The 85,976-nt window shown below is 52.8% G+C and carries 81 protein-coding genes and 7 tRNA genes (1 of these 88 cut by a window edge); 43 read left to right on the plus strand and 45 right to left on the minus strand.

Features of this window, described 5'->3' with window-relative positions:
• A protein-coding gene (locus FDX22_RS13985) for an anti-virulence regulator CigR family protein (protein WP_146717361.1) crosses the window boundary here: on the minus strand, positions 1–384 show its 5' portion. The gene continues 108 nt to the left of window position 1, outside the view; only the first 384 of its 492 coding nucleotides appear in the window; it begins with the start codon at positions 382–384; its stop codon lies beyond the left edge, outside the window.
• A 272-nt stretch (positions 385–656) separates the two neighbouring features.
• On the opposite strand from FDX22_RS13985, the gene FDX22_RS13990 reads away from it, so the two are divergent.
• The 3 genes from FDX22_RS13990 (at position 657) to galE (ending at position 3,483) form a co-directional block, all read left to right on the plus strand.
• Positions 657–1,292, plus strand: coding sequence for a carbonic anhydrase (locus FDX22_RS13990; protein ID WP_146717362.1), 636 nt, complete (start codon positions 657–659; stop codon positions 1,290–1,292).
• A gap of 167 nt (positions 1,293–1,459) precedes the next feature.
• On the plus strand, positions 1,460–2,398 hold the full coding sequence (locus FDX22_RS13995; RefSeq protein ID WP_146717392.1) for a hypothetical protein: 939 nt from the start codon (positions 1,460–1,462) through the stop codon (positions 2,396–2,398).
• A gap of 68 nt (positions 2,399–2,466) precedes the next feature.
• The gene (gene galE / locus FDX22_RS14000; RefSeq protein WP_146717363.1) at positions 2,467–3,483 is read left to right on the plus strand and encodes a UDP-glucose 4-epimerase GalE; all 1,017 of its coding nucleotides are present in this window, start codon (positions 2,467–2,469) and stop codon (positions 3,481–3,483) included.
• Between the two features lie 46 nt (positions 3,484–3,529).
• On the opposite strand, the gene FDX22_RS14005 is transcribed toward galE, so the two are convergent.
• From FDX22_RS14005 to tctD, 13 genes are all read right to left on the minus strand, one after another.
• Positions 3,530–4,927: a DUF4832 domain-containing protein gene (locus FDX22_RS14005; protein ID WP_146717364.1), complete on the minus strand. Its 1,398-nt coding sequence runs from the start codon at positions 4,925–4,927 to the stop codon at positions 3,530–3,532.
• A 30-nt stretch (positions 4,928–4,957) separates the two neighbouring features.
• Positions 4,958–5,365, minus strand: coding sequence for a hypothetical protein (locus FDX22_RS14010; RefSeq protein ID WP_117343210.1), 408 nt, complete (start codon positions 5,363–5,365; stop codon positions 4,958–4,960).
• Between the two features lie 2 nt (positions 5,366–5,367).
• Positions 5,368–6,480 (minus strand): glycosyltransferase family 4 protein, encoded by a 1,113-nt coding sequence (locus tag FDX22_RS14015; RefSeq protein ID WP_146717365.1) that lies wholly within the window; start codon positions 6,478–6,480, stop codon positions 5,368–5,370.
• Between the two features lies 1 nt (position 6,481).
• On the minus strand, positions 6,482–7,693 hold the full coding sequence (locus FDX22_RS14020) for a glycosyltransferase family 4 protein (RefSeq protein ID WP_115257672.1): 1,212 nt from the start codon (positions 7,691–7,693) through the stop codon (positions 6,482–6,484).
• A 14-nt stretch (positions 7,694–7,707) separates the two neighbouring features.
• Positions 7,708–8,697: a glycosyltransferase gene (locus FDX22_RS14025; RefSeq protein WP_115257671.1), complete on the minus strand. Its 990-nt coding sequence runs from the start codon at positions 8,695–8,697 to the stop codon at positions 7,708–7,710.
• Positions 8,690–10,072 carry a capsular biosynthesis protein gene (locus FDX22_RS14030; protein ID WP_117343206.1) on the minus strand — a complete coding sequence of 461 codons (1,383 nt, stop codon included), beginning with the start codon at positions 10,070–10,072 and terminating at the stop codon, positions 8,690–8,692. The genes FDX22_RS14025 and FDX22_RS14030 overlap by 8 nt, the downstream gene beginning before the upstream one ends.
• A complete protein-coding gene (locus tag FDX22_RS14035; protein WP_146717366.1) occupies positions 10,069–11,280 on the minus strand; it encodes a capsular biosynthesis protein in 1,212 nt (403 codons plus the stop codon). Before FDX22_RS14035 ends, FDX22_RS14030 begins: the two co-directional genes overlap by 4 nt.
• Entirely contained in the window at positions 11,277–13,406 is a 2,130-nt protein-coding gene (locus tag FDX22_RS14040; protein WP_146717393.1) for a tyrosine-protein kinase domain-containing protein, read from the minus strand. The genes FDX22_RS14035 and FDX22_RS14040 overlap by 4 nt, the downstream gene beginning before the upstream one ends.
• A gap of 2 nt (positions 13,407–13,408) precedes the next feature.
• Positions 13,409–13,966 (minus strand): polysaccharide biosynthesis/export family protein, encoded by a 558-nt coding sequence (locus FDX22_RS14045; RefSeq protein WP_096756031.1) that lies wholly within the window; start codon positions 13,964–13,966, stop codon positions 13,409–13,411.
• A gap of 1 nt (position 13,967) precedes the next feature.
• Complete coding sequence (locus FDX22_RS14050; protein ID WP_146717367.1) at positions 13,968–15,254, minus strand: outer membrane beta-barrel protein; 1,287 nt, start codon at positions 15,252–15,254, stop codon at positions 13,968–13,970.
• Entirely contained in the window at positions 15,244–16,659 is a 1,416-nt protein-coding gene (locus FDX22_RS14055) for an undecaprenyl-phosphate glucose phosphotransferase (protein ID WP_115257667.1), read from the minus strand. Before FDX22_RS14055 ends, FDX22_RS14050 begins: the two co-directional genes overlap by 11 nt.
• A 296-nt stretch (positions 16,660–16,955) precedes the next feature.
• Positions 16,956–18,368 carry a sensor histidine kinase gene (locus FDX22_RS14060; RefSeq protein WP_146717368.1) on the minus strand — a complete coding sequence of 471 codons (1,413 nt, stop codon included), beginning with the start codon at positions 18,366–18,368 and terminating at the stop codon, positions 16,956–16,958.
• Complete coding sequence (gene tctD / locus FDX22_RS14065) at positions 18,355–19,029, minus strand: transcriptional regulator TctD (RefSeq protein WP_115257666.1); 675 nt, start codon at positions 19,027–19,029, stop codon at positions 18,355–18,357. The genes FDX22_RS14060 and tctD overlap by 14 nt, the downstream gene beginning before the upstream one ends.
• Positions 19,030–19,181: 152 nt before the next feature.
• On the opposite strand from tctD, the gene FDX22_RS14070 reads away from it, so the two are divergent.
• The 3 genes from FDX22_RS14070 to FDX22_RS14080 are packed head-to-tail and all read left to right on the plus strand — an operon-like array spanning position 19,182 to position 22,133.
• Positions 19,182–20,159: a tripartite tricarboxylate transporter substrate binding protein gene (locus FDX22_RS14070; RefSeq protein WP_146717369.1), complete on the plus strand. Its 978-nt coding sequence runs from the start codon at positions 19,182–19,184 to the stop codon at positions 20,157–20,159.
• Positions 20,160–20,173: 14 nt separating this feature from the next.
• Entirely contained in the window at positions 20,174–20,608 is a 435-nt protein-coding gene (locus FDX22_RS14075) for a tripartite tricarboxylate transporter TctB family protein (protein WP_096756025.1), read from the plus strand.
• A gap of 10 nt (positions 20,609–20,618) precedes the next feature.
• Positions 20,619–22,133 (plus strand): tripartite tricarboxylate transporter permease, encoded by a 1,515-nt coding sequence (locus FDX22_RS14080; protein ID WP_096756024.1) that lies wholly within the window; start codon positions 20,619–20,621, stop codon positions 22,131–22,133.
• 96 nt (positions 22,134–22,229) lie between these two features.
• Here the strand turns inward: FDX22_RS14080 and FDX22_RS14085 are convergent, their stop codons facing one another.
• The gene (locus FDX22_RS14085; protein WP_146717370.1) at positions 22,230–23,120 is read right to left on the minus strand and encodes a LysR family transcriptional regulator; all 891 of its coding nucleotides are present in this window, start codon (positions 23,118–23,120) and stop codon (positions 22,230–22,232) included.
• Between the two features lie 98 nt (positions 23,121–23,218).
• Between FDX22_RS14085 and FDX22_RS14090 the strand changes: the two genes are divergently transcribed.
• The 7 genes from FDX22_RS14090 to csiR all read left to right on the plus strand — a co-directional run bounded on the left by FDX22_RS14090 (position 23,219) and on the right by csiR (position 31,410).
• Positions 23,219–23,821 carry a short chain dehydrogenase gene (locus FDX22_RS14090; protein WP_146717371.1) on the plus strand — a complete coding sequence of 201 codons (603 nt, stop codon included), beginning with the start codon at positions 23,219–23,221 and terminating at the stop codon, positions 23,819–23,821.
• Positions 23,822–24,081: 260 nt separating this feature from the next.
• Entirely contained in the window at positions 24,082–25,059 is a 978-nt protein-coding gene (gene glaH, locus FDX22_RS14095; RefSeq protein ID WP_146717372.1) for a glutarate dioxygenase GlaH, read from the plus strand.
• Positions 25,060–25,078: 19 nt separating this feature from the next.
• Positions 25,079–26,347, plus strand: coding sequence for an L-2-hydroxyglutarate oxidase (lhgO, locus tag FDX22_RS14100; RefSeq protein ID WP_096756020.1), 1,269 nt, complete (start codon positions 25,079–25,081; stop codon positions 26,345–26,347).
• Positions 26,348–26,370: 23 nt separating this feature from the next.
• A complete protein-coding gene (gene gabD / locus FDX22_RS14105) occupies positions 26,371–27,819 on the plus strand; it encodes an NADP-dependent succinate-semialdehyde dehydrogenase (RefSeq protein ID WP_096756019.1) in 1,449 nt (482 codons plus the stop codon).
• 24 nt (positions 27,820–27,843) lie between these two features.
• Positions 27,844–29,127, plus strand: coding sequence for a 4-aminobutyrate--2-oxoglutarate transaminase (gabT, locus tag FDX22_RS14110; RefSeq protein WP_146717373.1), 1,284 nt, complete (start codon positions 27,844–27,846; stop codon positions 29,125–29,127).
• A gap of 144 nt (positions 29,128–29,271) precedes the next feature.
• Positions 29,272–30,672 (plus strand): GABA permease, encoded by a 1,401-nt coding sequence (gabP, locus tag FDX22_RS14115; protein ID WP_096756017.1) that lies wholly within the window; start codon positions 29,272–29,274, stop codon positions 30,670–30,672.
• Positions 30,673–30,717: 45 nt separating this feature from the next.
• Entirely contained in the window at positions 30,718–31,410 is a 693-nt protein-coding gene (gene csiR, locus FDX22_RS14120) for a DNA-binding transcriptional regulator CsiR (RefSeq protein WP_135911541.1), read from the plus strand.
• Here the strand turns inward: csiR and FDX22_RS14125 are convergent.
• Entirely contained in the window at positions 31,407–31,565 is a 159-nt protein-coding gene (locus tag FDX22_RS14125; protein ID WP_015585265.1) for a YqaE/Pmp3 family membrane protein, read from the minus strand. The genes csiR and FDX22_RS14125 overlap by 4 nt on opposite strands.
• A 184-nt stretch (positions 31,566–31,749) precedes the next feature.
• On the opposite strand from FDX22_RS14125, the gene FDX22_RS14130 reads away from it, so the two are divergent.
• The 3 genes from FDX22_RS14130 (at position 31,750) to FDX22_RS14140 (ending at position 32,846) form a co-directional block, all read left to right on the plus strand.
• Complete coding sequence (locus FDX22_RS14130; protein ID WP_096756015.1) at positions 31,750–32,049, plus strand: helix-turn-helix transcriptional regulator; 300 nt, start codon at positions 31,750–31,752, stop codon at positions 32,047–32,049.
• A gap of 9 nt (positions 32,050–32,058) precedes the next feature.
• A complete protein-coding gene (locus FDX22_RS14135; protein ID WP_146717374.1) occupies positions 32,059–32,586 on the plus strand; it encodes a rhodanese family protein in 528 nt (175 codons plus the stop codon).
• A gap of 80 nt (positions 32,587–32,666) precedes the next feature.
• On the plus strand, positions 32,667–32,846 hold the full coding sequence (locus FDX22_RS14140) for a hypothetical protein (protein ID WP_146717375.1): 180 nt from the start codon (positions 32,667–32,669) through the stop codon (positions 32,844–32,846).
• A 35-nt stretch (positions 32,847–32,881) separates the two neighbouring features.
• Here FDX22_RS14140 and stpA read toward each other — a convergent pair whose 3' ends face one another.
• Positions 32,882–33,283, minus strand: a complete 402-nt coding sequence (gene stpA, locus FDX22_RS14145; RefSeq protein ID WP_115257656.1) for a DNA-binding protein StpA — start codon at positions 33,281–33,283, stop codon at positions 32,882–32,884.
• Between the two features lie 488 nt (positions 33,284–33,771).
• Between stpA and alaE the strand changes: the two genes are divergently transcribed.
• A complete protein-coding gene (alaE, locus tag FDX22_RS14150) occupies positions 33,772–34,221 on the plus strand; it encodes an L-alanine exporter AlaE (protein ID WP_096756011.1) in 450 nt (149 codons plus the stop codon).
• 35 nt (positions 34,222–34,256) lie between these two features.
• Here the strand turns inward: alaE and FDX22_RS14155 are convergent, their stop codons facing one another.
• Together FDX22_RS14155 and FDX22_RS14160 are read right to left on the minus strand one after the other, a co-directional pair.
• A complete protein-coding gene (locus FDX22_RS14155) occupies positions 34,257–34,607 on the minus strand; it encodes a DUF2002 family protein (protein WP_096756010.1) in 351 nt (116 codons plus the stop codon).
• Positions 34,608–34,730: 123 nt separating this feature from the next.
• A complete protein-coding gene (locus FDX22_RS14160; protein WP_146717376.1) occupies positions 34,731–36,065 on the minus strand; it encodes a PLP-dependent aminotransferase family protein in 1,335 nt (444 codons plus the stop codon).
• Between the two features lie 90 nt (positions 36,066–36,155).
• Between FDX22_RS14160 and FDX22_RS14165 the strand changes: the two genes are divergently transcribed.
• From FDX22_RS14165 to emrB, 14 genes are all read left to right on the plus strand, one after another.
• Positions 36,156–36,587, plus strand: coding sequence for a carboxymuconolactone decarboxylase family protein (locus FDX22_RS14165; protein ID WP_096756008.1), 432 nt, complete (start codon positions 36,156–36,158; stop codon positions 36,585–36,587).
• A 225-nt stretch (positions 36,588–36,812) separates the two neighbouring features.
• A complete protein-coding gene (nrdH, locus tag FDX22_RS14170) occupies positions 36,813–37,058 on the plus strand; it encodes a glutaredoxin-like protein NrdH (protein ID WP_135911538.1) in 246 nt (81 codons plus the stop codon).
• Complete coding sequence (gene nrdI / locus FDX22_RS14175) at positions 37,055–37,465, plus strand: class Ib ribonucleoside-diphosphate reductase assembly flavoprotein NrdI (protein WP_146717377.1); 411 nt, start codon at positions 37,055–37,057, stop codon at positions 37,463–37,465. The genes nrdH and nrdI overlap by 4 nt, the downstream gene beginning before the upstream one ends.
• Positions 37,438–39,582 carry a class 1b ribonucleoside-diphosphate reductase subunit alpha gene (gene nrdE / locus FDX22_RS14180; RefSeq protein ID WP_146717378.1) on the plus strand — a complete coding sequence of 715 codons (2,145 nt, stop codon included), beginning with the start codon at positions 37,438–37,440 and terminating at the stop codon, positions 39,580–39,582. Before nrdI ends, nrdE begins: the two co-directional genes overlap by 28 nt.
• Before the next feature lie 10 nt (positions 39,583–39,592).
• Positions 39,593–40,552, plus strand: a complete 960-nt coding sequence (gene nrdF, locus FDX22_RS14185) for a class 1b ribonucleoside-diphosphate reductase subunit beta (protein WP_135911535.1) — start codon at positions 39,593–39,595, stop codon at positions 40,550–40,552.
• Positions 40,553–40,906: 354 nt separating this feature from the next.
• Positions 40,907–42,109 (plus strand): glycine betaine/L-proline ABC transporter ATP-binding protein ProV, encoded by a 1,203-nt coding sequence (gene proV / locus FDX22_RS14190; protein ID WP_146717379.1) that lies wholly within the window; start codon positions 40,907–40,909, stop codon positions 42,107–42,109.
• Positions 42,102–43,166 carry a glycine betaine/L-proline ABC transporter permease ProW gene (gene proW, locus FDX22_RS14195; protein ID WP_146717380.1) on the plus strand — a complete coding sequence of 355 codons (1,065 nt, stop codon included), beginning with the start codon at positions 42,102–42,104 and terminating at the stop codon, positions 43,164–43,166. The genes proV and proW overlap by 8 nt, the downstream gene beginning before the upstream one ends.
• Positions 43,167–43,235: 69 nt before the next feature.
• A complete protein-coding gene (gene proX / locus FDX22_RS14200; RefSeq protein WP_115257650.1) occupies positions 43,236–44,231 on the plus strand; it encodes a glycine betaine/L-proline ABC transporter substrate-binding protein ProX in 996 nt (331 codons plus the stop codon).
• Between the two features lie 200 nt (positions 44,232–44,431).
• A complete protein-coding gene (locus FDX22_RS14205; protein WP_146717381.1) occupies positions 44,432–45,616 on the plus strand; it encodes an MFS transporter in 1,185 nt (394 codons plus the stop codon).
• A gap of 122 nt (positions 45,617–45,738) precedes the next feature.
• Positions 45,739–46,476 carry an AzlC family ABC transporter permease gene (locus FDX22_RS14210; protein WP_115257649.1) on the plus strand — a complete coding sequence of 246 codons (738 nt, stop codon included), beginning with the start codon at positions 45,739–45,741 and terminating at the stop codon, positions 46,474–46,476.
• Entirely contained in the window at positions 46,466–46,801 is a 336-nt protein-coding gene (ygaH, locus tag FDX22_RS14215) for an L-valine transporter subunit YgaH (protein ID WP_096755999.1), read from the plus strand. The genes FDX22_RS14210 and ygaH overlap by 11 nt, the downstream gene beginning before the upstream one ends.
• Before the next feature lie 90 nt (positions 46,802–46,891).
• Positions 46,892–47,422: a transcriptional repressor MprA gene (gene mprA / locus FDX22_RS14220; RefSeq protein WP_096755998.1), complete on the plus strand. Its 531-nt coding sequence runs from the start codon at positions 46,892–46,894 to the stop codon at positions 47,420–47,422.
• Between the two features lie 130 nt (positions 47,423–47,552).
• Entirely contained in the window at positions 47,553–48,725 is a 1,173-nt protein-coding gene (gene emrA, locus FDX22_RS14225) for a multidrug efflux MFS transporter periplasmic adaptor subunit EmrA (RefSeq protein ID WP_096755997.1), read from the plus strand.
• 16 nt (positions 48,726–48,741) lie between these two features.
• Positions 48,742–50,280, plus strand: coding sequence for a multidrug efflux MFS transporter permease subunit EmrB (gene emrB, locus FDX22_RS14230; RefSeq protein WP_115257648.1), 1,539 nt, complete (start codon positions 48,742–48,744; stop codon positions 50,278–50,280).
• Between the two features lie 50 nt (positions 50,281–50,330).
• Here emrB and FDX22_RS14235 read toward each other — a convergent pair whose 3' ends face one another.
• The 20 genes from FDX22_RS14235 to mltB form a co-directional block, all read right to left on the minus strand.
• Positions 50,331–53,108 carry a glycoside hydrolase family 3 N-terminal domain-containing protein gene (locus FDX22_RS14235; protein ID WP_135911532.1) on the minus strand — a complete coding sequence of 926 codons (2,778 nt, stop codon included), beginning with the start codon at positions 53,106–53,108 and terminating at the stop codon, positions 50,331–50,333.
• 78 nt (positions 53,109–53,186) lie between these two features.
• Positions 53,187–54,557: a carbohydrate porin gene (locus FDX22_RS14240; protein ID WP_137399109.1), complete on the minus strand. Its 1,371-nt coding sequence runs from the start codon at positions 54,555–54,557 to the stop codon at positions 53,187–53,189.
• An 83-nt stretch (positions 54,558–54,640) separates the two neighbouring features.
• The gene (locus tag FDX22_RS14245) at positions 54,641–55,999 is read right to left on the minus strand and encodes a glycoside-pentoside-hexuronide (GPH):cation symporter (RefSeq protein WP_115257645.1); all 1,359 of its coding nucleotides are present in this window, start codon (positions 55,997–55,999) and stop codon (positions 54,641–54,643) included.
• Positions 56,000–56,328: 329 nt separating this feature from the next.
• The gene (gene luxS / locus FDX22_RS14250) at positions 56,329–56,844 is read right to left on the minus strand and encodes an S-ribosylhomocysteine lyase (RefSeq protein ID WP_135911530.1); all 516 of its coding nucleotides are present in this window, start codon (positions 56,842–56,844) and stop codon (positions 56,329–56,331) included.
• 149 nt (positions 56,845–56,993) lie between these two features.
• Complete coding sequence (gene gshA, locus FDX22_RS14255; protein WP_115257643.1) at positions 56,994–58,550, minus strand: glutamate--cysteine ligase; 1,557 nt, start codon at positions 58,548–58,550, stop codon at positions 56,994–56,996.
• Between the two features lie 77 nt (positions 58,551–58,627).
• Positions 58,628–59,056, minus strand: a complete 429-nt coding sequence (locus FDX22_RS14260; RefSeq protein WP_115257642.1) for a YqaA family protein — start codon at positions 59,054–59,056, stop codon at positions 58,628–58,630.
• Positions 59,053–59,619 (minus strand): fructose-1-phosphate/6-phosphogluconate phosphatase, encoded by a 567-nt coding sequence (gene yqaB, locus FDX22_RS14265; protein WP_096755991.1) that lies wholly within the window; start codon positions 59,617–59,619, stop codon positions 59,053–59,055. The genes FDX22_RS14260 and yqaB overlap by 4 nt, the downstream gene beginning before the upstream one ends.
• Before the next feature lie 171 nt (positions 59,620–59,790).
• Positions 59,791–59,867: transfer RNA gene (locus tag FDX22_RS14270), tRNA-Arg, on the minus strand.
• Between the two features lie 59 nt (positions 59,868–59,926).
• Positions 59,927–60,003: transfer RNA gene (locus FDX22_RS14275), tRNA-Arg, on the minus strand.
• Between the two features lie 41 nt (positions 60,004–60,044).
• Positions 60,045–60,121 (minus strand) — tRNA-Arg (locus FDX22_RS14280).
• Between the two features lie 59 nt (positions 60,122–60,180).
• A tRNA-Arg gene (locus FDX22_RS14285) sits at positions 60,181–60,257 on the minus strand.
• 41 nt (positions 60,258–60,298) lie between these two features.
• Positions 60,299–60,375 (minus strand) — tRNA-Arg (locus FDX22_RS14290).
• Positions 60,376–60,466: 91 nt separating this feature from the next.
• Positions 60,467–60,543 (minus strand) — tRNA-Arg (locus tag FDX22_RS14295).
• 3 nt (positions 60,544–60,546) lie between these two features.
• A tRNA-Ser gene (locus FDX22_RS14300) sits at positions 60,547–60,639 on the minus strand.
• Between the two features lie 379 nt (positions 60,640–61,018).
• Positions 61,019–61,204 carry a carbon storage regulator CsrA gene (gene csrA, locus FDX22_RS14305; RefSeq protein ID WP_000906486.1) on the minus strand — a complete coding sequence of 62 codons (186 nt, stop codon included), beginning with the start codon at positions 61,202–61,204 and terminating at the stop codon, positions 61,019–61,021.
• Positions 61,205–61,442: 238 nt separating this feature from the next.
• Positions 61,443–64,070 carry an alanine--tRNA ligase gene (alaS, locus tag FDX22_RS14310; protein WP_146717382.1) on the minus strand — a complete coding sequence of 876 codons (2,628 nt, stop codon included), beginning with the start codon at positions 64,068–64,070 and terminating at the stop codon, positions 61,443–61,445.
• A gap of 128 nt (positions 64,071–64,198) precedes the next feature.
• A complete protein-coding gene (gene recX / locus FDX22_RS14315; RefSeq protein WP_115257639.1) occupies positions 64,199–64,699 on the minus strand; it encodes a recombination regulator RecX in 501 nt (166 codons plus the stop codon).
• Positions 64,700–64,767: 68 nt separating this feature from the next.
• Positions 64,768–65,832: a recombinase RecA gene (gene recA, locus FDX22_RS14320; RefSeq protein ID WP_115257638.1), complete on the minus strand. Its 1,065-nt coding sequence runs from the start codon at positions 65,830–65,832 to the stop codon at positions 64,768–64,770.
• Between the two features lie 92 nt (positions 65,833–65,924).
• Entirely contained in the window at positions 65,925–66,422 is a 498-nt protein-coding gene (gene pncC / locus FDX22_RS14325; protein ID WP_146717383.1) for a nicotinamide-nucleotide amidase, read from the minus strand.
• A gap of 192 nt (positions 66,423–66,614) precedes the next feature.
• Positions 66,615–67,694, minus strand: coding sequence for a lytic murein transglycosylase B (gene mltB / locus FDX22_RS14330; RefSeq protein WP_096755985.1), 1,080 nt, complete (start codon positions 67,692–67,694; stop codon positions 66,615–66,617).
• Positions 67,695–67,956: 262 nt separating this feature from the next.
• Here mltB and srlA point away from each other — a divergent pair, with 262 nt between their 5' ends.
• From srlA to gutQ, 7 genes are all read left to right on the plus strand, one after another.
• Complete coding sequence (srlA, locus tag FDX22_RS14335; RefSeq protein WP_137399672.1) at positions 67,957–68,520, plus strand: PTS glucitol/sorbitol transporter subunit IIC; 564 nt, start codon at positions 67,957–67,959, stop codon at positions 68,518–68,520.
• On the plus strand, positions 68,517–69,488 hold the full coding sequence (locus FDX22_RS14340; RefSeq protein ID WP_117343188.1) for a PTS glucitol/sorbitol transporter subunit IIB: 972 nt from the start codon (positions 68,517–68,519) through the stop codon (positions 69,486–69,488). The genes srlA and FDX22_RS14340 overlap by 4 nt, the downstream gene beginning before the upstream one ends.
• A 13-nt stretch (positions 69,489–69,501) precedes the next feature.
• Positions 69,502–69,864, plus strand: a complete 363-nt coding sequence (gene srlB / locus FDX22_RS14345; protein WP_096755982.1) for a PTS glucitol/sorbitol transporter subunit IIA — start codon at positions 69,502–69,504, stop codon at positions 69,862–69,864.
• Between the two features lie 17 nt (positions 69,865–69,881).
• Positions 69,882–70,661 carry a sorbitol-6-phosphate dehydrogenase gene (gene srlD, locus FDX22_RS14350; protein WP_115257636.1) on the plus strand — a complete coding sequence of 260 codons (780 nt, stop codon included), beginning with the start codon at positions 69,882–69,884 and terminating at the stop codon, positions 70,659–70,661.
• Positions 70,662–70,719: 58 nt separating this feature from the next.
• The gene (gene gutM / locus FDX22_RS14355) at positions 70,720–71,079 is read left to right on the plus strand and encodes a transcriptional regulator GutM (protein WP_146717384.1); all 360 of its coding nucleotides are present in this window, start codon (positions 70,720–70,722) and stop codon (positions 71,077–71,079) included.
• A gap of 206 nt (positions 71,080–71,285) precedes the next feature.
• Positions 71,286–72,059 carry a DNA-binding transcriptional repressor gene (locus tag FDX22_RS14360; protein ID WP_117343186.1) on the plus strand — a complete coding sequence of 258 codons (774 nt, stop codon included), beginning with the start codon at positions 71,286–71,288 and terminating at the stop codon, positions 72,057–72,059.
• Positions 72,052–73,017, plus strand: coding sequence for an arabinose-5-phosphate isomerase GutQ (gene gutQ / locus FDX22_RS14365; protein WP_096755978.1), 966 nt, complete (start codon positions 72,052–72,054; stop codon positions 73,015–73,017). Before FDX22_RS14360 ends, gutQ begins: the two co-directional genes overlap by 8 nt.
• Here the strand turns inward: gutQ and norR are convergent.
• Positions 73,014–74,537: a nitric oxide reductase transcriptional regulator NorR gene (gene norR / locus FDX22_RS14370; RefSeq protein ID WP_146717385.1), complete on the minus strand. Its 1,524-nt coding sequence runs from the start codon at positions 74,535–74,537 to the stop codon at positions 73,014–73,016. The two genes, gutQ and norR, sit on opposite strands and share 4 nt — an antisense overlap.
• A gap of 191 nt (positions 74,538–74,728) precedes the next feature.
• On the opposite strand from norR, the gene norV reads away from it, so the two are divergent.
• Together norV and norW are read left to right on the plus strand one after the other, a co-directional pair.
• Positions 74,729–76,177 (plus strand): anaerobic nitric oxide reductase flavorubredoxin, encoded by a 1,449-nt coding sequence (gene norV, locus FDX22_RS14375; RefSeq protein ID WP_096755976.1) that lies wholly within the window; start codon positions 74,729–74,731, stop codon positions 76,175–76,177.
• Positions 76,174–77,307, plus strand: coding sequence for an NADH:flavorubredoxin reductase NorW (gene norW / locus FDX22_RS14380; protein WP_096755975.1), 1,134 nt, complete (start codon positions 76,174–76,176; stop codon positions 77,305–77,307). Before norV ends, norW begins: the two co-directional genes overlap by 4 nt.
• Positions 77,308–77,424: 117 nt before the next feature.
• On the opposite strand, the gene hypF is transcribed toward norW, so the two are convergent.
• The 3 genes from hypF to FDX22_RS14395 all read right to left on the minus strand — a co-directional run bounded on the left by hypF (position 77,425) and on the right by FDX22_RS14395 (position 81,505).
• Complete coding sequence (gene hypF / locus FDX22_RS14385) at positions 77,425–79,659, minus strand: carbamoyltransferase HypF (RefSeq protein ID WP_146717386.1); 2,235 nt, start codon at positions 79,657–79,659, stop codon at positions 77,425–77,427.
• Between the two features lie 142 nt (positions 79,660–79,801).
• The gene (gene hydN, locus FDX22_RS14390; RefSeq protein WP_096759340.1) at positions 79,802–80,347 is read right to left on the minus strand and encodes an electron transport protein HydN; all 546 of its coding nucleotides are present in this window, start codon (positions 80,345–80,347) and stop codon (positions 79,802–79,804) included.
• A gap of 144 nt (positions 80,348–80,491) precedes the next feature.
• Positions 80,492–81,505: a LacI family DNA-binding transcriptional regulator gene (locus FDX22_RS14395; protein WP_146717387.1), complete on the minus strand. Its 1,014-nt coding sequence runs from the start codon at positions 81,503–81,505 to the stop codon at positions 80,492–80,494.
• A 263-nt stretch (positions 81,506–81,768) separates the two neighbouring features.
• Here FDX22_RS14395 and ascF point away from each other — a divergent pair, with 263 nt between their 5' ends.
• From ascF to FDX22_RS14410, 3 genes are all read left to right on the plus strand, one after another.
• Entirely contained in the window at positions 81,769–83,223 is a 1,455-nt protein-coding gene (ascF, locus tag FDX22_RS14400; protein ID WP_146717388.1) for a PTS cellobiose/arbutin/salicin transporter subunit IIBC, read from the plus strand.
• 22 nt (positions 83,224–83,245) lie between these two features.
• The gene (locus tag FDX22_RS14405) at positions 83,246–84,670 is read left to right on the plus strand and encodes a 6-phospho-beta-glucosidase (protein ID WP_146717389.1); all 1,425 of its coding nucleotides are present in this window, start codon (positions 83,246–83,248) and stop codon (positions 84,668–84,670) included.
• A gap of 194 nt (positions 84,671–84,864) precedes the next feature.
• Positions 84,865–85,104, plus strand: coding sequence for a SymE family type I addiction module toxin (locus tag FDX22_RS14410; RefSeq protein WP_115257628.1), 240 nt, complete (start codon positions 84,865–84,867; stop codon positions 85,102–85,104).
• 67 nt (positions 85,105–85,171) lie between these two features.
• On the opposite strand, the gene hycI is transcribed toward FDX22_RS14410, so the two are convergent.
• On the minus strand, positions 85,172–85,642 hold the full coding sequence (gene hycI / locus FDX22_RS14415) for a hydrogenase maturation peptidase HycI (RefSeq protein ID WP_115257627.1): 471 nt from the start codon (positions 85,640–85,642) through the stop codon (positions 85,172–85,174).
• On the minus strand, positions 85,635–85,976 hold a 342-nt coding region (locus tag FDX22_RS14420), incomplete at its 5' end, for a formate hydrogenlyase maturation HycH family protein (protein WP_146717390.1). The genes hycI and FDX22_RS14420, both read right to left, overlap by 8 nt.

The following is an 85,976-nucleotide window of genomic DNA, read 5'->3' on the forward strand; positions in this document are numbered from 1 at the left end:
TTGATTGAGCATCGAGGCTGGAACGTTCTTCTTCGCAATACCCGGAGGCAGCGGCTTGCCACGCGCCAGGTTTTTGGCGATGCCAGGAGGAAGCGATTGATACCCGGTCAAACCGTATCTGACCGCATACTGTCTTGCCACATTAAAGCTAATATCGCTATCAACATGATCCGGCTTGCCATAATTTTTACGTTGTTCAGATTGCTGATTGTTTTTTGAACCTGAATTGCCTTTCTGACTATTACCGCTATTACCCTTGTTACCATGATTACCGCTGTTACCGTTCCCGTTTCCGTTACCCGGGTTAGCGAATGCAGGCATGGCGCACATCGTCATCGCAGCAACCGCGACCAAAGCGGTTGCTAAAGTACGAAACCTGGACATGATGATTCCTTAATATGGAGGTACCTTTAAAAGGTACGATACTTCGTAAATGCCAGCCATCTCTATAGTTCCGATTTATGTGCAAAAAAAGCGGTCCCTGTCTTGAGTTAGAACAGTGCCGCCTGATCGAGTAAGAGTAAGTCTGTTACCGGTTCATCAGGCATAGATATGCCCTGACTGGCTATAAATACTTCCTCTTCTCTGCGCGAGTGTTAAACTGGAAAGTGTGATCTTCATCATAACCTGCTTAAACAGAGAAAAGAGACACTGCTATGCAACATATCATTGAGGGCTTCCTCAACTTCCAAAAAGAGATTTTCCCTCAACGTAAGGAACTCTTTCGCAGCCTGGCCTCCAGCCAGAATCCTAAAGCACTTTTCATCTCCTGCTCAGACAGTCGTCTGGTGCCAGAACTGGTTACGCAGCAAGAGCCAGGACAGCTTTTCGTTATCCGCAACGCGGGCAATATCGTCCCTTCTTTTGGCCCGGAACCGGGCGGTGTATCTGCCACCATCGAATACGCGGTCTTGGCGTTAGGCGTGACGGATATCGTTATCTGTGGGCACTCCAACTGTGGTGCGATGAAAGCGATTGCTGAAAGCCAGAGTCTGGATCCGATGCCTGCGGTGGCCCACTGGTTGCACTACGCCGATGCGGCGAAAGCGGTAGTCGAGAAGAAAACCTGGGATAACGCAATCGACAAAGTGAATGCCATGGTGGAAGAGAACGTTATCGCTCAACTGAATAATATTAAAACGCATCCGTCTGTCGCTGTCGGACTGCGTAATAATGCGCTGCGTCTGCACGGCTGGGTGTACGACATTGAAAGCGGTGAGATCCGTACACTGGATAAAAACAGCAAAACGTACGTTTCACTGGCAGACAATCCGCAGGTGCATTTCGAGTAAAATCTTTATCTGGAGCAAGGATGCTCTGGCAACGTCACGCCGCCCCTTCCCCCCGCCACTCGTTCCGTAAGTGGACAAAAAACGCGCTTGCGACTAGCTTTTAAACTAACCGTTAATGTTGCTGTATGGCACCCGGTGAATTGAAGCGACAAAAGGAACTCGTGCGAATGCAGGCCAAATATAAAAAAATAATAAATATGCTTTTTTATCATGAGTCGTGGGACATCATGATTATCAAGGATAATGGTTCGCATACCTTTCCTACTAACACGTTGGATATACTGAAGCGTACCCCTGCGCAGCAACTTAAAAAGAAACACACCTTTCAGGCCGATCCTTTCATCATTGAAAGAGATAATAAAGTTTATATTTTTTATGAGGCTTTACGCTTCCGTAATTCGAAGGGGATCCTACGCTGCCGTATACTCGATGCCGACTTAGCGGAACTCGATGATGTGAAGCTCGACGGTTTCGATTATCTAAAATGCCATTTATCCTTTCCTTTTGTATTTGAGAACAATGGCCAGCTCTTTATGATCCCTGAGTCTTCAGAAAGAAAAGAGGTTATTTTATTTCAGTGCGTAGATTTCCCCCAACGCTGGAAAGCGATAAACGTTTTAATCTCGGACGAAGCATTAACCGATAACGTATTTTTCTCACTACACGGTGCCTGTTATCTGTTATCGACGACAATGAATAATGAGCTGATGATCCATACTGCCGAGAGCGTGAGCGGTCCGTGGCAGAAAATCACGCCCACCATGCAGTTGAGCAACCTGCATCAGCGAGGCGCCGGGGCGCCCCATAACATCGGCAATACACTGTACTTCCTCACTCAGGAATGCACGCCTGAAACCTATGGAAAATCAATTTACATCAAAGCATTAGTTACGCTAAACGCATTTTCTTTTGATGAAAAGCTAATTGCACAGGTCAATGCCACCATCAACCAAAGCGACGGTGTACATACCTTAAACTTCACGAATAACTATCTTGTCTACGATAGTAAAATAAACACCTTTAGTTTTTTATCGATACTCAAAAAAATATCTTATAAGTGCATGGTGAAATTCAGAAATTTATCTCTTACCCGACGCCACTCATAGCCCTGTATTTATAGCCGTGGCCTTGGTGAGTCAATAATCTTTTTCATAAGATTTCCTCTGGAGGCTGTATGGCAATACTTGTCACAGGTGGCGCAGGTTATATTGGTTCACATACCGTGTTGACGCTTCTCGAAAGAGGTGATGAAGTTGTGATCATCGATAATCTCACGAATGCCTCACAAACATCATTACATCGGGTCGCGGAACTCACCGGAAAAGAACCGATTATTTACATTGCCGACGTTCTGGACAGAGAGGCATTAAAAACGATTTTTTCACACCATGACATTAGTGATGTCATTCATTTTGCTGGGTTAAAATCAGTTTCAGCATCCATAAAAGAACCCCTCGCGTATTATAATAACAATGTCACCGGAACGCTGGTTTTACTGAGTGAGATGCTGACTGCGGGTGTTCACAGCCTAATCTTCAGCTCTTCCGCAACGGTCTACGGAGATCCGGAAAGCGTGCCGCTCAGCGAACAATCGCGCACCGGGGGAACAACGAATCCGTATGGCACCTCTAAATTAATGGTCGAACAGATTCTGGCGGATTTTTCCCACGCACACCCTGAATTTCGCCTCACCTGCCTGCGCTATTTTAACCCCGTCGGTGCCCATTCCTCAGGCCGAATTGGTGAGGATCCAAATGGTATCCCCAACAACCTGGTTCCCTATATTTCTCAGGTCGCGATTGGCAAGCTTGAAACCGTGTCGGTGTTTGGCAATGACTACCCAACCCCGGATGGCACTGGGGTACGTGATTATATTCACGTGATGGATCTGGCAACCGGCCATTTAGCGGCTTTGGATTGCCAGAATAAAGGTCCAGCCTATAAGGTGATAAACCTCGGTACCGGCATCGGCTATTCGGTGATGGATCTTATTGCCGCTTTTGAAAAAGCGGCTCAACGAAAAATTAATTATCAGATAGTTGCACGAAGACCCGGGGACATCGCCGAATGTTGGTCTGACCCGTCGCTGGCGCGCGAAGTACTGGGCTGGCAGGCTACCTACACGCTTGATGACATGATACGCGACACCTGGAACTGGCAGAAAAATAATCCTGATGGTTATCACGCTTAACACCCATCAACAATGAGCCTGCGGGCAGGCTCATTGTTGCTAATGGCTAACGCGCCGTGATCGTCGACACACGATACCATCCGCTGCTCTGCTTCCCTTCATTGGCAAAGTTAATTCTCGCGGCGCCCGACTTATCCACGATCGCCACTTCAATGGCGTATTTTCCTCTCGGTAACGCACCGGGCATAGGGAGTTGATAATTCAGCTGATGTTGACCCGGCAGCCAGCGACGAATGTCCTCCGGTGAATTCCCCTGAGCAACAACATTGTTAGCATCATTAATAATACGAAATGACAGGGTGTAAGGAAGGTAAATCGGCGCAACGCCGTCATTATACCAGGTACTGACCAGCGCCAGGCTGCGACCATTTTCCCATACTGACTCATGGCTCAGAGAGGCCAGACGAAAGCGATAGCCCAGCCTGGTCAGTGCATCATCGACAATCGGCCGATACTCACTGGGCACCGTTCGCGATTTCAGGTTGATGGTACTGGCATGATGCTTCACCGCCCAGTCAAAAATCCCCTGCACCTCTGCGCGCGTATAATGAAAAAGATTCTTCCAGTCCAGCATATACGAACAAATTTCCAGACTCACCGGCGATCGTTTCCAGGCATCGTTTAACCCGGAATAACTTTTCTGCGCAGCCAGCAATCGTTGCGGGTAATCATCTGCCATGTGATTCCAGTCATTGGAAAACACACGCAGATCGCCCCAGCAGTCCGCGCGCCATCCAGCTCCTCGTGCCACCGCATTGGCAAGGCTTTGCCCACCACTCATCAACATAATTTTTGGCGTTACGGGAAATGCAGCAAAGTGCATGGCGACGTAGCGATCTAGCTGCTCGGTGGTATATCGTTCCAGCAAGGGTTGCAGCACATCTTTCGGGAAGTTGCTGTTATGCCATTCTCCCCACGATCCCACCATGCCAATATCGACAAACGCCAGGTTCTGATTACCATCGTAGCGCTTGCCAAAAGCATTCAGCAGACGTTGGCTGTAGGCTATAAACAGGGGATCGTCGAGATCCGGGATAAAGGTTTTATGATCGGGCGTCCATTTTCCTTTCACCCCTTTTTTAATCAGCCAGTCGGGGATCTGCGAGCCGCTTTCAGGCTCCGCAAGGGCCATAAACCGCAGCCCCACGTTCATCGCGGGCCGATGCGCCGCCGCATATTTGAAGGCATCATCAACCAGCACAAAATTGTACTGGCCTTCCACTGGCTCCAGTTCCCGCCAGTAGAAGCGTTCATATTCAAACCCCGTATTAGGGTAATCCGCCAGGCCCAACGTTTCACCATAACCCTGATGAAAACTGGCCACCCCTATCCCGGGGTTGGTCAGCGGACCGGTTACGGCTTTGGGAGTGACGGTGGTTAATGCAGCCATGGCCGTCAGCGGAAAGAACACACTCAATAGCGCCAAACCCCATTGATTCTTCATCACCGTAACGCCTCCACCCGTTGGTTAACGCTAGTGGTTTTTCAGGCTTAGCCACCAGTCCCAAATACCCACATGAAAATTCTGGAACACATCAATACCCAACGCGGATTTGATCATATACAGCGTCAGCAATACGCAGCAGGTAACGAACAACACAACAAACAGCAGTAACAATGCGATCAGAATATTGGATAGCGTCGATTCCCGACGATGCCAGTGACGTAAATCCCTGCCAAACAAAAAGACCAGGTAAAAACGTCTACCGAAAAAGGGAAAGCTTCTACGAATATCAACCTGGTGTCTCGATCCCAGGGTAATAGCAAGGACCGCTTTTTCGACTCCGTCTTTTTGTTCGGCGGTCAACCCCTGCGAGATCTTCTCATCCAGTTGAGCATAAAATCGTTCAATGACGGGCGGTCGGTTCTGAGAGTTGGGCAAAATTAACCTATATCTTTATCAATAGCGTGATAGACGGTGACTGTTTGTCTGGCGATTTCATGCCAGTTATAGTTTTGCAAATATACACTATAGTCAACGCTATTTGCTGTCGCCCATCTCGCCATTTTCCCGGCCAGACTCGCCAGATTACCCACCTGAAAATACGCCTCTGCGGGTAACTTGACCTCCAGATTCGCCGGAATATCGCTCACCACCGCAGGCAGAGAAAATGACATCGCCTCCAGCAGCGCTATCGGCAACCCCTCATGATACGACGGCATGACAAACAGTTTTGCCTGCGAAAACACCGCCTGAAGTTCATCGCCGCGTAAAAATCCGGTCATCACCACACCTGGCGTATCAGCGGCCTGCTGTTTGAGACGAATACTGTATTCGGTCGGGTGATCCGCATCGCCAATTAACACTAATGGCATCGTCAAACCACTTTGTTGGTAGGCTGAAATGGCATCATGCATGCCTTTTTCTTCCACGAATCGCCCCACCACCACAAGATAGTTTTTCGGCTGGAGACCATAACGCGACAGCGTCTGGTGAAGGGTATGTTCTGATAATGTTCGCGGTGCGTTCACGCCATTGTGAATTAAATGCGCATCATAGCGGCGATGCTTATTCTGGATAAGCTGATTAATAACTTCAGATATTACAATCACTTCATTGGCATATCTCACTGCCCAGCGTTCACCGAGCAATAATATTTTCTTTGCCACATACCCCCATTTCTGGCGGTCATAGTCAGGTCCATGATGGGTGAAAACGACCTTCTTGCCCAGTAACCGCAATACCGGAACCACTAATCCCGGACCAATCGCGTGGACGTGCACGATAGTCGAGTGGTCAAAACAGGTGCTGAACGCGGCTAAAACGGAATGAACAATCGCTTCCAGCGAGCGTTTTTTAGGTGCCCACAGCGCATGGGTTTCGACATTCTTATACGATGAACGGGTGTAATTCACGTACGGCGAGCGGGCGATAACACAAATATCAACATCGCATAGCCGTTTAATTTCCGGATAAAGATGTTGGCAGTGCGTTTCCACCCCACCCAATACATCGGGAATACCGCGCGTGCCAAATACCGTTATTTTTTTACGCATATTATGGCCTGCCCAGCAGTTCTTTATACAGTGCCTGCAACGTTTCCATATGACCACTGAGCGCATATTTATCACTCAGCCGTTGACGTCCATTGATGCCCATTACCCGTGCTTTCTCCGGGTCTTCGACCAGCGTATCCATCGCCTCTGCCAACGCCTGCGCATTACCCGGCGTAAATAATATCCCTTCAATACCATCGCGAATTTGTTCAGGGATCCCGCCAATACGTGAGCCAATGACCGGCTTACCTAATGACATTGCCTCTAACACCGCCATCGAACAGTTTTCATAACATTCCGAAGGCAGGATCACCGCCCGGGCATGTTTAATCAGTTGGTCCAGGGCTTCCCCTTGTTGTACATAGCCTAAAAAATCCACGTCCGGATATTGGGCAATCAACTCGTCATGTAACGGGCCATGACCGACAATTTTCAGCGGCGCCGGGTTACGCATTTTCTGGTGAGCGGCCAGCAACGTAGCCACCCCTTTTTCCCGGCTCAGGCGGCCTAAGTACAGCATATAACCTTCATCACCCGTCGTCTCCACGGGCCGGCTGTCATCTACGCCATTGACGATGACATCGATACGCGAATGCGGCAGCACACGTAGCAAAATGCCGCGTAAAAATGCGCTGGGGGACACGATCACATCCAGCGCCTGATAATTTTGTGCAATGTATTGCCAGGTAGCCTCTAAAGAGAGCAGTAAACTCCTGGCGGCAGACCCTTCCTGACAGCGGTATCTGAAGGCATTGAAGACGGTCCCGGTAATACAGGCATCGCACACTTTCCCGTCGCGTAGCATTGAGTATGAAGGACAGACAATTTTATAGTCATGGGCGGTCAGTACCGTTTTACAGCCAAAATTGCGTGCGACTTTAATTAGCGCTGGCGTTAGCTGATGATAGATATTATGAAAGTGAACGATATCCGGGCGTTCTTTTTGCAGCAAGACCTGCATTTTTCGACAGGCTTCGGCGTTATGAATAAAGTTAACCGCCGTTTTAATACCGCCTAACAGGTTACTGTCTGTATGGTAATCAACATTTTTGACAAAAAAATCCGCATACTCCGAGGGGAAATTTTTCTCATGCTGCATCGAAAAATCAATCACCTGCACGCCGGCCTTTTTCAGCATCTCGCGTTCCTGAAAATAAACCGTTTCCGCCCCGCCCTTTATAAAGAAAAACTTGTTAACCAATAAAATTTTCATTTCATCCGCTCTTTTTATTGTTGAATGATTTTACTGTTGGGCGGCGTCAGCGGATCGCGCACAGGATGAAGACACCCTTTCAGCAATCCCACGGAACGGACAATCATATTAATGACGCTTTGAACCCCATCGCTGAGAGAACGATTTTGCACAATTTTCCACAGTGTGAACGCCAGTAATGGCAGCAACACCAGGGTAATAATGCTGCCGTTGACGGTGACCAGTGCGGCAAGCAAGATCAACAGATACAGCGCAAATACCGCCTCATTTTTGACCATCTTGAGGGCGCGGGTGAAATACGGTGTTCCAAAACTACAGCGCAACAGCTCTCCCGGCGCCTGGTAATAGCCGCTCAACCACCGATGTTTCAGCATCTTGAAGGTCGGCAGGGTGTGTGACGTATGGCTAAAATAAGGGATATCCAGACGACGCAGTTTGTAGCCGGCATCGGTTAATCGCAGCCCCAGTTCGGCCTCTTCATAGGCGTGCAAATTCCGGTTGGTCAGATAGCCAATCTTTTCAATCGCCGCGCGACGATACAGCCCGCCGCCGCCTAAATGGTCACAATCGCCCACGGGATAGATCTGGTTAATGCGCTGTTTGCGGGATTTGAACTCATAGTTCACGGCATCATCCATTTCGACGGTTCCCGCCACGCCGGCATACTCTTCATGCGCCTGTAAAAAGGCGACGGCCCGATCGACAAATCCCTCTTCCAGCGCCATATCGCCATCCATCAGCAGCAGATATTCGCCTTCGCTATAAAGGTAGCCCAACTGGTGTCCGACACCGCAGCAGCGATCGCCCGGCTCCGTTAATGACACCACCGTCACCCCTTTATTCACCGCCAGTTGCTGGGTGCTATCTGTCGACAGGCTATCAGCCACAATAATTTTATGCGGATATCCCACCAGCTGTCGGCGGATGCTGTCGATGGTTTTCTCAATACCTTTCGCTTCGTTGAGCGTTTTAATACTCACCGAGATAAACGGGATATTATCCATACCCTCCTCCTGCGCTGCGAAGAACGGTGCGACGAATCACTAAGCTTGAACCGAGCGATAAATAAAACAGGAACTGTAGCATCGGCGTTATCATCAGGATTTGGCTATAAGGTAAGCTCACTAAACACGCGATCGCAAAAGCGTTATACGCTGGCGCAAAGCTCAACAGTTGCAGATCCTGCGCGTCCAGTTGTTCAAGCGCCAGTACCGGTTTCGGCTGACACACTTTTAGAATATAAATAAACAGACCGATAAACAGCAGCGTGCCAATCACGCCAATTTCCCACAGCAGCATACTCAGCGACGTGGAGTCCAGGATCAGGTTATAAACAATATTCAAAAACCCAGGTGATACCGAACTTCCGCTGTTGGTCGCATTCAGGCCGTAGCCAAATAGCGTACCGGACAGTCCCCACAGATCGTTATTTTTAAGCCAGAACAGAAACGTCGTGAAGCGGCCCAGTTCACCGGTCGACATGATGTAGTTGGGATCAAAGATATAGCTGAGTGAATCGATAAAAACGCTAAAGGCGCTTTTGGTCGGATCGCCGCCAAAAGCAGACGAATAGTACCAGGCCAGAATCATCACCGACAGACCGATGAGTACCAGCATGCCAATAACAATCAGCAATAACGTTTTGAGATTAATTTTACTGACGTCTTTAACATAGCTCGGCGAAATCCACACCCAGGCCAGGAACAGCGGTGAAAGCAAGATGACAAACTTCACTTCACCAATAATACACAGCCCAAACCCAAGAATAATATGCAGCGCCATCGATTTAAACGTCGTCAGCCCGTGTTTATATTCCGAGAGCTTAAGCAACATAATCAGCAGGCAAAATAACCCCATTGCCGCCGTATTACCGCCGCCCATTGGGTCGCCCCCGAAGGTCCCGACCACCGAGTCCCATTTTTCCTCTTCGCCGCGCTGCGCCACGCGCTGGGGAACCACCAGTAATACCTGATAAATCATCACCGGGACCTGGGCGTAAAACACCCAATACAGATAGCGCGTTGCCCGATAAATCTGTGATTCCCGGCAGAATCCCAGCAGTAAACAGATCATCACCAGCGACAATGCTATCTCGTTTTTAAAGGCCACAATCGCGACGGTTACCCCGCCCTGCAGCAGGGTTGAAGCCCCAGCCAACAGCAGAAAAGAGAAATACAGCGCAAGAATAATGGTCTCCTGGGCATCCAGATGCAGCGGGCTCTCACGCGTTTGCATCACCATTAATCCGACCATGAGCAGCGTCAGGAAAAACGGGATCCACAGCACCGATTGCATACCGGTAAAATATTGCACCAGTCCACACAGGATCAGCGTGATAAAGGTATAGGCCTGTAAATAATATCCGGTATTCAGGGTCATAATATCACCGGCTTGTCTTTCAGCAGATTGGCGCGCTGGTTCATTTTGAAATAAATAAACCCATAGCGAATAAATGTCAGCACAGAGAACAAGATGACTGACGTGGCATAGTCTTTATAAAAATAGGGCACCACCACAAAAGCGACTAACACAATCGCCAGCTGTTCGAGCTGAATACGCAAAAAATAGCGATGGGAGCCAAAAATAAGTTCAATTACCGTGAGTGGGCTGATTGCCAGCGCTGGGAACAAATAGGGCAGCATATAGCGGGATGTCTCAATGGAGTTAATCCAGTCCTCACTAAACCCCAGCCGCATCACGATGGGATAGAAAATAAACACCCCGAGCGTACAGACCACCCCAAGCACTAACAGCAGCAAACGCACCTTTGTATATTCCTGATAATTAAAGGTGTTATTTCTGAAATCAATAGACCACTTGGAGAAAATGGTATTGCGCACCGCATTGCCGATGATCACCACCGGTGCCAGACAGAACCGACTGACGACGGAAAAATAGCCCGCCGTCAGCGCCGAGAACCAGAAGTTAATCAGCATAATCGGTAAATTGCTGCTGGCCATCGCCAGTACCTCAGCGCTGCCTACCTTGCTGATGTGATGAATGTTTTGCTTAAAGAATCGCCAATTATTCAATGGATGCAGATGCCCAGACGTCACCGAGCGGATATCAAATGAATGCAAAATACAGCTCGATGTCAGCAGGATCATCGCGCACGCCCACGACCAGTAAAAGGTCTGTACCTGATGCGTGAGCAGTACCGAGAGCACCACCACCACAGAAACCGAAATACGCTGAAAAATCAGAAAATAAAAATTGGCCGTGCGCAGCGATAAATTTTCTGAGATTAACGCCCACGCCGTAGAGAGCGTCAATAAATAGAGAAACAGGATATTCTGGTGAAACAACCACGCAGTCAGTACGGCGTAGGGCAACGCAATCAGCGTGCTTTGCAGCAGGCAAAACACCACATTTTGCGCGAGACTGTCGTCCTGCTGCTTAGGAATTAACAGCTGTGAGGCAAAGGTGCAAACCTGCGCCCCCACCACGGCAATACTGTAGTTGAGCGCATAAAGCCCAACTTCGGCCATGTCATACTTATGTGAGATCAACCAGATAGACAGCGCACCAATCAACTGCGAGATGATTGATGAGCCAGCTATCGTGGATGCGCTCTTCAGTAGACTCATACGCGACCTGGCGTCGTCAACAGTTGGTCAGTACTGAAGTTCAGTGAACGCAGCCCTTCTTGCGTTTCGAGGTTTTTTTCTTCCACCCCGTTCAACACCGCGCCAATTACCACGCCCTGATTATCCTCAATCTTATCCAGCGCGCTGGCGATCGTCTGTGCCGTCCCCACACCGGCTTTCACGATGAAAATAACCCCATCGGCAGCGCGCTTAATCAGCTGAATATCCTGGCTCTGATTCACCGCCGCCACATCAATAATAATGCGCTGATAGCGCGACTTCAGCTCGCGCATCAAAGGCTCTACATTTTCCGACGACAGCATCAGTAAAGAAGAGATGGTGGACTTACCACGCGGGATAAAATCAAGATTCTCATGTATCGTCATCCGCGCGTTCTCCAGCACGATTTCGCCCCGTAGCAGCTCCGCCATGCCCGCAGATGCCGGCGTGGCGAGTTCATTCGTCAGGCCATCGTTATTAAAGAAGTCTGCATCAATGAGTAGCGTTTTCTGATCGAAACTAAAGGAGCTTGCCAGCAAATTGGCCAGCAGGGAACGCCCTTCACCGTGCCCGGCAGACGCCACCGCAACCGTCTGTAATGGCCGGCTATCCAGCATTATCCGGGTACGAATACCGTGAATAATGTCGGCATTCAGCGGGTTCTTCAAAATCATATCCCGTACCTGCGCGCGCCCGGTTGTGCCGCTAAACCGACGGATTTCACCCAGTGGGGTGACGTTAAGGCGTTGACTCATACGGCTCAGATTGCGAATGGAATTGTCCATTGCTGCTTTGACGATGAAGTACATGATGCTAAACACCACCGCCATCAGGACCACCATCACCAACAGCAATGACTTATTCGGTTTTACCGGTTTTAACGGTGGCACTGCAGGATCGTACAGCACGGCATCTGCATTGACACCGGACAACGACAGTTCCTGAGTGCGCTGATACAGCGATTTATACAGGTCTTCCATTTTGTCTAACGACAGTTTCTGGCTGTTATAGCCATCTCGTTTGGACGCCATTTGCTGGAAGATCTCTTTCTGCTGCGCCACCTGCTGCTGATAATTCTTTTCATCCGCCAGCGCGGCCAGATATTGCTGACGTAAGCCAACTTTCAGTTCGCCCAGCACCCGCCCGGTTTGACTTTGGATCGACTGAACGTCGGCTTCCGCTTTTAAAATCGTCGTGTGTTTCGGCCCATACAGTTTTCGCTGTTCCGACAGCGCGCGCTGCGCCTGAATCAACGCGATACGTAAGTCCTGAATCTGAGCGTGGTCAGAAACAGAGGGCAAAGAAATGATGCTCTCAAGGGTTCTCCCCCGGCCATTCACTTCGTTATAGACCGACTCCGCCGCAACCCGACGCTGGGTCGCATCGGCCAGACGATTAGTCACAATACTAAGCTGCTCGGTTTCAAAGCCATCAATACCGCGAAAGGTCAGCAGCCCGGCATTTTTCAGGTAGCCATCCATCGTCTCTTTTTGCTTCACGATCGCAGCCTGAAGCTCTGCCATCTTTTCCGCATTCAGCGCCTTCGCGTTCTCCACTTTCTGCCGTTTTTGCTCAACCGTATAGTTGATGAAAGCCTGCGCGACGCCGTTGGCTATCTCAGCCGATTGCTGTGCTGAGGGTGACTCATAGGAAATAGAGGCCAGATTGGTCGTGCGAATGCCGATGACCTTCAGATGTTGAGATAATGTCTTCAGCGCCTGATCGACTCTCTGTTGTTGATTATCCCCGCTATTAGCCCCCGCTGCGGCCAATTTATTGCCAGTAAAATCGGGATTTTCATCCAACTTCAGGTCGCGTACCGCCTGCTCGAGGATAATGCGTGACTGCATCAGCGCATATTGCGTTTCGTAATATCCGCTGCGCGTTGAATCAAAACCATCCACCTGTGGAAACGGCGAAACGTTATCGGCTTGTGCCTTAATCAGCACCGTCGCCGTCGAGACATACTTTGCTGACATCATGCTGATCAAGGGATACGCCACCACTCCGGCGATAATTCCGGTTAGCGCAATTTTCCAGGTGTTCTTTTTAAGTTCTTTGGCAAAGCGGGAGAGTTCGACTGCGTTTTCTCGCTTTTTGCCGTTTTCCACTATAGAGAGTTTCATCATTAGAAGAACCCCATGCCAATGATCACAACGTCACCTGGACGCACCGAGTGCGTTAAATCCACATTCTCCAGCAGCTGATGACTGCCCGCCTGGCGAATATTGATATCTTTACGGTCAGCGCGATCGGTAAATCCTCCCGCCTGAGCGATCGCTTTCTCCACGGTAAGCCCCGGCTCATACGCGAAAGCATTAGGGCTTTTCACTTCGCCTGATACGTAGTATTTACGAAATTCAGCGACGCTAACCGTCACCATGGGATTAACCATATATCCATTACGCAAGCGTTGCGTTAATTCCGCAGTAACCTGGTCCGGCGTTTTCTCTTTTAATGCGAGCGTGCCAATATAAGGGAAATTGATGGTTCCGCTTTTATCGACGATAAATTTCATGGTCATCTCGGGTTCGCCGTAAACCACAATATTGACCGTATCCCCCGCACCAAGACGGTAATCCTCTGCGCTTGCCGCAGGGTCGTCCGTTAATGGTGGCCTGGACGTTGCGCATCCGACCAACAGGATACTGAATAGAAAAAACGCGCACAGTTCTATTATTTTCATTTTAGATCTGAACCTTAGCTGTAAGCATAATCATAGAATTATCATAACCTAGCGTTCTGATGACTTCCTGATTGTCGTTGGGACCGATATAAAACGAGTCAGTATCCTTATTAGAATTCAATGTATCTAACTGATATTTAATTGCAAAATTCACTGATGGCGTGTAGTCATAGCTCATCGTTACGCTAAATACACCCCTTTTATCATGGCGATCCTTGTTCTGTTTTTTATAGTCCTCCATGGTGTATGCATAGTCGAGGAGGGTAGAAAAGCGATTACCCAACCAAAAATGCTGGTAAGAAATCCCATATTCAGTAACTAAAATATAGCCACCAACTTCCGACGGGTCTTTAATACTTTGCGACGAACGCGCGGTGAAAACAGACTGCTGTAACGGTTTCCACTCCCCTTTTATATCCCAGTTTAGACCATTAAAATCATGCGAATTTGGATCGTTTTCAAATGTTTTGTACAACCATGAAATATTCATGTCGACATTCGTTTTACCCGTCAACTGCGATTTCAGGCCGTAAAGCAAATAGTATTCATTACTGTCTTTTTCTGAGTTGTTATCGTAATGACGCTGGTTAGTAATAAAGCTATAGCGAAAACGTGTTCTCGACGTGTACTGGTCAAATATCTCCGCAACCAGGCTATTCTCATGCCATTCCTGCTGCTGAATGTAAGTGTAAAAATCTTCACTGGTATCCTGAACATCCGACGTATTACCGAACGTCAGCTTTTTGTATAACAACGCCAGTTCCGCTTTACCGCGCCCATCCGGCGCGCCGTAGCTGTAACGCAGTTCACTGTTGATAAAATTGGTCGTCAGTGGAGATTTAATCCCATACTGGCGAAACTGGCTTGGCAAAAAACCCTCAGTAATATCGCGACCACGATCTTCATGCCCAAGCGAATCTTCCAGATTCAGGGTTAGGCCGTGCATTTGTCCGTAACGCCAGGCACCGTTAAAACGGAAAAAATGATCGTTGTAGTTATCCGCAGAATCGCTGGAGTAGTGGCGATAATCCCCCGAATACATCAGCAAATACGTATCCTGACCGCGCTCGCCGATCATACTCAGCACGGGCGCAGCACTCTGAAAGGCGGAACCTTTCGCATCGCGGTTATGTGGCTGATATGTCACGTTATCATCATAACCATAATCCACAGCAACCTTGCCCTGGAAGTCGATCCCCGCAAAGCCAATGTGTGATTTCGGTGTCAGATCAGCCCATGCGGACTGCGATATCACGATCCCGGTAATAACGAGTATTTTAGTATGCATTCTTACCGACAAATCCTTTGAAAATAGTTTTAATAATAATTTTTATATCCAACCATAATGACCAGTTTTGAATATATTCAATGTCATACTGGACACGTTTTTCCATCTTATAGAGCGCATCGATTTCCCCACGAAACCCGTTAATCTGCGCGAGACCGGTGATCCCTGGCTTCACTTTATGGCGGATCATGTAATTTTCGACCTGCTTACGGTACTGCTCGTTATGCGTAACCGCATGCGGTCTGGGACCGACAATCGACATACTTCCCTGCAACACATTAATAAATTGCGGCAGTTCATCGAGCGAGGTGCGACGTAAAAAACTGCCGAATTTCGTCACCCGTGGATCGTTCTTCGTAGCCTGAATAACGGTGTCAGAATTCTCCATCACCCGCATTGAGCGAAACTTCCAGACCTTAATTTTTTGCCCACTCAGACCATAGCGGTCTTGTTTGAAAAATACCGGGCCGCGCGAGGTGAGTTTGATCCCAATGGCGATGACTAGCATCAGTGAGGAGATCATCACCATAATGAGACTCCCGAGTACCAGATCTTCAGTCCGCTTAATAAACGATCCTGCACCTTCAAACGGCGAACTAAAAATGCCGATGGTTTGCAGGTTGTGGATCGAGCGCAGCTTGGACATATTGTTACTGTAGGTATAAAAGTCAGGCACAATATAGGTATCGACCGTGGTATCAGACATCATCGCCAAAAAATGACGAATGCGCTGTAACGCCACCATCGGTAGCGCAATATAGATCTCATCTATATTCCCATTTTTGGCTTCTTCAACTAAATTAATGACCGAGCCGCGAAAGGGGCTTTTTATTTTATCAACCACATCGCCACAACGATCTGGACTGCGCTCATCATAAAATGCCAGATCTAACTTGATGTTGGCGTATTCCGTAGTCAACGCATTTTCCGCCGCCAGACCATTCTCAGTCAGGCCAATAACGGCAACACGCACATATTTTTTTGTTGAATATTTAAAAAGAAAAAAACGAATAGAATAGAGAAAAGGCAGTGGAATAAAATACCAGTAGATGATGGCAGAGCAAAAAGGAGGTGCCAGAGGCTCGAGGTATCCCAGTGACTCAGGTTCAGCTACCGTCATGCTCAGCAGTTCGTTAAAAAAAATAGCCAGCAGCGTGCACGAAATCAGCCGTTTCTGATTACGTAAACCAATGGTTTTTATCTTTTGCTGATACATTTTAGTGTATTCAGCAAACAACAAAAACATCAGCGAGAAGATCACACTGAGGATAACAATCGTCGAAAACGGCACTATGCCTAGCAGATGCGCGCTAAAAATTAACGTAATATTGATGACAAGGAAATCGACCAGTTTTAAAAAGACTGGATATCCTTGACTGCTAATCTTTAGCGAATTCTTAAGCATATCTCAGCCTATTATCGGTTGATCTTTAATTGTTTTTTTCTCATTTCATATTGTTAATTATATCACAAGCTTAAAAATCGCAATGTTGGACTGTCAGTAAATGTAAAAATAAATATTACAAAATGTGACGATGATCGCAAGTGAAATTTACATCATTCTGATTTTATTGCATATTAAATTTTATAACATTTATTTTTTATTATTATAAAAGATGATTACCTGCGAAAAATATATTATTGACAGTTAACCATTCGTCGACTAGCAAAATAGGTTATGCCTGATTATTTTTAGCTGCTTTAACCCGCGACGCATAAAAACCGCACCCGCACGCTTAACCCTCCCAGAGTTTCACTGCGCGACAGTTGTGGGTGCGTGCGGTGCAGGCGAGCAATATCATTGACCAGCGCCAGCCCAATCCCCGCCCCGGGAACATTGTCCACATTATCCAGGCGATGAAACGGTAACAGCGCCTGATGCACCCGATCGTCATCAATACCGGGGCCACTGTCTTCAACCACCAGCACCACGCTTTCTCCCTCACGCAGCAGCCGGGCGGTGACCATCCCCTGTGCAGGTGTGTATTTCAGCGCATTATCCAGCAGATTTCCGCACAGTTCGCCGAGCAAAACATCATCCCCTTCAACCCACACCGCCTCTTGTTCCCCTTCATAGCCGAGATCGATGGCTTTGCTGCGCGCCTGCGCCAGGCGGGTAAAACAGCTGGTTTGCACCACCTCAAACAGATTGACCGGTGAAAAGTGTCTTTCTCCCTGCTCTTTGCGCTTCACGGCAGAAAGCTGTAACAGCCTCTCGGTCAATTGAATGGTGCTGTCGAGCGTAGTGCTCATGGCCTGTAAACTCTCATACCACTGCTGCGGTTGTGGGCTAGCAAGGGCTACCGCAGCCTGCGTTTTTAGCACCGCCAGCGGGGTTTTTAACTGATGAGAAGCATCTGCGCTGAACCGCTCCTGGCGCGATATCAGTGCGCGTAGCCGGTCAATGTAGCGATTGAAGGCCACGATCAGCAAACGAGTTTCCGACCACGGCAGCAGCTCCGGCAGTGGCGTCAGCAGCCCCGGCTCGCGGCGTACCATCAATGATGACAGCTGGCGCATCGGGCGTAATACCCGTCGCAGCAGCCAGCCGACCAGCACCAGCGTCAGCAGTACCAGCAGCCCCTGGGATACCCAGGATGAGAACAGCAGCTGTCGCGCCAGATAGCGTCGTGATTGCAGCGTTTCGGCGACATAAATCTCCGCCATACCGACAATCCCGCCTTCATTCACCGGCTGGAGCAGGCGTGCCACGCGAATAGCCTCCCCGCGATATTCAGTATGATAAAACCACGCCAGCGCCGGGTATAGCCGGGTGCGCGAGGTGGAAGGCGGCATCGCCGGCAAATCGTCATAGCCGGAAATGACCTTCCCCGTCGGATCCACCACCTTGTAGTACAGCCGATCGTTCATGTTCAGCTCAAAGCTGTCCAGTACCACCCACGGTACGTTGACTTCCAGGCGTTTATTGCGCACCACCAGCCGCTCGGATACCGTTCTCGCCGATGAGAGCAGCGTCCGGTCATACGCCTGAGTCGCCGCCTGCAGGGCACTGACATAGCTGTTAAACGCCGACAGCCCCCACAGCAGTAGCAGCGGTAAGCCAAGGAACATCAGCAGTTGCAGATACAGCGACTGCGGCTTAACCCACTTCATCACTGCGCTCCAGCACATAGCCCAGGCCTCGCAGGGTCGCGATACGCACGTCGCTGCCGTTCAGTTTTTTACGCAAACGGTGGATGTAAAGCTCAATACTTTCGGGGCTGACCTCATCGCTCAGGCTGAAGACCTGTTCAAACAACTGCTGGCGCGAGACCGGACGCAACCGTCGGTACATCAGCACCGTCAGCAGCGCCTGTTCGCGCGGCGTCAGCGCCAGCGGTTGTCCCTGCAGCAGAAAATAACCCTCATCATGAAACGCCAGCTCACCGAGTTGCTGTATACCCTGCACTTGCCCCGCGCTACGCCGCAGCAGCGCCCGCAGCCTGGCATCCAGCTCTTCAAGCTCAAACGGTTTTGCCAGGTAATCATCCGCACCGGCGTTAAGCCCTTTTACCCGATCCGCCACCGCACTACGTGCTGTCAGCAGCAAAACAGGAAGTGTTTGCCCGCGCTTACGTAGCCGCTGAACCACCTCAAGACCGTCCAGCCCAGGCATATTGATGTCCAGCACCGCCAGCGCATAGGTTTCACTGTGTAACAGGTGATCGGCCGCCAGACCATCAAACACGCAGTCAACGGCAAAACCGTTTTGCACCAGCGCTTTCTCCAGCCAGTGAGCGAGCTCACGGTTATCTTCCGCTAATAAGAGACGCATATCACATCCTGTAAAGTTTCTGCCGCATTGAAAGGGAATTGAAAGGTTAATGTTTTAACAATCACGCAACCGAACTGCTACACATCGGCTCACATAATCACAAAAATAATCTTCCGTACCCGAAATCCGGTCATCCGGCGTGAGGATAAATAATGAAAAAACAATTACTTCGTACCCTTACTGCAAGCATGTTACTGATGAGTACCTCTGTTCTGGCGGAACAAGCGCCTTCACGCACCGAATGTATCGCCCCGGCAAAACCCGGCGGCGGTTTTGACCTCACCTGTAAGCTGATTCAGGTGAGCATGATGGAAACCGGCGCCATCGAAAAACCGATGCGCGTGACCTATATGCCTGGCGGCGTCGGGGCGGTCGCCTATAACGCCATCGTCGCCCAACGCCCTGCCGAAGCAGGCACCGTGGTGGCCTTCTCCGGCGGGTCGCTGCTGAACCTGTCGCAGGGTAAATTTGGCCGTTACGGCGTCGACGATGTGCGCTGGCTGGCAAGCGTCGGCACCGACTACGGCATGATTGCCGTGCGCAACGATGCCCCATGGAAAACGCTGAAAGACCTGCTGACGGCCATGGAGAAAGATCCCAACAGCGTAGTGATTGGCGCCGGTGCCTCTATTGGCAGTCAGGACTGGATGAAGTCGGCGCTGCTGGCGCAAAAAGCCAACGTCGATCCGCATAAGATGCGTTACGTGGCGTTTGAGGGCGGCGGTGAACCGGTCACGGCGCTGATGGGCAATCACGTGCAGGTGGTCTCCGGCGATCTCAGCGAGATGGTGCCCTACCTCAACGGCGACAAAATCCGCGTCCTGGCGGTGTTCTCCGACCAGCGTTTACCGGGTCAGTTAGCCAATGTGCCCACCGCCAAAGAGCAGGGATATGAACTCGTGTGGCCGATTATCCGCGGCTTCTACGTCGGACCCAAAGTCAGCGACGCCGAGTATCAATGGTGGGTGGACGCCTTTGCCAAACTCCAGCAAACCGATGAATTTAAAAAGCAACGCGATCTTCGCGGTCTGTTTGAATTCAACATGAGTGGGCAACAACTCGACGCCTACGTGAAGAAGCAGGTCACCGATTATCGTGAGCAGGCAAAAGCCTTCGGTCTGGCTAAATAAGCGCAGGGGCAACAATGATGAGCGATCGTATTTTTGCGGGTATCTGGCTGTTGCTCTGTATAGCCGGGCTGTTCGTGGCCTGGCAAATAACCAGCGAATACAGCTATGAGCCGGTCGGCCCGCGTCCCTTTCCGCTGGGCATTATCGGCCTGATGTTGCTGTGCGCCGTGGCGTTACTCCTGCGCCACCCGGACACCATCAGCTGGCCTCGTCGCCACGTACTGCAAAAGCTGCTGACGATGGTGATTATTCTGTTTATGTACGCCTGGGGATTCGAGTGGCTGGGCTTTCCCATTGCCACCGCCATTCTCACCGTGGTGATTGGCCTGCTGTTCGGAGCCACCATCCCGGCGGCGGGTATTTCCGGGTCGGTTCTTGGCATTCTGCTGTGGTATGCCTTCGATCGGCTGCTTGACGTCACCTTACCTCTCGGCGCCTGGCTGAGTTAACGGAGAAACGATGGATACCTGGATATATCTTTCTCAGGGTTTTGCGGTGGCGATGACGCCTGAAAACCTGGTCATTGCGCTGATCGGCTGTTTTGTTGGCACCATTGTCGGGCTGTTGCCGGGGCTAGGCCCCATTAACGGTGTGGCGATCCTGCTGCCGCTGGCTTTTGCGTTGCACCTGCCCGCAGAGTCCGCACTGATCCTGCTGGCGACCGTTTACATCGGCTGCGAATACGGCGGGCGAATCTCGTCGATTTTGCTGAACGTTCCCGGCGATGCCGCCGCTATTATGACCGCCCTCGACGGCTACCCGATGGCGCAGCAAGGACGCGGCGGCGTGGCTCTCTCTATCTCGGCGGTCAGCTCTTTCTTTGGCTCGCTGATCGCCATCGGCGGCATCATTCTGTTTGCTCCGGCACTGGCTCAATGGTCGCTGGCCTTCGGTCCGGCAGAATACTTTGCCTTAATGGTCTTCGCCATTGCTTGCCTCGGCAGCATGATGGCGCAAAACCCGCTGAAATCCTTTCTGGCAGCGCTGATCGGTCTTGGCCTTGCGACCGTCGGCGTAGACGCCAACACCGGGGTATATCGCTTCACCTTTGACAGCGTCCATCTCTCCGACGGCGTGCAGTTTATCGTGGTGGTGATTGGGCTGTTCTCTGTCTCAGAAATCCTGTTAATGCTGGAACATACCAGCAGCGGTCAGGCGCTGGTACGTAAAACCGGCCGCATGATGTTCAACGCCAAAGAAGGTGCGCAATGCGTGGGCGCGACGCTGCGCTCGTCGGTGATAGGCTTTTTTGTCGGCGTGTTGCCTGGCGCCGGGGCGACCATCGCCAGCGCCATCACCTACATGACCGAGAAAAAGCTCAGCGGTAACAGCGACAGCTTCGGTAAAGGGGATATTCGCGGCGTTGCCGCACCGGAAGCGGCGAACAACGCCTCGGCCTGCGGCTCGTTTATTCCGATGCTGACGCTCGGCGTGCCTGGCTCCGGCACTACGGCGGTGATGATGGGCGCGCTGACGCTGTACAACATCACCCCGGGTCCGGCGATGTTTACCGAGCAACCGGACATCGTCTGGGGATTGATTGCGGCACTGCTGATTGCCAACGTGATGCTGCTGGTGATGAACATCCCGCTGATCGGTCTGTTTACCCGCATGTTGACCATCCCGCTGTGGTTTTTGGTGCCGGCCATCGCGGCGGTCTCCGCTGTCGGTGTGTACGCGGTACACAGTACGACGTTCGATCTGGTGCTGATGGTCGGGCTCGGCGTCTTCGGCTACATTTTGCGTAAAATGCACTTTCCGATGTCGCCGTTGATTTTGGGCTTTGTACTGGGCGAAATGCTGGAGCAGAACCTGCGCCGCGCGCTGTCGATCAGCAACGGCAGTATGGATATTCTGTGGGCCAGCGGCGTGGCAAAAGTCCTGCTGGCGATGGCGGTGATGGTTATCGTGATCCCACCGGTGCTGCGCCTGATCCGCAAGCGCAACCGCAAACCGCAGGTGGATATCGGCTAATAATAGGCCGGATGGGGCGCTGACGCGTCTAGTCCGGCCTACAATAGCTACCTCCCGTAGGCCGGATTAGCGCAGCGCCATCCGGCATTTTTATTTTCAGCGTAACCCCTGCGTGCCTTCCAGCATATGCTCGACAAACTGCGTCAGTTTCGGCAAGGGGCGTAAATCCTGACGCCACAGCAGATGAATCGGTCGCGGCTGTGGCGTAAAGCCCTCCAGCACTCGAACCAGTTTGCCGCTGGCAAGCTCGTCCGCCAGCAACACTTCCGGCTGCAACAGCAACCCCGCGCCCGCCACCGCCGCCATGCGCAGACCGTGACCATCGTTACAGCGCAGGATCGCATCGCGTTTCCATCTGACTTCACCTTCCATACCCGGCAACGTCCATTCGTTACGCGCCGTCCACACCGTGTGGGACAAGCACAGATGGTCCACCAGATCTGCAGGCGTCCGGGGCGTACCGTAACGCGCCAGATAGTCCGCTGACGCGCAGATCGCCATACGGTACGGGCACAGATATTTCGCCACCACATCCGTCTGGTGAATATCACCAATGCGGATCGCCAGATCGACCCCCTCGTTCACCAAATCCACCATCCGGTTAGTCAGATCCAGTTCAATACGCACCTCGGGCCAGCGTTGTAAAAAAGCCGCGGCCAGCGGCGAAACGACACAGGCGCCAAAAGACGTGGGCGCGCTGATGCGCAGCGTCCCCGCCGGTGCCAACCGCAGTCGTTCCACAGAGCTTTCGGCTATCGACACCTGTTCCAGCACCCGCCGGGCTTCCTCAACATAGACGCGCCCGGCGTCGGTCAGACTTTGCCGACGGGTGTTGCGCTCCAGTAACCGTGTACCGAGCTGCGCTTCCAGCAGTGCGATATATTTCCCTACCATCACCGCCGACATTTCCAGCCGCGTTGCCGCCCCGGTAAAGCTGCCGCTTTCCACCACGGCGATAAACGTTTCCATGCCGCGAAGCTTATCCATATTACAAACCCCTGGTTAGCAATCATCTAACTTTTAGCCAGTTTATCCGATTTCATTTTCATTAAAGAATAGCGGTTCACACAATTGCGGAGGTGGTTATGAAAATCGTCATTATTGGTGCCAGCGGTACCGTCGGCCGCGCAGTCGCAGAAGAACTGGGTCGCAAACATGAGATTGTTCGCGTGGGCCGCACGCAGGGTGATTACCAGGTCGATATCACCTCACAGCACAGCGTGCAGGCGCTGTTTGAAAAAATCGGTCGGGTAGATGCCATCGTTTCCGCCACCGGTAGCCTGTTCTTTGGCCCCCTGTCGACCATGACCGACGGCGAGTTTAATCAGGGGTTGCAGGATAAGTTGCTAGGCCAGGTGCGGCTGGCATTGACCGGGCAGCATTACCTCAACGAGGGCGGCTCGATTACGCTGATTAGCGGCATTATCGCCCATGAGCCGATTGCGCAAGGGGCCAGCGCGGCAACGGTCAACGCCGGACTGGAAGGGTTTGTACGCGCCGCAGCCTGCGAATTAGGGCACGGCATACGCATTAACCTGATAAGCCCCACCGTGCTGAGTGAATCCGCTGCGGCGTATGACGGTTTCTTCCCCGGCTTTGAAAGCGTCCCCGCCGCCACGGTCGCTAACGCCTATCGCCGCAGCGTCGAAGGCATTCAAACCGGTCGTATTTACAAAGTCGGCTACTGATATTGTGGCTGTCGCGACGCTCCGCCAGCGGCAGCCTGATTAACCCTCTGTTTTAAAAGATCCTTCTCCGTATTTCCTCCCGCTACACGTAATTACCCTCACCTTTTATAATGTTAAATATTTGTTGCTTTTGATCACAAATAATAAACAAACAAGTTCATTCTGTGCGCGTTTTCCAAAAATGTAGATATTTTTAATTTATGGCTACGAAACGAGCAGCGCCATGTCTCCCTGACAATCTACTGAGAGGATCGATTCTGATGAACGCACTGACTGCCGTACAACCGAACGCTGAAGATCCAGCCCAGCACTACCGTGGCTTCACGCTGAAACTGTCAGCCCAGTCACCACGCCTGCTGGAGCTGACGTTTTCTGCCCAAACCGCTGAGCAATTTCTGCAGGCCGTGGCGCAATGGCCAGTGCAGGCGCTGGAATACAAATCCTTCCTGCGCTTCAAAGTGGCAAACATCCTCGACGACTTGTGCGGCAATCAGCTGCAACCGTTGCTGCTAAAAACGCTGCTGGATCGCGCCGAAGGTGCATTGCTGATCAACGCGGAAGGTGTCGATGACGTGGCGCAGGCAGAGGAGATGGTCAAACTGGCAACGGCAGTGGCGCATCTGATCGGCCGCTCCAACTTTGATGCGATGAGCGGTCAGTACTACGCGCGTTTCGTGGTGAAAAACGTCGATAACTCCGACAGCTACCTGCGCCAGCCACACCGCGTGATGGAGCTGCATAACGACGGCACCTACCTCGAAGAGATCACCGACTACGTGCTAATGATGAAAATCGATGAGCAGAACATGACCGGCGGTAACTCGCTGCTGCTGCACCTCGACGACTGGGAACATCTGGAGAACTACTTCACCCATCCGCTGGCCCGCCGCCCAATGCGTTTTGCCGCGCCGCCAAGCAAAAACGTCAGCCAGGACGTGTTTCATCCGGTGTTTGACGTCGACCAGCAGGGTCGCCCGGTAATGCGCTACATCGACCAGTTCGTCCAGCCAAAAGATTATGAAGAGGGTGTCTGGCTAAGCGCGCTCTCCGATGCGCTGGAGACCAGCAAAAGCATCCTGTCCGTTCCGGTTTCGGTCGGTAAATTCCTGCTGATCAACAACCTGTTCTGGCTGCACGGGCGCGATCGCTTTACGTCGCATCCGGACCTGCGCCGCGAACTGATGCGCCAGCGTGGTTACTTTGCCTACGCTACAAACCACTACCAGACGCATCAGTAAGCGCGAAGGAATTAAGCGGATGTATGATTTTGTGATTATTGGCGGCGGCATTATCGGCATGTCGACCGCCATGCAGCTGATTGATGTCTACCCGGACGCCAGAATTGCTCTGCTGGAAAAAGAGTCCGGTCCGGCCTGTCATCAGACGGGCCACAACAGCGGAGTGATCCATGCCGGGGTCTATTACACCCCCGGCAGCCTGAAGGCGAAGTTTTGTCTGGCCGGCAATCTCGCCACCAAAGCCTTTTGCGATCAAAACGGCATCCGCTATGACGTCTGTGGAAAGATGCTGGTCGCCACCTCAACGCTTGAAATGGAGCGTATGCGCGCCCTGTGGGATCGCACCGCCGCCAACGGTCTTGAGCGCGAATGGCTCAATGCCGAAGAACTGCACGAGCGCGAGCCTAACATCACCGGGCTGGGCGGGATTTTTGTGCCATCAAGCGGGATTGTCAGCTACCGCGACGTCACCGCCGCGATGGCGAGAATTTTCCAGGCCAAAGGCGGCGAGATTGTTTACAACGCCGAAGTCAGCGGCCTGAAAGAACACGCTGCGGGCGTTATCGTACACACCCGCCAGGGCCAGGAGTATGAGGGTGCTACGCTGATTAGCTGCTCCGGGTTGATGGCTGATCGACTGGTGAAAATGCTCGGCGTTGAGCCGGGCTTTATCATCTGTCCGTTTCGCGGGGAATACTTCCGTCTGGCGCCGGAACATAACCACATCGTCAACCACCTGATCTACCCGATCCCCGATCCGGCAATGCCGTTTCTTGGCGTACATCTCACCCGCATGATTGACGGCAGCGTCACGGTCGGCCCCAACGCGGTGCTGGCGTTTAAGCGTGAAGGCTATCGTAAACGTGATATTTCGTTGAGTGACACGCTGGAAATCCTCGGCTCTTCCGGCATCCGTCGGGTGCTGCAAAACAATTTACGTTCCGGCTTAAGCGAGATGAAAAACTCGCTGTGCAAAAGCGGCTACCTGCGCCGGGTACAAAAATACTGCCCGAGCCTGACGCTAAAAGACCTGCAGCCCTGGCCTGCGGGCGTGCGGGCACAGGCGGTATCGCCGGATGGCAAACTGATTGACGACTTCCTGTTTGTCACCACGCCGCGTTCGATTCACACCTGCAACGCGCCTTCTCCGGCGGCGACGTCTGCTCTCCCCATCGGGGCGCATATCGTCAGCAAAGTTCATGCGCTACTGGAAAACCAGAGCAATCCCGGACGCACGCTGCGTGCGGCACGTAGCGTGGAGACATTACACGCCGCCTTTACCCGTTAACCCTTTTACGACAGGACGCTATTATGCAACTTAACGATCCCACCTTATTTCGCCAGCAGGCGCTGATTGACGGCCACTGGCGCGACGCCAACGGCGGCGAAACTATCGCGGTGACCAATCCCGCCAACGGTCAGCAATTGGGTAGCGTACCGAAAATGGGCGCGGATGAAACCCGTGAAGCCATTGAGGCAGCTAACCGTGCACTGCCTGCCTGGCGTGCGCTAACCGCCAAAGAGCGGGCGACGATTCTGCGCCGCTGGTTCAACCTGATGATTGAGCACCAGGACGATCTCGCCCGTTTGATGACCCTCGAACAAGGTAAGCCGCTGGCGGAAGCCAAAGGCGAAATTACCTATGCCGCCTCCTTTATTGAATGGTTTGCCGAGGAAGGTAAACGCATTTATGGCGACACCATTCCCGGCCATCAGGCCGATAAACGCCTGATCGTCATTAAGCAGCCCATCGGCGTCACCGCCGCAATTACGCCGTGGAACTTCCCGTCGGCAATGATCACCCGCAAAGCCGGTCCGGCGCTGGCCGCAGGCTGCACCATGGTGCTTAAACCCGCCAGCCAGACGCCGTTCTCCGCGCTGGCGCTGGCAGAACTGGCTAACCGCGCCGGGATCCCGGCAGGCGTCTTCAGCGTGGTCACCGGTTCGGCGGGCGCAGTCGGCAACGAGCTCACCAGCAACCCTCTGGTGCGCAAGCTGTCGTTTACCGGCTCCACTGAAATTGGTCGTCAGCTCATGCAGCAGTGTGCCAAAGACATCAAAAAAGTGTCGCTGGAGCTGGGCGGCAACGCGCCGTTTATCGTTTTTGACGATGCCGATCTCGACAAAGCAGTCGAAGGTGCGCTGGCCTCGAAGTTCCGCAATGCCGGGCAGACCTGCGTTTGCGCCAACCGTCTGTACGTCCAGGATGGCGTGTATGAGCGCTTTGCCGAAAAACTTCAGCAAGCCGTAAGCAAGCTGCACCTCGGTGACGGCCTGCAACCTGACGTCACCACCGGACCGCTGATCGATGAAAAGGCAGTCGCCAAAGTAGAGGAACACATTGCCGACGCACTGGATAAAGGCGCCCGGATTATCAGCGGCGGTAAGGCTCACGCGCTGGGCGGTAATTTCTTCCAGCCAACCATCCTGGTCGACGTGCCCAACCATGCCAAAGTTGCCAAAGAAGAGACGTTCGGCCCGCTGGCACCGCTGTTCCGCTTTAAAGACGAAGCTGACGTCATCGCGCAGGCCAACGATACCGAGTTCGGCCTGGCCGCCTATTTCTACGCCCGTGATTTGAGCCGCGTCTTCCGCGTCGGTGAAGCGCTGGAGTACGGCATTGTCGGCATTAACACCGGCATTATCTCCAACGAAGTCGCTCCCTTTGGTGGCATCAAAGCCTCCGGTCTTGGCCGTGAAGGATCGAAATACGGCATCGAAGACTATTTAGAAATCAAATACATGTGTATCGGACTTTAATAAAACAATACTGGAGAACACCTGATGAGCACCAATAAAGAACTCATGCAACGTCGTAGCAACGCAGTTCCACGTGGCGTAGGACAGATCCACCCGATTTTTGCCGAACGCGCAGAAAACTGCCGGGTCTGGGACGTTGAAGGGCGTGAATTCCTTGATTTTGCTGGCGGCATCGCGGTGCTGAACACCGGCCACCTGCACCCACAGATTGTCTCTGCGGTAGAAGCGCAGTTGAAAAAGCTGTCGCATACCTGCTTCCAGGTACTGGCCTACGAGCCGTACCTCGGACTGTGTGAAATCATGAACCAAAAGGTGCCGGGCGATTTCGCCAAGAAAACCCTGCTGGTAACCACCGGCTCCGAAGCGGTGGAGAACGCGGTAAAAATTGCCCGCGCCGCCACCAAACGCAGCGGTACCATTGCCTTTAGCGGCGCTTACCATGGCCGAACCCACTACACCCTGTCGCTGACCGGAAAGGTAAACCCTTACTCAGCCGGTATGGGGCTGATGCCGGGCCATGTTTATCGCGCCCTGTATCCTTGTGCGCTGCATGACATCAGCGAAGACGATGCCATCGCCAGTATCCACCGCATCTTCAAAAACGATGCCGCACCGGAAGACATTGCCGCCATCGTCATTGAACCTATCCAGGGCGAAGGCGGTTTCTATGCCGCCTCCCCTGCCTTTATGCAGCGCCTGCGCGCCATTTGTGACGAGCATGGGATCATGCTGATTGCCGATGAAGTCCAGAGCGGCGCGGGCCGTACCGGCACACTGTTCGCGATGGAACAAATGGGCGTCGCACCGGATATCACCACGTTCGCCAAATCAATTGCCGGCGGCTTCCCGCTGGCGGGCGTAACCGGACGCGCCGAGGTGATGGACGCGATCCCACCGGGCGGTCTGGGCGGCACCTATGCCGGGAACCCGATTGCCTGTGCCGCCGCGCTGGCGGTGCTGAACATCTTCGAGCAGGAAAATCTGCTGCAAAAAGCCAATGACCTCGGCAACACCCTGCGCAACGGCCTGCTGGCGATTGCCGAAACCCACCGTGAGATTGGTGACGTACGTGGCCTGGGGGCGATGATTGCGATTGAACTGTTTGAAGACGGCGATCGCCATAAGCCTAATGCGAAATTGACCGCCGAAATTGTCGCCCGCGCCCGTGATAAAGGGCTGATCCTGCTCTCCTGCGGACCGTACTACAACGTGCTGCGCATCCTCGTTCCACTGACCATTGAAGACGGGCAAATCCGCCAGGGGCTGGACATTATCGCCGAATGTTTTGCCGAGGCGAAGCAAGGCTAAACCCCGTATCTGAGCGGGGATTGTAGGCCGGATAAAGCGCATGCGCCGCCTCCGGCAATATTGTGATGCCCGGTGGCGCTCCGCTTACCGGGCCTACGGGTAAGGTGCAGGAAGCGACGTCAATAACAATAACGAGGTTAAAAGATGGGGCAAGTGTCACAATCACATGATTTAGGGGGCGGGCTGAAATCACGCCACGTCACCATGTTGTCTATTGCCGGGGTTATCGGCGCCAGCCTGTTTGTCGGTTCAAGCGTAGCGATTGCAGAAGCCGGTCCCGCGGTGCTACTGGCCTATCTGTTCGCCGGGTTACTGGTGGTGATGATTATGCGCATGCTGGCCGAAATGGCCGTCGCCACGCCGGATACCGGATCGTTTTCCACCTATGCCGATAAGGCCATCGGCCCGTGGGCTGGGTATACCATTGGCTGGCTGTACTGGTGGTTCTGGGTGCTGGTTATTCCGCTGGAAGCCAACATTGCCGCCATCATTCTACATTCCTGGATCCCGGGCGTGCCCATCTGGTTATTTTCCCTGGTTATCACGCTGGCGTTAACCGGCAGTAATTTGCTAAGCGTCAAAAATTACGGCGAGTTTGAGTTCTGGCTGGCACTGTGCAAAGTGATTGCCATCCTGGCATTTATTGCCCTCGGAGCGGCGGCGATTAGTGGGTTTTATCCCTACGCCGAGGTCAGCGGAGTATCAAGGCTATGGGATCAGGGCGGTTTTATGCCCAACGGTTTTGGCGCAGTGCTGAGCGCGATGCTGATCACCATGTTCTCTTTTATGGGCGCAGAAATTGTCACCATTGCTGCCGCCGAGTCCGACACGCCGGATAAACACATCGTGCGCGCCACGAACTCAGTCATCTGGCGTATCTCCATTTTCTATCTGTGTTCCATTTTTGTGGTCGTCGCGCTGATCCCCTGGAATATGCCGGGGCTGAAAGAGGTGGGCTCTTACCGCTCGGTGCTGGAGTTACTGCATATCCCGCACGCTAAGCTGATCATGGACTGTGTCATTTTGCTGTCAGTCACCAGCTGTCTGAACTCAGCGCTGTATACCTCCTCCCGTATGCTGTATTCCCTGAGCCGTCGCGGTGATGCCCCGGCCTTTATGGGTAAACTCAACCGCAGCAAAACGCCTTATGTCGCCGTGCTACTCTCCACCGGGGCGGCGTTTCTCACCGTGATCGTGAATTATTACGCACCGGCAAAAGTGTTTAAATTTCTCATCGACAGCTCTGGTGCCATCGCGCTGCTGGTCTATCTGGTCATTGCTGTTTCCCAACTGCGGATGCGCAAAATCCTGCTGGCGGAAGGTGCAGATATCAAGATGAAAATGTGGCTCTATCCGTGGCTGACGTGGCTGGTGATCGGTTTTATTGGCTTTGTACTGGTGGCGATGCTGTTTCGTCCGGCACAACAGCTGGAAGTCATCTCAACCGGGCTGCTCGCCATCGCGATCATTTGCACCGTGCCGATTATGGCGCGCTGGAAAAAACTGCTATCGTGGCAAAAAGCACCGTTGCACAGTACGCGCTAAACCTGTTCCCGGCGCAGGCCGGGACACCTTTTCAGGAGTAAGACCATGACCGCCATTTCCCAACCGACGGCCATTGATGGATACCGCTGGCTCAAGAACGACATTATCCGCGGGGTGTTTCAGCCCGATGAAAAATTGCGAATGAGTCTGCTGACGTCACGCTATGAACTCGGCGTAGGACCGTTGCGCGAGGCGCTTTCGCAGCTGGTGGCGGAGCGACTGGTCACGGTGGTCAATCAGAAAGGGTATCGTGTGGCGTCAATGTCTGAGCAGGAGCTGCTGGATATTTTTGACGCCCGCGCCAATATGGAAGCCATGCTGGTCAGTCTGGCTATCGAACGCGGCGACGACGCCTGGGAAGCGGAAATTCTGGCGCGCGCGCATATGCTCAGCAAACTGGAAGCCGTTGATGCCAGCGAAGAGATGCTGGATGAATGGGATCAGCGCCATCAGGCGTTTCATACGGCGATTGTTGCCGGCTGTGGGTCGCAGTATCTGCTGCAAATGCGTGAACGGCTGTTCTCTCTGGCGGCGCGCTACCGGTTTATCTGGCTGCGTAAAACGGTGCTGTCGGTGGAAATGCTGGAAGATAAACACGATCAGCATCAGACGCTGACCGACGCAATTCTGGCGCGCGATGCCGTACGCGCCAGCGAATTAATGCGCCAGCACCTGCTGACGCCGATTCCGATTATTCAGCAGGCGATGTCCGGCAAACAGCTGGCAGAAAAAGTTTAATCACGGGTCTGTACCCAGAAAGCGTGGATCAGACCTGGGATATAGCCCAGCAGCGTCAGCACAATATTGAGGATAAACGCCCAGCCAAAACCTTTGCCCAGCAGCACGCCAAGCGGAGGTAAAATGATCGTTAAAACTATTCTCCAGAACCCCATACATACTCCCTACAAGCAAAAAATTAATCATTGTTTAGAAAGAGATTTTATCTCTAAGAATAATCAGTGTAGCTAACTCCACCCGTCTCGCCCTGCTGTTTTACCCTCCTTTACGCTCTTGACGCTGGCGTAAGCTGTCTCTTTATTTTAGACTATGCTTAATTTAGCAACTACTTAAATAAATATGACTGAACTCGAACAACTCCAGGCCAGCGCTGAACAGGCCGCCAGCTTGCTAAAAGCAATGAGCAACCCGAAGCGGTTGCTCATTTTGTGCATGCTTTGCGGGTCGCCGGGCACCAGCGCGGGTGAGCTCGCACGGATCACCGGACTCAGCCCCTCTGCCACCTCCCAGCATCTGGCGCGCATGCGCGAAGAAGGATTAATAGACCGCCAACGTGATGCTCAGCGCATTCTCTACTTCATCAAAAATGCGGCGGTGAATTCCCTCATCGCCACATTAAAAACACTGTATTGCCCGTAAGGAGCCAACATGACCATTGGGACGATTTCCCCGCGCGAGGCGCAGACGCTGTTAGCGCAAGGAGCCAAACTGATTGATATTCGTGATGCCGATGAGTATCTGCGCGAACATATTCCGCAGGCGTATCTGGCACCGTTGTCCGCGCTCGACCAGGGGTTATTGCCGGATAACTTACGCGCCGATCGCATTATTTTTCACTGCCAGTCGGGTAAGCGCACACAAAATGCGGCCACAAAACTGAGTGCAATTGCTGCACCAGCCCAGTGCTGGCTGCTTGAGGGGGGAATCGACGCCTGGAAGGCAGCAGGTTTGCCGGTCGTAGAAGATAAATCACAGCCGTTACCGCTGATGCGCCAGGTGCAGATTGCCGCAGGCAGTCTTATCTTACTCGGCGTGGTTCTCGGTTACGCCGTTGGCAGCGCCTTCTTTCTGCTCAGCGGCTTTGTCGGCGCGGGGCTTATCCTGGCAGGCGTTACCGGCTTCTGCGGCATGGCGCGGCTGCTGGATAAAATGCCCTGGAATCGGCGTACTCATTAAGCGGTAATCAGTGAAACAGCGCTGTACCCGCCGATGGCCCTGATCTATGGTGGGTTTTGCCATCAAGAACGGAGGACAGTATGTTTAAACCCGGCGATCTGGTTCAACCGAGTATGGGCGGACCAAAATTGAAAGTTGTTGAAGTAAATGACGAGCAGATTGTGACCGTGCAGGCCAGTAATGAAAGCGGTGAAAAATTCACCCTGAAAGCAGCAGATGTCACCCGATATAGCGAAGACGGCGATTTTGGCGTTTGCTGAAAATAAGCGGTGAGACACTCTCACCGCCTTGCTAATTAGATCAAAAAATCATCGAGTGATTTACCAGCAGCCAGCGCCTGCGCAATAGGTTTTGGCGTGCGGCCTTGTCCAGTCCAGGTTTTCACTTCACCATTGAGATCGGTAAAACGATATTTTGCCGGGCGCGGCTGACGTTTTTTAACTGCTCGCGACGTCACCGTCGTCATGCTTAGCAACTCTTCTGGCTCAATCCCATCTGCTTTCATCAGCGCCAGCAGCGTATTAATTTTTTCCTGCTGTTCTGCACGCTGGCGCTGTAACTGTTCTTCCTCGTCACGTCGTTCTTTGGTGACCACCCTGAATTTTTCCAGCATATCTTCCAGTACATCGACCGGAAATTCACGAGCCATTGCACGCAGCGAGCGGATATTATTTAAGTTTTTTAACATTGAACTCATATTAATAAAACCTCTTTAACGCATTAAGCAAAAATGGTATTACAGCAAAAATTATATTCGATTGATTATTCTATTTCCAGCCCCTGTCGATCTCGAGCTATTAATCAAAACGTTACCTTAATATTTATCACCCCATCGCAGGGACATCCTGCAATGCAATTTTGTAATGACCCGATAATAAAAATAAATATGTCGGCGTAATATTCAAAAACATCTAGAAAAGTTCGTAAAAAAACCAGAAAAACAAATCAATATAACATAATGATTTGAAAGACATTTAATCAACATGACAACGAAAATGCCAAAACGAACAAAAAACAGACCATTACAGAGCATTTTATCGACAAAAAGACAATAAATAAAAATTTTAAGCTAGTTGATAGTTATTATGCAGGCAGATATCCTATTGAAACGCGAAAGCAGCAAAACAAATCACTAGCAACAAGGTATACGATACCTTTTTACCTCTTCTTACAAGGAGCATTAACATGTTCTCTCCGCAGTCACGCTTGCGTCATGCTGTAGCAGACACGTTCGCGATGGTTGTTTACTGTTCTGTCGTGAACATGTTGATTGAAGTATTCCTTTCCGGAATGACCTTTGAGCAGTCGCTCTCTTCCCGACTGGTGGCGATTCCTGTCAACATTCTGATCGCCTGGCCTTACGGTATGTACCGCGATCTGTTTATGCGTGCGGCGCGTAAAGCCACACCGGCGGGATGGGCAAAAAATCTGGCGGATGTGCTGGCATACGTGACCTTCCAGTCACCGGTGTATGTGGTCATTCTGCTCACAGTTGGCGCAGACTGGCACCAGATCACGGCGGCCGTCAGTTCCAACATCGTGGTTTCAATGTTGATGGGTGCGGTGTACGGCTACTTCCTTGATTATTGCCGCCGCCTGTTTAAAGTCAGCAGCTATCATCAGGCGAAAGCCTAAACGTCTCTTCGCGACTGGCCCCGCCAGTCGCGTCTTTAGTTTGTACTCACGTCACCAAACAACCCATTTAAATAACGTTCCAGCGCAATACGCGAGCTGAAGCCGTGTGGAATACCATAATGTTCATGGGTTTCTCCGGCTAAATAAAGCGGGAATTGCTGATAGTGATCGCAGGTTTTAATATCCGTTGACGGATCCGCTAACGAAGAACTTCGTTCTTTTAACGTGGGGTGGATCACTAATGCTGTGCGTCCCATACGCGCTTCACGATTAACATACACATAGTTCTCGCCACGTCGATAACCGTACGCTTTCTGCGTCACTACATCCACGGTAAAGCCTACTTTCTCAAGTACGCGCGCCACCTCATCGGGTCTTAAATACATATATTTTTCCTCGTTATCTTTTACCGCGGGCTTACCTTACCTGATTCAGCATTAGCAACGCTTTCAGAAAAGTCCATAAACGCATGAAGAGAGTGAAGCGGCTATCTTAAGCATGGCGCTGGATCAGGTTATTGCCAGCCGAAGTTGACGGGCGGCCTGCCGGGCCATTTCCACCGACGGGATATTGGTAAATGACAGTAATATACCGCCCTCTCCCGTTGAAGTTATTCGCCATTGGCTTAACGCCTGAACCGCCAGACCAGCCTGATTCGCTTTGCGCACCAACGCCGTATCTTCGCCGCTCACCGATATCACCAGTTGAATTCCGCCTTGCTGAGGTACAACGGTAAAGCCGTATTCCGTCAGCGCACTTTCCATCCACTGACGCCGCTGGGAATAGTGTTGGCGCATTTTTTTCAGGTGCCGCCAGAAATGGCCATCACGAATAAAATCCGCCAGCGTTTGCTGCCATAACAGCGGCACGTTACAAGCCGTCAGCGCCGCCTGGCGGCGAAAGCGCGCGACCTCCGTCACCGGCACCACCAACCAGGCTGTACGTAAAGCCGGAAATAATGATTTGCTGAAGGTACCGGCATAAATCACCCGCTGCGGCGCATCCAGGCTTTTTAGCGGCGGCAACGGTTTTCCGTGGTAGCGAAACTCGCTGTCGTAGTCATCTTCAATGATCCATGCCCGCGCATGGGCGGCCCACTCCAGCAATTGGTGTCGACGGTCAAGCGAGAGAGCAACGCCCAACGGACTTTGATGGGCTGGCGTGAGGAGGGCAAAACGCGCCTGAGGGTAGTTGCGGATCCCGGCGCTCACATCCAGACCCTCGCCATCGACCGGGACGGGCAGCAGTTCAACCTGTTCCTGCGTTATAACGGGGCGGATCAACGGAAAACCGGGATCTTCTACCCACATTCCTGCGCCGGGATTTGCCAGCGCCCGCAGGATTAAGGTCATGGAGGCCGCATAGCCCGAAGTAATAAAAATCTGCTCTGGCAGGCACTCAATACTGCGGGATACGCGCAGATAATCAACGATCGCCTGGCGTAGCAACAGTTCGCCGCTGACATCACCCAAGGCGAGATCGGAACGTGTCTGCGTGCGTAAACGCCGCCCCATCACCCGCGCCCAGACTTCGCGGGGAAAGAGATCGAGCGCCGGTAATCCCATCTGAAAAAGTTGCGGTGTAGGGTTTTCTCCGGCAAAGACCGTTGGTGCGACGGGCGAAGTGTCCAGTCGCAGTTGCTGACTGACAAACGTTCCGGCCTGCCCGCGTCGTTCCAGCCAGCCTTGCGCCACCAGATCTGCGTAGGCGTTTTCCACCGTCGAGCGTGAAACGCCCAGTTCCTGGGACCAGGTGCGGCTGGACGGCAAGCGTGTGCCAGGCTTAAGTTCCCCTTTCTCAATAGCGGTTTTTAACTGACGGGCGATTTGCTGGTAGCGTGGCATTTATGGTCTGCTTTTTTGATAACAATATGGCTCTCTTTAGCAGACCATTATAGTGATACATTGCGGGTCATCCAAACGAGGAGAAATACCATGACGATGTTACGCCAGCCCTATTATGAACTTAGCCCTGAAATCTATAACGCTCTGGTTCAGGCCAGCAAAGCGCTGGAAAACTGCGCGTTGGAGCCTACACTGACGGAGTTGATTTACCTGCGGGTCTCGCAAATCAACGGCTGCGCGTTTTGTCTGGAAATGCACAGTAAAGCCCTGCGTAAGTCTGGCGTAGAGCAGGCCAAACTGGATGCGCTGGCAGGATGGCGCGTCAGCCACCATTTCAGTGATCAGGAACGCGCAGCGCTGGCATGGGCCGAATCCGTTACCCACATCGCCTCGACGCACGCAGAAGACGACGTTTATATGCCGCTGCTGAACCATTTTAGCGCCAAAGAAATAAGCGATCTGACGTTCGCCATTAGCCTGATGAACTGCTTTAACCGTCTGGCAGTAGGCATGCGCATGTAATTCTGTGGTGCCGGATGGCGGCGGAAACACCTTATCCGGCAACCCGTAATGCTACATACCCCGCCCTCCGCCACACTCATCTCCCGGCCCCTTACCACTCTAAAATCCCATATCTTGTATGGTTGAATCTTTTATAAACTACATCTAGTATTGATTACATCACGACACACACAACCCGACGCCATTATAGCGCCGCTTTTACACCCATAAATGGAAATACGAATCATGCGTATTATTATTTACACTCGCAATAACTGTATTCAGTGCCACGCCACGAAACGGGCGATGGAAGGTCGTGGGCTTGACATCGAGATGATCAATGTCGATCTGGCACCCGAGCTGGCAGAAACCCTGCGCGAGCAGGGGTTTCGCCAATTACCGGTGGTGGTAGCAGGGGAAACCCGCTGGTCAGGATTTCGCCCGGACATGATCAATCGTCTGCGTCCGCAGCCCCATGTGGCCAACACATGAGCACCCTCGTCTACTTCTCCAGCAGCTCTGAAAATACCCATCGTTTTATACAGCGTCTGGGGCTGCCCGCCGTGCGAATTCCTCTTAACGAACGCGAGCGGATCCAGGTAGACGAACCTTACATTTTAGTCGTGCCGTCTTACGGCGGCGGCGGTACGGCAGGCGCGGTCCCGCAACAGGTGATCCGCTTTTTAAACGATCCCCATAATCGGGCGTTAATTCGCGGCGTCATCGCCGCCGGCAATCGCAATTTCGGCGACGCCTACGGCCGCGCGGGTGACGTAATTTCACAAAAATGCGCCGTGCCGTGGCTCTATCGCTTTGAGCTGATGGGGACGCCAGGCGACATCGACAACGTGCGAAAAGGAGTGAGCGAATTTTGGCAACAACAACCGCAGAACGCGTAGTTCAGCCCACGCTGGATTATCACGCACTTAACGCCATGCTGAATCTGTACGATAACGCCGGGCGTATTCAGTTTGAGAAAGACCATCAGGCGGTGGACGCGTTTATGACAAATCACGTGCAGCCCAACTCGGTGGTGTTTGCCAGCCAGGACGCGCGTCTGGATACGCTGGTAAGCGAAGGTTATTACGACGAAAGCGTTTTAACCCGTTACGATCGCGCTTTCGTGGTGAAGCTGTTTGCCCACGCTCACGCCAGCGGGTTTCGCTTCCAGACCTTTCTCGGCGCATGGAAGTATTACACCAGCTATACGCTGAAAACCTTTGACGGTAAACGCTACCTCGAGGATTTTGCCGATCGCGTGACGATGGTGGCGCTGACGCTGGCACAGGGTGATGAGACGCTTGCCCTGCGACTCACCGACGATATGCTCGCCGGGCGTTTTCAGCCCGCCACGCCAACCTTCCTTAATTGCGGCAAAGCCCAGCGCGGCGAGCTGGTCTCCTGCTTCCTGTTACGTATTGAAGACAATATGGAGTCCATTGGTCGGGCGGTAAATTCGGCGCTGCAGCTTTCCAAACGCGGTGGCGGCGTGGCGTTTCTACTCTCCAGCCTGCGCGAAGCCGGAGCACCGATTAAGCGTATTGAAAACCAGTCTTCCGGGGTGATCCCGGTGATGAAAATGCTGGAAGATGCGTTTTCGTATGCCAACCAACTGGGCGCGCGACAGGGCGCGGGTGCGGTGTATTTGCACGCGCACCACCCGGATATTCTGCGCTTTCTCGATACCAAGCGCGAAAACGCCGATGAAAAAATTCGCATTAAAACGCTGTCACTTGGCGTGGTGATCCCGGATGTTACCTTCCGTCTGGCAAAAGAGAATGCGCAGATGGCGCTGTTCTCCCCCTATGACGTGGAGCATATTTACGGGAAACCGTTTAGCGACATCGCCGTCAGCGAACGCTATGACGAGTTACTCGCCGACGCACGCGTGCGCAAGCGGTACATTAACGCCCGTGACTTCTTCCAGCGGTTGGCGGAAATCCAGTTTGAGTCCGGCTACCCCTACATCCTGTTTGAAGACACGGTGAACCGCGCCAACCCGATTGCCGGTCGCATTAACATGAGCAACCTGTGCGCGGAAATTTTGCAGGTCAACAGCGCCTCAACCTACGATGAAAACCTCGACTATGCGCAGATTGGACGCGATATCTCCTGCAATCTCGGCTCGCTGAACATCGCCCACACCATGGATTCGCCGGACTTTGGCCGCACCGTTGAAACAGCGGTTCGCGGCTTAACCGCCGTCTCCGACATGAGCCACATCCGCAGCGTTCCGTCGATTGAAGCCGGGAACAGCGCTTCGCACGCGATTGGGCTGGGGCAGATGAACCTGCATGGCTATCTGGCGCGCGAAGGTATTGCCTATGGTTCAGCGGAGGGGCTGGATTTCACCAATCTCTATTTCTACACCGTCACCTGGCATGCCCTGCATACCTCCATGTTGCTGGCCAAAGAGCGTGGCCAGACCTTTGCCGGATTCAACCAGTCGCGCTACGCCAGCGGCGAGTATTTCGATCGCTATTTAAGCGGCGACTGGCAACCAAAAACCGAGAAAGTCCGCGCGCTGTTTGCCAATCGCGGCGTGACGCTGCCGACGCGTGAAATGTGGTCACAGCTGCGTGAGAATGTAATGCGCTACGGTATTTATAACCAGAATTTACAGGCGGTGCCGCCAACCGGCTCCATCTCCTACATCAACCATGCCACCTCAAGTATTCATCCGATTGTGTCTAAGGTGGAGATTCGCAAAGAGGGTAAAACCGGGCGTGTGTATTACCCTGCCCCGTTTATGACCAACGAAAATCTGGCGCTGTATCAGGATGCCTACGAGATTGGCCCACAAAAAATCATCGATACCTACGCCGAGGCAACCAAACACGTCGATCAGGGGCTGTCGCTGACGCTGTTTTTCCCGGACACCGCCACCACCCGCGATATCAACAAAGCGCAAATCTACGCGTGGAAAAAAGGCATCAAAACGCTGTACTACATCCGACTGCGCCAGCTGGCGCTGGAAGGTACTGAAATTGAAGGCTGCGTGTCATGCGCGCTGTAAGGAGAGCAGGATGAAGCTAAACCGCGTGAGCGCCATCAACTGGAACAAAATTGAGGATGACAAAGATCTGGAGGTGTGGAACCGGCTGACCAGTAATTTCTGGTTGCCAGAAAAAGTCCCGCTGTCGAATGATATTCCCGCCTGGCAAACGCTGAGCGTCGCCGAGCAGCAGCTCACCATTCGCGTCTTTACCGGGCTGACGCTGCTCGACACCATTCAGAATATTGCCGGCGCGCCCGCGCTGATGGCGGATGCATTAACCCCACATGAAGAAGCGGTGTTGTCAAATATCAGCTTTATGGAAGCGGTGCACGCTCGTTCCTACAGCTCTATTTTCTCCACCCTTTGCCAGACCAAAGATGTGGATGCGGCCTACGCCTGGAGTGAGGAAAATGCCGCGCTGCAACGCAAAGCGCAGATTATTTTGCAGCATTACGCCAGCGATAATCCACTGAAGAAGAAAATTGCCAGCGTATTTCTGGAATCGTTCCTGTTCTATTCCGGCTTCTGGCTGCCGATGTATTTCTCCAGCCGCGGTAAGCTGACCAATACCGCCGATCTCATCCGTCTGATTATTCGTGATGAAGCCGTTCACGGTTATTACATTGGTTATAAATATCAAAAGGGGCTGGAGCATATTTCACTGTCTGCTCGTGAGGAACTGAAGAATTTTGCCCTCGATCTGCTGATGGATTTGTACGATAACGAAGTTCACTACACGGAAGTGTTGTATGCCGAAACCGCCTGGGCCGACGAGGTGAAAGCGTTCCTGTGTTACAACGCCAATAAAGCCTTGATGAACCTGGGTTATGAGGCCCTGTTCCCGGTGGAAATGGCGGATGTCAATCCGGCAATCCTCGCCGCGCTGTCGCCCAACGCCGATGAAAACCATGATTTTTTCTCCGGTTCAGGCTCGTCATACGTGATGGGGAAAGCCGTCGAAACTGAAGACGACGACTGGAATTTCTAGATCTCATTTTCGCGGAAAATACCCTACACTTTTCGCGTTAATATTTTAACGGGATCACATTTTTATCACACAAATATCATTGTGTGATCTACACTCAATATTAGCCGCATTATTCGCCTGAGTTTCAACAATTCAGGCGACTTTTTACTGCCATTTACAAAAAATATCAAAGAAGTTTCATCCACGCTCAGCCCTTATATCACGGGAAATCTCGCCATCTGGCCTTTGGCAATATTCATGCCACAACCAAATTCAGGGTTGTCTCAGATTCTCAGTATGTTAGGGTAGAAAAAGATAACTATTTTCACCAGGTACTATATCGATATAAACAAATAACAGGAATAATTCTATTGCATGGCAATTAAATTAGAAGTTAAAAATCTCTATAAGATATTTGGCGAGCATCCCCAGAGAGCGTTCAAATATATTGAAAAAGGATTTTCAAAAGAGCAGATTCTGGAAAAAACAGGGCTATCGCTTGGCGTTAAAGACGCCAGTCTGGCCATTGAAGAAGGCGAGATATTTGTCATCATGGGATTATCCGGTTCGGGTAAATCCACAATGGTACGCCTTCTCAATCGCCTGATTGAACCCACCCGCGGGCAGGTACTGATTGACGGCGTGGATATCGCCAAGATATCTGATGCCGAGCTTCGCGAGGTGCGCAGAAAAAAGATTGCGATGGTATTCCAGTCCTTTGCCCTAATGCCGCACATGACGGTACTCGACAATACGGCCTTCGGTATGGAGTTAGCCGGTATTGCTGCGGATGAACGTCGTGAAAAAGCGCTGGATGCGCTCCGCCAGGTCGGGCTTGAGAATTACGCTCACGGATACCCGGATGAACTCTCCGGTGGTATGCGCCAGCGTGTCGGTCTCGCCCGCGCATTAGCCATTAACCCTGACATCTTATTAATGGATGAAGCCTTCTCTGCGCTCGATCCTTTAATTCGTACCGAGATGCAGGATGAGTTGGTAAAACTGCAGGCAAAGCATCAGCGAACCGTGGTCTTTATTTCCCACGATCTCGACGAAGCCATGCGCATTGGTGATCGCATCGCTATTATGCAAAATGGTGAAGTGGTGCAGGTCGGTACCCCGGATGAAATCCTGAATAACCCGGCCAATGATTATGTGCGCACCTTCTTCCGTGGTGTTGATATTAGCCAGGTATTCAGCGCGAAAGATATTTCCCGTCGTAGCCCTGAAGGCTTAATTCGCAAAACACCAGGGATTGGCCCACGTTCGGCACTGCAATTATTGCAGGATAAAGATCGTGAATTTGGTTACGTGATTGAACGCGGAAACAAGTTTGTTGGCGTGGTCTCCATCGACTCATTAAAAACCGCCTTACGTCAGGCGCAGGGTATTGAAGCCGCACTGATCGACGAACCGTTAGCCGTAGAGGCGAAAACGCCGCTGAGCGAGCTGCTTTCTCATGTCGGGCAAGCACCGTGCGCGGTACCGGTTGTCGATGAGGAACATCAGTATGTGGGCATTATTTCCAAACGCATGCTGCTACAGGCTTTAGATCGCGAGGGGGCAAACAATGACTGATCAAACAAATCCGTGGGACACGACACCAGCAGCCGATAGCGCTGCACAATCCGCTGATGCCTGGGGCACCGCGTCAAGCGCGCCTGCCGACGGCGGTAGCGCAGACTGGCTGACCAGCGCGCCCGCGCCAGCACCTGAGCATTTCAATATTATGGATCCGTTCCATAAAACGCTGATCCCGCTCGATAGCTGGGTCACCGAAGGGATCGACTGGGTGGTGACCCATTTTCGTCCCGTCTTCCAGGGTATTCGTGTCCCGGTAGATTACATTCTCAACGGCTTCCAGCAACTGCTGCTGGGGATGCCTGCGCCGGTGGCGATTATTCTTTTCGCTTTAATCGCCTGGCAGATTTCCGGCATCGGGATGGGCGTTGCCACGCTGATTTCACTGGTCGCGATTGGCGCGATTGGCGCCTGGTCACAGGCGATGATTACCCTGGCGCTGGTGCTGACCGCGCTGCTGTTCTGTGTGCTAATCGGTTTACCGATGGGGATCTGGCTGGCGCGCAGTCCGCGTGCGGCAAAGATCGTTCGTCCCCTGCTCGATGCCATGCAAACCACGCCTGCGTTCGTCTATCTGGTGCCGATTGTGATGTTATTCGGCATTGGTAACGTGCCGGGCGTCGTGGTGACGATTATCTTCGCCCTGCCACCGATTGTGCGTCTGACCATTCTGGGTATTAACCAGGTGCCAGCCGATCTGATTGAAGCTTCTCGCTCCTTTGGTGCCAGCCCGCGTCAGATGCTGTTTAAAGTCCAGCTGCCGCTGGCGATGCCCACCATTATGGCGGGGGTTAACCAGACGCTAATGCTGGCGCTTTCCATGGTCGTCATCGCCTCGATGATCGCCGTCGGTGGATTGGGTCAGATGGTACTGCGCGGTATCGGGCGTCTCGATATGGGGCTGGCTACCGTTGGCGGGGTTGGGATTGTGATCCTCGCCATCATTCTGGACCGCCTGACGCAGGCCGTCGGTCGCGACTCGCGCAGCCGGGGTAACCGTCGCTGGTACACCACCGGCCCTGTTGGGCTTATCACCCGCCCATTCACTAAGTAATTCACCTGTTGCCCGGTGGTATTGCGCTTACCGGGCCTGCACGTCCCTCCAATAATTAAAGGAATAACGATGCGACATACCGTACTTTTTGCCACAGCGTTTGCCACCCTTGTCTCCACCAGCGCTTTCGCTGCCGACCTGCCGGGCAAAGGCATCACCGTGCAACCTATCCAGAGCACGATCTCTGAAGAATCGTTCCAGACACAGCTGGTCGCTCGTGCGCTGGAAAAACTGGGTTATACCGTCAACAAAGCCAGCGAAGTTGATTACAACGTCGGCTACACCTCTATTGCTTCTGGCGATGCCACCTTTACCGCCGTGAACTGGCAGCCACTGCATGACGACATGTACGCCGCCGCGGGCGGAGACAAAAAGTTCTATCGCGAAGGGGTATTCGTGACGGGGGCTGCACAGGGGTATCTGATCGACAAAAAAACCGCTGAGCAGTACAAAATCACCAATATCGCCCAGTTGAAAGATCCAAAGATTGCCAAAATCTTTGATACCAACGGCGACGGTAAAGCTGACATGATGGGCTGTTCGCCAGGCTGGGGCTGCGAAGCGGTCATCAACCACCAGAATAAAGCCTTCGATCTGGAAAAAACGGTCGACGTCAGCCACGGCAACTACGCGGCGATGATGGCTGACACCATCACGCGCTTTAAAGAAGGCAAACCGATTCTCTACTACACCTGGACACCATACTGGGTGAGCGACGTGATGAAGCCGGGCAAAGACGTGGTCTGGCTGCAGGTGCCGTTCTCTTCCCTGCCGGGTGAGCAGAAAGACATTGACACCAAGCTGCCAAACGGCGCGAACTACGGCTTCCCGGTCAACACCATGCATATCGTTGCCAACAAGGCATGGGCAGAGAAAAACCCGGCCGCGGCGAAGCTGTTTGCCATAATCAAGCTGCCACTGGCGGACATCAACGCACAGAACGCGATGATGCATGAGGGCAAAGCTTCCGAAGCCGATGTGCAGGGTCACGTTGACGGTTGGATCAAAGCCCACCAGCAGCAGTTCGACGGCTGGGTAAAAGAGGCATTAGCTGCGCAGAAGTAACCCACTCGTAGGCCTGATAAGCGTAGCGCCATCAGGCACAGTAAGTAACCACACCAATGCCGGATGGTGGCGCAATGCGCCTTATCCGGCACGCATCTCTTCACTCGCCCGAAACCGCACAATCCATCACCTAACAAATCAGCAACATTTATCCACTTCCGTTATGATTGTTTCAGAAATCCATTATTCAGCTGAAAACAATGACAAATTCCTCTCAGGGACTTAGCCGATCGCTGATCCTGCTCATGTCCATCGCCACGGGTCTCGCCGTCGCCAGTAACTATTACGCTCAGCCGCTGCTCGATACCATCGCGCGCAACTTCTCATTATCAGCCAGTACCGCAGGCTTTATCGTCACCGCGGCACAGCTTGGCTACGCCGCGGGCCTACTGTTTCTGGTACCGCTTGGCGATATGTTTGAGCGGCGGGGGCTTATCGTGTCCATGACGTTACTCGCCGCTGGCGGCATGTTGATTACCGCCAGCAGCCAGTCGTTGGGCATGCTGATCCTCGGCACGGCACTGACCGGGTTGTTTTCCGTCGTAGCACAAATATTGGTTCCGCTGGCGGCCACACTCGCCACGCCGGAGACACGCGGCAAAGTTGTCGGCACCATTATGAGCGGTCTGCTGTTGGGGATTTTACTGGCTCGTACGGTGGCCGGGCTGCTGGCGAATCTCGGCGGCTGGCGCACGGTATTTTGGGTCGCCTCGGTGCTGATGGCGCTAATGGCTATCGCGCTATGGCACGGACTGCCGAAGATGAAATCAGAAACCCATCTCAACTATCCACAGTTGTTAGGCTCGGTCTTCAGCCTGTTTATCCACGATAAACTGCTGCGTACCCGAGCGATGCTGGGCTGCCTGACGTTTGCCAACTTTAGTATTCTCTGGACATCAATGGCATTTTTGCTGGCGGCACCGCCGTTTAACTATTCAGAAGGCATGATTGGCCTGTTTGGTCTGGCCGGTGCCGCCGGTGCGCTCGGCGCTCGTCCTGCAGGTGGATTTGCTGATAAGGGCAAATCCCATCTCACCACGACATTAGGTCTGTTGTTACTGCTGCTCTCCTGGCTGGCAATCTGGTTGGGTCATACGTCAGTACCGATGCTGATAATTGGCATTCTGGTACTGGATCTCACCGTTCAGGGCGTGCATATCACCAACCAGACGGTTATTTACCGCATTCACCCGGATGCGCGTAACCGACTGACCGCCGGCTATATGACCAGCTATTTTATTGGCGGGGCGGCAGGTTCACTGATTTCAGCCTCTGCCTGGCAGCATGCCGGCTGGGCTGGCGTTTGTCTGGCAGGATCGACCGTTGCCGTACTCAACCTGCTGGTCTGGTGGCGAGGTTTTCACCGCCAGGAAGCCGTAATTTAAGCGTATCGCGCGTGTTTGCCGCTGATTGAGCTCCTCAGGGTGTTAAGGAGCTCATCAGTCTGCTAAGGTTATAACTCATTGAGCCAGGTTATTTAAATTTCGGTAATGAAGCCTATAATCCTATGGAAAGCCCTGTTCCCCAGTCAGACCCCAGCCCGGCAACCTTAACGGAAGGATTCAAAGACAGTCTGCCGATCGTCATCAGCTATATTCCGGTCGCCTTTGCATTTGGTCTCAATGCCACTCGTCTGGGCTTTACGCCCGTCGAAAGCGTCTTTTTCTCCTGCATTATCTATGCCGGTGCCAGCCAATTCGTCATCACTACCATGCTTGCCGCGGGCAGTTCGCTATGGGTCGCCGCGCTCACCGTGATGGCCATGGACGTACGCCATGTGTTGTATGGCCCTTCCCTGCGCAGCCGCATCGCCCAACGACTCAGTAAACCTAAAAGCGCAGTGTGGGCCTTTGGCCTCACTGATGAAGTGTTTGCCGCCGCAACGGCGAAGCTGGTGCGGGACAATCGCCGCTGGAGTGAAAACTGGATGATGGGGATCGCACTATGTGCCTGGATTTCCTGGGTATTCGGTACGATTATTGGCGCATTCTCCGGCAGTGGCTTACTGAAGGATTTTCCGGCGGTCGAAGCGGCGCTAGGTTTTATGCTCCCGGCGCTGTTTATGAGTTTTCTGCTCGCGTCATTTCAGCGTAAACAGTCGCTGTGTGTGACCGCGGCACTCGGCGGAGCACTGGCGGGCGTGACGTTTTTTTCTATTCCTGCCGCCATACTCGCTGGCATTGTTTGCGGATGTCTGACGGCGCTTATCCAGTCATTCTGGCAGGGGGCGCCTGATGAGTTATGAGGTTCTGCTGCTTGGCCTGCTGGTTGGCGGCGTCAACTACTGCTTTCGTTATTTACCGCTGCGTCTGGGGGTGGGAAATGTTCGCCCGACAAAACGCGGCGCAACCGGCATTTTACTCGACACCATTGGCATAGCATCAATTTGCGCCCTACTGGTGGTGTCTACCGCACCTGAAGTTATGCACGACGCTCGTCGGTTTGTGCCAACGTTGGTGGGGTTTGTTGTACTGGGCGCAAGCTATTTTAAGACCCGCAGCATCATCATTCCGACATTGCTGAGTGCTCTGGGCTACGGATTAGCCTGGAAAATGTGGGTTGTTTTATAGGTAAAAATAATCATTTTAAATAAATAATACATTTACTTTATTTGTCACTGTCGTTACTATATCGGCTGAAATTAATGAGGTTATACCCAAATGGATAGTTCGTTTACGCCCATTGAACAAATGCTAAAATTTCGCGCCAGCCGCTACGAAGAATTCCCTTACCAGGAAGTTCTTCTGACTCGTCTTTGCATGCACATGCAGGGCAAGCTGCTGGAAAACCGCAATAAAATGCTGAAAGCTCAAGGGATTAACGAGACGTTGTTTATGGCGTTGATTACGCTGGAGTCTCAGGAAAACCACAGTATTCAGCCTTCTGAACTGAGTTGCGCACTGGGTTCGTCGCGGACTAACGCCACGCGTATCGCGGATGAGTTAGAAAAACGTGGCTGGATCGAGCGTCGCGAAAGCGATAACGATCGCCGCTGCCTGCATCTACAGTTGACCGAGAAAGGCCATGCATTCTTGCAAGAGGTGTTACCGCCTCAGCATAACTGTCTGCATCAGCTCTGGTCATCTCTTAGCACCACAGAAAAAGATCAGCTTGAGCACATCACCCGCAAGCTTCTGACCCGTCTTGATCAGATGGAACAGGATGGCACGGTACTCGACGCGCTGCGTTAACGCGCCGACACGCTCAAAAATCCAGATTGATAAATGAAAAACCGACAGGCCAGCAGGTCACCCTGCTGGCCTTTCTGATAAACAGGTCGGCTCAGCCGATGTGAAAAAAAATAAGATCGTGGAGAACAACATGAGCGCAAATGCGGAGACTCAAACCCCGCAGCAACCGGTCAAGAAGAATGGCAAACGTAAAAGTATGCTGCTGCTTCTGACCTTGCTCTTTATTATCATTGCCGTGGCATATGGGATTTATTGGTTTTTAGTACTGCGTCATGTAGAAGAGACAGACGATGCGTACGTGGCAGGGAACCAGGTTCAAATCATGGCGCAGGTATCAGGCAGCGTGACGAAAGTCTGGGCTGATAACACTGACTATGTCAAACAAGGCGACGTGCTGGTGACCCTCGACCAGACGGACGCTAAGCAGGCGCTTGAAAAAGCCAAGACCGCGCTGGCCTCCAGCGTGCGCCAGACGCACCAGTTGATGATCAACAGCAAGCAGCTTCAGGCCAGCATTGAGGTGCAGAAAACCGCCCTGGCGCAGGCACAAAGCGACTTTAATCGCCGCGTCCCATTGGGAAATGCTAACCTGATCGGTCGCGAAGAACTGCAACATGCGCGTGATGCCGTTGCCAGCGCGCAGGCTCAGCTTGATGTCGCAATACAGCAATACAATGCCAACCAGGCGATGATCCTCGGCAGTAAGCTTGAAGACCAGCCTGCCGTGCAACAAGCGGCCACCGAAGTGCGTAATGCCTGGCTGGCGCTGGAACGTACCAAAATTGTTAGCCCGATGACCGGCTACGTGTCCCGTCGTGCCGTGCAGCCTGGCGCGCAGATTAGCCCAACCACACCGCTGATGGCCGTTGTCCCTGCCACCAACCTGTGGGTGGACGCCAACTTCAAAGAAACCCAGCTTGCGCATATGCGCATCGGCCAACCAGCAACGGTGATCAGTGATATTTACGGCGATGACGTGAAATACACCGGTAAGGTTGTCGGTCTCGATATGGGGACCGGTAGCGCCTTCTCGCTGCTGCCAGCACAGAACGCAACCGGTAACTGGATCAAAGTCGTCCAGCGTCTGCCCGTGCGTATTGAACTGGATGCCCAGCAGTTAGCGCAACATCCACTGCGTATTGGCCTGTCTACGCTGGTAACGGTCGATACCCAAAATCGTGACGGACAGATTCTGGCAAGCCAGGTGCGTACGACGCCGGTTGCAGAAAGTAATGCTCGAGAAATCAACCTTGCTCCGGTCAATAAAATGATCGAAGAGATCGTGCGGGCCAACGCGGGCTAATTCAAAGGTGCGTGTGATGCAACAGCAAAAACCGCTGGAAGGCGCGCAGCTCGTCATTATGACGATCGCGTTGTCACTGGCGACATTCATGCAGGTGCTGGACTCCACCATTGCTAACGTGGCGATCCCCACTATTGCTGGGAACCTTGGCTCTTCATTGAGCCAGGGGACCTGGGTGATCACCTCTTTCGGGGTGGCGAATGCTATCTCCATTCCGATCACCGGCTGGCTGGCCAAACGCTTTGGCGAAGTAAAGCTGTTCATGTGGTCCACCATCGGCTTTGTCATTGCGTCCTGGGCGTGTGGGATGTCCAACAGCCTGACCATGCTGATTTTCTTCCGCGTGATTCAGGGGATTGTCGCCGGTCCATTAATTCCGCTTTCACAAAGCCTGTTACTGAATAACTATCCGCCCGCCAAACGGTCTATCGCCCTCGCGCTGTGGTCGATGACGGTGATTGTCGCCCCTATTTGTGGCCCGATTCTCGGGGGCTATATCAGCGACAACTATCACTGGGGCTGGATATTCTTCATTAACGTGCCGATCGGGGCGGTGGTGGTGTTGATGACGCTACAAACCCTGCGCGGCCGGGAAACCCGTACCGAACAGCGACGCATTGACGCTATTGGTCTGGCGCTGCTGGTTGTTGGTATCGGCAGTTTGCAGATTATGCTCGATCGCGGTAAAGAGCTGGACTGGTTCGCCTCGCAGGAGATAATTATCCTGACGGTCGTCGCCGTGGTAGCCATCAGCTTCCTGATTGTCTGGGAGCTTACCGACGATAACCCGATTGTCGATCTCTCGCTGTTTAAGTCGCGAAACTTTACCATCGGCTGCCTGTGTATCAGCCTGGCCTATATGCTCTACTTCGGCGCTATCGTCCTGCTGCCGCAGTTGTTGCAGGAGGTCTACGGATATACAGCGACCTGGGCAGGCCTGGCCTCCGCACCGGTGGGGATAATCCCGGTGATCCTGTCGCCGATTATTGGTCGTTTCGCCCACAAGCTGGATATGCGTCGGCTGGTCACGTTTAGTTTTATTATGTATGCCGTCTGTTTCTACTGGCGCGCGTGGACGTTCGAACCCGGTATGGATTTTGGCGCATCGGCCTGGCCGCAATTTATTCAGGGGTTCGCCGTAGCCTGCTTCTTTATGCCACTGACCACCATCACGCTGTCTGGCTTACCGCCTGAGCGTCTGGCAGCGGCGTCAAGCTTGTCTAACTTTACGCGAACGCTGGCAGGCTCAATCGGCACATCGATTACCACAACGATGTGGACTAGCCGTGAGTCGCTACATCACGCGCAGTTGACGGAGTCAGTAAACCCCTACAACCCTAATGCGCAGGCGATGTATAGCCAGTTGCAGGATCTTGGGATGACCCAGCAGCAGGCCTCCGGCTGGCTAGCGCAGCAAATTACCAATCAGGGGCTGATAATTTCCGCCAACGAAATCTTCTGGATGTCGGCGGGGATATTCATCCTACTGCTCAGCCTGGTGTGGTTCGCCAAACCGCCATTCGGCGCGGGCGGCGGCGGCGGTGGAGCGCACTAACTCGATGTTTAAAGGGATCTGCGGATCCCTTTTTATTACATACCAGATTGCTAATCCGTTACCTGTCTGAACTCAAGCCAGTCGATCACCATGCCCGGTTTGGTCGCCTCAAACTGCAACAGATAGTTACCCGCTGTCATATCGATGCGGCATAGCTTCTGCGTAATCTGCTTCCCCAGCGCCCCGTGGGTCTGGATCGTGGCGACCACGCAGCCATTGAGCAGTAAGTTGCATCCAGTCTGGGCTAACGCCAGCCCCGCCGATGACGCGCTGAGCAGCAGATCGTAGGTCGCATCCTTCTCAAGGCTAATCACCCTCTCTCCGCTGTAGCGCAGCCGTGATACCGACGCTACCTTGATAGCTCCCCTATCCGCCAGCATAGCATCCGCATGGAATTTAGCCCTGGTTACCCGCGGCACGTCTCCCCGTTTAGCTACCTGCGTAGACAGGAGAAAACTCAGAATATTGCGGGCACAACGTTGCAGTTCCCCCAGCGTCAGCGTTCCGTCCTCCAGCGCTGAGAGCGTATTGTCATCACCGGCATTAATCTCCGCACCGTTGTTATTGACCACCATATAGAGGTCATTTTGCGCGCGGATCATCGCCGCCGTGTTGTTAACACTCGCCTCCCCCGCAGTGACAGGATCGTTCATTTTTGCCCACCAGTCCGTCATCACAATGCCCTGAAATCCCCAATCGTCGCGTAATATTGTCGTGTTCAGGCAATAATTCGCAGCAGACCAGTGCGCATTGACGGGGTTATAGGCGGTCATCACCGCACTCGCGCCACCGTGTTTGACGGCATATTCAAATCCCTTCAGATAGATTTCACGTAACGCCCTGGCCGAGACCACCGCATCAACCTGGGCGCGGGAAAACTCCTGACTGTTACAGGCAAAATGTTTCAGCGTCGCAATGCCCCCGCCAGCGCGAATACCTCGCGTCATCGCAGCAGCCATCATGCCTGTCACTAAAGGGTCCTCCGAATAATATTCAAAGTTGCGCCCGTTCAGTGGATGACGGTGAATATTCAGACCCGGCCCCAGCAGAACATCAATGTGATTTTGCTGTAGCTCCTTTCCTTCCATCATATACAGGCGCTCAACCAGCACCGGATCCCATGTGCAGGCCAGCAACGTCCCACTGGGAAGCAACGTGGCTTTTGCGCCATTATCCATGCGGATACCCGATGGACCATCCGCCGTAGACGCCACGGGTATCCCTTTTTCTCGCAGACTGTCGGTCACTCCGCCAAATGCAGATGCCACGCCGGGCGTCACTTTGAGACTACACATCCCCTCTCCGCGCACCAGACAGGCCAATTCCTCCACGGAAAGCTGGGCCAGAAATGTCTCCAGACAACGATGGCCTTGCACAACATCGCTGAAATGGATGCCTTTGTTGCCGGTCAACGGCTGCGCGGGAGGTAAACGCGATAAGATACGATCGCGTAAGGAGAAAGAGCGGCGCGGCGTGTCCTCCCATGCCTCTAACCAGCTCCCCTGTTGATGACGACCAGGCCGTAGGCGGGAGAACGCCACGCTGGGCGCCAGCGCCTGTTCATGGCGGGAGAAAACCTGGACGGATGGCACGATGAGCTCTTCACGCCCCGCGAAGCTAACCGGCTGGAGGTCGCGCACGCTGTTACCGACGAACAAACAATACCCGCCCGCTTCCAGTAACCAACAGTGCGGATGACCGCTATCCCCGCTGTCATCCCACGATGTCAGACGCTCGCCAGGGATCGCCAGATCAATAATTTCACGCTCTCCCGGTTGCAGGAGATGGGTTTTACCAAAGGCAACCAGCACGCGCGAGGGCTTACCCAGCGCGCCTTGCGGTGCTTGCAGATAGACTTGAACAACCTCACTCCCCGCCCAGGTTTCGCCCGTATTCTGCACCGCAACGCTTAATTGAAAGCTGAGGGGATCGGTAATCACCTCCGCAGAGATAACCTCAAGGGTAAATGACGTATAGGAAAGCCCAAAGCCAAAGGGATACTGCACGCGCTGAGGGCAAAACGTTTCGAAATAACGATAACCGACATAAATATCTTCCTGATAAATATTCTGTCTGTCGCTTCCCCAGCAGGAGGCAGAGGGGTAATCCTCCAGTGAGTACGCAATACTGTCGGTCAGTTTTCCGCAGGGCGTGATCTCGCCGCACAATAACGCGGCGACGGCCTGTGCGCCAAACGCACCACCGTGCCAGGCGCATAGTATCGCCCCAATTCGCCCGCGTAATTCCGGGGTCTCAACCCACGACATGTCGATAATAGAAGAAATATTGAGTACGACTATCACATCGTTAAAGTGACGACAGACGCAGGCCAGCAGAGAAAATTCGTCAGGGGTCAGTCGATATCCGCCAGCAACATCGGCATTGTCTTTATCTTCTCCAGCGGTTCGACCAATAACCACAACGGCCTTTTGCGATATCGTCTTCGCCTGCGCCACTTCGCCTTCCTGCAGCGGCATCTCTTGTTGAAACCAGGGTTCCTGTGCCCAACCGCCGCCGCCGTTATCAAACGGATTTTCACCGACCCATTGCTCATACTTCTGCGCCAGCACGGGGTTTAACCGTGCAGAACAGCGTTCGCGCAAAGCCTGTAGTAAGTGACATTGCGCGACAACGTTAACGGCCCCGCCCGACCCTGTCCCACTGCGGTAATAATCAATCTGCGTGCGCCCAAACAGCGCAATAGTATCCTCAGGGCGCAGGGGAAGCACCGCATGATCATTTTTAAGTAGTACCGCCCCTTGTGCCGCAACAATCGTGGCAAACTCGCTAAACCCGTCAAGCGGTTTACCCATAAAATTCAAATGCATAATTGAGAAGCCCTGTGTCAATTGCCTTATTCTGTACTGAAATAAAACAAGGCCCATCGTTGATGGGCCTTGTGATTATCAGAAGTAATATTTGAATCTCAGACGTCCGCCGTAACGCGCATCTTCGCTGCTGTCGCCGTTATGTGGATCGGCCTCGACCCATGAGGCATAGGCACCGAGATAGATATTAAAGTTTTTCATATCCATCACGTTGGGGAATAAATATGAAGCATGGATGGTGTGGATATCATAATTGCCTGGATCGGTGATCCAGCAGTCATCTTCACACACGGCATCAATATTGGTCGCGTTGAACGCTTCAATTTTGTTATGCGCATAGATGTAACCCAGTTCAAAGCGATGCCATAACGCATTCACCCCGGCAGTAAAGTCGGTTTCATCGGTCGCATCCATATACGCCGTGTTGAGGTTAATGACAGCCCCCTCTTCAGGATCGGTTTTTTGTCCGTTCCAGGTCATGGTAAAACCATAGCCCGTACGATCTGACTGATCGATCCACTTGCCGTTATCGTAATAACCATAGGCGTTATTCACGACATTACTTTCCATCGCCAGCGCCGTGGAGAAGCGGCCATTTTGCCAGGCGATAACCGGTCGAACATAGGCCACATTTTTATCGCTGGTTAAATCCATGCCGTGATACTGCTTCTCGGAGAACAACGTACTGCCATTTTCCAGCAGCGTATTCACTTCAAAATACCAGTTATCGATGGTTTTACTCAGCAGGAAGTTACCGCCACTGTCGCTACGTCCACGCCCCTCTTTCATCATATAGATGTAGCCGTAGCCGTCACTGTAGAGGTCATTCGCCGTATTCCCCGAATACTCAACAAAGGTATCCTGATTCAGCGGGAACATATCATAGGCTTCAAAGCGCCCGACCTTAATTTTCCAGTCGTTCTCACGCCCAAAGAAGAAGACCGCATCATCGAGATTCATTTTGCCGGTCAGATCAGCCAGCGGTTGGACCGAGAAACCGGCAAAGTTACCGTTGTTCAGCCGCTGGTAGCCATCAAATCCCAGTAGCAGACGTCCGTTGATATCCCAGCGCTCATTGGTTCCCGGCGCCCAGTCTTTGTTGGCGGAGGTGCGCATTGATGTCAGGCTACCGGAACGACTGGCAGCATCCATATTAAACTCCACATCACCGTAGAATTTAATATCGCTGAATCCGGATAACGTCAGTTTTGGTGGGTTAGCGCCTGCTGCGACGGGTTCGGCTGATTCAACTTTCACCGTAGGTGCTGCCGCTACCTGTTGTTGCTGTAGCGACTGAACCTGCGACTCGGCGTCAGTTGCCCGCTGTTCTGCGCGAATAACACGCTGCTCCAGTTCAGCAAGGCGTTGCTCAATGCTACTATTATTTGCAGCCCACAGGTTTTGAGATAAGCAAGCACCGATCATCAGCGCCAAATATTTCGCTTTCATTATTCATCCCTAAAGTTTGATGTATACCAGATGAGATGTCGTAAACATCTCATCCTCCTGCTATTACAATATTTTGGTTATTATCAGGAATGCGCAAACTTACCGCTTTTAAGGTCGGTGACAATGCCATTCATTCTTGCTTCTGTTAATCCATAGAATTTAATAGAGAATGCCGTCAGAATATAAAATATTGCAGGAATAATGGTGAATAATAACGTAACGCCCTGTACGGCAGACGCGGACTGCACAGCACTACCTGAGGCATAATCAAATGCTGCGAGTACCCAGCCCAAAATAGCACCACCAACGGCAACACCCAATTTGATGACAAAAATATTTGCTGCGACGTTCATTCCGGTAATTCGACGGTGCGTTTTCCATTCACCGTAATTATTCGCATCGGTAATCATCGACCATTGCAGAGCACCATTACCGCCCTGAATAATGGAAATAATAATATGAACCGCAAGCACAACTATCCAATACTGAACCGGCACAAAGAAGCACAGCACACCAAATACGGCTGTGAGTAAGTTAACCCAAAAAGAGAGTTTGATTTTACAGAACCGGGTACCAAAGGGTTTAGCAAGTATCGACCCCAGCATTGAGGCAAACATGCTACCCAGCATAAAGATGGTAATAATATCAGCGCCTTTGTTCAGCACCGTGTTAACGTAGTAAACGACTGCCCCACCGCGCAGCACCACCGCAACCAGCATCATAAAGTTATAAACAGATAAAATTCGCCACTGTTCATTCTTGAATAAAATTTTTACATCACGGGTAATATTGAGGTTTTCCTCTTTGATCGGCTGCACACGTTCTTTGGTGGTTAAAAAGCAGATGATAAACATCAGACAACCAATGACGCCGAAGATAGCCATTGAAACCTGAATCCCCGTCGCTCTATCACCAGGATAGAGATAATCTGCCAGCGGTAAAATTAACGCCGTTCCCAGCGCACCGCCGATTGGCGTAATCGCAAAACGCCATGACTGCAAGGACAGATTTTCACGCGGGTCGGACGTCAGCGCAGCACCCAGTGAGCAGTAAGGAATATTAATGGCTGTATACATCAGCGTCATAAAGATATATGCCGCCACCGCATAGACCACTTTTCCACTGTCGGAAAAATCAGGAATGGAATAAACCAGCACACAGCTGACGGCAAAGGGTACACAAATCGCCAGTAGCCATGGGCGAAAACGTCCCCAGCGCGTGGAGGTTGCATCGGCAATCGCCCCCATAATGGGATCGGTAATCGCATCCAGCAAGCGGACCAATAAAAACATCGTTCCCATTACCGCAGGCGGTAAACCATAAATATCAGTATAAAAATACGCAAGAATTGCCACCGAAGAGTCAAAAACGATGTGGCTGGCCGCGTCACCCAGACTGTACCCCACCTTTTCCCTGATCGATATCTTGTCCCCTGTAGACATACAAACTCCTTTGCCAATACAAAAATGTAACCGGTTTCTGTCGTAGGGTATTTTTAAAACATCTTATCTGGCCTAATCCATTATGTTTTTCTGTTAACTGTTTATGTTTTTTTCTTTATGTGATCGCAGCGAGGTAGGTTTACTTATTGGCCCTTATTTTTGTTTCTTCGCTCACGTTTTATTCGTTGCGAACTTGTTAGTTATTAACACAAAATAATATTCACCAAACAAATGTAATATAAATATTTTATGGCTAAGGGAAAATGATAATAAAAAACCCCGGTTGCAGGCCGGGGTTTTCGAATAACAGGAAAACGTAATAAACCAGACTAAATATGCAGTTCCTGCAATTTTTCTTTCGGCAGCGCCAACTCTTCATTACTGTTAACACGTACGTCATGTTCCAGAATATGACGGGCAATTTCCTGCGCTTCGCTCAGCGAATGCATTTGATACGTACCACACTGGTAGACGTTCAGTTCCGGGATCTGATTTTGATCCTGCACTTTCAGCACGTCAGCCATCGCCGCTTTCCAGGCGTCAGCCACGCGCTGTTCGTCCGGCGTGCCAATCAGGCTCATGTAGAAGCCAGTACGGCAGCCCATTGGAGAGATATCGATAATCTCAACGCCATTACCGTTAAGGTGGTTACGCATAAACCCGGCAAACAGGTGTTCCAACGTGTGGATCCCTTTTTCAGGCATCACTTCTTTGTTCGGAATGCAGAAACGCAGATCAAACACGGTGATGGCGTCGCCATGCGGGGTGTTCATCGTTTTTGCAACCCGGACTGCGGGAGCTTCCATCCGGGTGTGATCGACAGTAAAACTATCTAACAACGGCATTTAGCCACCTCCGATAAAATTTTTAAAAATAATCTGAACTCTTTGTTCCGGGGCGAGTCTGAGTATATGAAAGACGCGCATTTGTTATCATCATCCCTGGTTTCAGAGATGAAATTTTGGCCACTCCCGAGTGGCCTTTTTCTTTTGTATCAAGCGTGCGTTTCCAGCCACGCGGCAAACGGCTCAGTATCCGCCGCTTCAATCTCCTGCTGACGACGCTTTGAAGCCGCTGTTTCAGCAATAAACGCCTCTTCCTGCACGATCTCTAACGGCTCTTCACGCAGCAGATTGCGATAAGCCTCGCCCAACGCTTTGCCCGTGCCGCCAATGCCCGTATCAATCATTGACCGCAGGATCCGCGCGGAGAATGTCAGTTCAGGATTATCAAAGCAGGCAACCAGTTCGTCACAGACTTTTTGATACTCCTCTCCTCCATGGATGCTGTCCAGCGTTTGCGCCACGCGCTTCAGGTCACGGAACAGATCTTTACCCACTTTCGGCAGCGGGAACTGGGCGGTTTCACAGCCAATGCCTAGCGTCAGGCCCGGCTTACGTCCTTCCAGAATCACACGATTCCAGTTGGTACGCGTGCAGAGCAGTTCATCGCTGCTCATTTCCGGAGCGTCCGCCAGGACACACCACACCATAAACAGATCGAGGAAACGTACCTGCTGCTCATCTACGCCGATGGGTGAGAAGGGGTTAATATCCAGCGAACGCACTTCAATGTATTCAATGCCGCCGCGAAGCAGCGCATCTGACGGCGATTCACCGCTACGGGTTACCCGTTTCGGGCGAATAGGCGCATACAGTTCATTTTCAATCTGCAGTACGTTGCTGTTAATTTGCAGACGTTTACCGTCTTTCTCCAGACCGATCGCCGCGTACTCCTCGGAAGGGGTTTTAATCGCGCGTTTTAATCCTGCCACATACTCATGCAAATCGTTAAACGTAATACCGAGATTGCTTTGCGACTTATTGGTATAACCCAAATCGCTCAGGCGCAGCGATGTCGCGTACGGCAGGTAATACATACCACAGTCCGTTTTTTCAAACGGTAGAGTTGTCGGCTTTCCTTGCAGGAAAGAAGAACAAATCGCCGGAGATGCGCCAAACAAGTACGGGATCACCCAACCAAAACGATAATAGTTGCGGATCAGGCGGAAGTAGCCAGCAGACACTTTCTCTTTGGCATCTTCATCGTCCGTTACGCCACATTTCGCCTGCCAGAATGCCATCGGCAGCGAGAAATTATAGTGAACGCCGGAAATCGTTTGCATCAGCGCGCCGTAACGGTTTTTGAGACCTTCACGGTAGAGCGTTTTCAGACGACCAATATTCGAGGTACCGTACTGCGCCAGTTCAATATCCTGACCTTCAGCGATATAGCAAGGCATGCTCAGTGGCCACATACGCTCGTCGCCCAGATTTCTGGCGGTATAGCGATGCAGATCACGCATAAACGTGAGCATTTTCTGGATGTCGTCGCCCGGAGGAGTAATAAACTCCAGCAGCGCTTCGGCAAAATCCGTTGTTATCCATTTATGCGTCAGCGCTGAGCCTAACACATCCGGGTGGCCTGTCGTCGCCAATGAGCCATCAGCATTAACACGCAGCGTTTCGCGCTCCAGACCACGTTGAATCCCCTGTAACGCCTGAGGATTTTTTTCCAGCCAGGCCAGTGCCTGTGATACGTCCGGGATCAAATTGACCTCCCGCCTGTCAAAATCGTTTTAATTAGCATCATAGTATTGGTTACCCTACAGGCATTTCCACAACACAATTAGTGCCACCACATAATGCCCTGCGTCGTAACCGCTGCGACCACAACATAACGCAACGCTTTGCCAAGGCATAAAAAAAAGAGTACTGGCCCCCACGAGATGCGCATCCATCCCGCTAGCAGGCACAGCAAATCCCCCACAACCGGCATCCAGCTTAATAATAGTGTGACAGCGCCATAGCGCTGCAGCCACCCCATCGCTTTCTCTTGCCATCGTGACGTTTTACGTAACGGGAAGAAACGCCCAAGGATAACGTTAGTTAACCCTCCAAGGCTATTACCCATTGTTGCTGTTAAGACTAAGACCCAGGGATGACTCACCCCGGAAACCAGCAGAGCCACTAAAACAACTTCAGAATTTCCAGGTAACAGCGTGGCGCTGAGGAAACTGCTGGCAAACAGTGACAGGAGTGACAGTCCATCACTCACAATAACCGGACATCCACGGCATCCATACCGGCCGCACGTGCAGCCTGCAGGCCGAAGTCAGCGTCTTCAAATACCACGCATTGAGTCGGGACAACGCCCATACGCTCGGCACACAGTAAAAACGTGTCAGGTGCGGGTTTATGGCGTTGTACGTGGTCAGCTGCGACGACGGCATCAAAATAGTGACGTAGCCCTAAATGCGCGAGCAGCGCCTCTGCAATGGCACTTTCGCTCCCGGTTCCGACCGACATAGGCCGACGACCATGCCAGGCTTTAACAACATCAATAAGCGGCAATGGCTGAACGCTATCCAACAGCATGCTTTTAACGCTGTCGGTTTTTTCACGCGCCAGCGCATGGGGATCGAGATCGGCATGATTCAGTTCAATGACTGACTGTGCAATACGCCACGTTGGGGAACCGTTGAGTGCGACCATGGCCTGCTCGTCAAAACGGAGCCCATGACGCCCTAACACCTCATGCCACGCTTTACGGTGCGTTGGCTCGGTATCGAGAATGGTGCCATCCATATCAAAAATCAAACCCGCATAACGTTCGTACATCGTCTTCTCACAAGCCGAATGACCAGACGTTACTTTATCGTAATTGATTGATTTTGTCGCTGACAGCGAATTGAGGATTGTTTTAGAAGTTTGATTCAGAAAAAGAGAGATGATACTGGGGATTATTTCGCAGAAATATGCGATGAAAATTAGCTGTTATCCAGGAGAAGATGGTGCATCCGGGAGGATTCGAACCTCCGACCGCTCGGTTCGTAGCCGAGTACTCTATCCAGCTGAGCTACGGATGCATCAGGGAACTTATTTTACTGCAGAGTTGATATCGCTGCTAAAGCAATATCGAAGAAGATGGTGCATCCGGGAGGATTCGAACCTCCGACCGCTCGGTTCGTAGCCGAGTACTCTATCCAGCTGAGCTACGGATGCATCAGGGAACTTTTGATTTACAATTAATACTGCGGAGAATATGGTGCATCCGGGAGGATTCGAACCTCCGACCGCTCGGTTCGTAGCCGAGTACTCTATCCAGCTGAGCTACGGATGCATCAGGGAACTTATTTTACTGCAGAGTTGATATCGCTGCTAAAGCAATATCGAAGAAGATGGTGCATCCGGGAGGATTCGAACCTCCGACCGCTCGGTTCGTAGCCGAGTACTCTATCCAGCTGAGCTACGGATGCATCAGGGAACTATTGATTTACAATTAATACTGCGGAGAATATGGTGCATCCGGGAGGATTCGAACCTCCGACCGCTCGGTTCGTAGCCGAGTACTCTATCCAGCTGAGCTACGGATGCATCAGGGAAACTACTTTAGTGCAGATTTTTGATACCGCTGCTAAGGCCGTATCGATTATCCATTCTTTCATTGCTGAAGAAACAGAAAATATGGTGCATCCGGGAGGATTCGAACCTCCGACCGCTCGGTTCGTAGCCGAGTACTCTATCCAGCTGAGCTACGGATGCAAATGGCGGTGAGGCGGGGATTCGAACCCCGGATGCAGCTTTTGACCGCATACTCCCTTAGCAGGGGAGCGCCTTCAGCCTCTCGGCCACCTCACCAACAACGCCTCTTGCGAGTGCTTCGAAGAACTTGTTTCTGCTCATCGTCGCTGCGTGGCGCACATATTACTTTCTGGTACTTATAAGTCAAACAATTTTTCCAGTGCTTTTATCGTTTGCACATTTCACGCGCAATTAGTCTGCAAAAACGGCAAAAAGAGTGTTTTATCAACAGATAAATTGGCGTTTTCTCGGGGGGGCGGGCAAACAGAAAAATTGAGGAAAAGGCAAAAAGTGCAGTGCAGCAGTGAAAACAGCGTGAAATCAGAAGAACAAGATGGGTGTCAGGAGGTAAAGCGAAAAGGAAAAGTAACAGAAGCAGGAAAAGAGAGGCGCTAAATCAGGTTGCGCCTCACCAGAAAGGTGAGACGCGAAAACCTTAGTAACTGGACTGCTGGGATTTTTCAGCCTGGATACGCTGGTAGATCTCTTCCCGATGGACAGAAACTTCTTTCGGGGCGTTTACGCCGATGCGTACCTGGTTGCCCTTCACCCCTAAAACTGTCACGGTGACCTCATCGCCAATCATGAGGGTTTCACCAACTCGACGAGTCAGAATCAGCATTCTTTGCTCCTTGAAAGATTAAAAGAGTCGGGTCTCTCTGTATCCCGGCATTATCCATCATATAACGCCAAAAAGTAAGCGATGACAAACACCTAAGTGTAAGCAGTCACGGCATCACATTCTGTTAAACCTAAGTTTAGCCGATATACACAACTTCAACCTGACTTTATCGTTGTCGATAGCGTTGATGCAAACGCTGCAGATTGACCTCCGCAGCGTTGGATTACGCTTATAATTATTACAGTTTTGCGCTGACCCAGCCTTTCACACTGGCTAACGCTGTAGGCAGAGCTGCGGCATCCGTACCACCGGCTTGCGCCATGTCCGGACGACCACCACCCTTACCGCCTACCTGCTGAGCGACCATGCCAATCAGTTCCCCTGCTTTCACACGGTCAGTCACATCCTTAGACACGCCCGCAATCAGAGAAACCTTACCTTCAACTACCGTTGCCAGTACGATAACGGTAGACCCCAGCTGATTTTTCAGATCATCAACCATGGTACGCAGCATTTTAGGTTCAACGTCGGTCAGTTCGCTGACCAGCAGTTTCACGCCGTTGATATCAACCGCTTTACTGGAAAGATTTGCACTCTCCTGCGCGGCGGCCTGTTCCTTCAATTGCTGCAATTCTTTCTCGAGCTGACGCGTACGCTCCAGTACGGAACGCACTTTGTCACCGATATTCTGGCTATCACCTTTCAGCAGATGCGCTATCTCGCTTAAGCGGTCGCTCTCAGCACGCACGGTATTGATAGCACCTTCGCCGGTTACAGCTTCGATACGACGCACACCCGCTGCAGTACCGGACTCAGACACGATGCGGAACAGGCCGATATCACCGGTACGGCTAGCGTGAGTACCACCACACAGTTCAGTAGAGAAATCCCCCATGCTCAGTACGCGCACGTGGTCATCATATTTCTCGCCAAACAGCGCCATTGCGCCTTTGGCTTTCGCCGCGTCGAGATCCATGATGTTAGTTTCAATCGGCAGGTTGCGACGAATTTGCGCATTCACCAGATCTTCAACAGCACGAATTTCAACCGGTTTCATCGCTTCGGTATGGGAGAAGTCGAAACGCAGAATTTTATCGTTAACCAGTGAGCCTTTCTGTGCCACGTGCGTGCCCAGAACCTGGCGCAGCGCCGCATGCATCAGGTGCGTTGCGGAGTGGTTCAAACGAATACGCGCACGACGCGCTTCATCGACGTCAGACTGCACGGCATCGCCCACTTTCAGAGAACCCGCAGACAGTTTGCCGATGTGACCAATTGCCTGGCCATATTTTTGCGTATCGCTAACCGCAAACGCAAAGCCCGCACCTTTCAGTTCGCCTTTATCGCCAACCTGACCACCTGATTCCGCATAGAACGGCGTCTGGTCAAGGACGACAACAGCTTCCTGGCCTGCGTTAATTGCGTCTACCGCTTTACCATCTACAAACAGCGCGGTAACTTTACCGTTCAGTTCCAGATGCTCGTAGCCTTTAAATTCAGAGGTACCCTCAACGCGAATCATCGCATTGTAGTCGGCACCAAAACCACTGGCTTCACGCGCGCGACGACGCTGTTCTTCCATTGCGGCTTCAAAGCCCGCTTCGTCAACCTTGATGTTGCGCTCACGGCAAACGTCTGCCGTCAGGTCAACCGGGAAGCCGTAGGTATCGTACAGGCGGAAGGCGGTTTCGCCATCCAGCGTATCGCCGGACAGTTTTGCCAGTTCTTCATCCAGCAGAGCCAGACCACGCTCCAGCGTGCGGGCAAACTGCTCTTCTTCAGTTTTCAGAACCTGCTCAACCAGTGCCTGCTGACGCTTCAGTTCTTCACCCGCAGAACCCATCACCTCGACCAGCGGCCCCACCAGCTTGTAGAAGAAGGTGTCTTTCGCGCCCAGCATGTTGCCATGACGCACCGCGCGACGAATGATACGACGCAGCACATAGCCACGGTTTTCATTCGACGGCACAACACCATCGGCAATCAGGAACGCGCAGGAACGGATATGGTCGGCAATCACGCGCAGCGATTTGTTGCTCAGATCGGTAGCACCGGTGACTTTCGCTACGGATTCAATCAGCGCGCGGAACAGGTCAATATCGTAGTTGGAGTTAACGTGTTGCAGCACGGCTGCAATACGCTCCAGACCCATACCGGTATCTACGGACGGCTTCGGCAGCGGTTCCATAGTACCGTCAGCCTGACGGTTAAACTGCATGAAGACGATGTTCCAGATCTCAATGTAGCGATCGCCATCTTCTTCTGCGCTTCCCGGAGGGCCACCCCAAATGTGGTCGCCGTGATCGTAGAAAATTTCGGTGCACGGACCGCAAGGACCGGTGTCACCCATCTGCCAGAAGTTGTCGGAGGCATAGGCCGCACCTTTGTTATCACCAATACGGATGATACGTTCGCGCGGAATACCGACTTCTTTCTCCCAGATTTCAAAGGCTTCATCGTCAGTTTCGTAAACGGTTACCCACAGACGCTCTTTCGGCAGGGCAAACCAGTTTTCACCGGTCAGCAGTTCCCATGCATACTGGATGGCGTCGTGTTTGAAGTAATCGCCGAAGCTGAAGTTACCCAGCATTTCGAAGAAAGTATGGTGACGTGCAGTGTAGCCGACGTTTTCCAGATCATTGTGTTTACCGCCCGCACGTACGCAACGCTGCGAAGTGGTTGCGCGGGAATAATTACGCTTGTCGAGACCAAGGAAAACATCCTTGAACTGGTTCATCCCGGCGTTGGTAAACAACAAAGTAGGGTCATTGTTTGGAACCAGGGAGCTGCTGGCAACTACCTGATGTCCTTTACTGTGGAAAAAATCGAGAAACGCCTGACGGATCTCAGCAGTGCTCTTGCTCATAATTATCCTGAAGAAATCAAGCTAACGAAATGTCATCACCAGCACAGGCACGTAAACAGCGCCGCTGGCAATCGAAAAGTGGGAATAAGATAAGTTTTCTTCACGGGGAAGTAAAATCCCGTATGCGCTCAATCGTCAAAATTTCGCCATATTGTCTGAATATCTTCCATCAGATAGCCGCGATAGAGCAAAAAACGCTGGACCTTCACCTTTTCTGCAAAATCCACCGGCAAGGGCTCACCGTATTTTCTGATGGCTTGATCTCGCGCCAACTGCGCCCACTCAATCTCACATTCACGCATCGCGCGTTCGATGGCTTCGCGGGAAATACCTTTCTGTCCCAACTCCTGGCGCACACGTGCGGGGCCATAGCCTTTACGGCTACGACTGGCGATAAATTGCTGAACGAAACGGTCGTCATCCAGGTAGCGGCTTTCTATACACCAGGCAATAACCTTATCGTAATCCTCTGGCGTAGCATCAATTTCTTCCGGTCCATTTTTTCCCATAACCGGGGCAGCCAGTTTCCGTCGCAGTTCCTGCTCACTGTGATCGCGCATGGCAAGTATGCGCACAGCGCGGTCAAGCAGTCGAGAATACGCGGATCGGCGAGACGTTGAATCTGTCATAGTGCACCTTCAGAAATGGAAAAGGGCCGCATCATATGCAGCCCTTTTTATACGATAAAATCAGATTATCAGAAATCTTCGTTCGTTTCTTTTACGCCTTCACTGCTGTCATCAACGGAGAAGTCCGGTTTTGAATCCTGGTTATTGAGCAGTAACTCGCGAACTTTTTTCTCAATTTCTTTTGCGGTAGTCGGGTTTTCTTTCAGCCAGTTGGTTGCGTTCGCTTTACCCTGACCAATTTTTTCACCGTTGTAGCTGTACCATGCGCCGGCTTTTTCAATCAGCTTCTCTTTCACGCCCAGGTCAACCAGTTCACCGTAGAAGTTGATGCCTTCACCGTAAAGGATCTGGAATTCGGCCTGTTTAAACGGCGCAGCAATTTTGTTTTTCACGACCTTAACGCGGGTTTCACTACCGACTACGTTATCGCCCTCTTTCACCGCGCCAATACGACGGATGTCCAGACGAACAGAGGCGTAGAATTTCAGTGCGTTACCACCGGTCGTGGTTTCCGGGTTACCGAACATGACGCCAATCTTCATACGGATCTGGTTGATGAAAATCAGCAGCGTATTGGACTGTTTCAGGTTACCCGCCAGTTTACGCATCGCCTGGCTCATCATACGTGCCGCGAGGCCCATGTGAGAGTCACCGATCTCGCCTTCGATTTCCGCCTTCGGCGTCAGCGCGGCAACGGAGTCAACAACGATAACGTCTACGGCACCGGAACGTGCCAGTGCGTCACAGATTTCCAGCGCTTGTTCACCGGTATCTGGCTGAGAACACAGCAGGTTGTCGATATCAACACCAAGCTTACGGGCATAAACAGGGTCAAGCGCGTGTTCTGCATCGATGAACGCACAGGTTTTACCTTCACGCTGTGCGGCAGCAATCACCTGCAGCGTCAGGGTTGTTTTACCGGAGGATTCTGGCCCGTAGATTTCGACGATACGCCCCATCGGCAAACCGCCTGCACCCAATGCGATATCCAGAGAAAGCGAACCGGTGGAGATGGTTTCCACGTCCATGGAACGGTCTTCACCCAGGCGCATGATGGAGCCTTTACCGAATTGCTTTTCGATCTGGCCCAGCGCTGCCGCCAACGCTTTCTGTTTGTTTTCGTCGATAGCCATTAATTACTCCTGTCATGCCACTCTCGGGTTGAACCAAGAATCGTGAAAGATGATGTTCTGTTGACGCAATTATACTGTATGCTCATACAGTATCAAGTATTTTGTAGAAATTGTTGCCACAGGGTCTGTAACGCATAGGCGGTCGCTTGTCTACGCACCGCATCGCGGTCGCCGCTGAAGCATTCCCGGCGCGTGATCCCCTCGCCGCTTACGCTGGCAAAGGCAAACCAGACGGTCCCAACCGGCTTGTCTTCACTTCCTCCATCCGGCCCGGCAACTCCGCTTATAGAAACGGCGAAATCAGCACGGGCCGCTTTTAGCGCGCCAATGGCCATTTCAACAACCACCGGTTCACTCACCGCGCCATGCTGTGCCAGCGTCGCTTCTCGCACACCAATCATCTGCGACTTGGCTTCGTTACTGTAGGTCACAAATCCGCGCTCAAACCAGGCGGAACTGCCGGCGATATCCGTAATGACTTTCGCTACCCAACCGCCGGTACAGGACTCTGCGGTGGTCATCGTCACGCCGCGCGCTTTCAATGCCAGCCCTACCTGTTCACTTAACTGCATCAGTTCACTGTCGGTCATTTCAGCCTCTGTCAGTTAAAAAATATGCCGGACAAGATAGCACTTTCAAAACAAATGTGGGGATGAGGAGAGTAATTTACGAGGGGGATTCCGGAAATAGATCCGTCGCGTCAAGAAGATCTGCCGGATGGCGGTGCCAGGCATCTTATCCGGCCTACAAGAGGTTTCCTCCTGTAGACCGGTTGCGGGTAATTACTGTACGCGCGCCAGCGCTACAGCCTGACCTAATTGCCAGACGGCCATCGCGTAATGCGTGCTGTGGTTATAGCGGGTAATGGTGTAGAAGTTCGGCAGCCCGTACCAGTATTGGTAACCGGTGCCAATATCCAGACGCAGCAGGCTGGCCTGCTGATGGTTACCCAACGACTGCTGCGGCGTCAGACCTGCAGCCGCAAGCTGAGAAATGCTGTACTGGGTTTTAAACCCGTTTGCCAGCCCTGGTGCCTGGCCGTTTGCCGGCACCGCCACCGTATCGCCTTTCACCCAACCGTGACCTTTAAAGTAGTTTGCCACACTGCCGATGGCATCCTCCGGATCCCACAGGTTGATGTGCCCATCGCCATTGAAATCAACCGCATATTCTTTGTAAGAGGACGGCATGAACTGCCCGTAGCCCATTGCACCGGCAAAGGAGCCTTTCAGGTCCAGCGGGTCATCGCTTTCATCTCGAGCCATCAGCAGGAAGGTTTCCAGCTCACCGGAGAAGTATTCCGCCCGACGCGGATAGTTAAACGACAGCGTCGCCAGCGCATCCAGAATACGCGTTTTACCCATCACGCGGCCCCAGCGGGTTTCGACACCGATAATGCCAACAATAATTTCCGGTGGTACGCCGTAGACCTGCCATGCGCGCTTCAACGCATCTTCATGCTGGTTCCAGAACGCCACGCCATTTTGCACGTTATCTGGCGTGATGAACTGCTTGCGATAGCGCAGCCATGCGCCGTTAGGCCCGGCTGGCGGCTGCGTTGTCGGTGCCTGACGGTCCATCAAGCGCAGAACGTAGTCCAGACGTTTGGCCTGCGACAGGATCTCCTGCAACTGCTGACGGTCAAAGCCGTGCTTGCTCACCATTTTATCGATGAACTGTTGCGCATTCGGATTATTGGCGAAGTCGCCGCCCGACAGCATGACGTTGTGTTGCGGCTCAAGCAGGAAGCCGCCAGAAGGCGTACCCGTTGTCGTTTGAGTCTCTGAAGGTTTTGGTTTGCTACTACAGGCAGCAAGCAACACACAAAGGGGAAGTAATGCTACATAACGACGCTTGAACATGAGACATCCATTAAACAGATTCAGCCAGAGAGAAGTATGGTAAAGCATCCACCGCCACACAAGGAAGCGGTAGTCGCGCTCCTTCGCAGAATTTACCGCCCCTTTCACCGTTTACCACCCCATTTGCGATCCCTCACGCAATAACTTTCACAATAAAATATTTATCTTTCATTTTGCGATCAAAATAACACTTTAAAATCTTTCATTGTGATTAAAATAAGCCACATTCTAGCAAATTCCCAACCCCCTACAGGAGAGAATAATGATCGACACCATCACCCTGGGCGCAGAGTGGTTCATCGGGCTGTTTCAGAAAGGCGGAGAAGTGTTCACCAGCATGGTCACCGGGATTCTTCCGCTGTTAATTAGCCTGCTGGTCATCATGAACGCGCTCATTAACTTTATTGGCCAGCACCGAATTGAACGTTTTGCTCAACGCTGTGCCGGAAACCCGCTGTCTCGCTATCTACTGCTGCCGTGCATCGGCACCTTTGTTTTTTGTAATCCGATGACGTTGAGTCTGGGCCGGTTTATGCCCGAGAAGTACAAACCCAGTTACTACGCGGCAGCCTCTTATAGCTGCCACTCAATGAACGGGCTGTTTCCACACATCAATCCCGGCGAACTGTTTGTCTATCTGGGGATCGCCAGCGGCCTGACCACGCTTGGCCTGCCGCTCGGTCCACTCGCGGTGAGCTATCTGCTGGTTGGCCTGGTGACAAACTTCTTCCGCGGCTGGGTGACCGACCTCACCACCTCCATCTTCGAAAAGAAAATGGGCATTCAACTTGAGCAGAAAGTCCATCTGGCGGGAGCGACATCATGAGGCGTATTCGTATTGAAAGAGGTACCGGTGGCTGGGGTGGCCCGCTTGAACTGGACGCTACCCCCGGTAAGAAAATTGTCTATATCACCGCAGGAACACGCCCGGCGATTGTCGACAAGCTGGCGCAATTAACCGGCTGGCAGGCTATTGATGGCTTTAAAGAGGGCGAGCCTGCAGAAGACGAAATCGGCGCAGCCATCATCGACTGCGGCGGCACGCTACGCTGCGGTATTTACCCGAAACGCCGGATTCCGACAATTAACATTCATTCCACCGGGAAGTCCGGCCCACTGGCGCAGTACATTACCGAAGATATTTATGTCTCCGGCGTCAAAGAAGACAACATTACCGCAGTCGGTGAAGCCGCCGCGACGCCACCACCGGCAGGCACCACGGCGGGTCGCGACTACGACACCAGTAAAAAGATCACTGAACAGAGCGATGGCCTGCTGGCGAAAGTCGGCATGGGCATGGGTTCCGCCGTGGCGGTATTGTTCCAGTCCGGGCGAGACACGATTGATACCGTACTGAAAACCATTCTGCCGTTTATGGCATTCGTCTCGGCGTTGATCGGCATCATCATGGCCTCCGGTCTGGGTGACTGGATCGCCCACGGCCTGGCGCCGCTGGCCAGCCATCCGCTGGGGCTCGTGACGCTGGCATTAATCTGTTCCTTCCCGCTGCTGTCGCCGTTCCTCGGCCCAGGCGCGGTGATCGCTCAGGTTATCGGCGTATTGATTGGTGTGCAGATTGGTCTGGGCAACATCCCTCCACATCTGGCGCTGCCTGCGCTATTCGCGATCAACGCCCAGGCCGCCTGTGACTTCATCCCTGTGGGATTATCACTGGCAGAAGCCCGTCAGGACACCGTGCGCGTCGGCGTGCCGTCCGTACTGGTAAGCCGCTTCCTGACTGGCGCGCCTACCGTTCTCATCGCCTGGTTTGTTTCCGGCTTTATTTATCAATAAGAGGCGCTCAAAGATGACCGTGATCTATCAAACCACCATCACCCGCATTGGCCAGAGCGCACCGGATGCACTCTGTGACCAGATGCTGATTACCTTTCGTGAAGGCGCGCCTGCGGATATCGAAGAGTTTTGTTTCATCCACTGCCACGGCGAGCTAAATGGCGTTCTGCAGGCGGGTATTCAGTTTGAGCTGGGCCAGCATCGCTACCCGGTCACCGCCGTGGGTAGTGTGGCAGAAATGAACTTGCGTGAACTGGGGCATATCACCCTGCGCTTCGATGGACAGAGTGAAGCGGAATTTCCTGGCACCGTACACGTTGCGGGGCCGGTACCGGACGCCATCGCGCCGGGCTGTATTTTGAAGTTTGTTGCTTAAGCGTAAAGGAGAGAAAAATGAATCAAGTTGCCGTTGTCATTGGTGGAGGCCAGACCCTGGGGGCATTCCTTTGCCGTGGGCTTGCGACAGAGGGATACCGCGTTGCGGTGGTCGATATTCAAAGCGATAAAGCCGCAAACGTGGCGCAGGAAATTAATGCCGAGTTTGGTGAGGGTACCGCTTACGGCTTTGGTGCCGACGCCACCAGCGAACAAAGCGTGCTGGCGCTATCACGCGGGGTAGATGAGATATTCGGTCGCGCCGACCTGCTGGTTTACAGTGCCGGTATCGCCAAAGCGGCGTTTATCAGCGACTTTGAGCTTGGAGATTTCGACCGCTCGCTGCAGGTGAATCTGGTCGGTTATTTCCTCTGTGCACGTGAATTCTCACGCCTGATGATCCGCGACGGCGTGCAGGGGCGCATTATCCAGATCAACTCAAAATCCGGCAAAGTGGGCAGCAAACACAACTCAGGTTACAGCGCAGCAAAATTCGGCGGCGTGGGCTTAACCCAGTCACTGGCGCTGGATCTCGCGGAATACGGGATTACCGTGCATTCCTTGATGCTCGGTAATCTGTTGAAATCACCGATGTTCCAGTCGTTGTTACCACAGTATGCCACCAAGCTTGGCCTAAAACCGGATGAAGTGGAGCAGTACTATGTGGATAAGGTCCCACTCAAGCGCGGCTGCGATTATCAGGACGTGCTGAACATGTTGCTGTTTTACGCCAGCCCGAAAGCGTCTTACTGCACCGGACAATCGATTAACGTCACCGGCGGTCAGGTGATGTTCTAAGAGGTATGATTGCCGGGTGGCGCTACGCTTATCCGGCATATAATCAAGGAGCAATAACATGGTTTCCGCACTGATTACCGTCGCCGCCATCGCCTGGTGCCTACAGCTAGCGCTGGGCGGCTGGCAAATATCCCGCTTTAATCGCGCGTTCGACAAGCTTTGTCAGCAGGGTCGGGTCGGCGTCGGGCGTTCCGGCGGACGTTTTAAACCGCGCGTTGTGGTTGCTATCGCTCTGGATGAGCAACAGCGGGTAACTGATACGTTATTTATGAAAGGTCTTACCGTATTCGCCAGACCAGGCAAAATTGCCCCGATAATAGGCAAACATCTTGATGAATTACAGCCTGATGTGATCTTTCCCCATGATCCTCTCTCCCAAAATGCACTATCATTGGCGCTTAAACTGAAACATGGATAATTTCGTTATGAATGCTATTAGCTTGCGAAATTATCATTTTGCAACCTACACCCTAAATAATTCGAGTTGCAGGACAAAACGCCTCGGCTGTTTTGAACAGCGCTTGCGCTGGCCCCGAAGGGGTGAGGCCGTAAGGCCGAATAAAGCCTACGCACATGCAGCTTGAAGTATGACGGGTATATACATAAGTCAGGGTAATCACGCCTATGAAACCTCGTCAGCGTCAGGCTGCCATACTGGAGCACCTGCAAAAGCAGGGAAAATGCTCGGTTGAAGAACTGGCCCACTACTTTGACACAACCGGCACGACCATTCGCAAAGACCTGGTCACTCTGGAAAATGCCGGCACCGTCATTCGCACCTATGGCGGCGTAGTATTAAACAAAGACGAATCTGACCCGCCCATCGATCACAAAACGCTAATCAACACGCATAAAAAAGCGCAAATTGCCGAAGCCGCCGTGCGTTTTATTCACGACGGCGACTCAATCATTCTCGACGCAGGCAGCACCGTTTTGCAGATGGTGCCGATGCTCACCCGCTTTAGTAACATCACCGTGATGACCAACAGCCTGCACATTGTTAACGCCCTTTCGGAACTGGACAACGAGCAAACTATCCTGATGCCCGGCGGGACATTTCGCAAAAAATCGGCGTCATTTCACGGACAGCTGGCAGAAAATGCCTTCGAGCAGTTCAGTTTTGATAAACTCTTCATGGGGACCGACGGCATCGATCTGAATGCGGGTGTGACCACCTTTAATGAGGTCTATACCGTCAGCAAGGCGATGTGCAATGCCGCTCGCGAAGTGATTCTGATGGCGGACTCGTCGAAATTCGGGCGCAAAAGCCCCAATGTGGTATGCAGTCTGGAAAGCGTCGACAAGCTGATTACTGATGCGGGCATCGACCCTGTATTTCGTCAGGCGCTGGAAGCAAAAGGGATAGAAGTGATCATAACCGGAGAAACCAATGAGTGATGCACTACTGAACGCGGGCCGTCAGACGTTAATGCTGGAACTCCAGGAAGCCAGCCGACTGCCAGAACGCCTCGGCGATGACTTTGTTCGTGCCGCCAATACTATCATCCACTGCGAAGGCAAAGTGATTGTCTCCGGAATTGGTAAGTCTGGCCATATTGGCAAAAAAATCGCCGCGACCCTCGCCAGCACCGGCACCCCGGCATTCTTCGTGCATCCAGCGGAAGCACTGCACGGCGACTTAGGCATGATTGAAAGCCGCGATGTGATGCTCTTCATCTCCTACTCCGGCGGCGCGAAAGAGTTGGATCTCATCATTCCGCGTCTGGAAGACAAATCCGTCGCGCTGCTGGCGATGACCGGAAAACCCACCTCGCCATTAGGTCTGGCCGCCAAAGCCGTACTGGATATTTCGGTTGAACGTGAAGCCTGTCCGATGCGTCTGGCACCCACCTCCAGCACCGTCAACACCCTGATGATGGGCGATGCGCTGGCAATTGCCGTCATGCAAGCGCGCGGTTTTAACGAAGAGGATTTTGCGCGTTCTCATCCAGCCGGAGCACTGGGCGCTCGTCTGTTAAACAAGGTGCACCACCTGATGCGTCGCGACGACGCCGTACCGCAGGTGACGCTTACTACCAGCGTTATGGACGCCATGCTGGAACTGAGCCGCACCGGTCTGGGTCTGGTGGCGGTCTGCGACGAGCAGTCTCTGGTGAAAGGTGTCTTTACCGACGGTGACCTGCGTCGCTGGCTGGTTGGTGGCGGCGCACTCAGCACGGAAGTACGCGAAGCGATGACCCCGAATGGCGTCACGCTGCAGGCACAAAGCCGCGCGATTGACGCCAAAGAGGTTCTGATGAAGCGCAAAATCACTGCCGCACCGGTGGTGGATGAAAACGGCAAACTCACCGGCGCAATTAACCTGCAGGATTTTTATCAGGCGGGCATTCTCTAATCCTTCAGTCCCAGACGCTTCGCCAGCCGATGCAGGTTGGCGACGTCGGTTTCCAGCGCCCGCGCGCTTGCCGCCCAGCTATGGTTATTCTGCGCCAGCGCCCGGCGGATCATCTCCCGCTGAAAAGACTCCGTGGCTTCGCGCAGATTGTGATTCTGCGGGATCTCCGCCATGACGTCGGCTTCAGCCTGCGGCGTATGCGCCTCTTCCTGTAAGGCAAAGTGCTGCGGCTCCAGCACCACTTCATCCCCTGCCCTTGTTGCCCTGGCCAGCACCACCGCACGATGAATAGCATGTTCCAGCTCACGCACGTTACCCGGCCAACCGTAGCTCAGCAGATGGCGATGCGCACCAGGGCTTAGCACCACACGGGAAAGTCCCAGCCGCAGCCGGCACTGTTCGCAAAAATAACCCGCCAGCAAAACCACATCTTCACCGCGCTCACGCAGCGGTGGCACCGAAAGGGGAAAGACGCTCAGACGGTGGAACAGGTCGGCGCGGAAATTCCCGGCCAGCACCTCTTCGCGTAAATCACGGTTGGTGGCTGCCAGCACGCGAACATCCACCCGCAAGCTGCGATCGTCACCCACTCGCTGAATATCACCGTACTGCAACACGCGCAGCAGCTTGGCCTGCAACGCCAGTGACAGTTCGCCAATCTCGTCCAGGAACAGCGTGCCGTTGTCCGCCATTTCAAACTTGCCGCTACGGTTGCTGATGGCCCCGGTAAAGGCACCTTTCACATGGCCAAACAGTTCGCTTTCCGCGACGCTTTCTGGCAACGCGGCACAGTTAAGATACACCAGCGGATTCACCGCACGCGGAGAGCCTTCATGAATTGCTTTCGCCACCAGCTCTTTCCCGGTTCCCGTTTCGCCGCTGATTAAGACGTTAAGATCGGAGCCTGCCACAATTTCAATCTCTTTTTTCAGCTGCATCATATTAGGCGACAGGCCTATCATCTGCGTTTCCGTCACCTGTTCGAAAGCGGTGGACGAACCCGGCAGCATATTCTGGCTTTCCAGCTGTTCAATCAGCAGCGCATTGCTCAGCGCCCCCGCCGCCAGTGCGGCAATCAACCTAAGCTCTTCATCGCTGAAGACATCGAACTGATCTGGCTCCATACCATCCAGCGTCAGCGCGCCAATCAAATTTTGTCCGGCAAACAGCGGCAGCCCAATGCAGGCATGGACCTTCAGGCTTTCCTGGCCGGGGATCAGCCCATCGTACGGATCGGGCAAATCGCTGTCGGCTGGAAAACGCACCACGTCCCCGGCGCGGGCAATCGCTTCCAGACGCGGATGCCCCTCCAGCGTAAAACGTCTGCCGAGAACATCCTGCGCCAGCCCGTCGATCGCCAGCGGAATAAACTGTCGTGATTCATAGCGCAGCAGCGCCGACGCATCACACTCCAGCACCTGACGCAGCGTCGTGATCAGGCGTTGAAAACGATCCTGATGCCCAATACCGCTTTGTAATTCAATGGCGATACCCGCCAGCACATCAACGGAAAAACTCATGGCTACCTCATTGTCATTTTGACAATGCATATTGTCATATTGACAACAAAAAGCATAGTCATTTTGACAGCCAATTTAGAGGAGTAAAATATTAAACTGTTATAAATCAATAAAATAAAAAGTTGGCACGCAACCTGCAATAAGCAAAACATCTTTTTTAGAAACACGCTAAATTAATTACTGAGGTTGCTATGTCTATTCTGGTTAAAAATAACATTCATTGGGTTGGCCAACGTGACTGGGAAGTTCGTGATTTCCACGGGACCGAATACAAAACGCTGCGCGGTAGCAGCTACAACAGCTATCTTATCCGTGAAGAAAAAAATGTCCTGATCGATACAGTAGACCACAAGTTTAGCCGTGAATTCGTGCAGAATCTGCGCAATGAAATTGACCTGGCAGATATTGACTACATCATCATTAACCATGCAGAAGAAGACCACGCCGGTGCGCTGACCGAGCTGATGTCCTGCATCCCGGACACGCCGATTTACTGCACCGCTAACGCTATTGACTCCATCACCGGCCACCACCATCACCCGGAATGGAACTTCAACGTGGTAAAAACCGGTGACTCACTGGATATCGGTAACGGCAAACAGCTGATCTTCGTTGAAACCCCGATGCTGCACTGGCCGGACAGCATGATGACTTACATGACCGGTGACGCCGTGCTGTTCAGTAACGATGCTTTTGGTCAGCACTACTGTGACGAACGTCTGTTCAACGACGAAGTAGATCAGACTGAACTGTTCGAACAGTGCCAGCGCTACTACGCCAACATCCTGACACCGTTCAGCCGCCTGGTTACGCCAAAAATCACTGAAATCCTCGGCTTCAATCTGCCGGTCGACATGATTGCCACCTCTCACGGTGTGGTATGGCGCGACAACCCAACGCAGATCGTTGAGATGTACCTGAAATGGGCGGCGGATTATCAGGAAGACCGCATCACCATTTTCTACGACACCATGTCCAACAACACCCGTATGATGGCCGACGCCATTGCCCAGGGCATCAACGAAGTTGACCCGAACGTGGCAGTGAAAATCTTTAACGTCGCCCGCAGCGATAAAAACGAAGTCCTGACGAACGTCTTCCGCTCTAAAGGCGTGCTGGTCGGCACCTCCACGATGAACAACGTGATGATGCCGAAGATCGCCGGCCTGGTCGAAGAGATGACCGGACTGCGTTTTCGCAATAAACGCGCCAGCGCCTTCGGCTCACACGGCTGGAGCGGCGGTGCGGTAGACCGTCTGTCCACGCGTCTGCAGGATGCCGGTTTTGAAATGTCCCTGAGCCTGAAAGCCAAATGGCGCCCGGATCTGGATGCGCTGGAACTGTGCCGTCAGCACGGTCGTGAAATTGCACGTCAGTGGGCGCTCGCTCCACTGCCGGAAACCAGCGTCAAAGCCGCAACCAAAGAGGAAGAGTGCGCCTGTGCCGCCGCCGCGGCCGCTGACCTTGGACCTTGCATGCAGTGCAGCGTTTGCCAGTGGATCTACGATCCAGAGAAAGGCGAGCCGCTGCAGGATGTCGCACCGGGTACACCGTGGAGCGACGTGCCGGAAAACTTCCTGTGCCCGGAATGTTCATTAGGCAAAGACGTCTTCGACGTACTGGCTACGGAGGCAAAATGAGCCGCGGAATTGTCATTATTGGTTCGGGCTTCGCCGCCCGCCAGTTAGTCAAAAATATCCGTAAGCAGGATGCGACTGTCCCGCTGACCCTGATTGCCGCTGACAGCATTGATGAGTACAACAAGCCCGATCTCAGCCATGTTATCAGCCAGGCACAGCGTGCCGACGACCTCACCCGCCAGTCGGCGGGGGAGTTTGCCGAACAGTTTAATTTGCGCCTGTTCCCGCACACCTGGGTGACCGACATCGATGCCGATGCTCACGTAGTGAAAAGCCAGGACAAGCAGTGGCAGTATGACAAGCTGGTGCTGGCTACGGGGGCATCAGCCTTTGTACCGCCGGTAACCGGACGTGAGTTAATGCTCACACTGAACAGCCAGCAGGAGTATCGCGCCTGTGAAACGCAACTGCGCGATGCGCAGCGAGTCCTGATTGTTGGCGGTGGTTTGATTGGCAGCGAGCTGGCGATGGATTTCTGCCGTGCCGGTAAAGCGGTGACGCTTATCGATAACGCCGCCAGCATTCTGGCCTCGTTAATGCCGCCAGAAGTCAGCAGCCGTTTACAGCATCGTCTGACCGATATGGGCGTACACCTGCTGCTGAAATCACAGTTGCAGAGTCTGGAGAAAACCAGCACCGGTATTCGCGCCACGCTCGATCGTAACCGCAGTGTAGACGTTGATGCGGTGATTGCCGCAACCGGTCTGCGTGCGGAAACCGCGCTGGCGCGTCGCGCCGGGTTAACCATCAATCGCGGCGTTTGCGTTGACAGCTATCTGCAAACCAGCCACCCGGATATTTACGCCCTCGGTGACTGCGCAGAAATTAATGGTCAGGTCCTGCCGTTCCTGCAGCCGATTCAGCTCAGCGCGATGTATCTGGCGAAAAACCTGCTCGGCGGCAATGCCCCGCTGAAGCTGCCAGCCATGCTGGTAAAAATCAAAACGCCGGAGCTGCCATTACACCTGGCAGGGGAAACCCAGCGTCGCGATCTGAACTGGCATATTGCGGCTGAAGCAGAAGGTATGGTCGCCAGAGGAATGAACAGCGAAGGCCAACTGTGTGCCTTCGTGGTGAGCGAAGATCGTATGAAGGAGGCCTTCGCGCTGCTGAAAACACTGCCCGTGTAAACAATGTTGTGCCATTGCTTGTTTTATTAACCTCACGCACACGGATGTGCGTTGCCACTTGTCGGTATGCCCCGACTTGCTTTTCTTGCCCCGCCAGTCCCGGGGCTTTTTTTATTTCTACGGCAATGCCCGCGCCGCGGCAATCACGCCCTGCCCCAGCGACAATCCTCCATCCCCAGCCGGTAAACGCTGCGGGAACAGTAACGTAAAGTCATGCAGATAAAACGCCAGACGGGCTGACAGCAAACGGTTATGCATCACGCCCCCGCTAAATACCAGCGTCGTAATACCGCGTAACTGTGCCTGTTGGCGCATTAGCGTGGCAAACCCACTCGCCAGCGCATCGTGGAAAGCCCAGGCGCGTTCAGGGGGAGTCGCCTGCCAGTTCAGCCACTGCTGCCAGAAAACCGCCAAATCCAACTGGTTGTTGTTAAGCGGTATGGTGACCGGGTGTTCAACGCCTGCACATTGTGACGCTAACGCCTCCAGCGCACAGGCGGCCTCGCCTTCATAGCTCAGGAATTGTGGTGCGCACTGCAGTGCGGCGGCAACGGCATCAAACAAGCGTCCACACGATGATGCCAACGGCGCGTTGATCCCACGCTCGATGGCACGAGCCAGTACGCTCCAGTTTTGCTGCTGCACAAACGCTGTTTCCGGATAACGCTGCCAGTCAGGCACAAAGCGCAGACACTGCGCCAGCAGATTGCGCCACGGCTGTTTTGCCGCCAGATCGCCTCCCACCAGCGCCACCGCGGGCAAGCCACCCAGGTATTCGCATTCGCGATAATTCACCCTTAGGCACTCGCCCCCCCACAGCGCACCGTTTTCGCCCATGCCGATACCGTCCAGCGTCAGGGCAATGACATCGCCACCGTTCAACGGCCAGCCGTGCTCAGCCAGGCAGGCAGCAGCATGCGCATGATGGTGCAGCACCGTTTCAATTGGCAACGTCATCTCACGGGCCCACTGGCTGGAAACGTAGCCAGGATGCGCGTCGCAGACGATACGCTGCGGGGTAAAATCATAAATGTTCTGGATCAGATGCAGCGCATCGCGCCACTGATGCTGAATGCCGTCATCGCTCAGATCGCCCAGATGCTGACTAATCACCGCCTGTTCCCCCCGGATCAGACAGAACGTATTTTTCAGATCAGCGCCTAAGCACAGCATCGGCGGCACGTCGCGAAAACCTGGCGGCAGCGCCACGGCATCCGGCACGTAGCCTCGGGAGCGACGCAACATCTCCCCGCTTTCTCGCACCACGGAGTCATCCATGCGCTGTACAATCTCGCGGTTATGCAGCAGAAAGCCGTCGGCAATGTCGTGCAAATCGTCCAGCGCCTGCGCATTAGTAATGGCTGGCGGCCTGCCGCTAAGGTTGCCGGAGGTCATCACCAGCGGCCCCTTCATCTCCTGCAACAGCAAATGCTGTAACGGGTTGGCAGGCAGCATGACGCCGACCTCGGTAAGTCCTGGCGCAATCCCTTCGCACAGTGAAACCACATACTGTTTATTGACCAACACGATGGGGGCAGCGGGCGTAGTCAGCAAACGCCGTGCCGCTTCTGGCAGTCCGTCATCCCCCGGCAGCATTACCGCCAGCGGTTTAGCCGGGCGATGTTTACGCCGACGGAGTAGCGCCACAGCAGCGTCGTTGCGCGCATCACAGACCAGATGAAATCCACCAATGCCTTTAACCGCCACAATGCCACCGGCTTTCAACCGCGTAACCGCCGCCTGTAACGCCGGTTCTTTTTCCGCTCGCTCGTCTGCGCTTATCCACGCCAGATGCGGGCCACACGCTGGGCAGGCGACAGGCTGGGCATGAAAACGACGATCATACGGATCGCGATATTCAGCATCGCATTGTGGGCACAACGGGAATGAAGCCATGACGGTAAACGGACGGTCATACGGCATTGCGCGAATAATGGTGAAGCGCGGGCCGCAGTGGGTACAGTTGATAAAAGGGTAACGATAACGGCGTTCACCGGGGGTGTTCATTTCAGCAAGACATTCAGGGCAGGTTGCAGCGTCCGGTACGATCTGCGTATTCATCGTTCCGCCAGCGCTTTGGCGGATGGAGAAATCTGCAGGTCGTTGTTGCCAGACAAACGGCGCACTCTCGACGCTATCAATCCGCGCCAGCGGCGGGCAGTGCTGATGCAGTTCGGCAATAAATTGCGCTGCGTCTTCGAGCAAACGCACCACCACCCCGTCGCCGTCGTTACAGACGTCGCCATGCAGCTGTAGCCGCTGCGCCAGTTGCCAGACAAAGGGTCGGAACCCAACGCCCTGTACCTTACCGCGAATGCGCAGCTCTACACCGGAGTGGTTGCTTAGTGTCATGTTGAATTCCCGCGATCGTGTATCCCTGAAATATCCCTTTGCCGGATGGCGGCTTCGCCTTATCCGGCCTACGTGTTATTGCCCTGTAGGCCTGATAAGCGTAGCGCTATTAGCGCAGGTATTTTACGCGGATTTTGGACAATCAGAACAGCAAAGATGCGGTGGAGTCCAGTGCCGCACGACGGCGTTTTTCCGCGCTCAGCTGCTCCAGTTTATTGCGATCGACATAAATCAGCGCATGCGTCGGGCAGACTTCCATACAGGCAGGACCGGCTTCGCGATGGTGGCACAGGTCGCATTTGTTGGCTTCGGCTTTTTCAGCACGCACGTTCAGACCCGCGCCGCTGTTACGAATAACCGGACGGACAACCACTTCCATTGCGCCATAAGGACAAGCGACTACGCAGGTTTTACAGCCAATGCAGCGTTCCTGCATCACGTGGACAAAGCCTTTATCGCGGCTAATTGCACCGTTTGGGCAGACGTTGGCACACGGCGCATCTTCACACTGACGGCACAGCGTCGCGGTAGAGACGTTAACGCCTTTGATCACGTGAATGCGCGGTAAAAAGGTTTCAGGGGTCAGCGATGCGCAGTCCTGGTTATCCTGATGGGATACCACGCAGGCCACTTCACAGGTACGGCAACCAATGCATTTATTGGCGTCTGCAATGATGAAACGGTTCATCAAATTCTCCAGCAATGACAGATTATCTGCCGAAGCATTCATAAATCGTGCCAGAATTTAATGCACTGTTATTAAAGGATTTTTATTTTACTTCGCTGCAAAAATGCCTGTCATCGTCACTAGTGACGATGACAAATGACAGCATCAGCGTGAAAGTGTCGGGGCAAGAGAGGCGCGAGGGATAAGCTCGCCGGTAAAGTTTTTCGCTGGCGTAAAGGCTCCGCCGTCCAACATAAAGATCAGGCGTCCTATGGTTTCCTGGACCATCTCCGTGACCGGGATTTTGACGCTGGCAAGTGCCGGAATGGTGTACGGCGCAAGGGCTATATCATCGAAACCAATCACCGACACCTGCGCGGGAACATTAATGCCCTGCTCGTCCAACTGCTTCATCGCGCCAATCGCCATATCATCATTGCTGGCCACCAGCGCGGTGAAATTCACCTTGCGTAAAAGTAAGGTTTTAACGCCTTCAGCGCCACAGGCTGGCGTCCATTTACCCTTCACAATCAAATCATTATTCAACGGAATGCCGTGCTGCACCAGCGCGTCTTTATAACCGGAAAGTCGCTCCACGCCGGTGGGCGAATCCATTGAGCCACTGATAAAAGCAATCTCGGTATGCCCGGCGCGAATCAACTGCGTGACGGCATTAAAGCTGGTCTGTTTTTGATCGCACCAGACGCAGTGGCTGGTGTTTTTACGCAGGCGTCGGTTAAGCACCATAATGGGCTGGGCGTGTGCATCGATAATCTCATCGATGTCATCCACACTGAGAAAACGCGGATAGATCATGACAGCATCACAGCGCAGGTCGAGCAGATATTGAATCGCCTGACGCTCTTCCTCGGCACTATGTTTACCGTCGGCAAGCAGAAGCTGGCGTCCTTTATCCTCCGCCATACGCGCAGTGTGAAATAGCAACTCGCTAAAATAAACGCCGTGATACAGGGTGTTGGTCACTACCAGACCCAGCGTCTGCGTGCTCTTCGCCGCCAGGCTGCGCGCCAGCAAATTGGGACGATAGCCACTCTCTTCAATAGCCTGGAACACGCGGTCTTTGGTCTCCTGGCTGACGTAGCCGTTCCCCGAAAGCACCCGGGAAACCGTAGCTTTCGACACGCCAGCACGCTTCGCCACTTCCAACATCGTGGTCATCTTACTCATCCCTTTTCACGCAATGTGACGCAGTGTACTGCACCGTTTCACCGCTGTCCTTGCTGCTCAATCGCAGAACGCGTTATCTGGTGATCGTAGTCACAAATACAAAAAATGATCAAAATATAATCTTGCACAAATATCATAAATTAAACATGATTTTGTGGAACCGGTTTCCTATCAATGTTTCATCATCACCAACATGAGACGAAAATAAACGGTAAGACATTACCTACCCTACTGATAAAACAGGATTAAATCCGATGTCTAAAAATTATGCAGCGCTGGCGCGCTCGGTTGTGACGGCTCTGGGCGGCGTCGAGAACATCACCGCAGTAACCCACTGCATGACCCGTTTACGTTTCGTTATCAAAGATGATTCGCAGGTCGACAGCGCCACGTTAAAAACGCTTAATGGCGTACTCGGCGTAGTGCGTAGCGACAATCAGTGCCAGGTGATTATTGGTAATACCGTGTCCCAGGCGTATCGCGAGGTCGTCAGCCTGCTGCCGGGCGATATGCAGCCCAGCGAACCCGCAAGCAAACCCAAACTGACGCTCAAGCGTATTGGGGCAGGGATCCTTGATGCGCTGATCGGCACTATGTCACCGCTGATCCCGGCGATTATCGGTGGATCGATGCTGAAACTGCTGGCAATGATCCTCGAAATGACCGGCGTGCTGCAAAAAGGCTCCTCGACGCTGACGATCCTGACAGTGATTGGCGACGGCGCATTCTTCTTCCTGCCGCTGATGGTCGCCGCCTCTGCCGCCATTAAATTCAAAACCAACATGTCGCTGGCTATTGCTATTGCGGGCGTGCTGGTGCATCCGAGCTTTATTGATCTGATGGCTAAGGCCGCACAGGGCGAGCACGTTGAGTTCGCGCTGATCCCGGTCACAGCGGTGAAATACACCTACACGGTGATCCCGGCGCTGGTCATGACCTGGTGCCTGTCGTACATCGAACGGTGGGTGGATCGCATCACGCCAGCCGTAACCAAAAACTTCCTGAAACCAATGCTGATCGTGCTGATCGCCGCCCCGCTCGCCATCGTCTTAATTGGCCCGATTGGCATCTGGATCGGCAGCGCGATCTCCGCGTTGGTGTACACCATTCACGGTTATCTGGGCTGGCTGTCGGTGGCCATTATGGGCGCACTGTGGCCGCTTCTGGTAATGACCGGCATGCACCGCGTCTTTACCCCCACCATTATTCAAACCATTGCCGAAACCGGTAAAGAAGGCATGGTTATGCCGTCTGAAATTGGCGCCAACCTGTCGCTGGGTGGATCTTCTTTAGCGGTCGCCTGGAAAACCAAAAACCCGGAACTGCGTCAGACAGCGTTAGCCGCGGCGGCCTCCGCCATTATGGCAGGGATTTCCGAGCCGGCGCTGTACGGCGTGGCGGTACGCCTGAAACGTCCGCTGATTGCCAGTCTTATCAGCGGCTTTATCTGCGGTGCCGTAGCCGGGATGGCCGGACTGGCAAGCCACTCGATGGCAGCACCAGGTCTGTTCACCAGCGTACAGTTTTTTGACCCGGCCAATCCGATGACCATTGTCTGGGTATTTGGCGTCATGGCGCTGGCGGTAGTGCTGTCGTTTGTCTTAACGCTGCTGCTCGGCTTTGAGGATATTCCCGTCGAAGATGCGGCCGCGCAGGCCAGAAAAAATCAGGCTGCGCAGCCGGGAAATATCAATGGCGCCAGCATCTGACGGATACTAACTGAGGTTTATTATGTCTGTTTTTCCGCAAGGATTTTTATGGGGCGGCGCACTGGCCGCCAACCAGTCTGAAGGGGCGTATCGGGAAGGCGGCAAAGGGCTGACTACCGTGGATATGATCCCCCACGGCGCACATCGAATGCCGGTTAAACTGGGTCAGGAAAAGCGCGTTCAACTGCGGGATGACGAGTTTTATCCCAGCCATGAAGCGATTGATTTTTATCATCGCTATAAAGACGATATCGCCCTGATGGCAGAAATGGGGTTCACGGTGTTTCGTACCTCAATTGCCTGGAGTCGGCTCTATCCGAACGGGGATGAACTGACGCCAAATCAGGAAGGCATTGATTTTTATCGCTCGGTGTTTGCCGAGTGCAAAAAGTACGGTATTGAGCCGTTGGTGACGTTGTGCCACTTTGATGTACCGATGCACCTGGTCACCGAGTATGGCTCCTGGCGTAACCGCAAAATGGTGGAGTTTTTCACCCGCTACGCCCGTACCTGCTTCGAGGCCTTTGATGGTCTGGTGAAATACTGGCTGACGTTCAATGAAATCAACATCCTGCTGCACAGCCCTTTTTCCGGCGCGGGACTGGTGTTTGAAGCGGGTGAAAATCAGGATCAGGTGAAATACCAGGCCGCGCACCACGAACTGATTGCCAGCGCACTGGCAACCAAAATCGCCCATGAAATCAATCCGCACAACCAGGTCGGGTGCATGCTGGCGGGCGGAAACTTTTACCCCTACTCGTGCAAACCTGAAGATGTGTGGACCGCGCTGGAAAAGGACCGTGAAAACCTGTTCTTTATTGATGTACAGGCGCGTGGTGCTTATCCCGCCTACTCAGCCCGCGTGTTTCGTGACAAGGGCGTAGTGATTGAGAAAGCCCCGGAAGATGACGACATCCTGAAAAATACCGTCGATTTTGTCTCCTTCAGCTATTACGCCTCGCGCTGCGCCTCGGCAGAAATGAACACCGGCAACACCAGCGCCGCCAACGTGGTGAAGTCGCTGCGCAATCCGTACATTGCAGCCAGCGAATGGGGCTGGGGCATTGACCCACTGGGTCTGCGCATCACCATAAACATGATGTATGACCGCTACCAGATACCGCTGTTTCTGGTGGAGAACGGACTGGGGGCAAAAGATGAAATCGATGCCAACGGTGAGATCAACGATGACTATCGCATCCGCTATTTACGCGACCATATTCGCGCCATGGCAGACGCCATTGAAGACGGCGTGCCGCTGATGGGTTACACCACCTGGGGCTGTATCGATCTGGTTTCCGCTTCCACCGGCGAGATGAGCAAACGCTACGGTTTTGTCTATGTCGACCGCGATGACGCAGGCAATGGCACGCTGACGCGGACTCGCAAGAAATCATTCTGGTGGTACAAAAAAGTGATCGCCAGCAACGGGGCTGATCTGGACTGATCGTCGGGCCGGATGGCGCTTGCTATCCGGCCCGCATGATCACCCGCCACAAACATCCGCCCTTCCTTCCCGTTTCATTTTTTACATTCATTTTTCTGGATCGTCATTCCATTCTGCGGTTTGCTGCCGCGCATTATTACTGGCATTTTATTCAGTAGTTTTTACTTTTCACCGTTCGTAACAAGGAAACGTTCATGTCTACTGATAATGTTCAAACACCAATGATTATCGCCAAACCCGTGCGTCGTTTAAAAGTGGGTTACGTCAGAAGACGCTACGAAGATCGCCGTACCGGATTCACCCTGCGTATCAGTCGACACGCCTCATTAACGCTGAATGGCGACTGGCTGGAACAGGCGGGTTTTCCGACCGGCACAGAGGTGAATGTTTCGGTGATGCAGGGGAAATTAATTATTGAGCAGGCAACTGAATAACGGCTGGATATGTAAAGGCGGAACAGGCCGGATGCCGAGCGTGGCTGACATCCGGCGCTGGGAATGCTTACTCTTCTGGCGCTTCTAACTCAGCAAATCCGCCATGGCCTTCCCAACCGGCTAATCGCTGATACACGGTCTCGACCGCCTCTTTGATTGGCTGTGTCATCGGGTAATAAAAGCCGACAATATCCGGTTGAATGCCGAGGAAAATCACCTCGCCAACATCCTCTTTGAGCTGATCAACCAAATAGTTCAACGGCATATTATGGGTGGTCATCATGAACATCTCGGCAATATCATTGGGATCGATAATGCGGATCTCGCCGGGATTGAGGCCCATGTCAGTGGCATCAACAATCAGCAGACGTTCCGGGCGCAGTTCGCGGATCGCGACGATGTCATTTTCTGGCGCACTTCCGCCGTCGATGACCACCCAGTTGCCTTTAGGCTCAGCCGCGCACATTTCTGCCAGCAGCGGACCCGCACCGTCGTCACCCATCATGCTGTTGCCGACACACAATAAAACGTCAGTCACGGTGTCTCCTCACCATCAGATAGATGGCGCTTTCCTGGTGAATGTCATGCAGCATGCTGAGCACCAGCTTGCTCCATTCCTGCTGTTGCGGTGTCTGCACGGCGAGCGCGTCATCAAACGCGCGCGCCAGCATCTGCACATGGTTAAAATCGATGACGATTTCGCCATACTTCGGCACGCCTTCCATCTTACGGCGAGCTTCGCTTCCTTCGGCAAGCGTGGCAATCCACGCCAGATAGTCATCCCACGGGCAGGTTAACGCCGCTTCCAGGCAGTCGATTATGCCTAAGTGGTGACCAATCGCCAGGCTGTAATAGACAACCTGCTGCGCCTC

Source organism: Citrobacter sp. TBCS-14 (assembly GCF_005280805.1).
GTDB classification, from domain to species: domain Bacteria; phylum Pseudomonadota; class Gammaproteobacteria; order Enterobacterales; family Enterobacteriaceae; genus Citrobacter; species Citrobacter gillenii.

Coding starts and splice junctions, on each gene's coding strand:
- FDX22_RS13990 (WP_146717362.1), top strand. CDS start 657: ATGCAACATATCATTGAGGGCTTCCTCAACTTCCAAAAAGAGATTTTC.
- FDX22_RS13995 (WP_146717392.1), top strand. CDS start 1,460: ATGCAGGCCAAATATAAAAAAATAATAAATATGCTTTTTTATCATGAG.
- galE (WP_146717363.1), top strand. CDS start 2,467: ATGGCAATACTTGTCACAGGTGGCGCAGGTTATATTGGTTCACATACC.
- FDX22_RS14005 (WP_146717364.1), bottom strand. CDS start 4,927: ATGAAGAATCAATGGGGTTTGGCGCTATTGAGTGTGTTCTTTCCGCTG.
- FDX22_RS14015 (WP_146717365.1), bottom strand. CDS start 6,480: ATGCGTAAAAAAATAACGGTATTTGGCACGCGCGGTATTCCCGATGTA.
- FDX22_RS14020 (WP_115257672.1), bottom strand. CDS start 7,693: ATGAAAATTTTATTGGTTAACAAGTTTTTCTTTATAAAGGGCGGGGCG.
- FDX22_RS14025 (WP_115257671.1), bottom strand. CDS start 8,697: ATGGATAATATCCCGTTTATCTCGGTGAGTATTAAAACGCTCAACGAA.
- FDX22_RS14030 (WP_117343206.1), bottom strand. CDS start 10,072: ATGACCCTGAATACCGGATATTATTTACAGGCCTATACCTTTATCACG.
- FDX22_RS14035 (WP_146717366.1), bottom strand. CDS start 11,280: ATGAGTCTACTGAAGAGCGCATCCACGATAGCTGGCTCATCAATCATC.
- FDX22_RS14040 (WP_146717393.1), bottom strand. CDS start 13,406: ATGAAACTCTCTATAGTGGAAAACGGCAAAAAGCGAGAAAACGCAGTC.
- FDX22_RS14045 (WP_096756031.1), bottom strand. CDS start 13,966: ATGAAAATAATAGAACTGTGCGCGTTTTTTCTATTCAGTATCCTGTTG.
- FDX22_RS14050 (WP_146717367.1), bottom strand. CDS start 15,254: ATGCATACTAAAATACTCGTTATTACCGGGATCGTGATATCGCAGTCC.
- FDX22_RS14055 (WP_115257667.1), bottom strand. CDS start 16,659: ATGCTTAAGAATTCGCTAAAGATTAGCAGTCAAGGATATCCAGTCTTT.
- FDX22_RS14060 (WP_146717368.1), bottom strand. CDS start 18,368: ATGAAGTGGGTTAAGCCGCAGTCGCTGTATCTGCAACTGCTGATGTTC.
- tctD (WP_115257666.1), bottom strand. CDS start 19,029: ATGCGTCTCTTATTAGCGGAAGATAACCGTGAGCTCGCTCACTGGCTG.
- FDX22_RS14070 (WP_146717369.1), top strand. CDS start 19,182: ATGAAAAAACAATTACTTCGTACCCTTACTGCAAGCATGTTACTGATG.
- FDX22_RS14075 (WP_096756025.1), top strand. CDS start 20,174: ATGATGAGCGATCGTATTTTTGCGGGTATCTGGCTGTTGCTCTGTATA.
- FDX22_RS14080 (WP_096756024.1), top strand. CDS start 20,619: ATGGATACCTGGATATATCTTTCTCAGGGTTTTGCGGTGGCGATGACG.
- FDX22_RS14085 (WP_146717370.1), bottom strand. CDS start 23,120: ATGGATAAGCTTCGCGGCATGGAAACGTTTATCGCCGTGGTGGAAAGC.
- FDX22_RS14090 (WP_146717371.1), top strand. CDS start 23,219: ATGAAAATCGTCATTATTGGTGCCAGCGGTACCGTCGGCCGCGCAGTC.
- glaH (WP_146717372.1), top strand. CDS start 24,082: ATGAACGCACTGACTGCCGTACAACCGAACGCTGAAGATCCAGCCCAG.
- lhgO (WP_096756020.1), top strand. CDS start 25,079: ATGTATGATTTTGTGATTATTGGCGGCGGCATTATCGGCATGTCGACC.
- gabD (WP_096756019.1), top strand. CDS start 26,371: ATGCAACTTAACGATCCCACCTTATTTCGCCAGCAGGCGCTGATTGAC.
- gabT (WP_146717373.1), top strand. CDS start 27,844: ATGAGCACCAATAAAGAACTCATGCAACGTCGTAGCAACGCAGTTCCA.
- gabP (WP_096756017.1), top strand. CDS start 29,272: ATGGGGCAAGTGTCACAATCACATGATTTAGGGGGCGGGCTGAAATCA.
- csiR (WP_135911541.1), top strand. CDS start 30,718: ATGACCGCCATTTCCCAACCGACGGCCATTGATGGATACCGCTGGCTC.
- FDX22_RS14125 (WP_015585265.1), bottom strand. CDS start 31,565: ATGGGGTTCTGGAGAATAGTTTTAACGATCATTTTACCTCCGCTTGGC.
- FDX22_RS14130 (WP_096756015.1), top strand. CDS start 31,750: ATGACTGAACTCGAACAACTCCAGGCCAGCGCTGAACAGGCCGCCAGC.
- FDX22_RS14135 (WP_146717374.1), top strand. CDS start 32,059: ATGACCATTGGGACGATTTCCCCGCGCGAGGCGCAGACGCTGTTAGCG.
- FDX22_RS14140 (WP_146717375.1), top strand. CDS start 32,667: ATGTTTAAACCCGGCGATCTGGTTCAACCGAGTATGGGCGGACCAAAA.
- stpA (WP_115257656.1), bottom strand. CDS start 33,283: ATGAGTTCAATGTTAAAAAACTTAAATAATATCCGCTCGCTGCGTGCA.
- alaE (WP_096756011.1), top strand. CDS start 33,772: ATGTTCTCTCCGCAGTCACGCTTGCGTCATGCTGTAGCAGACACGTTC.
- FDX22_RS14155 (WP_096756010.1), bottom strand. CDS start 34,607: ATGTATTTAAGACCCGATGAGGTGGCGCGCGTACTTGAGAAAGTAGGC.
- FDX22_RS14160 (WP_146717376.1), bottom strand. CDS start 36,065: ATGCCACGCTACCAGCAAATCGCCCGTCAGTTAAAAACCGCTATTGAG.
- FDX22_RS14165 (WP_096756008.1), top strand. CDS start 36,156: ATGACGATGTTACGCCAGCCCTATTATGAACTTAGCCCTGAAATCTAT.
- nrdH (WP_135911538.1), top strand. CDS start 36,813: ATGCGTATTATTATTTACACTCGCAATAACTGTATTCAGTGCCACGCC.
- nrdI (WP_146717377.1), top strand. CDS start 37,055: ATGAGCACCCTCGTCTACTTCTCCAGCAGCTCTGAAAATACCCATCGT.
- nrdF (WP_135911535.1), top strand. CDS start 39,593: ATGAAGCTAAACCGCGTGAGCGCCATCAACTGGAACAAAATTGAGGAT.
- proV (WP_146717379.1), top strand. CDS start 40,907: ATGGCAATTAAATTAGAAGTTAAAAATCTCTATAAGATATTTGGCGAG.
- proW (WP_146717380.1), top strand. CDS start 42,102: ATGACTGATCAAACAAATCCGTGGGACACGACACCAGCAGCCGATAGC.
- proX (WP_115257650.1), top strand. CDS start 43,236: ATGCGACATACCGTACTTTTTGCCACAGCGTTTGCCACCCTTGTCTCC.
- FDX22_RS14205 (WP_146717381.1), top strand. CDS start 44,432: ATGACAAATTCCTCTCAGGGACTTAGCCGATCGCTGATCCTGCTCATG.
- FDX22_RS14210 (WP_115257649.1), top strand. CDS start 45,739: ATGGAAAGCCCTGTTCCCCAGTCAGACCCCAGCCCGGCAACCTTAACG.
- ygaH (WP_096755999.1), top strand. CDS start 46,466: ATGAGTTATGAGGTTCTGCTGCTTGGCCTGCTGGTTGGCGGCGTCAAC.
- mprA (WP_096755998.1), top strand. CDS start 46,892: ATGGATAGTTCGTTTACGCCCATTGAACAAATGCTAAAATTTCGCGCC.
- emrA (WP_096755997.1), top strand. CDS start 47,553: ATGAGCGCAAATGCGGAGACTCAAACCCCGCAGCAACCGGTCAAGAAG.
- emrB (WP_115257648.1), top strand. CDS start 48,742: ATGCAACAGCAAAAACCGCTGGAAGGCGCGCAGCTCGTCATTATGACG.
- FDX22_RS14235 (WP_135911532.1), bottom strand. CDS start 53,108: ATGCATTTGAATTTTATGGGTAAACCGCTTGACGGGTTTAGCGAGTTT.
- FDX22_RS14240 (WP_137399109.1), bottom strand. CDS start 54,557: ATGAAAGCGAAATATTTGGCGCTGATGATCGGTGCTTGCTTATCTCAA.
- FDX22_RS14245 (WP_115257645.1), bottom strand. CDS start 55,999: ATGTCTACAGGGGACAAGATATCGATCAGGGAAAAGGTGGGGTACAGT.
- luxS (WP_135911530.1), bottom strand. CDS start 56,844: ATGCCGTTGTTAGATAGTTTTACTGTCGATCACACCCGGATGGAAGCT.
- yqaB (WP_096755991.1), bottom strand. CDS start 59,619: ATGTACGAACGTTATGCGGGTTTGATTTTTGATATGGATGGCACCATT.
- csrA (WP_000906486.1), bottom strand. CDS start 61,204: ATGCTGATTCTGACTCGTCGAGTTGGTGAAACCCTCATGATTGGCGAT.
- alaS (WP_146717382.1), bottom strand. CDS start 64,070: ATGAGCAAGAGCACTGCTGAGATCCGTCAGGCGTTTCTCGATTTTTTC.
- recX (WP_115257639.1), bottom strand. CDS start 64,699: ATGACAGATTCAACGTCTCGCCGATCCGCGTATTCTCGACTGCTTGAC.
- recA (WP_115257638.1), bottom strand. CDS start 65,832: ATGGCTATCGACGAAAACAAACAGAAAGCGTTGGCGGCAGCGCTGGGC.
- pncC (WP_146717383.1), bottom strand. CDS start 66,422: ATGACCGACAGTGAACTGATGCAGTTAAGTGAACAGGTAGGGCTGGCA.
- mltB (WP_096755985.1), bottom strand. CDS start 67,694: ATGTTCAAGCGTCGTTATGTAGCATTACTTCCCCTTTGTGTGTTGCTT.
- srlA (WP_137399672.1), top strand. CDS start 67,957: ATGATCGACACCATCACCCTGGGCGCAGAGTGGTTCATCGGGCTGTTT.
- FDX22_RS14340 (WP_117343188.1), top strand. CDS start 68,517: ATGAGGCGTATTCGTATTGAAAGAGGTACCGGTGGCTGGGGTGGCCCG.
- srlB (WP_096755982.1), top strand. CDS start 69,502: ATGACCGTGATCTATCAAACCACCATCACCCGCATTGGCCAGAGCGCA.
- srlD (WP_115257636.1), top strand. CDS start 69,882: ATGAATCAAGTTGCCGTTGTCATTGGTGGAGGCCAGACCCTGGGGGCA.
- gutM (WP_146717384.1), top strand. CDS start 70,720: ATGGTTTCCGCACTGATTACCGTCGCCGCCATCGCCTGGTGCCTACAG.
- FDX22_RS14360 (WP_117343186.1), top strand. CDS start 71,286: ATGAAACCTCGTCAGCGTCAGGCTGCCATACTGGAGCACCTGCAAAAG.
- gutQ (WP_096755978.1), top strand. CDS start 72,052: ATGAGTGATGCACTACTGAACGCGGGCCGTCAGACGTTAATGCTGGAA.
- norR (WP_146717385.1), bottom strand. CDS start 74,537: ATGAGTTTTTCCGTTGATGTGCTGGCGGGTATCGCCATTGAATTACAA.
- norV (WP_096755976.1), top strand. CDS start 74,729: ATGTCTATTCTGGTTAAAAATAACATTCATTGGGTTGGCCAACGTGAC.
- norW (WP_096755975.1), top strand. CDS start 76,174: ATGAGCCGCGGAATTGTCATTATTGGTTCGGGCTTCGCCGCCCGCCAG.
- hypF (WP_146717386.1), bottom strand. CDS start 79,659: ATGACACTAAGCAACCACTCCGGTGTAGAGCTGCGCATTCGCGGTAAG.
- hydN (WP_096759340.1), bottom strand. CDS start 80,347: ATGAACCGTTTCATCATTGCAGACGCCAATAAATGCATTGGTTGCCGT.
- FDX22_RS14395 (WP_146717387.1), bottom strand. CDS start 81,505: ATGACCACGATGTTGGAAGTGGCGAAGCGTGCTGGCGTGTCGAAAGCT.
- ascF (WP_146717388.1), top strand. CDS start 81,769: ATGTCTAAAAATTATGCAGCGCTGGCGCGCTCGGTTGTGACGGCTCTG.
- FDX22_RS14405 (WP_146717389.1), top strand. CDS start 83,246: ATGTCTGTTTTTCCGCAAGGATTTTTATGGGGCGGCGCACTGGCCGCC.
- FDX22_RS14410 (WP_115257628.1), top strand. CDS start 84,865: ATGTCTACTGATAATGTTCAAACACCAATGATTATCGCCAAACCCGTG.